At 70.5% G+C, this 115,343-nt stretch carries 77 protein-coding genes and 3 pseudogenes (1 of these 80 only partly in view); 59 read left to right on the forward strand and 21 right to left on the reverse strand.

Annotated features, from left to right (window positions below; genetic code table 11):
* Positions 1–214 precede the first annotated feature (214 nt).
* Positions 215–2,782: a CHAT domain-containing protein gene (locus ACZ7EG_RS19205; protein WP_471080400.1), complete on the reverse strand. Its 2,568-nt coding sequence runs from the start codon at positions 2,780–2,782 to the stop codon at positions 215–217.
* Between the two features lie 269 nt (positions 2,783–3,051).
* Here ACZ7EG_RS19205 and ACZ7EG_RS19210 point away from each other — a divergent pair, with 269 nt between their 5' ends.
* The 3 genes from ACZ7EG_RS19210 (at position 3,052) to ACZ7EG_RS19220 (ending at position 5,605) form a co-directional block, all read left to right on the forward strand.
* Entirely contained in the window at positions 3,052–4,482 is a 1,431-nt protein-coding gene (locus tag ACZ7EG_RS19210) for a S8/S53 family peptidase (RefSeq protein WP_471079773.1), read from the forward strand.
* 62 nt (positions 4,483–4,544) lie between these two features.
* Positions 4,545–5,120, forward strand: a complete 576-nt coding sequence (locus tag ACZ7EG_RS19215; protein ID WP_471079775.1) for an RNA polymerase sigma factor — start codon at positions 4,545–4,547, stop codon at positions 5,118–5,120.
* Positions 5,117–5,605 (forward strand): hypothetical protein, encoded by a 489-nt coding sequence (locus tag ACZ7EG_RS19220; protein WP_471079778.1) that lies wholly within the window; start codon positions 5,117–5,119, stop codon positions 5,603–5,605. Before ACZ7EG_RS19215 ends, ACZ7EG_RS19220 begins: the two co-directional genes overlap by 4 nt.
* A 21-nt stretch (positions 5,606–5,626) precedes the next feature.
* Here the strand turns inward: ACZ7EG_RS19220 and ACZ7EG_RS19225 are convergent.
* Both ACZ7EG_RS19225 and ACZ7EG_RS19230 read right to left on the reverse strand, forming a co-directional pair.
* Positions 5,627–5,890, reverse strand: a pseudogene (locus ACZ7EG_RS19225) (cytochrome P450); the annotation flags it as partial.
* 14 nt (positions 5,891–5,904) lie between these two features.
* The gene (locus tag ACZ7EG_RS19230) at positions 5,905–6,693 is read right to left on the reverse strand and encodes an N-formylglutamate amidohydrolase (protein WP_471079781.1); all 789 of its coding nucleotides are present in this window, start codon (positions 6,691–6,693) and stop codon (positions 5,905–5,907) included.
* Positions 6,694–6,831: 138 nt separating this feature from the next.
* Between ACZ7EG_RS19230 and ACZ7EG_RS19235 the strand changes: the two genes are divergently transcribed.
* The 16 genes from ACZ7EG_RS19235 (at position 6,832) to ACZ7EG_RS19310 (ending at position 25,521) form a co-directional block, all read left to right on the forward strand.
* A complete protein-coding gene (locus ACZ7EG_RS19235; protein ID WP_471079783.1) occupies positions 6,832–8,091 on the forward strand; it encodes a serine hydrolase domain-containing protein in 1,260 nt (419 codons plus the stop codon).
* A 122-nt stretch (positions 8,092–8,213) separates the two neighbouring features.
* Entirely contained in the window at positions 8,214–9,311 is a 1,098-nt protein-coding gene (locus ACZ7EG_RS19240) for a lysine-2,3-aminomutase-like protein (RefSeq protein ID WP_471079786.1), read from the forward strand.
* Positions 9,301–10,470: a hypothetical protein gene (locus ACZ7EG_RS19245; protein ID WP_471079789.1), complete on the forward strand. Its 1,170-nt coding sequence runs from the start codon at positions 9,301–9,303 to the stop codon at positions 10,468–10,470. Before ACZ7EG_RS19240 ends, ACZ7EG_RS19245 begins: the two co-directional genes overlap by 11 nt.
* Positions 10,467–11,198 (forward strand): class I SAM-dependent methyltransferase, encoded by a 732-nt coding sequence (locus ACZ7EG_RS19250; RefSeq protein WP_471079792.1) that lies wholly within the window; start codon positions 10,467–10,469, stop codon positions 11,196–11,198. Before ACZ7EG_RS19245 ends, ACZ7EG_RS19250 begins: the two co-directional genes overlap by 4 nt.
* A gap of 1 nt (position 11,199) precedes the next feature.
* Entirely contained in the window at positions 11,200–12,450 is a 1,251-nt protein-coding gene (locus ACZ7EG_RS19255; protein WP_402356724.1) for a preATP grasp domain-containing protein, read from the forward strand.
* Positions 12,450–13,001 carry an SET domain-containing protein gene (locus tag ACZ7EG_RS19260; protein ID WP_402356721.1) on the forward strand — a complete coding sequence of 184 codons (552 nt, stop codon included), beginning with the start codon at positions 12,450–12,452 and terminating at the stop codon, positions 12,999–13,001. The genes ACZ7EG_RS19255 and ACZ7EG_RS19260 overlap by 1 nt, the downstream gene beginning before the upstream one ends.
* Before the next feature lie 54 nt (positions 13,002–13,055).
* On the forward strand, positions 13,056–14,735 hold the full coding sequence (locus ACZ7EG_RS19265; protein WP_471079797.1) for a class I tRNA ligase family protein: 1,680 nt from the start codon (positions 13,056–13,058) through the stop codon (positions 14,733–14,735).
* 26 nt (positions 14,736–14,761) lie between these two features.
* Positions 14,762–16,093, forward strand: coding sequence for a lysine N(6)-hydroxylase/L-ornithine N(5)-oxygenase family protein (locus ACZ7EG_RS19270; protein ID WP_471079800.1), 1,332 nt, complete (start codon positions 14,762–14,764; stop codon positions 16,091–16,093).
* Positions 16,090–16,440: a cupin domain-containing protein gene (locus ACZ7EG_RS19275; RefSeq protein WP_402356713.1), complete on the forward strand. Its 351-nt coding sequence runs from the start codon at positions 16,090–16,092 to the stop codon at positions 16,438–16,440. Before ACZ7EG_RS19270 ends, ACZ7EG_RS19275 begins: the two co-directional genes overlap by 4 nt.
* Positions 16,437–17,507, forward strand: coding sequence for an NAD(P)/FAD-dependent oxidoreductase (locus tag ACZ7EG_RS19280; protein WP_402356710.1), 1,071 nt, complete (start codon positions 16,437–16,439; stop codon positions 17,505–17,507). The genes ACZ7EG_RS19275 and ACZ7EG_RS19280 overlap by 4 nt, the downstream gene beginning before the upstream one ends.
* Before the next feature lie 49 nt (positions 17,508–17,556).
* Positions 17,557–18,948, forward strand: coding sequence for a pyridoxal phosphate-dependent aminotransferase (locus ACZ7EG_RS19285; protein ID WP_471079804.1), 1,392 nt, complete (start codon positions 17,557–17,559; stop codon positions 18,946–18,948).
* A 7-nt stretch (positions 18,949–18,955) separates the two neighbouring features.
* Entirely contained in the window at positions 18,956–20,308 is a 1,353-nt protein-coding gene (locus ACZ7EG_RS19290; protein WP_402356705.1) for an MFS transporter, read from the forward strand.
* Positions 20,305–21,222 (forward strand): GNAT family N-acetyltransferase, encoded by a 918-nt coding sequence (locus ACZ7EG_RS19295; protein WP_402356702.1) that lies wholly within the window; start codon positions 20,305–20,307, stop codon positions 21,220–21,222. The genes ACZ7EG_RS19290 and ACZ7EG_RS19295 overlap by 4 nt, the downstream gene beginning before the upstream one ends.
* 35 nt (positions 21,223–21,257) lie before the next feature.
* Positions 21,258–22,517, forward strand: a complete 1,260-nt coding sequence (locus ACZ7EG_RS19300; protein ID WP_471079809.1) for an ATP-grasp domain-containing protein — start codon at positions 21,258–21,260, stop codon at positions 22,515–22,517.
* 11 nt (positions 22,518–22,528) lie between these two features.
* Positions 22,529–24,151, forward strand: a complete 1,623-nt coding sequence (locus ACZ7EG_RS19305) for a serine hydrolase (RefSeq protein ID WP_471079812.1) — start codon at positions 22,529–22,531, stop codon at positions 24,149–24,151.
* Positions 24,145–25,521, forward strand: a complete 1,377-nt coding sequence (locus ACZ7EG_RS19310; protein ID WP_471079815.1) for an aminotransferase-like domain-containing protein — start codon at positions 24,145–24,147, stop codon at positions 25,519–25,521. The genes ACZ7EG_RS19305 and ACZ7EG_RS19310 overlap by 7 nt, the downstream gene beginning before the upstream one ends.
* 67 nt (positions 25,522–25,588) lie before the next feature.
* Here the strand turns inward: ACZ7EG_RS19310 and ACZ7EG_RS19315 are convergent, their stop codons facing one another.
* Positions 25,589–27,808, reverse strand: coding sequence for an NADP-dependent isocitrate dehydrogenase (locus ACZ7EG_RS19315; RefSeq protein ID WP_471079818.1), 2,220 nt, complete (start codon positions 27,806–27,808; stop codon positions 25,589–25,591).
* Between the two features lie 187 nt (positions 27,809–27,995).
* Between ACZ7EG_RS19315 and ACZ7EG_RS19320 the strand changes: the two genes are divergently transcribed.
* A complete protein-coding gene (locus tag ACZ7EG_RS19320) occupies positions 27,996–29,540 on the forward strand; it encodes a M1 family metallopeptidase (protein WP_471079821.1) in 1,545 nt (514 codons plus the stop codon).
* 21 nt (positions 29,541–29,561) lie between these two features.
* Here ACZ7EG_RS19320 and ACZ7EG_RS19325 read toward each other — a convergent pair whose 3' ends face one another.
* Both ACZ7EG_RS19325 and ACZ7EG_RS19330 read right to left on the reverse strand, forming a co-directional pair.
* Positions 29,562–30,659 (reverse strand): mechanosensitive ion channel family protein, encoded by a 1,098-nt coding sequence (locus ACZ7EG_RS19325; protein WP_471079824.1) that lies wholly within the window; start codon positions 30,657–30,659, stop codon positions 29,562–29,564.
* Positions 30,660–30,900: 241 nt separating this feature from the next.
* Positions 30,901–31,884 carry a lysylphosphatidylglycerol synthase transmembrane domain-containing protein gene (locus ACZ7EG_RS19330; protein WP_471079827.1) on the reverse strand — a complete coding sequence of 328 codons (984 nt, stop codon included), beginning with the start codon at positions 31,882–31,884 and terminating at the stop codon, positions 30,901–30,903.
* Positions 31,885–32,100: 216 nt separating this feature from the next.
* Between ACZ7EG_RS19330 and ACZ7EG_RS19335 the strand changes: the two genes are divergently transcribed.
* The 4 genes from ACZ7EG_RS19335 (at position 32,101) to ACZ7EG_RS19350 (ending at position 37,046) form a co-directional block, all read left to right on the forward strand.
* Positions 32,101–33,996 (forward strand): ABC transporter ATP-binding protein, encoded by a 1,896-nt coding sequence (locus ACZ7EG_RS19335; RefSeq protein WP_471080403.1) that lies wholly within the window; start codon positions 32,101–32,103, stop codon positions 33,994–33,996.
* Positions 33,997–34,100: 104 nt separating this feature from the next.
* Complete coding sequence (locus tag ACZ7EG_RS19340; RefSeq protein WP_471079830.1) at positions 34,101–34,604, forward strand: hypothetical protein; 504 nt, start codon at positions 34,101–34,103, stop codon at positions 34,602–34,604.
* Positions 34,605–34,719: 115 nt separating this feature from the next.
* Complete coding sequence (locus ACZ7EG_RS19345; RefSeq protein ID WP_471079833.1) at positions 34,720–36,348, forward strand: sensor histidine kinase; 1,629 nt, start codon at positions 34,720–34,722, stop codon at positions 36,346–36,348.
* Positions 36,345–37,046 carry a response regulator gene (locus ACZ7EG_RS19350; RefSeq protein ID WP_471079836.1) on the forward strand — a complete coding sequence of 234 codons (702 nt, stop codon included), beginning with the start codon at positions 36,345–36,347 and terminating at the stop codon, positions 37,044–37,046. The genes ACZ7EG_RS19345 and ACZ7EG_RS19350 overlap by 4 nt, the downstream gene beginning before the upstream one ends.
* Here the strand turns inward: ACZ7EG_RS19350 and ACZ7EG_RS19355 are convergent.
* Both ACZ7EG_RS19355 and ACZ7EG_RS19360 read right to left on the reverse strand, forming a co-directional pair.
* Positions 37,028–37,507, reverse strand: a complete 480-nt coding sequence (locus ACZ7EG_RS19355; RefSeq protein WP_471079839.1) for a MarR family winged helix-turn-helix transcriptional regulator — start codon at positions 37,505–37,507, stop codon at positions 37,028–37,030. The genes ACZ7EG_RS19350 and ACZ7EG_RS19355 overlap by 19 nt on opposite strands.
* A gap of 160 nt (positions 37,508–37,667) precedes the next feature.
* Positions 37,668–38,615: a methionyl-tRNA formyltransferase gene (locus ACZ7EG_RS19360; RefSeq protein ID WP_471079842.1), complete on the reverse strand. Its 948-nt coding sequence runs from the start codon at positions 38,613–38,615 to the stop codon at positions 37,668–37,670.
* Between the two features lie 249 nt (positions 38,616–38,864).
* Between ACZ7EG_RS19360 and ACZ7EG_RS19365 the strand changes: the two genes are divergently transcribed.
* The 8 genes from ACZ7EG_RS19365 to ACZ7EG_RS19400 all read left to right on the forward strand — a co-directional run bounded on the left by ACZ7EG_RS19365 (position 38,865) and on the right by ACZ7EG_RS19400 (position 59,096).
* On the forward strand, positions 38,865–40,220 hold the full coding sequence (locus ACZ7EG_RS19365) for a lysine N(6)-hydroxylase/L-ornithine N(5)-oxygenase family protein (protein ID WP_471079845.1): 1,356 nt from the start codon (positions 38,865–38,867) through the stop codon (positions 40,218–40,220).
* A gap of 244 nt (positions 40,221–40,464) precedes the next feature.
* Positions 40,465–41,526, forward strand: coding sequence for a FecCD family ABC transporter permease (locus tag ACZ7EG_RS19370; protein WP_471079848.1), 1,062 nt, complete (start codon positions 40,465–40,467; stop codon positions 41,524–41,526).
* Positions 41,523–42,584, forward strand: a complete 1,062-nt coding sequence (locus ACZ7EG_RS19375; RefSeq protein ID WP_471079851.1) for a FecCD family ABC transporter permease — start codon at positions 41,523–41,525, stop codon at positions 42,582–42,584. The genes ACZ7EG_RS19370 and ACZ7EG_RS19375 overlap by 4 nt, the downstream gene beginning before the upstream one ends.
* A gap of 39 nt (positions 42,585–42,623) precedes the next feature.
* The gene (locus ACZ7EG_RS19380; RefSeq protein WP_471079854.1) at positions 42,624–43,481 is read left to right on the forward strand and encodes an ABC transporter ATP-binding protein; all 858 of its coding nucleotides are present in this window, start codon (positions 42,624–42,626) and stop codon (positions 43,479–43,481) included.
* 88 nt (positions 43,482–43,569) lie between these two features.
* Positions 43,570–44,628, forward strand: a complete 1,059-nt coding sequence (locus tag ACZ7EG_RS19385) for an iron-siderophore ABC transporter substrate-binding protein (RefSeq protein WP_471079857.1) — start codon at positions 43,570–43,572, stop codon at positions 44,626–44,628.
* A gap of 4 nt (positions 44,629–44,632) precedes the next feature.
* Positions 44,633–46,420, forward strand: a complete 1,788-nt coding sequence (locus ACZ7EG_RS19390; protein ID WP_471079860.1) for an ABC transporter ATP-binding protein — start codon at positions 44,633–44,635, stop codon at positions 46,418–46,420.
* 57 nt (positions 46,421–46,477) lie between these two features.
* Complete coding sequence (locus tag ACZ7EG_RS19395) at positions 46,478–57,406, forward strand: non-ribosomal peptide synthetase (RefSeq protein WP_471079863.1); 10,929 nt, start codon at positions 46,478–46,480, stop codon at positions 57,404–57,406.
* Positions 57,396–59,096 carry an ABC transporter ATP-binding protein gene (locus ACZ7EG_RS19400; RefSeq protein ID WP_471079866.1) on the forward strand — a complete coding sequence of 567 codons (1,701 nt, stop codon included), beginning with the start codon at positions 57,396–57,398 and terminating at the stop codon, positions 59,094–59,096. Before ACZ7EG_RS19395 ends, ACZ7EG_RS19400 begins: the two co-directional genes overlap by 11 nt.
* 585 nt (positions 59,097–59,681) lie before the next feature.
* Here ACZ7EG_RS19400 and ACZ7EG_RS19405 read toward each other — a convergent pair.
* Entirely contained in the window at positions 59,682–60,788 is a 1,107-nt protein-coding gene (locus ACZ7EG_RS19405) for an alpha/beta hydrolase-fold protein (protein ID WP_471079869.1), read from the reverse strand.
* 93 nt (positions 60,789–60,881) lie between these two features.
* Between ACZ7EG_RS19405 and ACZ7EG_RS19410 the strand changes: the two genes are divergently transcribed.
* The 3 genes from ACZ7EG_RS19410 to ACZ7EG_RS19420 are packed head-to-tail and all read left to right on the forward strand — an operon-like array spanning position 60,882 to position 63,230.
* Entirely contained in the window at positions 60,882–61,094 is a 213-nt protein-coding gene (locus ACZ7EG_RS19410) for an MbtH family protein (RefSeq protein ID WP_031107701.1), read from the forward strand.
* Between the two features lie 8 nt (positions 61,095–61,102).
* Positions 61,103–62,677 (forward strand): amidohydrolase, encoded by a 1,575-nt coding sequence (locus ACZ7EG_RS19415; RefSeq protein WP_471079872.1) that lies wholly within the window; start codon positions 61,103–61,105, stop codon positions 62,675–62,677.
* 31 nt (positions 62,678–62,708) lie between these two features.
* Entirely contained in the window at positions 62,709–63,230 is a 522-nt protein-coding gene (locus tag ACZ7EG_RS19420) for a GNAT family N-acetyltransferase (protein WP_471079875.1), read from the forward strand.
* Here the strand turns inward: ACZ7EG_RS19420 and argB are convergent.
* Positions 63,217–64,098 (reverse strand): acetylglutamate kinase, encoded by an 882-nt coding sequence (gene argB / locus ACZ7EG_RS19425; protein WP_471080406.1) that lies wholly within the window; start codon positions 64,096–64,098, stop codon positions 63,217–63,219. The two genes, ACZ7EG_RS19420 and argB, sit on opposite strands and share 14 nt — an antisense overlap.
* A gap of 413 nt (positions 64,099–64,511) precedes the next feature.
* Between argB and ACZ7EG_RS19430 the strand changes: the two genes are divergently transcribed.
* From ACZ7EG_RS19430 to ACZ7EG_RS19505, 16 genes and pseudogenes are all read left to right on the forward strand, one after another.
* Positions 64,512–64,691, forward strand: a complete 180-nt coding sequence (locus tag ACZ7EG_RS19430; RefSeq protein ID WP_471079878.1) for a DUF6480 family protein — start codon at positions 64,512–64,514, stop codon at positions 64,689–64,691.
* 547 nt (positions 64,692–65,238) lie between these two features.
* On the forward strand, positions 65,239–65,685 hold the full coding sequence (locus ACZ7EG_RS19435; protein ID WP_471079881.1) for a flavin reductase family protein: 447 nt from the start codon (positions 65,239–65,241) through the stop codon (positions 65,683–65,685).
* An 11-nt stretch (positions 65,686–65,696) separates the two neighbouring features.
* A complete protein-coding gene (gene aroH, locus ACZ7EG_RS19440) occupies positions 65,697–66,080 on the forward strand; it encodes a chorismate mutase (RefSeq protein WP_471079883.1) in 384 nt (127 codons plus the stop codon).
* A 54-nt stretch (positions 66,081–66,134) separates the two neighbouring features.
* Positions 66,135–67,583, forward strand: a complete 1,449-nt coding sequence (locus tag ACZ7EG_RS19445) for an FAD-binding oxidoreductase (RefSeq protein ID WP_471079886.1) — start codon at positions 66,135–66,137, stop codon at positions 67,581–67,583.
* Between the two features lie 11 nt (positions 67,584–67,594).
* The gene (locus tag ACZ7EG_RS19450; protein ID WP_471079889.1) at positions 67,595–68,812 is read left to right on the forward strand and encodes an acyl-CoA dehydrogenase family protein; all 1,218 of its coding nucleotides are present in this window, start codon (positions 67,595–67,597) and stop codon (positions 68,810–68,812) included.
* A gap of 31 nt (positions 68,813–68,843) precedes the next feature.
* Positions 68,844–69,815: a methionyl-tRNA formyltransferase gene (locus ACZ7EG_RS19455; protein ID WP_471079892.1), complete on the forward strand. Its 972-nt coding sequence runs from the start codon at positions 68,844–68,846 to the stop codon at positions 69,813–69,815.
* Positions 69,816–69,826: 11 nt separating this feature from the next.
* The gene (locus ACZ7EG_RS19460; RefSeq protein ID WP_471079895.1) at positions 69,827–70,330 is read left to right on the forward strand and encodes a quercetin 2,3-dioxygenase; all 504 of its coding nucleotides are present in this window, start codon (positions 69,827–69,829) and stop codon (positions 70,328–70,330) included.
* Between the two features lie 35 nt (positions 70,331–70,365).
* On the forward strand, positions 70,366–71,118 hold the full coding sequence (locus ACZ7EG_RS19465) for an SDR family NAD(P)-dependent oxidoreductase (protein WP_471079898.1): 753 nt from the start codon (positions 70,366–70,368) through the stop codon (positions 71,116–71,118).
* A gap of 104 nt (positions 71,119–71,222) precedes the next feature.
* Positions 71,223–71,819, forward strand: a complete 597-nt coding sequence (locus tag ACZ7EG_RS19470; RefSeq protein WP_471079901.1) for a TetR/AcrR family transcriptional regulator — start codon at positions 71,223–71,225, stop codon at positions 71,817–71,819.
* 116 nt (positions 71,820–71,935) lie between these two features.
* Entirely contained in the window at positions 71,936–73,153 is a 1,218-nt protein-coding gene (locus ACZ7EG_RS19475; protein WP_471079904.1) for an MFS transporter, read from the forward strand.
* A gap of 148 nt (positions 73,154–73,301) precedes the next feature.
* Positions 73,302–74,690: a class II 3-deoxy-7-phosphoheptulonate synthase gene (locus tag ACZ7EG_RS19480; RefSeq protein WP_471079907.1), complete on the forward strand. Its 1,389-nt coding sequence runs from the start codon at positions 73,302–73,304 to the stop codon at positions 74,688–74,690.
* On the forward strand, positions 74,687–75,073 hold the full coding sequence (gene aroH, locus ACZ7EG_RS19485) for a chorismate mutase (protein ID WP_471079910.1): 387 nt from the start codon (positions 74,687–74,689) through the stop codon (positions 75,071–75,073). Before ACZ7EG_RS19480 ends, aroH (ACZ7EG_RS19485) begins: the two co-directional genes overlap by 4 nt.
* Entirely contained in the window at positions 75,073–76,287 is a 1,215-nt protein-coding gene (locus tag ACZ7EG_RS19490) for a prephenate dehydrogenase (protein WP_471079913.1), read from the forward strand. Before aroH (ACZ7EG_RS19485) ends, ACZ7EG_RS19490 begins: the two co-directional genes overlap by 1 nt.
* Positions 76,288–76,315: 28 nt before the next feature.
* Complete coding sequence (locus ACZ7EG_RS19495) at positions 76,316–76,501, forward strand: hypothetical protein (protein WP_471079916.1); 186 nt, start codon at positions 76,316–76,318, stop codon at positions 76,499–76,501.
* Between the two features lie 235 nt (positions 76,502–76,736).
* Positions 76,737–76,847: pseudogene (locus tag ACZ7EG_RS19500) on the forward strand (DUF2399 domain-containing protein); the annotation flags it as partial.
* Between the two features lie 188 nt (positions 76,848–77,035).
* Positions 77,036–78,925 carry a DNA/RNA helicase domain-containing protein gene (locus tag ACZ7EG_RS19505; protein WP_471079919.1) on the forward strand — a complete coding sequence of 630 codons (1,890 nt, stop codon included), beginning with the start codon at positions 77,036–77,038 and terminating at the stop codon, positions 78,923–78,925.
* A 168-nt stretch (positions 78,926–79,093) separates the two neighbouring features.
* Here ACZ7EG_RS19505 and ACZ7EG_RS19510 read toward each other — a convergent pair whose 3' ends face one another.
* Complete coding sequence (locus tag ACZ7EG_RS19510; protein ID WP_471079922.1) at positions 79,094–80,896, reverse strand: HNH endonuclease; 1,803 nt, start codon at positions 80,894–80,896, stop codon at positions 79,094–79,096.
* Between the two features lie 444 nt (positions 80,897–81,340).
* On the opposite strand from ACZ7EG_RS19510, the gene pglW reads away from it, so the two are divergent.
* The 4 genes from pglW to pglZ all read left to right on the forward strand — a co-directional run bounded on the left by pglW (position 81,341) and on the right by pglZ (position 96,549).
* Positions 81,341–86,008, forward strand: a complete 4,668-nt coding sequence (pglW, locus tag ACZ7EG_RS19515) for a BREX system serine/threonine kinase PglW (protein ID WP_471079925.1) — start codon at positions 81,341–81,343, stop codon at positions 86,006–86,008.
* Positions 86,005–89,625, forward strand: a complete 3,621-nt coding sequence (gene pglX, locus ACZ7EG_RS19520) for a BREX-2 system adenine-specific DNA-methyltransferase PglX (RefSeq protein ID WP_471079928.1) — start codon at positions 86,005–86,007, stop codon at positions 89,623–89,625. The genes pglW and pglX overlap by 4 nt, the downstream gene beginning before the upstream one ends.
* A 106-nt stretch (positions 89,626–89,731) precedes the next feature.
* Positions 89,732–93,628: a BREX-2 system ATPase PglY gene (gene pglY / locus ACZ7EG_RS19525; RefSeq protein ID WP_471079931.1), complete on the forward strand. Its 3,897-nt coding sequence runs from the start codon at positions 89,732–89,734 to the stop codon at positions 93,626–93,628.
* Positions 93,628–96,549, forward strand: a complete 2,922-nt coding sequence (gene pglZ, locus ACZ7EG_RS19530; RefSeq protein ID WP_471079934.1) for a BREX-2 system phosphatase PglZ — start codon at positions 93,628–93,630, stop codon at positions 96,547–96,549. The genes pglY and pglZ overlap by 1 nt, the downstream gene beginning before the upstream one ends.
* Positions 96,550–96,569: 20 nt before the next feature.
* Here pglZ and ACZ7EG_RS19535 read toward each other — a convergent pair whose 3' ends face one another.
* Together ACZ7EG_RS19535 and ACZ7EG_RS19540 are read right to left on the reverse strand one after the other, a co-directional pair.
* On the reverse strand, positions 96,570–96,779 hold the full coding sequence (locus tag ACZ7EG_RS19535; protein WP_471079937.1) for a DUF397 domain-containing protein: 210 nt from the start codon (positions 96,777–96,779) through the stop codon (positions 96,570–96,572).
* Positions 96,776–97,564 carry a helix-turn-helix domain-containing protein gene (locus ACZ7EG_RS19540; RefSeq protein ID WP_471079940.1) on the reverse strand — a complete coding sequence of 263 codons (789 nt, stop codon included), beginning with the start codon at positions 97,562–97,564 and terminating at the stop codon, positions 96,776–96,778. Before ACZ7EG_RS19540 ends, ACZ7EG_RS19535 begins: the two co-directional genes overlap by 4 nt.
* A gap of 244 nt (positions 97,565–97,808) precedes the next feature.
* Here ACZ7EG_RS19540 and ACZ7EG_RS19545 point away from each other — a divergent pair, with 244 nt between their 5' ends.
* Positions 97,809–98,261, forward strand: coding sequence for an ATP-binding protein (locus ACZ7EG_RS19545; RefSeq protein WP_471079943.1), 453 nt, complete (start codon positions 97,809–97,811; stop codon positions 98,259–98,261).
* A 27-nt stretch (positions 98,262–98,288) separates the two neighbouring features.
* On the opposite strand, the gene ACZ7EG_RS19550 is transcribed toward ACZ7EG_RS19545, so the two are convergent.
* The 3 genes from ACZ7EG_RS19550 to ACZ7EG_RS19560 all read right to left on the reverse strand — a co-directional run bounded on the left by ACZ7EG_RS19550 (position 98,289) and on the right by ACZ7EG_RS19560 (position 101,589).
* Entirely contained in the window at positions 98,289–99,332 is a 1,044-nt protein-coding gene (locus ACZ7EG_RS19550; protein ID WP_471079946.1) for a CBS domain-containing protein, read from the reverse strand.
* Entirely contained in the window at positions 99,329–101,149 is a 1,821-nt protein-coding gene (locus ACZ7EG_RS19555; RefSeq protein WP_356096084.1) for a GmrSD restriction endonuclease domain-containing protein, read from the reverse strand. Before ACZ7EG_RS19555 ends, ACZ7EG_RS19550 begins: the two co-directional genes overlap by 4 nt.
* Positions 101,150–101,370: 221 nt before the next feature.
* Complete coding sequence (locus ACZ7EG_RS19560; RefSeq protein ID WP_184852651.1) at positions 101,371–101,589, reverse strand: hypothetical protein; 219 nt, start codon at positions 101,587–101,589, stop codon at positions 101,371–101,373.
* Positions 101,590–102,159: 570 nt separating this feature from the next.
* On the opposite strand from ACZ7EG_RS19560, the gene ACZ7EG_RS19565 reads away from it, so the two are divergent.
* Positions 102,160–103,173, forward strand: coding sequence for an EcsC family protein (locus tag ACZ7EG_RS19565; protein ID WP_471079950.1), 1,014 nt, complete (start codon positions 102,160–102,162; stop codon positions 103,171–103,173).
* A 152-nt stretch (positions 103,174–103,325) separates the two neighbouring features.
* Here ACZ7EG_RS19565 and ACZ7EG_RS19570 read toward each other — a convergent pair whose 3' ends face one another.
* The gene (locus ACZ7EG_RS19570) at positions 103,326–105,299 is read right to left on the reverse strand and encodes an RNA-directed DNA polymerase (RefSeq protein ID WP_471079953.1); all 1,974 of its coding nucleotides are present in this window, start codon (positions 105,297–105,299) and stop codon (positions 103,326–103,328) included.
* A gap of 606 nt (positions 105,300–105,905) precedes the next feature.
* On the opposite strand from ACZ7EG_RS19570, the gene brxD reads away from it, so the two are divergent.
* Entirely contained in the window at positions 105,906–107,255 is a 1,350-nt protein-coding gene (gene brxD, locus ACZ7EG_RS19575) for a BREX system ATP-binding protein BrxD (protein WP_471079956.1), read from the forward strand.
* Positions 107,255–109,453 (forward strand): DEAD/DEAH box helicase, encoded by a 2,199-nt coding sequence (locus ACZ7EG_RS19580; RefSeq protein WP_471079959.1) that lies wholly within the window; start codon positions 107,255–107,257, stop codon positions 109,451–109,453. Before brxD ends, ACZ7EG_RS19580 begins: the two co-directional genes overlap by 1 nt.
* Before the next feature lie 446 nt (positions 109,454–109,899).
* Here ACZ7EG_RS19580 and ACZ7EG_RS19585 read toward each other — a convergent pair whose 3' ends face one another.
* From ACZ7EG_RS19585 to ACZ7EG_RS19600, 4 genes and pseudogenes are all read right to left on the reverse strand, one after another.
* Positions 109,900–111,099 carry a threonine aldolase family protein gene (locus ACZ7EG_RS19585; protein WP_471079962.1) on the reverse strand — a complete coding sequence of 400 codons (1,200 nt, stop codon included), beginning with the start codon at positions 111,097–111,099 and terminating at the stop codon, positions 109,900–109,902.
* Positions 111,100–111,171: 72 nt separating this feature from the next.
* Positions 111,172–111,363: a hypothetical protein gene (locus ACZ7EG_RS19590; RefSeq protein ID WP_471079965.1), complete on the reverse strand. Its 192-nt coding sequence runs from the start codon at positions 111,361–111,363 to the stop codon at positions 111,172–111,174.
* Positions 111,364–112,186: 823 nt separating this feature from the next.
* Positions 112,187–112,885 (reverse strand): annotated as a pseudogene (locus ACZ7EG_RS19595) (phosphotransferase); the annotation flags it as partial.
* A 45-nt stretch (positions 112,886–112,930) separates the two neighbouring features.
* Positions 112,931–115,343, reverse strand: partial view of a GH32 C-terminal domain-containing protein gene (locus ACZ7EG_RS19600; RefSeq protein WP_471079968.1) — the 3' portion only. It continues 146 nt past the right edge of the window; only the last 2,413 of its 2,559 coding nucleotides appear in the window; its start codon lies off the right edge, out of view — the gene reads right to left on this strand; it ends in the stop codon at positions 112,931–112,933.

Below are 115,343 nucleotides of genomic sequence, written 5' to 3' on the forward strand. Positions count from 1 at the left end.
CGGGCAGGCGCCTTGGACAGTGGGCCGGGTCAGGCCGTCCTGGGCAGGGGACGGGTCAGGCCGCCTCGAAGGGCTGGATCGGGCAGGCGCCTTGGACAGTGGGCCGGGTCAGGCCGTCCTGGGCAGGGGACGGGTCAGGCCGCCTCGAAGGGCTGGATCGGGCAGGCGCCTTGGACAGTGGGCCGGGTCAGGCCGTCCTGGGCAGTGGACTGGGTCAGGCCGCCCCGAAGGCCGAGAACGCCCACCCCGTGGCCTGGTGCAGCGCGTCGCCCGGCAGGGCGGCCCGGGCGTCGCGCAGTGCCTCCGCCAGGGACAGACCGTCGTCGAGGCCCTTGTGCAGCGCGAGCATCAGCGGCACCACCGCCGCGTCGTTCACAGGCGCGCTGCACGCCACCACCCCTGCCGTGCCGAGCGGCAACAACGCCGTGACCAGGCCCAGCAGTTCGTCGGCTCCGACGGAGGCGAGGCGGGCGGTGTCGCAGCAGGACAGGATGATCCGGTAGGGGCTGCGGTCCAGCCGCTCGAAGTCGTGCACGACGATCGGCCCGTCGGCCATCCGCAGGGACGAGAACAGCGGACTGTCCGCGCGGAACGTGCCGTGCGCCGCGATGTGCGCCAGCGCAGCCCCGTCCAGCTCCTCCAGCACCCGCGGCACCCGCGCCTGGTCCTCCTCCAGGACCGTCGCGCAGCCGTACCGGCCGGCCAGCTCGGGCACCTCGGCACCACCCGTCGCCAGGCCGGGGCCGCGCACCAGCACATGGCAGCCGTCCGGCGGCGGCGCGGTCTCCCGGGCCCGCAGCCAACTGCCCGCCGACGGCGACACACTGAGCACCCGCTCCCGCAGCGACGGCAGCAGCGCCCACGGCACCCGGTGCAGCCGCCCCGGCGGCACGATCACCACCGGGCCGCCGCCCAGCTGCGCCACGGCCGGCCCCAGAAGCAGCTCCTCCAGCCGCCGGCCCGCCGCCTCCACCACCGGGAGCCGGGCCTGGGCACCGGGGTGGGCCATCCTCCGCAGCCCGGCCTGCACATGCTCGGCCTCGGTCTCCGCCTCGGCGAGCAGACCGGCCTCGAACCGGCGCACCCGCCCCCGTCCGCACAGCAGCACCTGCACCCGTCCGTCGAGCACGGCGAGCTCCACCAGCAGGGCCTGGTCACCCAGCTCCTCCAGCAGCCGGCCGACGTCGAACCGGTCCCCGCCACCGGGGGCCTCGCCCCGCATGTGCAGGGTCCGGGACCGGATCTCCCGTTCCAGGCGCCGCTGTTCGCGCTCCAGCGCCACCACCGGCCGGCCCTCCATCCGGGCTGCCTCCGCACGCGAGGCGATCTCGCGGAAGGCGGTCATGCCGCTGAGCAGCTCCGGGTCGGCGGGCGGCCTGGTCGGCGGGGTGGACAGCACGGTGGCCCGCCAGCGCTCGCTCCACACCAGCAGCCGCCGCGGCCCGCCGGAGACCAGACTGGCCCGCTGCGCCAACGCCGCCAGTTCCGCGCCCTGTTCGGTGGCCCGGGCTCGCAGCTCCGAGGCGCCCAGCGTCATCCGGTGATCGTCCAGCACGTCCAGACCGCGCCGACAGGCCTCCAGCACGCCCCGGGCCGACCCGGCGGCCTGCGCCCGCAGCGCCTGCGCCGCCCAGCCCGTCAGCCGGGCCAGCGGCGGACCGCTGCGCCGGCTGCGCGCGGCCACCGCCAAGTGCCGCTCCGCGTCGGCCGTCCAGCCCAGATCCAGCGCGATCCGGCCCGCGAGCAGCGACGCCTCCGGCGCGGCCGGGGCGCCGAAGGAGGCCAGCTTCCCGGCCACCGCGGCGGCGTCGGCGACCAGCCGTCCCGAGCCGCGCCCGGCCGCGTGCCGCGCCTCGATCAGCACCAGCCGGGCGTGCGCCTCCCACCAGGAACGCCGTTGCCCCGCGAACAGCCGTACCGCGAGGGCGGCGCGGGCGATCGCCGTGGGCTGGTCGCCCGCCGACCGGGCGGCCCGCGCGGCGGCCAGCAGCAGCTCCGCCTTGCGGGTGGACTGCCCGCCGATCCCGTCCAGCCTCCCGGTCGCCATGTCCGCCTCGGCCAGCGCCTCCGGTGCGAGACCGGCCGCCATCAGCACCTCGCAGCGCCGGATGTTCAGCATGAACGTCGGCGTGCCGAGCCGGGCGTAGCGCTCCTCCGCCTCGTCCAGCAGCCGCAGCGCCGCCGGTACGTCCCCCGACCGGAACGCGGCCAGGCCACGGCTCTCCACCGCGTCCGCTTTGTCGTGCTCCTGGCCGGTGGTCTCCCACAGTGCCTCGGCCGCGGTGAAGTCCGCCTCGGCCCGCTCCACCGACCCCAGCGCCAGGTGCACGGTAGCCCGCAGGGTCAGCGCCCGCGCCGTCCAGATCACGTCCTCCGCCTGTCGCAGCACCGGCACCGCCCGGCGCACGTCCTCCAGCGCCTCGCGATGGTGACCGAGCACCCACCACACGTACGCCCGCCGGTACAGCACCCGCGCCCTGGTGTGCCCGCCGCCGCGCGCCGCACCCCGCTCGAACGCCGCCAGGCCCTCCCGGGTGCGGCCCGCGTGCACCAGCGCCACGCCCAGCGTGGCCAGCACGTCCGCCTCCCGGTCGGCCGAGTCGGCACGCGCCGCGCACACCCGGGCCCGCCGCAGATGGTGCAGCGCGAGCCGCAGGTCGCCGAAGTCGCGCTGCCAGATGCCGATCACCTGGTGGGCCACGGAGGCGTCCAGCGGGGAGGCGTCGGCCGCCAGCAGGGCCCGGGCCCTCGCGAGAGCCTCGCCCGGGTCGGCGAACACCATCGGCAGCAGTTCCGTCACCGCGTCGCTTCCCGCTGTCACTCCTCGGATGGTAGTGGTCCCGCAGCGCCCCACACAGGTGTGGAGCTGTATCAAGCAGCGCCCCGCACAGGTGTGGAGCTGTATCAAGCAGCGCCCCGCACAGGTGTGGAGCTGTATCAAGCAGCGCCCCGCACAGGTGTGGAGCTGTATCAAGCAGCGGCCCTGCGGCTCTTGTCGACGACCGCTCAGCGGCACCGGCCGACGCCGTCGCACCAACGGGAGGACCCGCCATGGCACCTCAGCGATTCCACGAGCAGTTCGACCAGATCCAGCGCTCGATGCCGGACGTCCCCCTGGCGATGGGCCCGGACGACTCGGCGGAGTTCATGTACGAGAAGGGTGTGGTCCTCGTCCGCGACGGCGAGGAGGCCCGGATCGTCGAGGACACCGTACGGGCCCACTTCACGGCCGCACCCGACCTCGACCAGGAGCAGATCCGCCGCGCGGGCCCGCAGACCAACCGCAGCGGCATCACCCGTATCCGCGTCGGCGACCCCGGCGAGGGTGGCCGGGACGCCGACCGCACCGTCGCCCACGCCCTGGGCTCCGTCCGGGAGCAGGAGTCCCGGACCGGGCACCGGATGGTCGCCCGCAACCACGTCGTGCACATCGCGGTCAACGCCTGCCCCGGCGACGAACCCGTCCCCGCCCCGCTCAGCGAGCCGCCCAACCCGGCCGCCGCCGGCACGCCCCACGACCCGGGCACCGCCGTCGGTGTCCTCGTCATCGACACCGGCCTCGTGCACGACTACCGCTCCTGCGGTCTGCTCGCCCACACCGGCGGCGACGCCCAGGTCCAGGAGTGCGACGACCAGGGCATCCTCCAGCAGTACGTCGGACATGGCACGTTCATCGCCGGGCTCGTGGCGGCCGTGGCGCCCAACACCGACATCACCGTGCGCGGCAGCCTCAACGACGCGGGCGCCATCCTGGAGTCCGAGTTCGGCGAGAAGCTCTTCGAGGCCGTCGACGCGGGCGGCTGGCCCGACGTGCTCAGCCTCTCCGCCGGGACCTCCAACGGCCGCACCGACGGCCTGCTCGGCGTCGAGAACTTCATGCGGGAACTGCGCGAACAGCGCACCCTGCTGGTCGCCGCCGCCGGCAACAACGGCAGCGCCGCGCCCTTCTGGCCCGCCGCCTACGCCGATCTGCCCGGCTGGGAGGACTCCGTGCTGTCGGTCGGCGCCCTGCGCAGCGACGGCGAGTTCGGGGCCTGCTTCACCAACCACGGGCCCTGGGTGAAGGTCTACGCCCCCGGAGAGCGCCTCACCAGCGCCCTCACCGGCTTCGACGCGCCCGTCCCGTACGTGTACCAGCACTCCACGTACGACGCCTGCCGCTACGGCTTCTCCTACGGCTGCACCTGCCGGCACCCCCGCCACAGCGGCGTGCTGAGCGACGAGGGCAGCGCCGCCAAGCCGGACCAGGTGATGTTCGAGGGGTACGCGCAGTGGAGCGGAACCTCCTTCGCCACACCCGTGACCGCCGGCCTGGTGGCCGCCCACATGGCGGCGCACAAGGAGACCGACCCACGCGCGGCCCGGCAGCAACTCCTTGCCGCGAACGCGGAGTTCGCGGAGGTGCGGGGCGCACACGTCCCCGCCCTTCGTCCCCCCACCTGGCGTCCGGTCCCGGTCGTGCGCCTCGGCGCCGGGCTGTGACGGCCGAAGCCGCCCCCTCCACGGCGTACGATGACGTGCCGTACTCGAGGGGTGGGGCTGCCGTGGACCGTACTGATGCCGGCGCGCTCGTCCAGGCGGCCGCCGGCGGCGACGCGGCGGCCTGGAAGGCGCTCGTGGAGGGGCTGAGCCCCCTGGTGTGGTCCGTCGTCCGGGCCCACCGGCTCTCCGACGCCGACGCCCACGAGGTGTACCAGACGGCCTGGTTCCGCTTCGCCCAGCACCTCGGGAGTATCCGTGAGCCCGGCAAGGCGGGCGCGTGGCTGGCGAGCACCGCGCGCCACGAGTGCCTGAAGGTCATCCGCAGTGCGCAGCGACTGACCCTGACGGACGATCCTCGGCTGCTGGACCGGGCCAGCGAGGACGGCACGCCGGAACAGTCGCTGCTCGACTCCGAGGAGGCCGCCGCGCAGAGCGAACGCGTGCGGCGGCTGTGGCAGGAGTTCGAGGAACTGGGCGAGCGGTGCAGGCAGTTGCTGCGCGTGCTGATGGCCACGCCGCCGCCCAGCTACCAGGATGTGTCCGCCGCGCTCGGGATCGCGGTGGGCAGCATCGGGCCGCTGCGCCAGCGCTGTCTGCGGCGCCTGCGGGCCCGGCTCGAGGCACGGGGGGCGATGTGAGCGACCTGAACGGCGACGACCTCTTCGGCGAAGAGGACTTCGACGACCGGGAGTTCGACGACGAACTCCTGGAGGAGGAGCTGCGGCGGGCCGCCGCCGTCCTCGACCCGGTACCGGCGGAGCTCCAGCAGATCGCCCTCGACGCCTACGCGCTGCACGACCTGGAGGCGCGCGTGGCCGAGCTGACCTTCGACTCGCTCGTCGACGCCCTGCCGGTCCGGGGCGCCGCCGACGTGCCGCGGATGCTGACCTTCCGCGCGGGTGAGGTGACCGTCGACGTCGAGGTGACCGCGCAGGGGCTCATGGGGCAGGTGCTGCCCCCGCGGCCGGCCCGGATCGAGTTCCTCGGCGGCCCGCGCCCCGGCGCCCTGCTCATGGCCGACGACCTGGGCCGCTTCACCGGCGACGCACCGCTCTCCGGCCCGTTCGCGCTGAGGCTGCGGACCGGCGGGGACGTGGTGGTGACGGAGTGGCTGCGGGCCTAGACCCCGGGCCGGGGCGCCGGGTCACCAGGTGCACGGCAGCGTCCGCGGACCCCGGATCATCGTCCTGCGCCGCCACGCGACCTGGTCGGCGGGGACCGTGAGACGCAGGCCCGGGAGCCGGTCCAGCAGGGTGCCGAGCAGGAGTTCGGTCTGGAGGCGGGCCAGGACGGCGCCGGTGCAGTAGTGCGGTCCGTTGCCGAGGGCCAGGTGCGGGTTGGGGGCGCGGCCGGGGTCGATCCGGTCCGGCCCGGGGAAGACGTCCGGGTCACGGTTGGCGGCCAGGTGGTGGCGTCCGGCGTTCAGCGGGACACGGCGTCGACGAGACGGGCCAGGGCGCCGGCCAGCCGCTCCAGTCCCGCCCCGGCGGGACCGCCCGGCTCGGTCATGTAGGTGTCGCGGCGGATCTCCACCATGAGCGCGCCTACCTCGGGCCGTTTCCCGTAGAACTCCAGGGGGACGTAGGTCCCGCTGAACGGGCTGTCGAGCCCTGTCTCCCCGAACGCCTCCCGGGCGGCGTCCAGCAGGCCCGGCGAGGTGTGGAACGGGTCGGTGCCGAGGCACACGGCCGGCCGGGGGCCGTCCCCGTGCAGTTCGTACGGCAGCCTGCGGCTCGGGTAGGAGTGCACGTCGATGATCACGGCTCGCCCGGTGGCCGCCAGCCGGTCCGCCACGGCCTGTGTCATCGCCCGCGCGTACGGCCGGAAATACCGCTCGACCAGCGGCTCGGGATCGACCCCCTCGGGCCGCAGCACACCGCCGTGCGTGGTCCGCGTGTACACCGCGCCCATACCGACGGCCCGCATCTCCTCCCGTTCGTCCGGAAACCGCTCGGGGTCGACGACCAGCCGCGACAGCCGGTTGACGAACCGCCAGGGCGTCACCCCCGCGAGCCCGGCCGCACCCTCGGCGATCTCCGCCGTGTGCGCGTCGGTGATGTGGTCGAGCTCCCGCTCCAGCTCCTCGTCACCGAGCACGATGCCCGCGCGTACGTCATCGGGTATCTCCCGCGCGGAGTGCGGGACATGCAGGATCACGGGGGAGTCGCAGGCCCCGGCCAGCGGCTCGAAGGAGTTCCGGGCGTCGGTCATGGGGTGGCTCCGGGGGCGTTGTCGGTGAAGAGCAGAAATGGCCTCATAGGCGGACCTTTGATCCAGCGTGTCGATTACACAGGGTACCTAAAATGCGAGCGGCATGTGATGCGCGTCACATTTGGGTGGCCTGACTTTATGGTTGATCGCTTGCCGGTTACTTTACTGACCGGCGTTGCGAGACCGCGCAACGTGGCTAGCGAACCGGAATGGGTGTGGCTTACCAGCCGAACTGTTTCCGGGACGCGTACGGGGGAAGGGTTGGTCGCCTTGTGCGGCGAGACACATGCATGTCGATATTCATGTCGTCATGGCGAAGAGGGGCGTTCGCATCGATTACCTTCGGACGTTCTCCTTCGTTCGATCGTCAGCGATTTCCTGAGGGACTCTCATGATCAGCCCGGGGTGCTCGCGGCGCTGAACGGTCCCGGGATCGACTGGTCCGGAGCGGCCGGTGTGGCCGACCTCGTCGACGGCAGGCCTCTCGGTCCCGCGGCGGCGGTCAGGGTCGCCTCGGTCACCAAGACGTTCACGGCGGCGGCCGTCCTGCGCCTGGTCGAGTCGGGCAGGCTCGGCCTGGACGACCCGATCACACCCCTGACCTCCGTAGAACTCATCGAGGCCCTCGGTGAAGGGGGTTACCGGACCGGCAGGATGACGGTCCGCCAGCTGTTGCAGCACACCGCGGGTCTGTACGACTGGGGCACCGACCCCGACTACGACCGCGAGGCCTTCGCCCGGCCGGCGCACCGCTGGACCCGACTCGAACAGGTGCGATGGGCGGTGGCCCATGGCAGGCCCCTGGCCGATCCCGGTACCGAGTTCCACTACAGCGACACCGGCTACATCCTCCTCGGCGACATCCTGGAACGGTTGACCGGCACATCGCTCGCCGCCGCATACCGCACGCTGCTGGACTTCGAGCGGCTCGGCCTGGAGTCGGTGCACCTGGAGTCCCTGGAAACCGCACCGGAGGGCGCCGCGGACCGGGCGCACCAGTACAGCGCCGGCACCGACCTTCTCGCCGTGGATCCCTCGTGCGACCTGTGGGGCGGTGGCGGGCTGGTGTCCACCATGCGTGACCTCGCGCTGTTCGTCCGTGCCCTGTTCGCCGGCGAGGTGTTCGAGCATCGTGCGACTCTGGCCCGCATGCTGGAGCCCGTGCCGGCGCGGGGTGCCGAAGGCCGTGGGACGGGGATCTTCAGGCTGCCCCTGGGGCCGGGCGTCTGGTGGGGTCACCCCGGATTCTGGGGCGTGGTGATGGCGTACAGCCCGGAGCACGACCTGGCGGTGGCCACCACGGTCACCAGGCGCCCGGAAGAACATCCTGACGAGCGGTACGAAATCGGGCGCCGCCTGGTGCGAGCGGTCTGCGACCGGACCGTCTCCGCCGTGTAACCCGCCCCTGTTTCTGCCTTTCCCCCTGCTTCTTTTCATTGCTCCGCCGATGGTTTCACCCTGCCCTCGGCAGAGGACGTATGCAGCACTCAACTGACGAACTCAGCGACAGGTGGTGTTTCATGCCCCGCCATTCTCGTACCCTTCGCACGCCCGAATCGCTTTTGGCGCAGAACCTCATCACCGAGGACGAGCTACCCGGAATTCGTGACGTGGCCAAGAGATATTCGGTGAGCGTCACCACGGCAATGCAGGAACAGATGGACGGACCGGACGATCCGGTGGCGAAACAATTCGTCCCCAGTGCGGCCGAACTCATCACCCTGCCCGAGGAACGCGCCGACCCCATCGGCGACGCCCCCTTCACCCCCACCAAGGGGATCACGCATCGCTACCCGGACCGGCTGCTGCTCAAGCCGATGCACCTGTGCCCCGTCTACTGCCGGTTCTGCTTCCGCCGAGAAGTGGTGGGGCCGGGCGAAGGCATGCTGTCCGCCGACGAGATGGAAGCCGCGCTGGACTACATCCGGTCCCAGCCGAAGGTGTGGGAGGTCATCTTCACCGGAGGCGACCCGCTGATCATCTCGCCCACCAAGCTCGCGCCCATCATGGCCGCCCTGGACGAGATGGAGCACGTCAAGGCCATCCGGTTCCACACTCGGGTACCCGTGGTCGCCCCGGAGCGGGTGACCGACGCCCTCACCGAGGTGCTGGGCACCGAGACACCCGTATGGATCGTGGTCCACACCAACCACGCCCAGGAGTGGGGGGACGCCGCCCGCGCCGCGCTGCGCCGGCTCAGCTCGGCCGGCATCCCCCTGCTGAGCCAGACCGTTCTGCTCAAGGACGTCAACGACACCCCGGAGGCCCTGGAGGACTTGTTCCGGACGCTGGTCGCCAACCGGGTCAAGCCCTACTACCTGCACCACGGCGACCTGGCCCCGGGCACCAGCCACTTCCGGACGAGCATCGCGCAGGGCCAGGAGTTGATGGAACGGCTGCGCGGCCGGGTTTCCGGCACCTGCCAGCCCACCTATGTCCTCGACATTCCCGGAGGACACGGCAAGGTGCCGATCGGGCCGTCCTACCTGGAGGACCAGGGCGACGACACCTACCGGGTCCGCGACCCCTGGGACACCCACCACGCCTACCCGCCCGGCCCGGCCCCCGGTGCCGTCCCCGTGCACATCGGCCCGAAAGGTGCGGACCGTGACCACTGACCCCACTCCCGGCACGCACAGGGCCGGCAGGATCGACTTCGCCGACACCGGCGGTGTCACCTCCGCCCTGAACTGGACGGCATGGGGCCTCACCCCGGAGCGGGCCTGGCGGGCCCTGTGCCGCACCTACGCCTCGGAGGCGGCCGGACACCAGCACGACTACGTGAAGCTCCTGGTCAACGGCGAGTTCGTCCGGGACCACGAGTCCTGGCCGACCCGCGAGACCGACACCGAGGGGTTCTCGGCCTGGCTGGAGCGGCAACAGTCCATCTCGGCCCGGGACGACGTCTTCGTGTTCGCCCGCACCGTCCAGGAGCACGACCGCGACCTGTTCCGGACCCTGGTCGAGCTCGTGGCGCCACACCTCCACGCCCTGGGCCTGGCACCGGGCCACGTCGAGGCCGAGGTGTTCTACGGCGCGTACCGCAACACGCCGGGCGGCATCCACCGCGAGGGCTGCACGAACCTGCACCTGGTGCTCGGCGGCAGGAAGAGCATGCACTTCTGGCGCGGCACCGACTGGATCCCGGCGGGCACGGCGCTGCGCGAGGACATCGAGCCGGAGGCCGGACACCCCGAGGAGTACCTGCCGGAACTCGGCCTCGCCGAAGCCCTTCCGCACGGACACTCCCTCACCGCGACCGGCGGCGGCGGGTACTTCTGGCGCAGCGGCATCTGGCACGTCGGCGAGACCCATGAACCGTCCATCGCCCTCAACATCGCGTCCTACACCAAGACGCTGGACGTGGAGGCGAAGCTGCTCACCCCCTGGGCGGAACGCGTGCACGGCGACGTGCCCCCGGAGTGGCTCCGGCAGTACCGCGAGCACACGTCGTTCACCGGCGACGACGCGGCCCTGCTGGCCCGGCTGACGGCGCTCGGCATGCGCCCGGCACCGGCGGGCCCCGGCGGCGGCTCGCCGTCGAAGGTGCGCATGGTCTCGACCGCGCCCGTCGTGTGGTCCGCCCGGCCCACGGGCGGACTGACCGTGGCCACCCTGGGGCACTCCGCCGTGTTCGCGGACACCCCCTCCCTGCGGACCTGGCTCGACCGGGCCCTCGCCTCGCCCGGCGCGGTCGGCGCCGTACCCGAAGACTGCCGCGGGCTCGCTCGTTGGCTGTGTGCACAGCAGATCCTCGAACCACTGGAGACGACATGACAGAGCCGGCAGAGACCTGGGAGCTTTCGGACACCGAGGTGTTCACCAAATACGGTGACGTGTTCGTCCCGCGGCGCCGCGAGCAGATCGCCACCGTGTGCGACCTCCTCGCCCGGATCCCCGACCCCCATGTGCTCGACCTCTGCTGCGGCGAGGGACGGCTCTCGGAGGAGTACCTGCTGCGCACCCCCGAGGGGCGCGTCACCCTGCTCGACGGCTCGCAGGAGATGCTCGACCTGGCCGCAGGGCGAGTGGCGCCCCTCGGTGACCGGCACACCCTGCTGCGGGCGGACATCGAGGACCGCGACTGGCGCACGGGCACCACGTACGGCGCGGTCGTCACCTCGCTGGCCGTGCACCACCTCGACGGCGCGGGCAAGCGCGCGCTGTACGGCGACATCCACGCGATGCTCGCCCCGGGCGGGGTCTTCGTGATGGCCGACCTCGTCGAACCGGCCGGCGCCACCGCCCGCACCCTGGCCGGCGACCACTGGGAGCAGGCCGTGCGGGAGGGCTCGCAGGAGCGCTTCGGAGGGGACGAGGCCGCGGTCGCCTTCGAGAAGTCCGAGTGGAACTACTACCGGCTGACCGGCCCGGACCCCTTCGACAAGCCCTCCTCGGTCGCCGAGCACCTGGACTGGCTGCGCGCGGCGGGATTCGCCGAGGTCGACGTGGTGTGGATGTACGCGGGGCACGCCGTGTTCACCGCCCGGCGGGGAGGAAACTGACATGGCCGAGCGGCAGAGCCGGACGATCCTCGCCAACATCGTCAGCGACATCATGGCCGAGAACCCCACGGACGCCTACCGGCGGGCCATGGCGGCGGTTACACCCCGGAAGCTGTGGCAGGCCGAGCCGGGCGACTGCGTCGTCATGCTCGCCCCCTGCACGCCGGCCTTCCGGGAGTACGTCGAGAGCGTCACCGGACTCGACACCTCGCGGGTCGACATCGTCGCCCCCGACGAAGTCCGCGGCGTCCACGCCCTGGACGTCGTCCGTGACCTCGGGGCCGAGCACCTCCTCACCGCGCGGACGGAGCTGAAGCCCTTCGTCCTGGACGGTCCCGTCCTCGAGTTCGCGCGGCGCACCGGCGTCCGCGTGCTGCCGTACTCACGGCTTCCCGAGGACGGCACGGTCGACGCCCTGCGCCTGATCAACACCAAGCGCGGGTTCCGTGAGATCGCGGCCGGGCTCGGACTGCCCGTGGCCGACGGAGGCTATGCCGAGACGGCCGACGAACTCGCCCTGAACCTGAAGGAGTTCTTGAGCTCCCGGGCCGCCGCGATCATCAAGACGAACCGGTCGTCCAACGGCTTCGGCAACACCGTGATCCGATCCGACGGGCCGAAGACGCTTCAGGAACAGCTCACCGAGGCGCTGGCCGGGCAGACGGAGCGGGACTGCGGCTGGGTGTACGAGGAGTTCCTGCCGTTCGAGGCGACCCCCAGTATGGAGATGTCCGTCGACGACTCGGGCACGTCGTATTTCTACAGCTGCGACCAGCGGACCGTGAACAACGCCTGGACGGGCATGGTGACCCCCGCCGAGGAGGGGCCGTACCACCCCCGGCTCCTCGAGGCCGCGCGGGCCATCGGCGGCTGGCTGCACGACCACGGCTACCGCGGGATCTTCGACGTGGACTGCGGTGTGCACGCGGGTGGTTACGTCGTCACCGAGGCCAACGTCCGGCGCACGGGCGGCACCTACCTCGAGGAGCTGGCCCGGCGGATGCGGCCCGGGGACTCCCCCGTGCACTGGCGTGCGGACGTCCGGCCGGGCACGAGCACGCTGGACTTCGCGGGTGCGGTCGCCGGACTGGCCGCCGCCGGGCTCGCCGACCCGTCCGCCGGCGCGCGCGCCCTGCTCACCGCCGACACCCGGGAGGTGGACGGCAAGTGGCGCTACCTGGTGGTCGGCCGCGACGCCAGGTCCGTCGCCGAGGCCGAGCAGCAGGTGGAGCAGATCCTGGGGATCGGCTGATGCTCCACCCCGATCTGCACCCCGGGCTGAGTCCGGTCGGCGGCAGCGGCGTCTTCGCCCTGCGGGACATCCCGATGGGAACCGCCCTGTGGGGCCCCTGCCCGGACTGCGAGGTCCGCACGGCCGGGGAGCAGGGCGGGCTGCCGCCGGAGGTGATCGCCTGGCTCGACGAGTTCGGCTACCGCCTCGACGACCGGGGGCTGATCCTCCCCTGCGGCGGCGCCCACCTGCTCAACCACTCGTGCGAGGCCGTCGCCCTCGACCACGGGCTGGCCGCCGGCATCGCGGTGCGTGACATCCGGGCCGGCGAGGAGGTCACCTGCGACTACCGCACCTTCACCGCGGACGAGCCCTGGGAGTTCACCTGCCGCTGCGGGACACCCTCCTGCGCCGGCACCGTGCGAACGGCGGCCGACGGGGCCGGCGAAGCCCTGACACGCACCTGGCGGCAACGCATGGAGCCGGCCCTGGCGGCGGCCCGGACGCTGCCCCAGCGGATCCCGCCGCGTCCCGGGAGCGTCCTGGCGTCACCGCACGCGCCGGCCCGGTGAACCCGTCCGCCCGGCGACCGAGCCGGAGTAAGTCCTCCTGAACAGAAGGGCACGATGAGTTCCGCATCATGGCTGATCACCGCCACCCCGCCCACCCCCAACGGTGACCTGCACCTCGGCCACCTGTCCGGTCCGTACCTCGCGGCCGATGTCATGGCCCGGCGCCTGCGCGCGGAAGGCGCCGACGTCCTGACGCTGACCGGGATCGACGACAACCAGAGCTACACCGAGGCCTTCGCCGTGCGCGAGGGCGTCACGGCCGCCACCACCGCGAGCTGGTTCGGCGACCGCATCGTCCGGGCCTGGGAACGCGCCGGTCTGCGCTACGACGTCATCGGCAGGCCGGACCGCGACGCGCCGCACCGCGAGCTCACCGCCCGGATGTTCCGGCAGCTCTACGAGCAGGGCGACATCGTGGCCCGGACCCGCCCGCTGCCGTACTGCGGCCCGTGCGAGCGCTGGGCGTTCGAGGCGTACGTCGCCGGTACCTGCCCCCACTGCGGCACGAGGTCCTGCGGCAACGCCTGCGAGGTCTGCGGCCGGCCCAACGACTGCGCCGACCTGGGCGACCCGGTCTGCACCGTCTGCGGCACACCCTGCGAAACGCGGGACTGCGAACGGCTCTACCTGCCCCTGGAGCGCCACACGGAGACGCTGCGCGGGTTCTGGGCCGAGAACCGCATGAACGGTCACCTGACCGACCTGTGCCACACCATGGCCGCCGAGGGGCTGCCCGAGATCGCGGTGTCCCATCCGGCGAGCTGGGGCCTGCCGGTGCCGGTCCAGGGCTTCGAGGACCAGCGGGTGTACGTCTGGTTCGAGATGGCCGCCGGCTACCTCGCGGCCGGAGCGGCCGGAGCGGCCGGAGCGGCCGGAGCGGCCGGAGCGGACAGCGGACCGAGAGGCCCCTGGGGCGGCGGCCGCCGGGTGGTGCAGTGCTTCGGGTACGACAACGGCTACTTCCACGCGGTGCTCTTCCCCGCGGTCATGCGCGCCTTCGATCCCGGGGTACCGCTGCCCACGGACTTCGTCTCCAACGAGTTCTACCGGCTCGACGGCCTGAAGTTCTCCACCAGCCGCAAGCACGCCGTCTGGCTGCTCGACGTGCTGGACGACGTGCCCGCCGACCACCTGCGGATCCAGCTCAACTGGGAGCGCCCCGCAGTCGAGCAGACCGACTTCACCTGGGACGGCTTCGACACCCGGGTCAACAGGGGGGCACTGACCCGCTGGCATCGCTGGCTCGTGGACCTGGCCCGGCGCTGCGAGGCGGCGGACGCCACCCCGACGGCCCCCGGCTCCTCGCCACCGGCCGGCCCGGCCGCCACCGTGGCCCGGCTGCGGCGTGGTACCGACGAGACGCTGCGGGCCGTCGCCGAGGCGTACCGGCCCGAGTCGTTCGCCCCGGACCAGGTGCTCGACCGGCTCGACCTGCTGGTGCGCCAGGCCGCGGCCACCGGGACCGACCTGGAGCGGCTGGCGGGCAGGCCCGGTGGCCTGCACGAGGCCCTCGTCGAGTGCGTGCGGGCCGAACTGGCCGCCGCGGCGGCCTTCGCCGCCGGGCTGTACCCGGTGGCGCCCGCCATGGCCCAGCAGTTGTGGACCGCCCTGGGGTGCCCGGGTTCGGTCGAGGAGAACGGCCTGCGGTGGGCGGCCCTCGCCCCGTCCGACGTCAAGGTCGGCGAACTGGCGGGGGAGTGCCCGCTCTTCCTGCCCGGCAGCCGGCGGGTGTGAACCACAAGCGGCGAAAGAGGGAGATCGTGGAACGGTTCGAGTTCATCGGGGTCGGAGCCGGACCCTCCAATCTGAGCCTTGCGGCACTCGCAGAGCCGGTCACCGACCTCAGCGCGGCCTTCCTGGAGGTCAAGCCACGCTTCCAGTGGCACCCCGGGATCATGCTGCCCGGGGCGGAGTTGCAGGTCTCCTTCATGAAGGACCTCGTGACTCTGGTGGATCCGACAAGCCGGTACTCCTTCCTCAACTTCCTGGTCGACAAAGGCAGGGTGTACCGCTCGCTGATGGCCAACGGCACGGCGGTCTCGCGCCTGGAGTTCGAGCAGTACTACCAGTGGGCCGCCGAGCAGCTGTCGTCGATCCGCTTCGAGCGCCGCGTGAAGTCCGTGGTGCTCGGTGACGGCGGCCTGGAGGTGAGTTGCGAGGGCGGCGAGCGGCTCCTGGCCCGGTCCCTGGTCCTGGGCACGGGCAAGGAACCCGTCCTGCCGGACTTCGCGGCCTCCCTGCGCGGACCGGAGGTCCTGCACGGCAGCGAACTGCTGACGGTCCGCCCACAGGTGGCGGGGCGGCGGGTGATGGTGGTGGGCGCGGGACAGAGCGGCGCCGAGATCGTCAACCACCTGCTGTCCGACGACCGGCGGCTGCCGTCCGAGCTGACCTGGGTCTCGAGCCGGGAGGGCTTCCTGCCGATCGACGACTCGCCGTTCACCAACGAGTGGTTCGCACCCCCCTACGTGGACCACTTCCAGGGCCTGTCCGAGGACCGGCGCCGCACGCTGCTGGGCCGGCAGCGCCTGGCCAGCGACGGTGTCTCCGAGTCCCTGCTGCGCAGCGTCTACCGGAAGCTCTATCTGCTCGACATGACGGGTGACGGCCGTCTCCGGCACCACCTGGTGCCCTGCCGCCGGGTGGTGGACGTACGCCGGCGATCCGGAGCGCTGGACGTCACCTTGCGGGACGAGGACCGGGACACCACCCAGTCCTGCGCGGTGGACGTCGTCGTGTTCTGCACCGGCTACCGCAGCGGCTTCCCCGACTTCATGGAACCACTGCGTGACCGCCTCACGGACTCCGACGGCGAGCTGCGGGTGCGCCCGGACTACTCGCTGGAGTGGGACGGTCCGGCCGACCTGCGCATCTACGTGCAGAACTTCGCCGAGCACACCCACGGCATCGCCGACCCCAACCTCAGTCTCACCGCCTGGCGCAGCGCACGGGTCCTCAACTCCATCGCGGGGCGCGAGATCTACCGGATCGACCGTGCCCTGACCACCGTCGACTGGGCCTGGGAGCCCAGGACCCTCACGCACGACCCCGCCCCCACGGCCCCTACGACGACTCTCGCGGAGCACAGATGAGCGCAGTGATGAAGGTGTCCTACGGCGAGTCGTCACCGGCTCCCTCCGGCACGGTGATGGAGGAGGTGCCCTGCGGGCCCGGCACGGTCCCGGCCGGCTGGCCGTTCCGCACGGCACGCTTCACCGTCCCCGCCGGCGCGACCGGCGAGCCCGACAGGCACGAGGTGGCCGAACTGTGGATGGTGCGCTCCGGTGAGGGCGTCGTCCGGTGCGGCGACGACACGGTCGAACTCCGGCCCGGGGACTGCGTGTTCTTCCCCCCGTGGACCGGTCACCAGGCGACCGCCGGCCCGGACGGGCCGCTGGAGGTGTTCAGCGTCTGGTGGCGGCAGGGGGAGGACCGGTGAGCGCGGACCTCGCCGTCGTCGGGGGCGGCATCATCGGATCGTTCGTCGCGCACCGGGCGGCCAGGCTGCGTCCGGACTGGCGCACCGTCGTGCTGGAGCGGGACGTCCCGGCGCGGGGCGCCACCGCCTGGTCGGCCGGCGCGGACTTCCCGCTGGCCGCCACCCCGCAGCACCACGCGCTGGTGACCGAGAGCCGTCGCCTGTACGACGAGCTCCGCGACACCCCGGCCGGGCTGTTCGTGCGCCCGGTCCGGATGGTGTACGTGGTCGCGGGCGACCGGCTCCAGGACTTCCGCAGGCGTTCGGTCGCCGACCTCGTACCGGCGGACCAGGACGACCTGGACCGGATGCACCGCATGCTGCCCGGTCTGCGGTGGGGGGCCGGTGACCACGCGGTGACCCACCGGGGCCACGGAACGGCGGTGGTGGCACGCGGACTGACCGAGGCCCTGCTGGCGGACTGTGTCCGCGACGGACACACCGCCGTGCAGATCGGGCAGCGGGTGGAGCGGGTCGAGCGGGCGGCGGACGGCTACCGGCTGACCGCGGGCGGGCACGAGTGGGAGGCCCGCCACGTGGTCGTGGCGGTCGGCCCGTGGGACCTGCCGCAGCCGCTTCCGCCCGGCCTGCGGGCGGCGGTGCCCGAGGCGCGGCGCAAGCGGGTGGCCGCGCTGCACGCGCAGCTCCCGGTCCGGATCGACGACCCGCTGGTCTACTTCGTCGACGACGACCTGTTCGTCCTGCCGCTCGGCGAGGGGCAGGCCCTGGTCAGCTTCCGGCGGGACTCCTGGGACGGTGACCCGGAAACGCTGGACGGCCGGGCCGATGCCGCCGACCTGCACGAGGGCACCGCGGCGCTGGCCGCGCGCAGCAGCCGCGCGGCGGACGCCGTCGTCGGCGGCCGGGCCTTCCACGACCTGTACACGCCCGGCCGGCTGCCGCTGGTGCACACCGCCCCCGGCATGCCGGGGCTCGCGGCCGTCGTGGGCGGATCCGGCTCGGGAGTGCGGCTGGCGCCGGCGCTGGCGGCCAGGGCGCTGGACAGCGTCCTGGGACCGCTTCGCTGACCGGGCCCGGCCCGGCGGCACACGACAGAAAACGGGAGGACAGACGGCGATGACGACCGTGACCGAAGGAAGGCCGTTGCTCGGACGGCCCGTCGAAGCGATCGAGTGGAACGATTCCCCGATCTATCGGCTCGAACAGCACTACAACATCGTCGACTACTCCAGCTACCGGGGCGAGACCGTCCACATGGTGTCCTCCGGGGTCAACTTCCTCAGACCACCGTCGGTGATCCTTCGGAGCATCGCCGAGGACGCCAGGGACTGGAAGTACATCAACTGCTACTGCGGGCCGCTCGGGGAGTCGGTGCTGCGGGGCGCCGCCCTGGTGTACGAGGAGAGCGTCAAGGGCTCACCGCTGCCGGACGTGGAGTGCGCCCTGACCGTGGGAGCCGCGGAAGGGATCCGGCTGGCCTTCGAGTACCTCCGCGACAGCGGCGTCACGGGAGACGTCCTGGTGGCGGGCCCGCAGTACTCCATCGTCCATCAGACGGTGCTGTCGGCGCGGCTGCGGGTGCGCGAGGTGTGGGCGCGCGAGGAGGGCCGCTTCCTGCCCACTCCCGCCGAGATCGCCGAGGCGCTCGACCGGACGGAGGCGAAGGTCCTCTTCCTCACCGAGCCGAACAACCCCTCGGGTGAGCAGCACACCCAGGAGGAGTTCGAGGAGATCGTCCACATCCTCAGCCGGCGGGGCACCCACCTCGTCCTGGACAAGATCAGCTCGGACTTCGCGGCGCACCCCGGGCTGAGCGCTCTCAACTACGGCGCGGCCCTGGACCTGTACGACTACTGGGACCGCACCATCTGTGTCGACAGCCTGGCCAAGCGACGGGCGGTGAGCGGACTGCGCTTCGGCTACGTGCTCGGCCCGCAGCGGTTCGTGGACCACATCGAGAACCAGCGCTTCGGCGGCTGCCCACCCCTGGTCGCGGTCTCCGGGATCGCGCGGGACCTGGCGTACTCGGGTCTCCTGCACCGTCTGCGCCGCGGCGGAGAGGTCTCCTCGACGCTGTGGAAACGGCTGGAGCACCTCAACGACGCGTCGCTCGCCGTCCTGTCGGGCGAGGACCGGGAAGGGCTCGACGAGTACGCCCAGGAGATCGACGCCATGTACGGCCTGATCTTCGCCAACGCACGCCTCAGCGACGAGGCCCTGGCCGAATGGCGTACCGCGCGCACCCCGATGCACGGCGGCTTCAACCACCTGGTGCGTCTGCCCAGCCCCGACACGGACGACCTGGCGTTCGGCACGCGGTTGTTCGACGAGGCCCGGGTGGCCTGCTACCCGCTTCAGGGCTTCGCGGCGGATGCCCGGCTGGCCGCCACGCGCACCCCGGACCGGTCGGTCTGGCTGCGGATGTCCTGTGCGACCGAGCGGCCCGAGTTCGAACGGACCATCGAGCAGATGCGTTTCTTCCTGAATCAGTACAGTGCGAGGAGTTGACCCCACGGTGGAAGCACAGAGTCCTCCGTCCGACCCGAAGGCGGCCCCCGCCGAGGCCGCGCCCCCCGACGCCCGCGCCCGGCGTCTGGACACCTGGCGGTCCTTGGCCACCAACCGGGACTTCATGGTTCTCTGGGGCGGCTTCACGGTGTCCTCGCTGGGAACGGCCCTGTCGAACCTGGCCATTCCGATCCTCGCGCTCGCGATATCGGGTTCCCCGCTGCTCGTCGGCCTGGTCAGCGCGGCCCGGCTCGCCCCCTACATCCTGCTCAACCTCGTGGCGGGCGTACTGATCGACCGCTGGGACCGGCGCTGGGTGATGGTGGCGTCCGACCTCGGGCGGTTCGGGGCGCTGGCCACCGTGCCGGTCGCCTACGCGCTCGACGCGCTCACCATCGGGCACCTGGCCGTGGTCGCCTTCGTCGAGGGCGTGGGACACGTCTTCCACAACGTCGCACAGCTGTCGGCGCTGCCGCGTGTCGTCCCCGCCAAGCACCTCGCCACCGCGAACGGACTCAACGAGGTGGGGGACTCGGTCGCCTCCGTCTCCGGACCGGCCATCAGCGGCGTGCTGATCGCCCAGGCCCGCAACTCCACCCTCGGCGCGGTGTACGGCTATGTCGTCGACGCGGTCACCTACCTGCTGTCCGGGGTGGCGCTGCTCTTCGTCCGCACGCCCTTGCAGGCCGAACGCGAGCCCCGGCGTGAACGGTCGTTGTGGGGCGACCTCAGGGAGGGGATGTCCTACCTGTGGCGGCAGCGTCTGCTGCGGCTGCTGATGGTGATGACCACCCTGGTCAACCTGTTCCAGGCGCCGCTGTATCTCAGCACCATCGTGCTCGCCACCGACGACCTGGACGTCGACACGGCACTGGTCGGCCTGGTCTTCAGCATCGCGGGCCTCGGCCCGATCGTGAGCGCGCTCGCCAGCGGACGGCTGCACGAGCGGTTCGGGCTGCGCTTCCTGACCCTGGGACCGGTCCTGCTGTGGGCCGTGGCGGCGGCACTGACCGCCGGCGCCCCGTCCGTCGCCCTCCTGGCCCTCGGCCTGACGCTCACCAACGTCCTCTGGCCCGTCTACTCCGTCGCGGTGGTCTCCTTCCGGCTCTCGCGGACGCCCGACGAACTCCAGGGGCGGGTCAACAGCGCCTTCCGCACGCTGTCCATGGGCGTCGAACCGCTCGGCGTCGCCCTCGGCGGTGTCCTCGTCAGCACGCTCGGCCCGCGGCCCCTGCTCTGGGCCTCCGCCGCGGGACTGCTGGTGACGTTCGCCGTCTGCGCCGGCGTCTGGGGCCGCGCGCAGCGGGCGGACGCCGCCCTGGAGAAGGCCGAGGCAGCGGCCGCCGAAGGAGTGTCATGAAGACCGTGCACCACCACGATCTGCGCATCGGACTGCTCGACGCCGCGGACCTCGAAACCGGCACACCGCCCCCGGGCACGGGACTCCACATGCTGCGGCTCGAGGACCCGACCCGGGAGCAGTACGAGCAGCTGACGCCACAGGGCTTCCGCCTCAAACCCCAGTGGCTCTTCTGGTCCCGCCCGGTGTACGACACCATCGACGCCTACCTGGCCACGCTGCACCCCCGGCTGCGCAAGTCGACGCGCGTCGCCGTCCGCAGGCTCGAACCCGAGCACACCCTCGTGGTGCAGTCCCCGGTCGAGCCGGACAGCCTCGACACCTGGTACGAGCTGTACCGCCGGCACATCGCCCGGCTCCCCAAGGGGACCCTGTACGCGGCGGACGACCTGGCCGACTTCCGGGCCCGGCCGGAGCGCGTGGTGGCGCTCTACCTCCACCACGAGGGCCGGATGATCGCGGGCCTGATCACCCTGAAGGTGCCGGCGCACCGCATGCTGCGGGCGATCTACTTCGGCTGTGACCCGTCCTGTCCGGATCCGGGCATCATGCGGTACCTCTTCCTGCGGGCCGGAGAGGTCGCCCACGAACTCGGCTATGAGCGGCTGGCGGCCGGCGCCGACCCCAACTTCTACGGCCATGACGTGTCGACGGGCCTGTATCTGCTGAAGAAGCGCCTCGGGTTCCGCATCGACCCGCTGTGGCGGTACGAGGCGGACGACCCGCCCGTCCTGGAGAAGGTCGTGTCCCTGGACCGGTGCGAGGACCCGAGCTTCCACCTCGGCTACGACGGCTTCGACATCCAGCGGGCGGAGCTGGTCGGCCATGTCCTCTCCCGCCGCCCGGACGCCGACCCCGCCCCCTTCGCGTCGCCGACCCTGCCGACCGTACTCACCCAGCGCGTCCCCGCGTAACGTCCGCCCCGCTCACGGAAGGCCACCATCACGCCATGCGTAACCTGCTGATCCTCGACTGGGATCCGCACTACCGCGCCTACGTCCTGGACGCGGCCCGCTCCCTCGGCGCCGAGGTGCACCTGGTCATGCGCGCGGCGCCGGACCCGGTGCCCGACGGCGTCGCCGAGGTGCACGTACTGCCGGACCTCTACGAGGATCCGCTGACCCATGTGCCCCGGCTGGCGGAGTACGCCCGTGCCCATGCCGTCAACGGCGTGTTCACCCACGAGGACGAGCTGATGGAGCTCGGCGCGGCGCTCGCGGAGGAACTGGGCCTGCCCGGACCGACACTGGCGGCCGTACGGCTCTGCATGGACAAGTCCGCGACCCGCGACCGCCTGAAAACGGCGGGGGTCCCGGGGCCCGGCTTCCGCCATGCCACGTCGCTCGCCGAGGCACGCGCCGCCCTCGCCGAGCTGGAGCTGCCGGTGGTGCTGAAGCCGGTGGCGGCCTCCGGCGGCCAGGGGGTCTCCCGGCTGACGGAGCCCGAGGCGCTGCCGGAGGCCTGGGAGTGGGCCGCTTCCCCCTACCGCTATCTGCCGCGGGAATACCACCGGGTCCTGCTCGAGGAGTACCTGGACGGGCCGCTGGTCAGTGTGGAGTCGGTCGTCGTCGACGACGAGGTGCACGTCGTCACCGCCACCGACGGGCTGCAGACCATCGTTCCCGCCGGTGCCGGCCAGGCCCGTTTCGTCTACGACGGTCTTCTCGTGCCGGCCCGCACGACCGACGAGACCGAGCGCGAACTGCGGCACTGGACGCGTGAGGCCGTTCGTGCCCTCGGGATCAGGTCCGGGGCCGTCCACACCGAGTTCAAGGTCACCGCTCAGGGAGTCCGGGTGGTCGAGGTCAACCCGCGGCTGCCCGGCGTCCTCATCCCCGAACTGGTGCACCGCGCACTCGGCGTGGACCTGGCGCGTGCGGCCCTGCAGTGCGCGCTCGGCGAGCGGCCCGACCTGGTGGCGGACCGCCGGGGCGGCGCATGCGTACGCCTGGTGCTGGCGGCTGAGACCGGAGAGGTACGCGCCGTCGACGGAGTGCGGGAGGCGACGGCCGCGCCGCACGTCGTCCGCGCCACCGTACTGACCGAGCCGGGCGACCGTGTGGCCCCACCCGAGCAGGGCGACATCGAGTCCCGCCTGGGCTACGTGCTGACCGAGCACGGGACCGGCCCGCACCAGGCGCTGCGCGCCGCGGAGGAGGCGCTGGCCAGGATCTCCGTGCGGGTCGCGGCGCCCTCTCCGGCGGCCTGAGGGGCCTGGCGGTGGACACCTCCCTGGTGGAGCGCACGTGTCATGAGGCACGGGAGAAGCACGACGTCCCCGGCCTGGCGGTGGCCGTGGTCGACAGCGCCGGTGCCGTGCACACCGGATGTGCCGGCCGCACCGCCCGGACGCAGGCCGGTGCGCCGGTGTCCCCGGCGACGCTGTTCCGGCTCGGGTCGGTGACCAAGCCGCTCACCGCGGCGGCGGTGCTGCGCCTGGCGCGCGCCGGAACCATCGACCTCGACCGGCCGGTGACGGCTTATCTGCCGTCGCTGGCGGGAACCGGCTACCCCGGCGTCGAGCACATCACCCTGCGGCACCTCCTCGGCCACACCTCCGGTCTGCCGCAGGACTTCTACCCCGAGGGCCCGCGGGACTCCTCGCTGATGTCCGGGGCGGTGCACGACCTGCTGCGCGGCTACACACCGATCGCACCGCCCGGCACGGGCTACGCGTACAGCAACCCGGGCTACGACCTCGCCGGGCTGGTCGCCGCCACCGCCGCCGGTCTGCCCTACCCGGAGCTGATGCGGCGCCAGGTGTTCGAGCCTCTCGGCATGGCACACACCACCTTCGACCCGGCTGCCGCCCTGACCCGGCCCCTGGCCCTGCCGCACGTCCGGGGCCCCGGCGGCGACTGGCGGGTCGAGCACCAGGTCGTGGACGACGTCGCCCGTCACCCCTCGGGCTTCGCCTACTCGAACGTCCTCGACATGGCGGCGTTCCTCACCGCCCAGCTGGCGGGGAGCCGGGCGCCGGAGAACTTTCTCCACCGGGACGACCTGCGGCTGATGCACGAGGAGCACGCCCGGCTGCACCTTCCCGACGGGCGTGCCTCCTCACTGGGCTTTCACCGGTGGCACACCCAGCGCACCACGGCGGTCGGCCAGGACGGCGACATCGGGGGCTACGGGGCGTGGGCGCTGCTGCTTCCGGAGCACTCGCTCGGCGCGGTCCTGCTGGTGAACGCGCTGCCCCCCGATCTCGACGGGTTCGCCCTCCTCGGCCGGCTTCTGACGCCGTGGCTGCCGCGCCGGACCGGCGCCGGGACGACCCGGCCGGTCCCACCACCACACGTGCCGACCCGGCCCGCCACGCAGACCTGGGCGTCCCGCACCGGCGTGTACGTCGGGCCGGCCCTGGGCCTGGTCCGCCTGGAGTCGCGGGACGGACGCCCGTTCGCCGAGGTCAACGGCCGACGGGCCCGGCTGAGCGTCCGCGACGACGGCCGGTACGAGGGAATCGCGGCCGATGGCACGACGGTCTCGGTCGGCTTCCCCGCGGGCGCCGGCGCCGGCACGGACTGGGTGGTCGTCGACGGCAGTCTGTGCCGGCGCTTCGCACCGGACGGTACGAGCACTCCGGATCCCGCCGGTCTGACCGCCTTCACCGGCACGTATCACCGCATCGACACGGTGACCTGCTCCGTGCGGGACGACCGACTCCACCTCTACTCCCGCGAGGACGACCGGGAGTTCCCCTGCACCCGGCTCACCGACACCCTGTTCGCCTTCGACGGAGGAGTGATCGAGTTCATGACCGGCCCCGACGGAAAGGTAACCGGCATGCGGGCGTGCAACGCCGTCGTGCTGCGGCGTACCGGGGACGGTGAAGCATGCTGAGCGGCGTCGGCGAGCAGCCCTCCGAGGGGCGCTCGGCCCCGGGCGCGCACGGCGGCCCCGATGTCCTGCTGGACCCCGTCGAACTGCACGGTTCGGTCATGGACCCCGTACTGGCGTCCATGACTCTCCTCAACGACATCGTGGGCCGTTTTCCGGACGCCGTGTCCTTCGCCGCCGGCCGCCCCTACGAGGGTTTCTACGCACCGGAGTCCCTCGCCCGGTGGCTTCGCCTGTTCGAGCGGCACCTGGCGCGGGACCTCGGCCAGGGGCCGGAGGAGATCCGCCGCACACTGTTCCAGTACGGCCGGACCAAGGGGTTCATCCACCGCCTGATCGCGGCCCAGCTGCAGCAGGACGAGGCGCTGGCCGTCGACGCCGAGTCGGTCGTGGTGACCACCGGCTGCCAGGAAGCCATGGTGCTGGCCCTGCGGGCCCTGCGCCGCGACGCCCGGGACGTGGTCATGGCCGCGCTCCCCGCGTACGTGGGTTTCCTCGGGGCGGCACGGCTGGTCGACATGCCCGTCCGCGGCGTTCGGGAGAACGCGGACGGCATCGACCTGGACGATCTCCAGCGGCAGATCCGGCTGGCGCGCGGCGAGGGCCTGCGGCCCCGGGCGTGCTACGTCGTACCGGACTTCGCGAATCCGAGCGGCGCCAGCATGCCGACGGCGGCCCGGGAACGGCTGGTGGAACTGGCGGCGCGCGAGGACCTGCTGTTGCTGGAGGACAACCCCTACTCGCTCTTCCACGCGGGAGGCGGCCGGCCGCCGACCCTGAAGTCCCTCGACCGGTCCCGGAGGGTCCTCTACTTCGGCTCCTTCGCCAAGGCCGCGTTCGCGGGCGGCCGGGTCGGCTACGTCGTCGCCGACCAGCCGATGATCGGGGGCGGACTGCTCGCCGACGAGCTGGCGAAGCTCAAGAGCATGCTGACGCTCAACACGTCCACCGTGGCGCAGGCCGTCATCGGGGGATACCTGCTGGAGAACGACTGCAGCCTGGTCCGGGCCACGACCCGTGAGGCAGCCGTGTACCGGCGCAATCTGCGGGCCGTGCTCCACGGCCTGGAGAAACGCTTCGAGGCCGGTACGGGCGTTTGCTGGAACGTGCCGCGCGGCGGCATGTTCACCGTCCTCACGGTGCCCTTCCGGGCGGACGACGCGATGCTGGAGTACTCGGCACGGGAGTTCGGCGTGCTGTGGACACCGATGCACCACTTCTACGGAGGCCGCGGCGGATTCCGGCAGCTGCGACTGTCCTTCAGCGTGCTGGAACCGGACGAGATCGAGCGCGGACTGGACCGGCTCGCCGGCCTGGTCGCCGACCGTACCCCGGTCGCGCAGGCGACGGAGCGGTTCGAGCCGGCGGGGTAGAGAGGACTCCGCCCCGGCCGGGCGGTGCACCGGTCGGGGCGGAGTCGGGGAGTGAGGGGACCGGGCGTCAGCTCAGGGACGCCAGGGCCTCGTTCCACGTGGCGGACGGGCGCATGACCTCCGCGGCCTTCGCCGGGTCGGGCTGGTAGTAGCCGCCGATGTCGACCGGCTTGCCCTGGGCGCCGACCAGCTCGTCGACGATCTTCTGCTCGTTCGCGGCGAGCGTCTCGGCGAGCGGGGAGAAGGCCTTCGCCAGGTCCGCGTCGTCGGTCTGCCGGGCCAGCTCCTGCGCCCAGTACAGGGACAGGTAGAAGTGGCTGCCGCGGTTGTCGATGCCGCCGACGCGGCGGGTCGGGGACTTGTCCTCGTTGAGGAAGGTCGCCGTGGCGCGGTCGAGCGTGTCGGCCAGGATCTGGGCGCGGGCGTTGCCCGCCACCTTCGCCAGCTGCTCGAAGGACGGCACCAGGGCGAAGAACTCACCCAGCGAGTCCCAGCGCAGGTAGTTCTCCTTGACCAGCTGCTGCACGTGCTTCGGCGCCGAGCCGCCCGCTCCCGTCTCGAACAGGCCGCCGCCCGCCATCAGCGGGACGACCGACAGCATCTTGGCGCTGGTGCCCAGCTCCAGGATCGGGAACAGGTCGGTCAGGTAGTCGCGCAGGACGTTGCCGGTGACCGAGATCGTGTTCTCGCCGCGGCGGATGCGCTCCACCGACAGCTTCGTCGCCTCGACCGGGTTGAGGATCCGGATGTCCAGGCCCTCGGTGTCGTGCTCGGCGAGGTAGGTGTCGACCTTGGCGATCAGGTTGGCGTCGTGCGCGCGGGTCTCGTCCAGCCAGAACACCGCCGGGTCGCCGGTGGCGCGGGCGCGGGTGACGGCCAGCTTCACCCAGTCCTTGATCGGCGCGTCCTTGGTCTGGCAGGCGCGGAAGATGTCACCGGCCGAGACGGCCTGCTCGATGAGCGCGGTGCCGCCCGCGTCGACCAGACGGACGGTGCCCGTGGTGGCGATCTCGAACGTCTTGTCGTGGCTGCCGTACTCCTCGGCCTTCTGCGCCATGAGGCCGACGTTCGGCACCGTGCCCATGGTGGACGGGTCGAAGGCGCCGTTGGCCCGGCAGTCCTCGATCACGGCCTGGTAGACGCCCGCGTAGGAGGAGTCCGGGATGACCGCGAGGGCGTCGTGCTCCTGCCCGTCCGGGCCCCACATGTGGCCGGAGGTGCGGATCATGGCCGGCATGGAGGCGTCGATGATGACGTCCGAGGGCACGTGCAGGTTGGTGATGCCCTTGTCGGAGTCGACCATCGCCAGCTCCGGGCCCTCGGCGAGCTCGGCGTCGAAGGCGGCCTTGATCTCGGCGCCTTCCGGCAGGGCGTCCAGGCCCTTCCAGATGCCGCCCAGGCCGTCGTTCGGGGTGAGGCCGGCCGCGGCGAGCTTGTCGCCGTACTGGGCGAACGTCTTCGGGAAGAAGGCGCGCACCACGTGACCGAAGACGATCGGGTCGGAGACCTTCATCATCGTCGCCTTCAGGTGCACCGAGAACAGCACACCCTCGGCCTTGGCCTTGGCGACCTGCGCGGTCAGGAACTCGCGCAGCGCGGCGACACGCATCACGGAGGCGTCGACGACCTCACCGGCGAGGACGGGTACGGACTCGCGCAGCACCGTGGTGGTGCCGTCGTCGCCGACGAGCTCGATGCGCAGCGCGCCGTCCTCGGCGATCACGACGGACTTCTCGGTGGAGCGGAAGTCGTTCTGGCCCATGGTGGCCACGTTGGTCTTGGACTCGGGGGTCCAGGCGCCCATGCGGTGCGGGTGGGACTTGGCGTAGTTCTTGACCGAGGCGGGGGCGCGCCGGTCGGAGTTGCCCTCACGCAGGACCGGGTTCACGGCGGAGCCCTTGACCTTGTCGTAGCGGGCGCGGATCTCGCGCTCCTCGTCGGTCTTCGGGTCGTCCGGGTAGTCCGGCAGCGCGTAGCCCTGGCCCTGCAGCTCGGCCACGGCGGCCTTGAGCTGAGGGATGGACGCCGAGATGTTCGGCAGCTTGATGATGTTGGCGGCGGGCGTCTTGGCCAGCTCGCCGAGCTCCGCGAGGGCGTCCGGGATGCGCTGGTCCTCGGTGAGGTACTCCGGGAACACGGCGATGATGCGCCCGGCCAGCGAGATGTCGCGGGTCTCCACAGCGACACCCGCCTGCGAGGCGTACGCCCGGACCACCGGCAGGAAGGAATACGTCGCCAGTGCGGGGGCCTCGTCAGTGTGCGTATAGATGATGGTCGAGTCAGTCACCGGGTGCTCCGCTCCACGTCTGCAACATTGCTCGACATCAAGATATCTCGTGAGCGACCTCGTCTCGACAGGGGTCCGCGACCAGTTTCGTGCAACCGATCGCCCCGTTGCCGAGTCCTGGAGAGAGATCACTCACTCCAAGCCACGGCCGGACCTGACCACCCGGCCGTCCGAGCGAAAGCGGACCATGAGATATCGCAGCAGAGTGACGGCCCCCGCGGCCGCCCTGATCGGCACGGCAGCGGCACTCACCACGGGGATCCCGGCCCAGGCGGCCCCCGGCACCGGCGCCACCCCGGGCGCCGAGACCCTCGGTGACTCCGTCTACCCCGCCCTCGGCAACGACGGATACCGCGTCTCGGCCTACCACCTCGACTTCGCCTACGACGCCACGACCAAGCTCGTCGAGGCCACCGCGACCCTGACCCTGTGCACCACCCAGGCCTTGAGCCGCTTCTCCCTGGACGCGCTCGGCCTGGACATACGCTCCGTCCGCGTCGACGGCCGCACCGCCGCCTTCGAGCAGGTGGCCGAGAAGCTGCGGATCACCCCCGCACGCGAGCTCGCGGCGAAGGCCCGGGTCACCGTGTGCGTGGCCTACGGCGCCGACCCGCGCCGGATCCCGCCGCCCGCCGGCGGCTGGGTGGCCACCCCGGACGGATTCGCGGTGTGCTGCCAGCCGAACCTGGCGCACACCGTCTTCCCCTGCAACGACCACCCCTCCGACAAGGCCGATTTCACCTTCCGCCTCACCGTTCCCGCCGGGCTGCGGGGCGTCGCCAGCGGCCGGCTGGTACGTACCGAGCAGCTGTCCGGCGACCGGACCGCGTACACGTACCGTTCCGGCTCGCCGATCGCCACCGAGGTGGTGCAGATCACAGTCGGCGACTATGTGATCAAGGACCGGCAGGGCCCGCACGGCCTGGCACTGCGGGACGTCGTCCCCGTGGCCCGGGCCGCCGCCCTGGAACCGGCCCTGGCGCTCACGCCGGCCCTGGTGACGTGGGTCGAGCAGCGGCTCGGCGCGTACCCCTTCGAGACGTACGGCCTGCTGCCCTGCAACAACGACGCCTCGAACGCCTTCGACTTCACCGGCCTGGAGACCCAGACCCTCACGCTCTACAAGCCGAACTACCTCCTCCAGGAGGAGAGCAAGATCGGCTCGCACATGATGCACGAGCTGGTCCACTCCTACTTCGGCAACAGCGTCAGCCCCGCCACCTGGGCCGACCTGTGGCTGAACGAGGGCCACGCCGACTTCTACGGCCTGCTGTACCGCTACGAGCGCGGCTGGGCCGACTCCAAGGGCATGACCACCATGGAAGCCCGGATGAAGGACACCTACGCCATGGGCGACCAGTGGCGCCGCACCTCGGGGCCGGTCGCCGCGCCCAACGCGGCGAATCTGTTCGACAGCCAGCGCTACCTGGGTGGCGTCCTCGTCCTCTACGCGCTGCGGCAGCAGATCGGCGAGGCGGCCTTCAGCGCCGTCGAGCGTGCCTTCCTGGAGCGCTACCGCGACTCCTCGGCCTCCACCGAGGACTACATCGCGGTCGCCTCGGAGGTCTCCGGCCAGGACCTCTCCGGATTCCTGCGGGAGTGGCTGTACGGCACGAAGACGCCGCGGATGCCGGGCCACCCGGACTGGACCGTGACGCCCCTCGCGCCGTCCCTCTCGGCGCCGCGCAACCGGAGGGACAGCGGGCACCACGACAACTCCGCGACGCTCTGACGCCCGTCAGGCCGTGATCTGCTAGTCGAGCCGGACGGAGGCCACTTCACCCGGCTCGATCGCGCCGGTGCGCTGCTGCGGGATGACGACCCCGCCCTGCTGGAGCGCCACCGTGCGCGCCGGGGCGGGGATGCGGATGCCCTCCGTGTGGTACCGCTTGTGCAGGCGCTTGATGAACTCGTGCTTGATCCGGTACTGGTCGCTGAACTCGCCGACGCCCAGGATGACGGTGAAGCCGATGCGGGAGTCGCCGAAGGTGTGGAACCGGATGATGGGCTCGTGGTCCGGCACGGCGCCGTCGACCTCGGTCATCGTCTCCGCGATGACCTCGTTGGTCACGCGCTCCACGTGCTCCAGGTCGCTGTCGTAGGCCACCCCGACCTGCACCAGGACGGTCAGCTGCTCCTCGGGGCGCATGAAGTTGGTCATGTTGGCCTGCGCGAGCTGACCGTTGGGGAGCACGATGAGGTTGTTGGACAGGTTGCGGATCGTCGTCTGCCGCCAGTTGATGTCCTCGACGTAGCCCTCCTCACCGCTGCTGAGCCGGATGTAGTCACCGGGCTGGACGGTCTTCGAGGCGAGGATGTGGATGCCCGCGAAGAGGTTGGCGAGGGTGTCCTGCAACGCCAGTGCGACCGCCAGACCGCCGACGCCGAGGGCGGTGAGCAGCGGGGCTATGGAGATGCCCAGGGTCTGGAGCACCACCAGGAAGCCGATCGCCAGGACCAGGATCCGGGTGATGTTGACGAAGATCGTGGCCGATCCGGCGACTCCGGAGCGGGACTGGGTGACCGTGCGCACCAGTCCGGTCACCACCCGGGCCGCCGACACCGTCGCGACGAAGATCAGCAGCACGGTGAGCACCTGGTTGGTGGTGTGCTGCACCGTCCGGGTCAGCGGCAGCACCGCCGCCGCGCCCGCCACGCCGCCCACGACCGCGGCCCAGGGCACCACGGCCCGCAGCGCGTGCACGATGACGTCGTCCCCGCTCCAGCGGGTGCGGTCGGCGTGCCTTCCCAGCCAGCGCAGCAGGACGCGCAGCGCGAACGCCGCCAGCAGGCCCGAGCCGAGGGCGATGCCGGCGAACAGCAGGTCGTCCACGGTGAGTGCCCGGTTCATCGGTCACCTCCGGGGCGGGGAACCGCGGCGAACGCCGCCACCGGCGGTCGGATGTGAAGTCTCGTCACGTCGTCACCTGCTCGTTTTCCGGGATGCTCGAAGGTGCCCGACCACCCTGACCTGGGGTCGGCACGATCGTTCATCCTGCCGTATCCCGCACGGGGTGCCGAACCGGAGACGGGGGTCGGGGGAGGGTGAGTTACTGCACATGACACTTCGTCATGCCCGGTTCCGGCCTCGGTCAGATCACCTTCAGCCGCACCAGCGCCGCCAGCGTCAGCGCGCCCGGCACCAGCGGCAGCCAGACGGTGATGACCCGGAAGGCCAGGACGACGGCGGTGGCCACCGCGGCCGGGCCGCCCGCCGCGACCAGTGCCACGACCAGCGCCGCCTCCACCGAGCCGATGCCGCCCGGCGTGGGCACCAGCGCGACGGCCACCGTCGCCGCCAGGTAGGCCACCGCCATGTGCGCGGCCGGGACGTCCAGCCCCAGCGCCCGCCCCACCAGCACCAGGACCGACGCCTGCAGGGCCGGGAAGGCGAAGGACCCGCCCCACAGGGCGAGGGCCCGGGCGGGCCGGGTGTGCACCGAGCGCGCCTCGCCGAGCGCCGTCCGCAGGAAGGAGACCAGGGCCGAGCGCAGCCGCCGTACGAGGACGAGTACCGTCGCGGCGATCACCAGCACCGCCCCGACGCCGGCCAGCAGCGGACCGAACGCCGTCTCCGGCACCAGCGTGCCGAGCCGCAGCGCATCGGGGAACGCGACGAGCAGGGCGCCCAGCAGCAGGACCCGGCCGGCGCTCTCGGCGAGCAGGTACAGGCCGAGGGCGGCCGAGGAGCGGGCGAGGGGCAGGCCGCAGACCGTCATGAACCGCAGGTTGACCGCGCTCGCGCCCAGCCCGGTCGGCAGCAGGTGGTTGGCCGCGCCGGCCGCGAACTGCGTGGCCAGCAAGCGTCGTCGGGGCAGCCGTTCCACGACCGCGCCCTGCCGGGTGCAGGAGGCGGCGACCCAGGTCAGGCAGGTCGCTCCGACCGCGGCCAGCAGCCAGGGCCACTCGGCGGTGCCCAGGTGTGCGAAACCGGCGGCCAGCACCGACCGGTGCTGCACCGCGACCACGGTGACGAGCAGGAGCGGGAGCAGACACAGGATCTGCCGCAGACGACGGACCGGGACGCGACGGGGGAGTCGTCCCGGCCGGAGTTCGGGGAGTTGTACCGCTGTCACATCTGTAGAGGCTGTCCAGGCCGTGCCAACTGCGGGTTGCGGGAGCGGGGACTGGGGATTGCGCGCGGGAAGCGGCTGGGTGGGGAGCGTCATCGGGGCCTTTTGTGCGAAGGGACGGGGAAGAGGGGGATCGGGCCGATTGTGCGGGATGTCGGGGCGATGTGCGAGCTTCTTGACCTCAAGATTGCTTGAGGTTCTACGGTCGCTCCCATGAGTATGGAGACCACAGCCTGGACACAGCTGCACAGCGTCATGAACGCCGAACGGGAGCGCCGCCCCTTCGCCTTGGCCACCCTGCGCCGCATCGGCGCGTTCGCCCGCCCGCACCGGCGCCGTATCGTCCTTTTTGTCCTGCTTGGTGTGGGCACCGCCCTGCTGGCCGTGGCGACGCCCGTCCTGGCCGGATGGGTCGTGGACACGATCGTGTCCCACGGGGACGAGGACAGGGTCGTACGACTCGCCCTGCTCATCGCGGTGATCGCGGTGGCGGAGGCGGCCCTGGGCATCCTCGGCCGGAGACTGTCCGCGACGCTCGGGGAGCATCTCATCCTCGATCTGCGGACGGCCGTCTTCGACCATGTGCAGCGCATGCCGGTCGCGTTCTTCACACGCACACGTACGGGCGCCCTCGTCTCCCGGCTCAACAACGACGTCATCGGCGCACAGCGCGCGTTCAGCAACACCCTGTCCGGAGTGGTCAGCAACCTCGTCACGCTGCTGCTCACCCTCGCGGTGATGCTCACCCTGTCCTGGCAGATCACCCTGCTGGCGCTGGTGCTGCTGCCGGTGTTCGTGATCCCGGCCCGGCGCATGGGCAGCCGCATGGCCAGGATGCAGCGGGAGGCGGCGACGCTGAACGCCGCGATGGGAACCCGCATGACCGAACGGTTCTCCGCCCCCGGCGCCACCCTGGTCAAGCTCTTCGGACGTCCCGAGGAGGAGTCGCGGGAGTTCGCCGAACGGGCGCGCCGGGTCGCGGACATCGGGATCCGGACCGCGACCGCCCAGGCGGCCTTCATCACCGCGCTCACCCTGGTCTCGGCGCTCGCCCTGGCTCTGGTCTACGGCCTCGGCGGCTGGTTCGCCCTGCGCGGCGCCCTGGAACCCGGCGCGGTCGTGTCGCTCGCGTTGCTCCTGACCCGGCTGTACGCCCCGCTGACGGCGCTCGCGGGGGCGCGCGTCGAGGTGATGAGCGCCCTGGTCAGCTTCGAGCGGGTCTTCGAGGTGCTCGACCTCCGGCCCCTCATCGAGGAGAAGCCGGACGCGCGCCCGGTGCCCGACGGGCCCGTGGCGGTCGAGTTCGAGCAGGTCCGCTTCGGCTACCCGGCCGCCGACAAGGTCTCCCTGGCCTCCCTGGAGGAGGTGGCTTCCCTGGACGGCCGAGGCGGTGACGAGGTGCTGCACGGCCTGTCCTTCCGCGCCGAACCCGGCCAGACCGTGGCACTCGTCGGCTCCTCCGGCGCGGGCAAGTCGACCATCGCGCAGCTGATGCCGCGCCTGTACGACACCGACGAGGGGGCCGTGCGCATCGGCGGCGTCGACGTCCGCGACCTCACGGCGCACTCGCTGCGACAGACCCTGGGCATGGTCACCCAGGACGGCCACCTCTTCCACGACACCGTCCGCGCCAACCTGCTGCTCGCCCGGCCCGAGGCCACCGAGAGCGACCTGTGGGACGCCCTGCGCCGGGCCCGCCTCGACGACCTCGTACGGTCCCTGCCCGACGGGCTCGACACCGTCGTCGGCGAGCGCGGCTACCGCCTGTCCGGCGGCGAACGCCAGCGCATGACCATCGCCCGGCTGCTGCTGGCCCGCCAGCGCGTCGTCATCCTCGACGAGGCCACCGCCCACCTCGACAACACCTCCGAGGCCGCCGTCCAGGAAGCCCTCGCCGAAGCCCTCGAAGGCCGCACGGCCGTCGTGATCGCCCACCGTCTCTCCACCGTGCGCGCGGCCGACCAGATCCTGGTCGTCGAGGCCGGCCGGATCGTGGAACGGGGCACCCACGAGGAACTCCTGGCGGCCGGGCAGCGGTACGCGGAGCTGTACCGCACCCAGTTCGGCGGACCGGCCGACGGGGCGCGCGGCGAGGCGGTGGAGGAGGCCGCGTAGGGCGTGAACGCCCACCCGGACCTGTGCGTACTCCTCCCCGAGTACTCCTGAGGACAGCGAGTGCTCCTGAACAAAGGCCGACAGCCCGCACCCGGAGAGGCGACGTGTCCCAGCAGCAAGCGCCCGTACGATCCACCCGGCGAAACCCCTCGCGCGCCCTCCGGCTGCGTGCCGTCACGGCGGCCGGTGTCCTGGTCGTCCTTCCCCTCGTCACCGCCTGCGGCGGCGGTGACGACGCCGGGGGCGCGCGCGGCGGCAAGGCGGCGCCGAGTGTGACCGCCGCCCCCGCCGCCGGGGTCGTCGCACCGGCCAAGGTGGAGGTGATCGCCGGGCTGACCGGCTGCAAGGCGAAGATCCGCATCGACGCCGACGAACTGCGCCAGGGCCTGTGTCATACCGAGAAGGCCGACTACATCATCACCACCTTCCCCGAGGAGAAATTCAAGGAGACCTGGCTGGAGGAGGCGCGCGTCTACGGAGGCAAGTACCTCGTCGGCACGCGCTGGGTGGTCAGCGTGAAGCCGGCGCTGCTGGAGTCCTTCCGCGCGAAGCTCGGCGGCACGATCAGGGAGTTGCGGGGCATCGGCCCCGGGCCCGGACGGAAGTGACCGCAGGGAGGTCGGCCACGCCTGCTTCTTGTCGTCGATGCTGGTGGGCGTCATGATGGTGCGGCTCGGCACATGAGCCGCCCCGCTCGCGGCGGCATCGCAGATTGAGTTCGTCGTGGTCGCCACCTTTCGTCGCCACTCGCTCGCGGGCGAGATGCTGGTGCTCCAGCTCGCCATCGTCGTGGTGGTGCTGCTGGCCGTCGCCGCGGTCTCCCTCGCCCAGTCCCAGGCCACCTTCAACCGCGTCGAAGGACGCCGGGTGGGCGCGCTCGCCGAACAGCTGGCCGCCAACCCCCTGGTGCGCAGCCAGCTGGTGCGTCCCGCGCCGGGGGAGGCGCTGGCCCCCCTGGTGCTCGCCACCCAGGCCCAGTCGGGGGTGACCTCGGTGACGGTGGCGGACGCGGCCGGGCGGATCGTCAGTTCCACGAACCCCACGGTCGTCGGGGAGCGGATGCGGCTGGGGCCGGGCACCGCCCGGGGGCGCGGCTGGTCCGGGCAGCTGACCCTGGACGGCAACCGCGAGCTGACCGCCCAGGTGCCCGTCCTCGGGGCGAGCGAGGAGAACCTGGGCCGGATCCTCGGCACGGTGATGATCGGTGAGGCCGACCCCACGGTGTGGCAGCGGCTCAGCGGCGCCTCCTCCTATCTGCTCGCCTATCTGGGCATCGCCAGCGGACTGGGCGTGGCCGGCTCCTGGCTGCTCGCGCGGCGGGTGAAACGGCAGACCCTCGGGCTGGAGCCGGGCGAGATCGCCGGGCTCGCCGAGCACCGGGAGGCGATGCTGTACGGGATCGCCGAGGGCGTGATCGCCCTGGACCCGCAGCACCGGCTCACCCTTGTCAACGACATGGGCCGCCGCCTGCTCGGCCTGCCCGAGGACTGCGTCGGCCAGAACCTGGAGGGCCTCGGCATCGACGGGCGGCTGCGCGACGTGCTGTCAGGCACCGCCGCCGGCGAGCGCGACGAGGTCGTCGTCCGCCACGGCCGGGTCCTGGTGATGAACCGGATGACCGTCACCAAGGACGGCCGGCCTCTCGGATCGGTCACCACCCTGCGGGATCGCACCGAACTGGCCCGGCTGGAAAGGGAGATCGGCTCCTTCCGCAGCTCCTCCGAGCTGCTGCGCGCGCAGGCGCACGAGTTCGCCAACCAGCTGCACACCATCTCCGGCCTGATCCAGATCGGCGAGCAGGACGAGGTCGTGGCCTACATCCGGGCGTTGAGCCGGCACCGCCAGTCCCTCGACGTCACCCTCAGCCGCCGTGTCCGGGACACCGCGGTCGCCGCGCTGCTGATGGCGAAGGCCTCCCTGGCCGCGGAACGGAAGGTCAGCCTGCGGATCTCGGACGACACCGCGCTGGAGCGCCTGACCCCTGAGGACGCCGCCGATGTGGCGACCGTGGTCGGCAACCTCGTGGACAACGCCGTCGACGCCACCACCGCCCGGGACGACGCCTGGGTGGAGGTGGCACTGCGGCAGGACGCCTCCAGCGTGGAGATCGTGGTCCGCGACTCGGGGCCGGGCGTGGCTCCGGAACTGGCCCGCGAGGTCTTCTCCCACGGTTTCACCACCAAGGCCGCCCGGGAGGGCGAGCGCGGCATCGGGCTGGCCCTGACCAAGCTGGTCTGCGAACGGCACGGGGGAGAGATCTCGGTGTCCAACACCCCTGAAGGGGCCGTGTTCACCGCACGCATGACCGTCAGCCACCTCACCGGCGCGGTGGCGGAAGGAGCGGCCCCATGACCGAGGCGAGCGACAAGGCGGACGCGATCGACGTCCTCGTGGTCGACGACGACTTCATGGTGGCCAGGGTCCACCGCGCGTTCGTCGAACGCGTCGAGCCGTTCCGCGTCGTCGGCACGGCCCACACCGGCGGACAGGCCATCGAGGCGGTCGAGGCCCTTCGCCCCGACCTCATCCTGCTCGACCTGTACCTCCCCGACCTGTTCGGGCTGGACGTCATCCCCCGGCTGCGGACCGCCGGGCACGACTGCGACGTCATGGTCATCAGCGCGGCGACGGAGGCCGAGACGGTACGCGGCGCCGTCCGCCGCGGTGTGGTCGACTACCTCCTCAAACCCTTCGACTTCGAGGATCTGCGCCTGCGCCTGGAGCGCTACGCCGCCCAGCGGGGCAGGCTGCTCACGACGGTGGTCCGCGGCCAGGCGGACGTGGACCGTGTCCTGGCCGGCGCCTTCGCCCCGGCACCGGCCCACACCCTGCCCAAGGGCATGAGCGTGGAGACGGCCGAACTCGTCGAGCGGGCCCTGCGCGAGGCGGACGGCACCCTGTCCGCCACCGAGTGCGCCGCCGTCACCGGCGTGTCCCGGGTGAGCGCCCGCCGCTACCTGGAGTACTTCCACGCCACCGGGAGTGCGGAGGTGTCCCTGCGCTACGGCGCCGCCGGCCGGCCCGAACGCCGCTACGGCTGGCGGGCCTGAGCCGTCACCCGCAACCCGGCGGCGGGGCCCTGTTCCTCGTGGTGGGCGTGCACGCGCCGTAGCAGGGAGGCCAGTTGCTCCCGCTCACCATCGCTCAGCGGGGTCAGGAGGTCGTCGTCCGCGGAGGCGATGTCGGCATTGAGATGGTCCAGGGCCGTCCTGCCCCGCGGGGTGATGCGGACGTCGACGCGGCGGCGGTCGGCGAGGCTGCGGACGCACTCGACCTGTCCCGCGTCGGCCAGGTCCTTCACGATTCTCGCGAGGTCGCTGGCGTTCATGTCCAGCCGGGCGGCCAGCACACCCTTGGGCTGCGGACCCAGATCGGCGACCAGGGTCAGGACGGTCAGATGCCACAACCGCAGCCCTCTGGCCGTGAGTTTCTCCGACAGGGTGCGGCGGGCTGCCTTTCCCGTCGCGTACATCAGGTACGCGCTGAGGTTCAGCACGCTGGGCGGCGTCATGCGTGAACGGTTGTCCGGCTGTGCCGTTTCTGTGAACACGGCTCAAACTTAGGGCACTTGGCGGCTGCGGCAGCGGCACTCCCAGCGATCGCCGCCGTGCGGACCCGGTCCGCACGGCGGCGCTGCCGGCCGGCCCCGGGACCGTACCGGGGCCGGCGGGTCAGGGGCGCCCGGTGAGGTAGCCGCCCATGGAGGTGAAGTACTCGGCCGCGGGCAACTCCCGGCCGTCCTCGGTGCGTACGCGGGTGATGGCCAGGCCGTGGTTGCGTCCCGTGCGGGCGTCGGCACCGGCGACGATCACCACGCCGTCGCCCTCGCGGTAGAAGATCCGGCCGGGGGTGCCGCCGTAGCGACCCTCGGACACGAACGCGGCCAGGACGTCGAGCCGCTTGCCCCGGTGGAAGGTGTAGGCGCTGGGGTACGGCTCGGACTGGGCGCGCACCAGACGCTCCAGGTCCTCGGCCGGCCAGCTCCAGTCGATGCGGCTGTCTTCGTCGGCGCGCTTGTGGAAGAAGGACGCCTGGGAGCGGTCCTGCTTGGTGAACTCGGTCTGTCCGGAGGCGATCAGGCCGAGCGCGCCGATGGTGACCGGGGCGATGAGGTCGACGGTCTTGTGGAACAGGTCGGTCGCCGTGTCCGTCGGGCCGACCGGCACCGCCTCCTGCCGGACGATGTCGCCGGCGTCGAGTTCGTCGTTCATCATGTGCGCCGTGACGCCCACTTCGGTCTCTCCGTTGATGAGCGCCCAGATCAGCGGGGAGAAGCCGGCGTACTTCGGCAGCAGCGAGTCGTGCACGTTCAGCGTGCCGTGGCGGGGCAGTCCGAAGATGCGTGGCGGGATCCAGGTGCGCCAGTTGTTGGCCACGATGATGTCCGGGTCGGCCTCCTTGAGGCGCTCGAACAGCTCCTCGTCGTCGGGGCGGTTGCGGATCAGTACCGGGACGCCGTGCTCCTCGGCGAGGTCGGCGACCGAGTCGCTCCAGATCTTCTCGTAGGCGTGCTCGCTCTTGGGGTGGGTCACGACCAGCACCACGTCGTGCTCGGACTCCAGGAGGGCTTGCAGGGTGCGGTGCCCCCAGGTCTGGTAACCGAACATGACGACCCGCATGGGGTTCCTCCTCAGAGCAAGGTGTTGGCCGACGCAAGTAAAGCAAGGCTTACCTTAGTGCGCAACGGGTGGGCGGGGCAGGTCAGTTGACGACTCCGTCTCCGAGTGCTGTCCGTTTTGCCCTGTCGACACCTCAACGGGTTTAGCTTAGGCTCACCTAAGTTCGTTGGCGTGCCGCGTCGTTGGCATGCCCGTCTCCCGTTCCCTCCACACCTGACACGCGCGGCTGCCCCGCACGATGGGAGTGACATGTCGCAGGTTCTTCCTGGTGACGCATCACCGGTCCACGACCTGATCGGTATCGGCTTCGGGCCGTCCAACGTGGCCATGGCGATCGCGCTCCGCGAGCACAACACCCGCGTCGGCGGGCAGGAGGCGATCACCGCTCACTTCTTCGAGCAGCAGGCCCGCTTCGGCTGGCACCGCGGCATGCTCATCGACGACGCCACCATGCAGGTCTCCTTCCTCAAGGACCTGGTGACGCTGCGGAATCCAGCCAGCGAGTACAGCTTCCTCTGCTACCTGCAGAGCAAGGGCCGGCTGATCGACTTCATCAACCACAAGAACCTGTTCCCGCTGCGCGTGGAGTTCCACGACTACTTCGAGTGGGCCGCGGCCCAGGTCGAGGACATGGTCTCCTATGGCCACGAGGTCGTCGGCGTCGCGCCCGTGACCCGGGACGGCGTCGTGGACCACCTGGAGGTGACCGTCCGGTCGGGCGGCGGCCTCGAGGTCCACCGGGCCCGCAACCTCGTCATCGGCACCGGCCTGCGCCCCCTCATGCCCGAGGGCGTGGAGCGCGGCGACCGTGTCTGGCACAACTCCGAACTTCTAGCGAAGGTCGACGAGTTGGAGGACACCTCGCCCTCCCGCTTCGTCGTCGTGGGCGCCGGCCAGAGCGCCGCCGAGAACGTCGCCTACCTGCACCGCCGCTTCCCCGAGGCCGAGGTCTGCGCCGTCTTCTCCCGCTACGGCTACAGCCCGGCCGACGACAGCAGCTTCGCCAACCGGATCTTCGACCCGCAGGCCGTCGACGAGTACTTCGCCGCGCCCGAGGACGTCAAGCGCCGGCTGATGGACTACCACGGCAACACCAATTACTCCGTGGTGGACATCGACCTCATCGACGACCTCTACCGGCAGTCGTACCAGGAGAAGGTGCTCGGCACCGAGCGGCTGCGGTTCCTCAACGTCTCCCGGCTCACCGCCGTCAAGGAGACCCCGGCGAGCGTCCGCGCCACGGTGACGTCCCTGGTCACCGGCGAGGAGACCGATCTGGACGCGGACGTCGTGGTCTTCGCCACCGGCTACAGCCCCGTCGACCCCACGAGTCTGCTCGGGGAGGTCGCCGACCGCTGCCTGCGCGACGACGAGGGGCGCGTCCGCGTCGAGCGCGACTGGCGCATCGCGGCCGACCCCGCCCTGCGCTGCGGCATCTACCTGCAGGGCGGCACGGAGCACACGCACGGCATCACCTCGTCGCTGCTGTCCAACACCGCCATCAGGGTGGGCGAGATCCTGGACTCCCTCCTCGGCCGCGGCGCCGAGCCCGCCGCCGACCGGACGCGCACGGTCGCCGACGGTACGGGAAGCGCCGCCCGCTAAGGTCTGTCGCGCGTCGCGCGGCAGGCGCCGCTTTCGCCACAGACCCCAGGCGCTCCGCCAGGTACGCCGGGGACACCGGTCGGCCACCGGCACGCCGGGGACACCGGTCGGCCACCGGCACGCCGGGGAGATCGATCGGCCACCGCGCCGCCGTGGCCGGTCGCGCCGTTCCCCGCGCCCCTTCGGGCGTCACAGGCACCGTCCGGTCAACTCGCCCACTGCGCAAGGGATAACGTACGTCGACATGGGCACGACTGCTGCAGTGGAGCGCCCCCCGGTCAAGGGCTCGACACCGACCCGCCGGCGGCGGGTCGTGGGTCTGGGCACCCTTCTGGCGGTCCTCGTGATCGCCGCCGTCCTGTCGCTGGCCGTCGGCGCACGGGCGTTGAGCCCGGCCGAGGTGTGGCACGCACTGTTCGGCGCCCCGGACCCCGACCGGCGGCTCACGGAGATCAGGCTCATCGTCGAGACCGTACGGGTGCCCCGCACGGTCCTCGGGGTCGTCGCGGGCATCGCCCTCGGCGTCGGCGGGGCGCTGATCCAGGGGTTCACTCGCAACCCGATCGCCGACACCGGCCTGCTGGGGGTGAACTCCGGTGCCTCGTTCGCGGTCGTGGTCGCCATTTCCGTGTTCGGACTCGGCAACCCGTTCCAGTACGTCTGGTTCGCCTTCGCCGGGGCGGCCGTGGCCGGGGTCGTGGTGTTCGGTCTCGCGAGCATCGGGCGGGGGGCCGGCAACCCGCTGACCCTCGCCCTGGCCGGCCAGGGCGTCACGGTGTTCCTCGCGGCGATGACCACCGCGGTCGCGCTGTCGGACAAGGCGGCGCTGAACGCCCTGCGGTTCTGGAACGCCGGCTCCCTCGCCGGTACCGGATTCGACGTCATCTGGCCGGTGACCGCCTTCATCGGCGCCGGGCTCGTCCTGGCCCTGACCACGCTGCCCTCCCTCAACCTGCTCAACCTGGGTGACGACGTGGCCAGAGGCCTGGGCGTGAACATCGCGCTGAGCCGGACCGTCGGCATCACCGCCGTCACCCTGCTGGCGGGCGCGGCGACGGCGGCGTGCGGCCCCATCGCCTTCCTCGGCCTCATGGTCGCCCACGTGGCCCGGTACCTCACCGGCCCGGACTACCGCTGGCTCGTGCCGTACGCCGGTCTGCTCGGGGCCGTGGTGCTGCTGCTGTGCGACATCGTCGGCCGACTGGTCGTGCGTCCGGGCGAGTTGGACGCCGGCGTCCTCGTGGCGCTGCTCGGTGCCCCCTTCTTCGCGGTTCTCGTATGGCGCGGAAAGTTCAGGAAAGCATGAACGTGACCGATGTGAAGCCGTCCCTTCCGCCGGGTGTGCGGCTCGGCCGGGTGTCGTTCGTCTGGCGGCCCTGGCTCCTGTGCGTCACGCTGCTGCTCGCGGCGGCGACCTTCCTGGTGTTCTGCGTGTCCATCGGCGTCGGGGATTTCCCGATCGGCCTCCCTCAGGTGCTCGCCACGCTTTTCGGGCGGGGCGAGCAGGTCGACGAGTTCGTCATCATGGATCTGCGGATGCCGCGCGCCCTGGCCGGACTCGTCGTGGGCGTCGCCCTCGGGGTGTCCGGGGCGCTCACGCAGGCCATCGCGCGCAATCCGCTGGCCAGCCCGGACGTTCTGGGGATCACCTCGGGGGCCAGTGCTGTCGCGGTGTTCCTGGTGACGGTCTCGGGCGGGACCGCCGCGGCGATCGTCGACTCCGTCGGCCTCTCGGCCGCGGCGCTCGCGGGCGGCCTCGGCACGGGCCTGCTGGTGTACTTCCTGGCCTGGCGGCGCGGGGTGGACGGCTTCCGGCTCATCCTCATCGGCATCTCGGTGAGCGCCGTGATGGAGGCGATCACGACCTGGCTGCTGGTCACGGCCGACATCAGGGACGTGGCCCGGGCCCAGGCGTGGCTGGTCGGCTCGCTGGAGGACCGCTCCTGGGGCGAGGTCCGGACGGCCCTGTGGTGCGGGCTCGTCCTTCTGGCCGTCGTCTCCTGCGTCGCCTTCCAGTTCAAGCCGATGCACTTCGGCGACGAGGTCGCCGCGGGTCTGGGCGTCCGGTACGCGCGGGTGCGGGCGGTCCTGCTGTTGTGCGCGGTGCTGCTGGCCGGTGCGGCGGTGAGTGCGGCGGGCCCGGTGCCGTTCGTCGCCCTGGTGGCACCGCAGGCGGCGATGCGTCTGGCACGCTGCCCCACACCGCCGATGGTGGCCTCGGGCCTGACGGGCGCGTTGCTGCTGACCGGTTCGGACCTCGTCGCGCGCACGACGCTGCCGGTCTCGCTCCCGGTCGGCGTGGTCACCGCCGCGATCGGCGGGCCCTTCCTCGTCTATCTGCTGGTGCGGGCGAACCTGCGGTAGATGTACAAGAGTCAGGTGAACCTAAGCAAGGGGGGACCCGTGGTCGCACAGTCCGTCACCGAGGCCGCGGTGGGCGGCACTTCACGGCTGGCAGCCCGAGGCGTCACGGTGGGATACGGCGGCCGGGTCGTCATCGACGAGCTCGACGTGGCGATACCGCCCGGCGTGATCACCACGATCATCGGCCCCAACGGCTGTGGGAAATCAACCCTGTTGCGGACGCTGTCGCGGTTGCTCAAGCCGGCCGGCGGGACGGTCGTCCTGGATGGTGAGGACATCGGCGGGCTTCGGACCCGGGACGTGGCGAAGAAGCTGGGGCTGCTGCCGCAGGCGCCGGTCGCGCCGGAGGGGCTGACCGTGGCCGACCTGGTCGCCAGGGGGCGCCACCCGCACCAGAGCTGGCTGCGGCAGTGGTCGTCCGACGACGCCGACGTGGTGGAACGCGCCCTGGCCATGACCGGGGTGTCCGACCTCGCCGACCGTCCGGTCGACGCGCTGTCCGGCGGGCAGCGCCAGCGCGTCTGGATCTCGATGACGCTGGCCCAGGGCACCGATCTGCTGCTGCTGGACGAGCCGACGACCTATCTGGACCTGGCACACGCCCTCGACGTCCTCGACCTGGTCGACGATCTGCACGAGTCCGGGTGCACCGTCGTCATGGTGCTGCACGACCTCAACCTGGCCACGCGCTACAGCGACCACCTCGTGGTGATGCGGGAGGGCTCGATCCTGGCGCAGGGACATCCGCGTGACGTCGTGACCGCCGAACTGCTGCACGAGGCCTTCGGGTTGCGCGCCCGGGTGATCGACGACCCGGTCGGCGACCGACCCCTCATCGTGCCGATCGGACGGGCCCATGTGCAGCCGGGACACCTTCCGCCGGAGGGGATTGAGTAAGGCTAGGCTAACCTCACCCTGGCACGGTAAGGTTTGGCTGCCCTTAGGCGAGGGTGCAGCGAACTGGCGCGAAAGCAAGGGGATTTGGATGCTCCTCCAACGAACGACGCCCGGAAGGCCGTGGCGGCGGCTGGCAGCGGTACTGTCCGCGGCCGCCCTCGGCGTCGGTCTCCTCTCGGGGTGCGGTTCCGGCTCGGCGGACACGGCGGACGGCAAGAACGAGGGCACTCAGGCCGCGGCCGCCGGCGATTTCCCGGTCACCGTGGAGCACGCGTTCGGATCCACCACGGTCGAGAAGGCGCCCCAGCGGGTCGTCTCCGTCGGCTACACCGACGACCAGACCGTCCTGGCCTTCGGCATCAAGCCCGTCGGCATGGTCGACCAGTACCCGAACCCGCCCGGCAAGAGCCCCGACATCAACACCCAGTGGCCCTGGGTGAAGGACAAGTGGGGGGACACCAAGCCCGAGGTCGTCATGAAGAACGGCGACTCCGGCCCCAACTACGAGAAGATCGCGGCCCTTCGCCCGGACCTGATCGTCGCGGTGTACTCCGAGATCGACCAGGCCGCCTACGACAAGCTCTCCAAGATCGCCCCGACGGTGGCCCGCACCAAGGGCGAGAAGGAGCCCTTCAGCGCTCCCTGGCAGGACAACGCCCTGCACATCGCCAAGGCCCTCGGCAAGGCCGACGAGGGCCAGAAGATGGTCGACGACATCCAGGGCCAACTGGACGCGGCCAAGAAGGCCCACCCCGAGCTCGCCAAGAAAACCGCGGTCGCCCTGTCCTGGTACAAGGACTCGGTGGCACCCTTCACCTCCACGGACGTGCGTGGCCGGCTCGTCACGGGCATCGGCTACACGTACCAGACCGAGATCGACAAGGTCGCGGGCGGCAACTTCTACACCACGCTCTCGCCCGAGCGCATCGACCTCGTCGACGTCGACCACATCTTCGTCATCAACGACAAGGCCGACACCGAGGCGCTGAAGAAGTTCAAGCTGTTCGCCAACCTCGACGCCGTCAAGAAGGGCAACGTGTCCTACCTGCTCGACAGCGAGGGGCCCGCGGTCGGCGCGGCCATCTCCCAGGGCACCCTGCTGTCCATGCCGTACGCGATCGACGAGCTCGTCAAGTCGGTCGAGTAGGGACGTGAGCACCACCGACACGCGCGTCGCCCCGGCGGCCCTGCGCACGACGACCGGACGCGAGGCCGCCCGCTGGGTCGCGGAGCACTGCCGCGCGATGCCCGGGCTGACGATCGCGACCGTGCTCACCACGGTCGCGGGGGCGGCGCTCCAGGTGCTCCCCGTGCTCCTGCTCGGCCGGGTGGTCGACGGGGTCGTCGGGGGCGGGGACCGTTCGGTCCTGGTCACGATCGGGGTGCTCATCGGTGCCGCCGCGCTGCTCGGCGCGGCGGCCACCGCGGTGTCCACCTACCTGATCGGACGGCTGGGCGCGGATCTGCTCGCGCGACTGCGCGAAGGTGCCGTCCGCGCGGTGCTCGGCATGCCGAGCGCACGGATCGAGCAGGTCGGCCGGGGAGACGTGCTCTCCCGGGTCGGTGACGACGTGGCCGTCATCTCCAAGGGCATCCGCACGGCCGTCCCCACGGTGTTCTCGGCCGGCGTGCTGGTCGTCATCGCGACCCTCGGCATGTTCGGGCTGGACTGGCGGCTCGGCCTGGCCGGTGCGGGCGCGCTGCCCGCGTACGCGCTGGCGCTGCGCTGGTACCTGCCCCGGTCCGCCCCGCTCTACCGGAAGCAGCGCGTCGCCCAGGCCGACCGCGCCCAGGCGTTCATCAGCGGCCTGAACGGCATCGACACGGTCCGGGCCTACCGCCTGGAGGGCGCCTTCCGCGAGAAGGTCACCACCGAGTCGTGGCGGGTGCGCGAGCTCGGTATCGAGGTGTTCCGGTTCTTCGGCCGGTTCGTCGGGCGGGAGAACCGCGCCGAGTTCATCGGTCTGGTCCTGATCCTCGTGGTGGGGTACGCCCTGCTGGAGGCCGACGCGGCCAGCCTGGGCGAGGTGTCGGCGGCCCCACTGCTGTTCCACCGCCTCTTCACCCCGCTCGGCGCCATCATGTTCACCTTCGACGAGGCGCAGAAGTCGGGCGCGAGCCTGACCCGCCTGGTCGGGGTGCTGGGGGAGTCCGCCGAGGAGCGGCTGGTCGGCGACGCGTCCGTCACGACGGCCCCGGCCGGGGCCTACCCGGTGACGGTCCAGGGGCTGACGTTCCGTTACCCGGGCTCCGAGGAGCCGGTACTGCGGGACGTGGACCTGACGATCCCGGCCGGTGGGTCGCTCGCCCTGGTGGGCGCCACGGGCGCGGGCAAGACGACGCTGGCCGCGCTGATCGCCGGTATCGGCACCCCGCAGGCCGGTTCGGTGCGCATCGGGACGACCGACCTGGCCGACCTGGACGAGGCCGGGGCGCGGGCCCTGGTCAGCATCCTGACGCAGGAGACGCATGTGTTCTCCGGCCCGCTCGCCGACGACCTGCGGCTGTCCGCGCCTGGGGCGAGCGACGCGGAGCTGATGGACGCGTTGCGCACGGTCGGCGCCGAGGGCTGGGTCACCGCGCTGCCCGAGGCGCTGAACACCCCGGTCGGTGAAGGCGGCGAACGCCTGGACGTCACCAAGGTCGCCCAGATCGCCCTGGCGCGACTGGTGCTGGGGAGGGCGCCGGTGGTGGTGCTCGACGAGTCGACCGCGGAGGCCGGCAGCGAGGGCGCCGCCGAGCTGGAGCGGGCCGTACTGGCCGCCTGTGCGGGCCGGACCACGCTGTTCGTGGCGCACCGGCTGACCCAGGCGATGGCCGCGGACCGGATCGCCGTGCTGGACGCGGGACGGGTCGTGGAGCAGGGGACGCACGAGGAACTGGTGGCTCTGGGCGGCCGGTACGCACGACTGTGGCGGGCCTGGCGAGAGGGTAGTTAGGCAACCCTTATTTAGGTTAGCCTAACTCCACATTCTGGAAGGGACGCTGAGTCTTCGATGATGGAACCGCGCGCTCGTCTCGTACTGCTTTCTCCCAGGCGCCTGGCCGATGTGCGCCGGCGGATCGGCGACTACCCGGACCGGACCATCACCGAGGCCTGCGCCATCGGACTGTCGTACTGGGCGACGGGCCGGAGCCCCGAGGGCATCGACCTCACCCCCGGCACGCTCTTCGCCGACGTCCTGGGCTGGGTCGACAACGGCGGTACCGCGCCCGGCGATTGGGACGTCGCCCCGGACGGCCGCGGCATCATCGTCCCCGAGGGCGTCACCCCCGAGGACGCGCAGCTCGCGCTGGACGACCTGGCCGACTTCCCGGACCGGCCGCTGGGCACCATCGGCCCCTCCAGCGTGGCGGCCAGGCTGCGGACCCTGGCCGAGTGGAACGACAACCGGGCCGACCGGGACCGCCCCACCATCGTGGAGATGTTCCACCGGCAGGCGGGCGAACGCCCGGACGCCGTGGCCGTCGTCGACGAGCACCGGTCGCTGACCTACCGCGAAGTAGCCGAACACGCGGCCCAGTTGGCCCATCATCTGCTCGCCCGCGGACTCGGCGCCGAACAGGTCGTGGGCATCTCACTGACCCGCTCCGCCGACATGGTGATCGGGCTGCTCGCCGTGCTCCAGGCCGGCTGCGCCTTCGTACCGCTCGATCCGCAGTGGCCCGCCGCGCGCCGGGCCGTCGTCATCGAGGACGCCCGGGTCGTCGTCCAGCTCAACACCTCCGGCGAGCCCGACCCGGCCGAACCGGAGGCCGTGGCCGTCGACCTCGGCGACTGGCGGTACGGCTCGTACCCGGCGGAGGGGCCCGGCGTCACCGTCCTCGGTGACGCGCTGGCCTATGTGATCTTCACGTCCGGTTCGACCGGGCGGCCCAAGGGCGCGATGATCCGGCACGCGGCGATCAGCGAGCGCCTGCTGTGGCAGGTGAACGAGATCCTCGGCTTCGGCCACGACGACGCCTCGCTGTTCAAGGCGCCGCTGTCGTTCGACATCTCCATCAACGAGATCTTCCTGCCGCTGGTCTGCGGCGGCCGGCTCGTCGTCCTGCGGCCCGGCGGCGAACGCGATCCCCACCACCTGCTGAGCGTCATCGCCGAACAGCGCGTCACCTTCACGTACCTGGTGTCCTCCATGCTGGACGTGCTGCTGGAGATGGCGGGCGACTCCGGCCGCCTGGACAGCCTGCGGCACGTGTGGTGCGGCGGGGAAGTGCTCACCCCCGAGTTGTACGAGCGATTCCGCACCAAGCTCGACGACATCCCCATGTACCACGGCTACGGCCCCGCCGAGACGACCATCGGCGTCTCGCACGTCATCTACCGGGGCGCAGCGGAACGCCTGTCGACGTCCATCGGCAAGGCCAACCCCAACACCCAGCTCTACGTCCTGGACGACGAACTGCGCCCGGTCCCGGTCGGCGTCGGCGGTGAACTCTACGTCGGCGGCTTCCTCCTGGGCCGCGGCTACGTGGGCGCGCCCGGCCTGACCGCCTCCCGGTTCGTGGCCAACCCCTTCGCGAACGACGGCTCCCGCCTCTACCGCACCGGCGACCTCGCCCGCTTCGCCCCCGACGGATCGCTGGACTTCCTCGGCCGCGCCGACAACCAGATCAAGATCCGCGGCATGCGGCTGGAGATCGAGGACGTCGAGGTCGGCCTCGCCGAGCACCCCCGGGTCCGGCACACCTGCGTCGTCGCGAAGAAGAACACGGCCGGCGGCACCTACCTCATCGGCTACGTCATACCCGCCGCCGGCAGCGAGGACCTGCGGTCCGACGAGGTCAAGGCCTGGGCCGGCGCCCACATGGTCGAGTACATGGTGCCCGCCCACATCGTGGTGATGGAGGAGTTCCCGCTCACCGCCAACGGCAAGCTCGACCGCAACGCCCTGCCCGAACCCACGGTCGCGACGAGTTCGCTCGCCCGCCCCACCACCGACGACGAACGGGCGGTGTGCGCGGCGGTCGCGGAGGTGCTGCGCCTCGAAGAGGTCGGCGTCGACCAGGACTTCTTCCAGCTCGGCGGCGACAGCATCCTCGCGATCTCCCTGCTGAGCGCGCTGCGCGAGCAGGGCCTGCACGTCACGGGACGGCAGATCTTCACCCACAGCACCGTGGGCGCGCTGGCCGCGGTCGCGAGCCGCGAGGACGTCTCCACCGTGGACCACGCCGATGTCGCCACCGGCACCGTCGTCGGCCCACCCATCGTGCAGTGGCTCGGCGAGACCACGGACGCCGTCGACGGCTTCGTCCAGTCGGTCGTCCTGAACACCCCCGCGGACCTGACCCCGGGCGCCCTCGACACGATCCTCACCGCGCTCGTGGCCCGACACGACATGCTCCGCGCCAAACTGGTGCGCGGCAGCCGCTGGAGCTTCGACATCCCCGACGCGGACCGGGCCGAGCCCGGCTGGCAGCGCAGCGACCGGCCGCTCGACGAGTGCATCGCCCTCGCCACGGCCGGACTGGACCCGGCGAGCGGCGTGATGATCCGGGCCGTCTGGCGCCCCGCGGCACGCCAACTCGTCCTCGTCGCCCACCACGTGGTCGTCGACGGCGTCTCCTGGCGCATCCTGATGGAAGACCTGGCCACCGCCTGGCGGCAGTTCAGCTCGGGTGAGCCGGTCGAACTCCCCCCGACGGGAACGTCGTTCCGGCGCTGGACCCAGCTGCTGGAACGCGCCGCGTTCGACGCCGACAGCTCCTCCTACCGGCGCCCCCTGCCCGGCGAGGACCGGCCGCTGGCCCGCCGCGCCCTCTCCGAGACGGACACCGTCGCCGACGAACGCCTGCGAACCGTCACGGTCGGCCCCGAGGTCACGGCCGCGCTGCTGAACGAGATCCCCGCGAAGTTCCACGCCGGCGTCAACGACGTCCTGCTCGCCGCGCTCGCCGTCGCCCTCGCCCGCCGCCGCCGCGACCTCGGCCAGGACCAGACCTTCGCCCACATCGAACTCGAAGGCCACGGCCGCGAAGGGCAGTTCGTCGCGGGCTCGGCCGGCTTCGAGCCGGAACTCTCGCGGACCGTGGGCTGGTTCACCACCCTCTTCCCGGTGACCGTCGACCCCGGCACGGCAACGGACTTCACCACCCCCGAGTATCTGACCGCCGCCCTCAAGGCGGTCAAGGAGGACCTCGCCCGGGTACCGGACAACGGCATCTCCTACGGCGCCCTGCGCTACCTCACCCACAGCGAGTTCGACGCCCCCGCACCCCAGGTGCTCTTCAACTACCTCGGCCGCTTCGCCGCCGGCGCACCCGGCGACTGGCAACTCGCGGGCACCACCGGCCAACTGGGCGAGCGGCGCGACCCCCGGATGCGTCTGCCGCGCGCCCTGGAGTTCAACGCGATCGCCGAACCCGCCGCCTCCGGCGCCTACGAGCTGGTCACCACCATCTCCTGGCCCGACGGCCTGTTCACCGACGCCGACATCACGGCACTCGGCGACTACTTCCGCACGGCCCTGACCGGACTCGCCGCACTCGACCAGGGCGGCCACTCGCCCAGCGACTTCCCCCTCGTACCGCTCACCCAGGCCGACGTCGACGCCCTGGACGGCCCGGCGCTGCGGGACGTCCTGCCGCTGACCCCGCTCCAGGAAGGCCTCTACTTCCACTCGGTCTTCGACGACGACTCCGCGGGCGCCTACGTCGAGCAGCAACTGCTCACCCTGGACGGCGAGGTGGACGCCGACCGGCTCGCGACGGCGGCCACCCGGCTGCTCACCCTGTTCCCGAACCTGGCCGCCCGCTTCACGGCCCTCACCGACGGCCGCGTGGTGTCCGTCCTGGAGAACGGAGTCGAGGCCCCCTTCAGCACGCTGGACCGCCCCGGCATCACGGCTGAGGAGATACGCGACCTCGCCGAACGGGACCGCCGCACCGGCTTCGACCTGGCCACCGGCCCCCTCATGCGGTACACGCTCGTCCGTGCCGGCTCCGGCCGGAACGTCCTGGTGCAGACCGTGCACCACATCATCGCCGACGGCTGGTCGGTGCCGCCCATGCTCCGCGCGCTGCTCGCCGAGTACCACGCCCCGGGCACCGTCCGCCCGCTGGGCGGTTTCGCCGACTACGTGCACTGGCTCGCCGGACGCGACGCCGACGAGAGCGACCGCGTCTGGCGCGAGGAACTCGCCGGGCTGTCCGGCCCCTCGCTGGTCGCCGAGGGCCACACGCCCTCCGACCGGTTCGCCGACACCGCCATGGAACCCGAGGGTGACCTCGACGCCGCCGTCCGCGAGGCCGGCGTGCCACTCAGCGTCGCCGTGCACAGCGCCTGGGCCGTCACCCTCGGCGGCATCCTCCAGGGCACGGATGTCGTGTTCGGCTCCACGGTCTCCGGCCGCGACGCCGATGTGCCGGGCATCGGGGACATGGTGGGCCTGTTCATCAACACCGTGCCCGTGCGCGCCCGCTGGACCGCCGGGACCACGGCGGCCGGACTGCTCACCTCGGTGCGCGATCACCAGGACGCGACCCGTCCGCACCAGCACGTCTCCCTCGCGCGCATCGGCCGCCTGGCCGGAGCCGGTTCCCTCTTCGACACGCTCGTGGTGTTCGACGTGGCCACCGACCTGACGTCGCTCCGGCGCCCCGGCGACACGCTGACCGTCACGGACCTCGTCAACGAGGGCGCCCCGCACTACCCGTTGACCCTGGTCGTGGAACGGGCACGCGACGGCCGGCCGCGCTTCAACCTCATCTACGACGGCGAACTGCTGCGCGAGCCGACCGCCCAGGCGATCCTGCACACCTTCAACCGGACCCTGACCGGCCTGCTCACCCACCCGGACACCCCGGTCGACGACCTGGCACAGGAAGCCGGACAGCGTCCCGCTCCGGTCACCCCGACCACCCTGGGCGCACTGTTCGACACCGCCGCCCGCCGCGACCCGGCGGCCACCGCCGTCACCCAGTGCGGCCTCGACGGCTCCACCCGTTCCCTGACCTACGGCGAACTGTCCGACGCGAAGAACGACCTGGCCTCCGTCCTGCGCGCGGCAGGAGTCGGCCCGGGCCGGCGGGTCGCCGTGGCCGTCCCGCGCTCCCTGGAGCAGGTCGTCGCCCTGGTCGCCGTCGTCAGCGCGGGGGGCGCCTACGTCCCCCTCGACCTGGCGTACCCGGACGAGCGGCTGGAGTACATCCTCGCCGACGCGGCCCCGCAGGTCGTCCTCGTCGACCGCGACGAACGCGACCGCTTCACGCGCCTCCTGGACCGGGCAGGCGTGCGGGCCCGGGTGCTGGTGCAGGGCGACAAGCCCCCGGCCGCGCTCACGGCCCCCGGCCCCGAGCCGGACTGGCACACGCCCGCCTACGTGATCTACACCTCCGGATCGACGGGCCGTCCCAAGGGCGTCGTCGTGCCGCACTCCAGCGTGGTGTCACTGCTCGCCCACACCCGGCCCGGCATGGACTTCGGCCCGGACGACGTCTGGGTCCAGTTCCACTCCTTCTCCTTCGACTTCGCCGTCTGGGAGCTGTGGGGCGCGCTGGCCCACGGGGGTGAGCTGCTGGTGCCCGAGTACGGCCTGACGCGCTCCCCGGTCGACTTCCACCGGCTGGTCCGCGAGCGCGGTGTCACCGTCCTCAACCAGACCCCGTCGGCCTTCTACCAGTTCATCGAGGCCGACCGGCTCACCGGCGAACCGCTGCCCGCACTGCGCCGCATCATCTTCGGCGGCGAGGCACTGGACCTCGGCCGGCTGCGCGGCTGGGTCGAGCGGCATGGCACGGGCTCGCCGGAGCTGGTCAACATGTACGGCATCACCGAGACCACGGTCCACGTCACCCACCGGGTGCTGACCGCCGCGGACTTCGGCCCCGGCGACGAGGTCAGCCCCATCGGCGGCCCGATCCCCGGCCTGGTCACCCACCTCCTGGACGACCGGCTCCGCCCGGTGCCGCCGGGCCGGGAGGGCGCCATCTACGTCGCCGGCGACCAGGTGTCGCTCGGCTACCTGGGCAGGCCCGGCCTCACCGCGGGCCGCTTCGTCGCGAACCCGTTCACGGCCGACGGCTCCCGCATGTACCACACGGGCGACCTCGCGATCCGCACCCTCGACGGCGAGCTGGTCTTCACCGGCCGCGCGGACGACCAGGTCCAACTCAAGGGTTTTCGAATCGAGTTGGGCGAGGTGGAGTCCGCGATCAGGGCCGTCGACGGCGTGACCGACGCGGCCGTGACGGTGGCGGACACCGGGGACCACCTGGTCGCGCACGTGGTGGGCAGCGCGCCGGCCGACCTGACGGCCCGTCTGTCGTCCAGGCTCCCCGTCCACATGCTCCCGGGCAGGGTGCTGACGATCGACGCCCTACCGCTGACGATCAACGGCAAACTGGATCGAAAGGCCTTGGCGGAGCGCCCCGTCAGGGGCGCGGGACAGCGTCGATATGCGGCTCCGCCGCGGAGCGCGACAAGCCACGACGCACCCGCAGGTGAACACACAACACTTGCCAGGCTGGTGGAGATCTTCACCCAGACCCTGCCCGGCACCGCCGTGACCGCCGACACCGACTTCTTCCGCGCCGGCGGCGACAGCATCATCGCCATCACGGTCGTGAACAGGGCACGGACCCTCGGCCTGCCCATCGCCCCTCGCGACGTCTTCCTGCTCAGGACCCCCCGCGCACTGGCCGAACACCTGGGAACCCACACCCCCCGGGCTGCTCCGGAGCTCGCCCACCGCGAGGACGGCCCGCTGCCCCCAACCCCGATCATCCTTCGCCAACGCGAGCTCGGCGGCTCCCTCACCCGCTTTGCCCAGGCCAGGACACTGCAGGCCCCCGAAGGCACAGGCTTCGCGGACGCCGTGCGCGCCGCGAACGCCGTGGTCGCCGCACATCCGACCCTCCGACTGCGCCTAGACACCGCCCACGGAGCGTGGACCCTCCGCACCGAGCCCGCCCGCGAGATCACCGTCGTACGCCCGGACACCACCGACGCGACAGCCGTCGCGAACGAGGCCGCCGGACGGCTCGACCCCGAGTCCGCGGACGTCATCGCGTTCGCGTGGCTGGAGTCGAGCAGGACGCTCGTCGTCACCGTCCACCACCTCGCTGTCGACGCGGTCTCCTGGCTGATCCTGCTCGACGACCTGTCCGCGGCCCTGCGCGGCGAGCCCCTCGCCCCGCCGACCACCTCTTACGCCGAGTACGCCGAAGCCCTGACGCTCCGCTCGACCCACGCCGTCGACGACCTCGACCGCTGGGTCACCACCCTCCAGGCCCCCGAACTGCTGCCCGCCCCGGGCGTACCGCGTGAGACCACCGTCGTACTCGACCCCGACGTCAGCGACCGCCTGACCCGCACCGCACCCACCGCACTCGGCGTCGGCATCACCGAGCTGCTGTGCGGCGCCCTGCGCACCGCGCTGACCCATATCCAGCCCACGCCCACCGACCTGGCGATCGACCTGGAACGGCACGGCCGGGTCCCGGCCCTCGAACAGCACGACTACACCCGTACCGTCGGCTGGTTCACCTCCATCGCACCCGTACGGCTCACCCCGCACACCGACCCCGTCGCGGCCGCCCGCGAGGTCGCCGAGCGCCAGCCGGACGAGGACGGGCACGTCGCCTACGGCCGGCTCAGATACCTCAACCCGCAGACGGCACCGCTGCTGACCGCCCGCCCGCAGGTGCTGTTCAACTATCTCGGCCGGGGCAGCGAGTCCCGGGCGCTGCACCTCACCGGCGGCGACCAGCGGAGCCCGTACGCCGTCGAGGTCAACGCCTGGACCGACGAGGCCACCGGAAGCCTGCTCGCCGAGTTCGTCCTCGCCGAGGGCGTCCCCGACGAGATCACCGGGCACTGGCGCGGCGCCCTCCAGCACCTCGCGGACGCCGCGACGACGGCCGAGCGCACCGCCCCGGTCACCCCGCTCCAGCGTGGCCTGTTCTTCCAGGCCCAGCTGGCGGGCTCGGCCGGACACTACGTCGCACAGAACTGGTTCACCTTCGACCGGCACCTGGACACCGGCGCGCTGGCCGAGGCGATGGCGCACGTGATCGGGCGGCACCCGGTCGTCGGCGCCGGCTTCGGAACCGACGACGACGGAAACCCGGTGCAGGTCCTCAAGGCCGGGCGACGGGTCGACGTCCGCACGGTCGCCGTGTCCACGGACGCGGAGATCGACGCCCTGCGCGCCCGGGACCGCGACACCGGCTTCGACACGGGCGAGCCGCCGCTGATCCGGCTGACCGTCGTGCATCTGCCCGGGGGCCGGGACGGCCTGCTGCTCAGCTACCACCTGCTGCTGTGGGACGGCTGGTCCCGCGAGATCGTCCTGCGCGACCTGTTCGACGCCTACCGCGCCGTCCTCGCCGGCGAGCCGCTCGACCCGACGCCCGCGACGCCGAGCTTCGAGGAGTACGCCCGGGCGCTCGCCGCCCAGGACTCCGCCGTATCGGAACGCTTCTGGGCGGACGAGCTTGCCGCCCTGCCCGGCCCCACCCTGCTGGCCGGGCCCGCGCCGGTCTTCTCGGACGACCTGCCGAAGGCCCTCGTGCACACGCTGTCGGCCGAACAGTCCGAGCTGGTGCAAGGAGCGGCCCGGGTGCACGGCGTCACCCTGAACACGGTGCTGACCGGTGCGTTCGGCCTGCTGCTCGGTGCGCACACCGGCCGCGCCGACGCCGTGTTCGGCGTGACCGTCTCCGGCCGGGACGGCGAGGGGCGCTCCGACATCGTCGGCGTACTGCTCAACACCGTGCCGATGTGGACCCGGGCTCGCCCGGACGACACGGTCGGCGGCTACCTGTCGGCCGTTCAGGCCACCCGGGTCGAGGCGATGGAGCACGAGCACCTCGGGCTCGGCGAGATCCAGCGGGCCAGCGGGCACGACACCCTGTTCGACAACCTGTTCGTGCTGCAGAACTTCCTGGACATGGACGCGTTCGCCGAGATGAACACCCGGCACGGCATCACCTCGGTCAAGGCCGACGACTCCACCCACTATCCGTTCACCTGGGTCGTCACGCCCGGCGAGCGGCTCACGGTCAAGCTGGAGTACCGCGACGGCGACACCGCGAACGCCCGCCGTCTCCTCGACGACTACCTGGGCGTGCTCGAGGACCTGGCCCGCGCCACCGGGCCGGTCGGTGCGCTGCGGGGGCTGGGCCCGGTGCCCGAGCCGGCCGCACGCACCGACGTCGGCACGGACACCGTCGTCGACCGGTTCGACCGGGCGGCGGACCGCGCCCCGCAGCGCGTGGCGCTCGTCGCCCACGGCTCGACGATGACGTTCGCCGAACTCCGCGACCGGAGCAGGGACGTGGCGGGCGTGCTCGCCGCGCGGGGCATCGGACCGGAGACGACCGTGGGCCTCGCGATCCCGCGCTCCCTCGACTGGATCGCGGCGCTGTTCGCCGTCCTGCGGGTGGGCGCCGCGTACGTGCCGCTGGAGCTGGACCACCCGGACGAACGGATCGCCGCCATCGTCGACGACGCCCGCCCGGACGTGATCCTCACCGTGAGCGCGGTCTCGCCCCGGCTGACCGGCGACCTGATCGAACTGGACCGGCCTCTTCCCGACGCCGAGCCGTACGTGACGTTCGCACCCGGCGACCCGGACCGGCTGCGCCACCCCGCGTACACGATCTACACCTCCGGCTCGACCGGGAAGCCCAAGGGCGTGGTGACCGAGTACGCCGGTCTCACCAACATGCTGATCAACCATCAGCGCCGGATCTTCGAGCCGGTGCTGGCCGAGCACGGACACCGGATCTTCCGGATCGCGCACACCGTGTCGTTCGCGTTCGACATGTCGTGGGAGGAGCTGCTGTGGCTCGCCGACGGTCATGAAGTGCACATCTGCGACGAGGAGTTGCGCCGGGACGCGCCCAGGCTGGTCGCGTACTGCCTGGAGCACGGGATCGACGTCATCAACGTGACGCCGACCTACGCGCAGCAACTGGTGGCCGAGGGCCTGCTCGACGATCCCGGCCGGCGACCGGCGCTGGTGCTGCTCGGCGGCGAGGCTGTCACCCCGACCCTGTGGCAGCGGCTCGCCGAGACCGAGGGCACCGTCGGCTACAACCTCTACGGGCCCACCGAGTACACCATCAACACCCTGGGCGTCGGCACCTTCGAGTGCGAGGACCCGGTGGTGGGCGTGGCCATCGACAACACGGACGTCCACGTCCTGGACCCCTGGCTTCGACCGCTGCCGGACGGGGTGCCCGGCGAGCTGTACGTGTCGGGCATCGGCATCGCGCGCGGCTACCTCGGGCAGCCCGCCCAGACGGCCCACCGCTTCGTCGCCTGCCCGTTCGGCGCGCCCGGCGAGCGCATGTACCGCACCGGCGACCTGGTGCTCCGCCGGCCGGACGGCAACCTGATGTACCTGGGCCGCACCGACCAGCAGGTCAAGATCCGCGGTCATCGGGTCGAACTGGGCGAGGTGGAGGCCGTGTTCGCGGCGCATCCGGCGGTGCGGTTCGTCGCCGCCGTGGCGCAACCCGACCCGCAGGTGGACGGCGCCCACCGGCTGGCCGCCTACCTGGTCCTGGACGGGGCGGATCTGGCGACCGTCGCCGCCGACGTGGGCGCCGGACTGCCGGACTTCCTGCGGCCCACGCACTACGCCCAGGTCGACAGCATCCCGCTGACGGTGAACGGGAAGGCTGACACCAAGGCGCTGCCCGAGGCCAAGCCGCTGGGCGCGCTGACCACGGCGGGGGAGCGGGGCCCGGAGACCGAGACCGAGACCGTGGTGTGCGAGTACTTCGCCGAGGCACTGGATCTGGACGACGACGAGGTGAGCGCGGTGAGCGACTTCGTGTCCCTGGGGGGACACTCCATGCTGGCGGTGCGGCTCGTCGGGCTGCTCCGCCGCGAGTACGGTCCCGTGATCACCATTCGCGATCTGTTCACCCTGCGAACCCCGGAAGCGATTGCCCGCCACCTCGATGACAACTGACACCCAGCGGCCCCGCCACGGGGCCGCCATCCTCCGCACCGCCCTGCGCCGCAACATCGGCGCCATGGCCTGGGGCACCCTCCTCATGGGTCTCTACCAGGCCGGCGAGACGGCCTTCCCCATCGCTCTCGGCCTGATCGTCGAGCACACGATGCGGGACGGCCGCAGCCTCCAGGCGCTCGGCCTGTCGATCGGCGCGCTGGCCGTGATCATCACGACGGTGTCGCTGTCGTGGCGGTTCGGCATGCGGATCCTGCAGAAGGCCAACACGACCGAGGCGCACCGCTGGCGGGTGAAGGTCGCGGCCTGCGGTCTGCAGCCCGTGGCCCGGGACGTCGACCTCAAGTCCGGCGAGGTACTGACCATCGCCACCGAGGACGCCGACCAGACCGCCGACATCATCGAAGTGGTGCCGCTGCTGATCAGCTCGCTGGTCGCGGTGCTGGTCGCGGCGGTGGCCCTGGGCCTGGCCGACGTCCGGCTCGGCCTGCTGGTGATCGTGGGCACCGTCGCGATCCTGTCGGTCCTCAGCGTGATGTCCAAGCGGATCGGCAGCAGCACCCAGGAGCAGCAGGCGAGCGTGGCGCGGGCGGGCGCGAAGGTCGCCGACCTGATCACCGGGCTGCGCCCGCTGCACGGATTCGGCGGCAACCACGCGGCGTTCCGGTCCTACCGGAAGGTCAGCACCGAGGCGAAACACCAGTCGATCACCGTCGCCAAGGTGAACGGCGCCTACGCCGGCACCGCACTGGCCCTCAACGCGGTCCTCGCCGGGGCCGTGACCCTGACGGCGGGCTGGCTGGCGTTCGAGGGCCGCATCACCATCGGCGAACTGGTCATGGCGGTGGGCCTGGCGCAGTTCATCATGGAGCCGCTCAAGCTGTTCTCGGAGATGCCCAAGTACGTGATGATCGCGCGCGCGTCGGCCGAGCGGATGGCGCTGGTGCTGTCGGCCCCGCCGGTCATGACGCCGGGCTCCGCACGCCCGTCACCGGGCGGCGACCTCGAGATCGACTGCGTCCGTCACGGCACCCTGACCGACCTCAAGTTCCAGGTGAAGGCGGGTGAGTTCGTCGCCATCGCCCCCTACCAGCCCCGCGCGGCGGCCGACCTCGCGGCCGTCCTTGCCGTGCGGGTCCCGCCCGGTACGTACGAGGGAACGGTGCGGATCGGCGGCCGGGAACTGGCCGGCCTCTCCGTCGAGGCGGTGCGTGAGCACCTGCTGGTCAACCCGTACGACGGGGAGATCTTCGCGGGCACCCTCCGCACCAACATCGACCCGTCGGGCACCAGCCGGACCGTCCCCGAAGCCGTCGAGGCCTCCATGCTGACCGACGTCGTCGCCCTGCACCGCGAGGGCCTCGACTACGGCGTCCGCGACCGGGGCGCCAACCTCTCCGGAGGCCAGCGCCAACGCCTCTCCCTGGCCCGCGCCCTGGCCGCCGACACCGACGTCCTCGTCCTGCACGACCCGACCACGGCGGTGGACGCGGTCACCGAACAACTCATCGCCCGCAACGTGGCGAAACTGCGCCGAGGCCGCACGACGATCGTGATCACCAGCAGCCCGGCGTTCCTCGACGCGGCGGACCGGGTCCTCGTCCTCGACGACGGCGTCATCACGGCGGAGGACACCCACCGCAACCTGCTGGCAAGAGACCAGGACTATTGCTCGGCGGTGGCACGCTGAGCTTCAAGGGCCCGGGGACACGCCCTCAGGGGCCCGGGGATACGCTTTCAGGGGCCCGGGGGAGACGCCTTCAGGGGCGCGGGGAACTGCGCGATCGGCCCCCACGCACCCGCATCCGGCAACGGCGCTTGGCGCGCAGCGCCGAGGCCACGTGTGCATTCTCAAGGGGCCCGGGGATACGCCTTCAGGGGCGCGGGGAACTGCGCGATCGGCCCCCACGCACCCGCTCCCGGCAACGGCGCTTGGCGCGCAGCGCCGAGGCCACGTGTGCATTCTCAAGGGGCCCGGGCATACGCCTTCAGGGGCGCGGGGAACTGCGCGATCGGCCCCCCCACACCCCCGCACCCGGCAACGACGCTTGGCGCGCAGCACCGAGGCCACGTGTGCATTCTCAAGGGGCCCGGGGATACGCCTTCAGGGGCGCGGGGAACTGCGCGATCAGCCCCCACACCCCCGCACCCGGCAACGACGCTTCGCGCGAAGCACCGAGGCCACGCGTGCATTCTCAAGGGGCCCGGGGATACGCCCTCAGGGGCGCGGGGAACTGCGCGATCAGCCCCCACGCACCCGCACTCGACAACGGCGCTACGCGCCCAGCGCCCAGCCCACATCCCTGAGCAGCGCATGACGCCACCCGGCCCGGTCATGCCCCGACGCGGACCGGGACACCCGCACGGTCGCCCCGGCCCGCTCCACCAAGCCCTCGGTCACCTCACAGTGGGGCAGCATCCGGTCCTCGTGCTCCCCGACGTCGAACGCGACCCGCAGCCCCGACAGATCGACACCAGCCCGCAGCCGCTCGGCGATCACACCCCCGGCCGAGCCCTCCAACGGATCAGCCGACCGCAGGGCATCCGGCGTCCACCAGAACGACCCCGACTGACAGGCCACCCGGGACACCAGGCCGGGAAACTCCAGCGCCGCGTACACCGCACTCAGCCCCCCGAGACTCTGCCCGGCGACCACCAGCCGCTCCAGTTCGGCGGGTACGCCCGACTCCGCCACCAGCGGCAGCAGTTCGTCCCGTACCGCCTGCCACAGCGCGGGCCGGCAGGCGAACTCGGCCACCCGGTCCTTGGCCGGCAGGAAGACAAGAGTGACCGGCGGCACCTCACCCGCCGCCACGGCCGAGTCGAACGCGGTCACGGCAGGATGCAGATACAGCCAGTCGTCCCCGTCGAGCAGCAGCACCACCGGCCCACCGCCCCCCGCCGGATGAAGCCGCACCGTACGCCGCCCGCCCAGGCGCTCACTCGCCCAGCGGATCCGCGCGCGCGGCACGGGCAGCACCGCGTCGGGCCCGACGACGGGCCAGTGCGGCTGCCCGGGCGCGTCGGGCGTCGCGAGGATCGACCGGTCACCGCCCGCCCCGGCCGGGTTGAACGGGTCGGCGTGGGAGGCGTCCTCCACCACGAACCGGTACGTCACCCGCAGCCGCGCGGGCATGCTCACCTCCGCGTACCAGCAGTCCGAGTCGGCCCAGCGCCGCAAGGGCACCGGATCCGACCAGCTCTCGAACTCGATGGTGACCGGCGACGACCCGCGCCACAGGAACAGCGCCGTCCATCCGCCGGCACCGTCGGGTGCCACCGCCGGTGCTCCCACCCCGGCCCAGAACCCGTCCGTGCCGGGCGTCCCGGGCCACCCGTACCCGGCGAACGCGTCCTCCCTGCCGGCCGCGGCCAAGCGCATGAGCGTCTCCTTGTGAGAGGGAAGGGCCAAAGGCTAAGCTCCGTCAATTAGGCGAGCCTAACCTAATCTTGGCCCTTCGAGGAGGCAGCGCGCATGAGCACCAACCCCTTCGACGACAACGAAGGCCGTTTCCTGGTTCTGGTGAACGACGAGGGCCAGCACTCCCTCTGGCCGTCCTTCGCCGAGGTGCCCGGGGGATGGACCATCGCCTTCGCCGAGAACACCCGCGAGGCGTGCCTGGAGTACGTCGAGACCCACTGGACGGACCTGCGCCCCCGGTCCCTCGCCGCGTCCCAGGACGCCTGATCCTGCCGATGCTGTGCACCAGGCTGACCAACGCCCGCTTCCTCACCATGGATCCGGGCCATCCGGTCGCTCATGACCTGGGCATCTGGCGGGGCCGGATCGCGGGCCTCGACGAGGCCGTGACCTCCCTGCCCGCCCGGGAGGTCGTCGACCTCCAGGGCGCCACGGTGCTGCCGGGATTCATCGACGCCCATGTCCATCTCGCCTGGACCGGGTTCAAGCAGAACACCCCGAGCATCGCGGGCCGCACCAGCGTCGACGACGTGCTCGCCGCCGTGGCCGAGGCCGTCGCCCGCACCCGGGCACCCGGCGACTGGGTGAGCATCGCCGGCTACGACCAGCGAGCCCTGGGGCGTCATCTGACCGCCGCCGACCTCGACAAGGTCAGCGACGGACGCAAGCTCTACCTGCTGCACGACTCCGGGCACGGCTGCGTCGTCAACACCGCCGTCCTCGACCTGCTCCCCGCCGGCATCCCGCACGAGAACGGCTTCCTCGCCGAACAGGCCATGGGCGCCGCCCGCGCCCTGCGCCTGCCGCACTCCCAGGAGGACCTGGCCGACGCGATCGGCCGCGCGGCCCGCACCTGCCTCGCCGAGGGCGTCACCGCCTGCGCCGAAGCGGGCATCGGCGGCACCCTCTTCGGCCACAGCCCCGTCGAACTCGGCGCGTATCAACTCGCCCGGGACAAGGGCCTGTTGCCGCTAAGGGTGCAGCTCATGGTGTCCGCGGACCGGCTGCGCCCGGTGGCCGCGCACCGGACCGACGGCATCCCGCGCGCCCTCGACCTCGGCCTGCGCACCGGGTTCGGCGACGACCGGCTCTCCGTGGGCGCGCTGAAGGTCTGGACCGACGGCGGCATGATGGCCCGTACGGCCGCACTGACCCGTCCGTACGAAGGGCTCGACCACGCCGGGCAGTTGCAGGACGACCCGGAGGTCCTCACGGACCTGATCGTGGACGGCCACCTCGCCGGCTGGCAGCTGGCCGTGCACGCGATCGGCGACCGCGCGGCCGACGTGGCCCTGGACGCCCTCGAACGCGCCCAGCGTCTGCGACCGCGCCCCGAGGCCCGCCACCGCATCGAACACGCCGGCCTGATCCGGCCCGACCAGCTCCCGCGCTTCGCGCGACTGGGCGTCAGCGCGGTCGTCCAGCCCAGCTTCCTGCGCTGCTTCGGCGACGACTACGCCTCGATCATGGGCGACGAGCGGGCATCCTGGATGTACCGGGGCCGGGCCTTCCTGGACCACGGCATCCCCCTGGTGGGAAGCTCCGACCGGCCCGTCGCCGACGGATCGCCCCTGCGCGCAGTCCAGTTCATGGTCGAACGCGCCTCCGCCTCCGGGCGGCTCATCGGCCCGGACGAGGCCGTCACCGTCGACCAGGCCCTGCACGCGTACACCGTCGCCGGCGCCCGCGCCTGCCACTGGGAGAACCGCCTGGGCTCTCTCACCCCGGGCAAACACGCCGACCTGGTCGTCCTCGCCGACGACCCCCGGCGCGTCGACACCTCGCGCATCGGTGACATCGAGGTGGCGGAGACGTACGTGGACGGCCGTCCGAGCCGTTCGCGCGCCTGATCCCCGGTCCGGAACCGAGAGAAGGAACCCCTTGACCACGGCCCTGTCGCGCCCTGCCGCGCCGCCACGCGCCCTTGGCGCACCGACGCCCGCCCCGCGCACTGCCCGCCCGGACGAGGCCGCCGCCCTTGCCGCCCTGTCCCGGCCCTTCGTGCGCTCGGGCGCGCTGCGCGAACGCCCCGTCTCCCTCTACGGCGCCCACGCGGCCGACTTCCTGGTCCTGGAGGCCCCTGACGGCACTCTCGACGGCTGCGTGGGCCTGCGCGCCTACCCTGTCGACGCGCGGGAGGGCGGCGAACTCGCGGGCGTCGTCTACAACTTCTGCGTGGCAGCACACCGGCAGGGGAGCGGAGCGGGCTCCGGGCTGTTACGCGCGGTGCTCACCACGGCACGTGCCCGGTCGCTCGACGCTCTGTTCACGGCGACCACCGGGGGCGCCGGACTGTTCCTCCGCCACGGCTTCATGCCCACGGCCGCACACCGTGCGCCGCGGACCTGGGCGGAGTCCCTGGACCCGCGGCGCGGCGCACGCGTCCTGGTCAGGACGTGGTGACCGCGTCGGGAACCACGGTGGTGCCGGGGCTGGTTCCGGCGAGCACACTGCGCAGCACCACGTGCGGCACGCGCCCGTCCACCACGTGCGCCTTGCGCACCCCGCCGCGGACGGCCCGCAGACAGCCCTCCATCTTCGGCAGCATCCCGCTCGCCAGCCCGGGCAGCAGCCCGTCGAGCGCGCGGGCCGTCAGATGTCCGATGACCTCGGTGCTGCGCGGCCAGTCCGCGTACAGCCCCTCGACGTCGGTGAGCATCACCAGCCGCTCGGCGTCGAGCGCGACGGCCAGGGCCGCCGCCGCGAGATCGGCGTTCACGTTGTAGACCTGCCCGTCCTCGCCACGGGCGACGGGAGAGACGACGGGGATGTGATCCTGCTCCAACAGGGCGCGCACCATGGCCGGGTTGACGTCCACCACGTCGCCGACCAGGCCGATGTCCACGCTCCTGCCGTCCACGCGGGCCTGCCGCCGCACGGCCGTCATCGTGTGCGCGTCCTCCCCGGTCAGACCCACCGCGAAGGGACCGTGGGCGTTGATGTGACCGACCAGCTCCCGCTGCACGCGCCCCGTCAGCACCATGCGCACCACGTCCATGGTTTCGGGCGTGGTCACCCGCAGTCCCGCCTCGAAGCGGGTCTCCAGCCCGAGCCGCTTCAGCATCGCGCTGATCTGCGGCCCGCCGCCGTGCACGACGACCGGGCGCAGGCCCGCGCGCCACAGCTCCACCACATCCTGGGCGAAGGTCAGTTGGAGCCTGGCGTCCACCATGGCGTTGCCACCGAACTTGACGACGACCACGCTGCCCCGCAGATCCTCGGGCCAGGGGAGTGTCCGGACGGATGAATCCTCTTCGCGGGCGGCTGCCACGGTCACGCGGTCACTCCGTTTCGTCGTGAAGGCCGGACAGGCCATGAGCCGGGGGAAGTTAATTAGGTAAGGCTAACCTTAAAGGGCCCGTCGCGCGGCCGGTCCCGGAACACCAACCGCAAAGTCCGGGATCCGGCCCGGGAACTCCTGGAAGCGGCCCCCACCTCGCGGGAGGAGCGCGGCAGAATCTGTCACGCCGGGTCGGCTCGGTCCTGTACGCCCGGGAAGCCGATCGACCACATCGGCAGACGGGAACCGGCCGCTGGCCCCCGGGTGCATCCGGCCGCGGTGGCGGGACCGAATCAACCGTACAGAGCGGTTCGTTGCCCGCGCCGCCCGCCGGGTTCCTGTGACAACCAGGGGCAGCCGGACGGCTCCGCGTGACGCGTCGACCGACATCCGGAGGTGTGACCATGACCGAGCCACTGCCCCAGCCCGGAGAGACACCTCCTGTGGAGGGATCGACGGCCGAGGCTCACCAGGAACGGCCGGACGGCGTCCTCTGGGAGCACCCGCGCATCTGGCTGTTGCTGATCGTGATCGGTTGCCTGCTCGTCGCCGCGTTCTTCGTCGTGCGCATCCTGGCTCTCTGAGGCGGGGAGGGCGCGACGGGGTTGTCCGCATGGGCCGGTGCAACGGTATGCGCATGGGCTCAGGCCCTGGGGCGTGAGGCAAACAGTGCTGCGCGCTGCGATCGCCGACCGGTTGCTTCCGCAATGTCTCTTTTCCGCCAAAACCCCTCAGTGGCGTTGACGTGATCTATGTCTCTGCTGTGATCACGGACTGCTCGGCCTCCCCGATGACCGCACTTTCCGTGCCCGCTGCCGGTGCGACGCAACGTTCCAGCTCACGGAGGGGGGCGGCTCGAATGGAACCCTCGGCTACCGAGTGGTAACACAGCGCTCCGAAAGTCCGCCCCCGTCGTCACGGTCAGTGGTGCCCTCATTCGGTGTCTGCTACGTTCATCCCTACTGGACTGACCAGTTCAAAAGCCCTCACCTCCCGTTGTGTGACCGTCCTCCCGCAGGTGGACGCCGCACCACACTGCCTCACAAGGGCAGACAAAGGATGAAAGGACAATCAGGGATGACCAGGGGGACCTATCCCGCCGCGCCTACGGAGCCCGATCTCCGGTCCGTCATGCGACTGTTTCCGACGGGGGTTGCTGTCCTGTTAGCCGGTCACGGTGACGAAACCGTGGCTACTACGGTCAACTCGCTCACGTCCGTCACGCTCGCGCCTCCGACGGTGCTGGTGTCACTGCGGAAGCATTCGCGAGCGCACACCATCACCTCCGCCGCCGGAGCGTTCTGCCTGAGTTTCCTCTCTGGGCTGCAGGGTGACCACGCCAGGCTCTTCGCCTCCAGGGACAAGCCCACGGGGCACGAACTGGAGCAGTACTTCAGCATCGCCGCCGACGGGCGCCGCATCCTCGACGGCGCCCTGGCCACCCTGCACTGCACTGTCTCCACCGCTCACCTCGAAGGTGACCACTGTCTGTTCCTCGGCCGAGTCACCGCCGCTCACCACGGCGACACGGACCAAGGAGCACTGCTGTTCCACCAGGGCCGTATGGCCGCCGTCTGACCCGGCCGCCCATGTATTCCACCGTGCGTGCCGTCCGTGGTGCGATCCGCTCCGACGCGAACACCCGCGAGGCCATCGCCCGCGCCACCGTCGACCTTGTCGACGGGGTGCTCCGGAAGAACGACCTACGGCCCGAGGACATCGAAGCCCTGATGTTCACCATGACCTCGGATCTGACCGCTGACATCCCGCCGCTCATCCTCGCCGAACAGGGCGTCCTGGACGTGCCGTGTCTGTGTGCGGCCGAGCCCCGCTGGGACGGGGAGATGTCCATGGTGATCCGGGTGATGGCCTTCGTCCGCACAACCCCTGGCCGATCCCTGGAGCAGGTCTACCTGAGCGGTGCCGCTCCCACGAGGCCCGGCCCCGATCCACGGTCCGTGCCCCGCCCCTGAATCGGGTGTTCCGTCTTCGTCTCCCTCGCCCATCTCGACCGAGGATGCCTCCCCATGCCCGAAACCACGCTGTCAGCTGCCCTGGACAAGGCCGGACAGGCAGTCGACAACGACCCCTCCCGCATCGCCCGCCCGGCGCGAGCCGGCGCCAACGTGTCCATGTTCGAGTCCCGTCGCGTCCCCGCCGTCATCCGTCCGTCCAGCCCCGACCAAGTGCCCGGCATCGTCCGTGCCTTCGGCGATGACGAAGCGCCGCCACTCCACGCCGTCTCCACCGGGCGGAACTGGGGCCTCGGCTCACGTGAGTCCACCCGGCACGACGCCGTCCGTATCGAACTCGATGGCCTCGACCGTATTCGTGACCTCGACACCCGGCACGGCTGGGCCGTCATCGAACCCGGAGTGACCCAGCGCCGGCTGGCCGCCGAACTCGCGGACACCCCGCGCATGCTGAACGTCACGGCCTCCTCCGGGTATTCGAGCGTCCTCGGGAACGCCCTGGACCGCGGAGTGGGGCTCCGCCGTCAACGCACCGACGACCTGGTGGGCCTGGAAGTCGTCCTGCCGGACGGTGAACGGATCCGTGTCGGGTGGTGGCCCGCCGAGGGCACCGTCTCGGCGCCGAACCCGTACGGACTCGGGCCCTCGCTGCTGCACCTGTTCACCCAGTCCGACTTCGGCATCGTCACCGCCGGCGTCATCCGTCTCCTGCCGCGTCCCGAAGCCCAGCGAGTCCTCCGCCTCACCTTCGACCGCGACCAACTCTCCGCGGCAGTGGACGAGTTGCGGCGCTGGCACGCCCAGGGCCTGGTGCACGGTGTCCTCAAGATCTACGACACCACCTCGTCCACCACCTACGGGACCAGCGCACACGGCGGGTACCTGGTCCACGTCCCCCTCGGTGGCACCGGCGAAGTGGTGGCGGCCCTCACCGAGACCGCATGCCGACTCGCCGACGCTTCCGGCCTGTTCACCTCGGTCGCCCGCTCGGACCAGGAGCCCCCGGCGGACGATGACATTGTTTCCCGGGTCGTCCAGCACGGTTACGCCGGAGACGTCGCCCATCACGAGGCGATGCTCCGTTCCGCGGTCGGGCAGGCAGCCCCGAGGGTGGACGACCACGGAGGCGGCTGGATCTTCTTCCTTCCCCTCGTCCCCTACACCGGCAGGGACGTCACCGCCGCCCTCCGCCTCCTCGACCGGGTGCACGCCGCGACCGGCATACGGCCCGGCGCAACCGTCAACGCCCTGGATCCGGACGTCATCGACCTGGTGGTCTCCCTCCGGTTCGCGCGGACCGAGGAAGAGACAGCGCGGGCGCACCAGGCGCTGGACCTGCTCTACGAGTTGTTCACCGAAGCCGGATACCTCCCCTACCGCCTGGACGTCGACCACGGGGAGTGGACCGACCGGCTCACGGATCCCGGCGCGCGGGCCCTCACCCGGCGTATCCGGGACGTGATCGACCCCCACCGTGTGATGGCGCACGGCCGTTACACCTGACAAGGAGCCCCATGACCACCGCGACCCTTGCGAACACCGCGAACACCGCGAACACCACGAACACCACGATCATTCCGAACACCGCAGACGCGATCATCGCCCGTGCCCGGGAGATCCAGCCCGTCCTGCAGGAGAACGCGGCACGGATCGAGGAGAACCGGCGTCTGCCGGAGGACATCGTCGAACTCCTCCGCTCCGCCGGCGTCTTCCGCGCCACGATGCCCAAGGAGTGGGACGGACCCGAACTCACCTCCGTCGAACAGATACGGCTCTTGGAGACCATCGCCCAAGGAGACGTCTCCGCAGCCTGGTGCTCCATGATCGGAATGGACTCCGGCATCTACTCCGGGTTCCTCGATCAGGAGACCGCCCGCAAGCTGTACTCCTCGCTGGACACGGCTCAGTCCGGATGGATCTACCCCCAGGGCCGGGCGGAACGCGTGGACGGCGGATACCGCGTCTCGGGGCAGTGGCGCTTCGGTTCCGGCACCACGCACTGCGACATGCTCGCCGCCGGCTGCACCGTCTACGAGAACGGCAGTCCCGTCATCGACGACGCGACGGGCCGGGGGCTGTGGCGGGTCGTGCTGGCCACCCCCGACCGGTTCGAGCACCTCGACACCTGGTACACCACCGGTCTGGCCGGCTCCGGCTCCATCGACTACCAGGTCGACGATCTGTTCGTGCCGGCCGAGCACTCGTTCTCCTTCGCCGAACCCGTGCGCAGCGGCCCGCTGCACGACGCGCCGGACGCGATCCTGCGCAAGATGTCGGGCATTCCCCTCGGGCTCGCCCGCGCGGCGCTCGACCACGTACGGGAGATGGCCGGCCACCGCGCCGACCGCGAGAGCGGTCTGGCCTGGTCCCAGGACCACCGGGTGCAGATGGCCGTCGCCGAGCTGGAGATGGAGCTCACCGCGGCGCGGACCGCCGTGTACGCGAGCGTCGAGCGCCAGTGGGCCGCGCTGGAGACCGGCACCGAGCTCTCCGCCGACGAGCGGGTCCAGACGGCCCTGGCCCGCTACCACGCCTTCCGCACCGCACGGCGCATCGTGCACCGGCTCTACGACCTGGTGGGCGGTTCCTCCGTCTACCGCAGGAAGTCCCCGATGGACCGGTGGCTCCGTGACGTCAACACCATGTGCCAGCACGCCGTCGCCCAGGACTCCATCCTGCAGCTCACCGGAAACGTGCTCCTCGGTGGCAGGTCCACCTCCCCCTTCTTCTAACCCACGTGCCTCCGTACGAAAGGAGCCCGCATTGACCGGCCCGATACGCGTGGTGCTGTTCTCGGAGATCAACTCCAAGCTCGGCGCGCCCTTCCTGGACATGCTGCACGGACACCCACTGGTGGATCTCGCGGCTGTCGTCACCAGTCCCGTCGGCCGCCTCTGCGGCTACTTCACCTCCGACGCCGATCAGGTGGACCTCGAACAGCAGGCGAAGGCGTTAGGCGTGCCGGTGCTGCGCCCGGCGAACGTCAACGATCCCGAGTTCGTGAGAAGGATCCGGCAACTCGCCCCCGACTACCTCGTCGTGGGCAACTTCCAGCGCATCCTGAAGGAAGAGCTGCTCGCCACCCCGAAGGTGACCTGTGTCAACTTCCATCCGAGCCCGCTTCCCCGTTACGCCGGTCTGGCGCCGTTCTACTGGATGGTCCGCAACGGTGAGACCGACGGAGCGGTGACGGCCATCGAGATGGCCGCCGGACTGGACACGGGGGCGATCCTCGCGCAGCACGAGACACCGCTCACCGGACGGGAGACGGCCCTGGAGCTGCGGACCATCCAGGAGCGCGCCAATGTGCTGATGCTGCTGGACCTCATTCCGCAGCTCGCCTCCCGCAGCTTCCGGCGCATCCCGCAGGACCCGTCCGAGCGGACCTACTTCACCCGTCCCTCGCAGGACGACTACCGCCTCGACTTCGCCCACTCGGCGCACAAGGTGGCGTGCCACATCCGGGCCGGATACCGCCATCCCGGGGCGTTCGCGGAAACACCGTCCGGTCAGCGTGTGACAGTCCTGTCGGCCGACGACACGACCCCCGCCGGAGAGCTTCCGGCGCCCGCCGGGACCGTACGGCGCCTGGACCACGGCCTGTTCGTCGCCTGCCGGGACGGATGGCTTCGCCTCCTCACCGTCGAGTTCGGCGGGAACGAGGTGCCCGCGCAGGCACATCCGGCGCTCACCGAAGGACAGACGCTGTCCGCGACCCGTCTCGAATCCGTCTAGAAAGGCGCACCGTGTCCCTGTTGGAGCAGCAGAACACCGACCGACCCCCGCAGATCCGCAAGGTGACGCACATCCCTGCGGGGCAGGGCCGTGCCGTGTGGCTCAACGGCGACGTCTACTCGGTGAAGGTCGGCCACGAGGAGTCCGCGGGCAGCCTCGCGGTGCTGGAGGCCTCGGTCCCCCCTGGGGGCGGGCCGCCGCTGCACGACCACCGTCACGAGGACGAGGCCTTCTACCTCCTCGAAGGCGAGCTGGAGATTCACGCGGACGGTGAGACCTATCAGGTCAAGGCCGGTGACTTCGTCTTCGTGCCCCGCGGGACCGTGCACGGCTTCCGCAACACCGGTCTGCACACGGCCAAGCAGTTGCTGTTGTTCACCCCCGGAGGGTTCGAACGGTTCTTCCTGGAGGCCGGCAGGAACGCGGTCGCCGGAGAGAACATCCCGCCGTTCGACCCCGCCGACAATCCCCAGGCCAAGCAGGTCGCCGAGAAGTACGGCTCCTACCAGGTCTGACCCGTACACCGGACAGTCGGAGGAATGCGCACGTCATGATCGAGAAACTGAACGGAAAGGTCGCCCTCGTCACGGGCGCCAGCCGGGGCATCGGTGCCGCGGTGGCGCTGCGGCTGGCGGAGGAGGGCGCCGATGTGGCCATCACCTATCAGGGGAACGAGGAGGCCGCGCGGAACACCGCCGAGACCCTGACGAGGAAGACGGGGCGGCGCGCCGTCGCGATCCGGGCCGACGTCGCCGACGCCGAGGCCGTGAGCGCCTCCGTGGACCGGACGGTCCGTGAGCTGGGGCGTCTGGACATCCTGGTCAACAGCGCCGGAGTGATGGACACGACGTTCTCCGACATCGGGGACGTACCGGTCGAGGTCGTGGACCGGACGATCGATGTCAACATCCGCGGCTCGCTCCTCGCCGCCCGGGAGGCGGCGCGGCACATGACGGACGGCGGGCGGATCGTCAACATCGGCTCGTGTCTCGGGGAGTACGCCCTGGGCCCTGGATGCACCGCCTACGCCACGAGCAAGGCCGCCGTCACGGGTATGACGAAGGGCCTGGCCCGGGATCTGGGGCCGCGCGGGATCACGGTGAACGAGGTGGCTCCAGGGGCCACGAACACCGACATGAATCCGGAGGACGGCCCGAGCTCCGAGTTCCAGAAAGGCCTGTCCCCACTCGGCCGCTACGCGCAGCCGGAGGAGATAGCCGCCGCGGTCGCCTACTTCGCCTCTCCGGAGGCAGGCTTCACCACTGGCGCGAGACTCGCCGTCGACGGCGGGCGCAACGCCTGACGGTCCCGGGGAACGCGGGCTCCGGCCCCCATCATCTCCGTGACGTCGGCCGGAGCCCGCACCAGTTTTGTTCCGAACGTTCCATAACCTGCTAGGGTGCTGCCATGGGAAGACCACGGCAGTTCGACGAGGACCAGGCGGTTGAGGCGGCGTGTCGCGTCTTCTGGATCAAAGGCTACGAGGCCACCTCCACCGAGGACCTGTGCACGGCCACAGGACTCGGGCGCAGCAGCATCTACAACACGTTCAAGTCGAAGAAACACCTGTTCCTGCGGGCCCTGTCGTACTACGTCGACACCATGACCGCCCGTCAGGTCTCCCTGCTCGCAGAGGAGGGGCGCCCCGCCGCCGAACGTGTCCGCGCCCTGTTCTCGGTGATCATCGAGGGTGAGATGGAGAACCGGCGCGAGGGTTACGGCTCCGGCTGCTTCACCGTCAACACCACGACCCAGATGGCCGCCTCCGACGCGCAGATCGCAGCGGTCCTCAACCGGGACCTGGAGCGGCGCCTGGTCTCGCTGCGCGCTGTGATCGCGGAGGGCAGGCGGGACGGTTCGGTCACCTCCCCGCGGGCGACGGACGGTCTCGCCTGGTATCTGACGGCCCTCATCGCCGGGATGCGGGTCGCCGCCCAGTCGGGAGCGGACCGCTCCGCACTGGAGCAGATCGCGGCCTCGGGCGTGGACGCCCTCGGCTGCTGAGTCCCTGACGGCCGGCCCCGCACCCCTGTCCGGTGCGTCGGCCCGGCCTCCGCATGCCCTCGGCCCTTCCCGCACCTTCATTTTGGTCTGATCAGTACATAACTTGGGAGGTACCCATGCCAAAATCCGTCTACCTCATGGCTCTCGGCATCTTCGCCATGGTCACCAGCGAGTTCCTCGTCGGCGGCCTCATGCCGCAGATCTCCGAGGACCTCGGCGTCACCATCCCTCAAGTCGGATACCTCATCACGGCGTTCGCCATCGCCATGGCGGCGGGCGGGCCCTTCGCCACCGTGCTCGTCCTCAAACTGCGGCCCAAAGCCGCGCTCATGACCCTGTACGCCGTCTTCCTGCTCGGCAACGCCCTCGCGGCGGTCGCCACCGACTACTGGGTGATGATGGCCGGCCGGGTCATCACGGGAACGGCCTCCTCGGCGTTCTTCGGAGTCTCCCTCGCCGTCGTCGCACAGATCACGAAACCCGAGCTGCGAGGGCGCGCCACCGGCCTCACCATGCAGGGACTCATGGTCGGGACGCTGCTCGGCCTGCCCGTCTCCACTCTCGTCGGCGAGCAGTGGGGCTGGAGGGCCGGATTCGTCGCCGTAGGCATCATCACGATCATCGCCGCCATCGCCACCGTGATCGCCGTTCCGTCCCTCGGTCACGCCGAGGACGCCGGAGGCCTCCGGGAGGAGATGGCGGCCTTCCGCAACGGCAAGCTCTGGCTCATCATCTGCACGTCCACCCTCATCATCGGCGCCACCTTCTCCGCCTTCTCCTACTTCACGCCGATCCTCACCGACGTCACCGGCTTCTCCCGCGGCGTCGTCCCGCTGCTCCTGCTCGCCTACGGTGCGGCCACCGTCATCGGCAACGCCGTCGTGGCGCGCTTCGCCGACACGCACACCATCCGGGTCCTGGTCACCGGCCTGACGCTCAACGTCCTTTTCCTGAGCGCCTTCGCACTGCTCGCCGATCTCAAGGCGCCCGCGGTCCTCGCCATGATGGGCATCGGCTGCGTCGGCGTCACCATGAACCCCGCGATGATCAGCAGGGTGCAGCACGCCGCCAACGCCCGTGCGCTCGTCAACACCGTGCACACGTCCTTCATCACGCTGGGCGTCGTCATCGGCTCCTGGCTGGGCGGACTCGGCATCAACGCCTACGGCCTGCGCGCCCCCCTCTGGCTCGGCGCCGTTCTCGCCGTCCTCGCTCTGCTCGCCCTGGTCCCCGACATGGGCCGACTGCGCCGTACCGCCGCGGGCGCCCCCGACGAGACCGCGGAAGAGAACAAGCCGGCACGCGAAGCGGTGGAAGCGGGACAGCGCAGCTGAATGGGAGACGTTGTCAGGCAATTGACAACACAGTGAACAAAACAAACTTCACCGGGAAGAACGCTCCGGAGCGGGACGGCGTGTTCTCGTCGCTTCCCTTACGGAGCCGGCCATCTCCAGCCCCCGACAGCTCAGAGGTGTGTGAGACATGAAGCCTCCCCAGAACGACGAGTACACCGCCACATGGCGCGAGCTCCCCGCGGCACAGCAGCCCGAGTGGCCGGATTCCGGAACCCTGCGTGAGGTGGTCGCCGACCTCGCCTCCTGCCCGCCTCTCGTCTTCGCCGGAGAGTGCGATCAGCTCCGCGCCCGGATGGCGGCCGTGTCCAAGGGCGAGGCGTTCCTCCTGCAGGGCGGTGACTGTGCCGAGACGTTCGACGCCGTGTCCGCCGACCGGATCCGCAACAAGGTGAAGACACTGCTCCAGATGAGCGCGGTGCTCACCTACGCCGGCTCGGTGCCGGTGGTGAAGGTGGGCCGGATCGCCGGCCAGTACTCCAAGCCGCGCTCCCGGCCGACCGAGACCCGCGGCGGGGTGACGCTGCCGTCGTACCGCGGCGACTCGGTCAACGGCCCCGAGTTCACCGCCGCCTCCCGTACCCCCGATCCGGAGCGGCTGAAACGGATGTACCACGCCTCGGCCGCCACGCTGAACCTGGTGCGCGCCTTCACCACCGGCGGCTACGCCGACCTGCGCCAGGTTCACGCCTGGAACCAGGACTTCGTGAAGTCGTCCCCGGCCGGGCAGCGTTACGAGGCCCTCGCGCGCGAGATCGACCGGGCGCTGAACTTCCTGCACGCCTGCGGGACCGACCCGGAGGAGTTCAGGAATGTCGAGTTCTACTCCTCGCACGAGGCGCTGCTGCTCGACTACGAGTCGGCGCTGACCCGTGTCGACTCGCGGACCGGACGGCTGTACGACGTGTCGGCGCACATGGTCTGGATCGGTGAGCGCACCCGGCAGCTCGACGGGGCACACATCGAGTTCGCCGCCCGGATCCGCAACCCCGTCGCGGTGAAGCTGGGCCCGTCCGCCACCGCCGACGAGGTGCTCGCCCTCATCGACCGGCTGGACCCCGAGCGCGAGGCGGGCCGGCTCACCCTGGTCACCCGGATGGGATCCGGCCGGATCCGTGACCGCCTGCCGGAACTGGTGGAGAAGGTCACGGCGTCCGGCGCGGAAGTGGCCTGGGTGTGTGATCCGATGCACGGCAACACCTTCGACGCCGCCTCCGGGCACAAGACCCGCCGCTTCGACGACGTACTCGACGAGGTCAAGGGCTTCTTCGAGGTCCACAGGTCGCTCGGCACCCATCCCGGGGGCATCCACGTGGAACTCACCGGTGACGACGTCACCGAGTGCGTGGGCGGCGGCGACGAGATCCTCGCCGACGACCTGCACCAGCGCTACGAGACGGCCTGCGACCCGCGGCTCAACCGCAGCCAGTCCCTCGACCTGGCGTTCCTCGTCGCCCAGATGATCGTCGCCGATCCGGCACAGCACAAGCCGGCGTTCCAGTGGGAGGTGCGGTCATGACCGTGCGGGCCGTGCGGGGCGCGATCCAGGTCGACCGTGACGAGGAGATCCATCTCATCGACTCCGTCAGAACCCTGCTGAAGAAGGTCATGCACGCCAACGGCCTGCTGCCCGACGACCTCATCAGTGTGGTCTTCACCGCCACGCCCGACCTGACGAGTGTGTTCCCGGCGGCGGCAGCACGTGAACTGGGGCTGGTCGACGTCCCGTTGATGTGCGCTCAGGAACTGGACATCAACCGTGCGCTGCCGCGCACCGTACGCGTTCTCGCCCACGTCGAGACCAGCCGTGCGAGGCGGGACATCCAGCACGTCTATCTGGGGGGTGCCGCGGCCCTGCGCCTGGACCTGGCACAGACGGAGAAGGGGAGCGTGAGTCCGTGATGCGCACGATGGCAGTGGTCGGTACGGGGCTGATCGGTACGTCGATAGGTCTTGCCGCGAGTCGACACGGCGTGACGGTCCACCTGATGGACCAGGACGAGACATCGGCCCGCACGGCTGCGGCACTGGGGGCCGGCCTGGCGGGCGCTCCCGAAGCACCGGTGGATCTGGCTGTGATAGCCGTGCCACCGAGCATGGTCGGCCCGGTCCTCGCCGAACAGCAGGTGCGGGGGCTCGCCCGCGCCTACACGGACGTGGCGAGCGTCAAGTCCCGCCCGGCGTGCCAGGCGCTGAGGAGCCTTCCCGGCCCGGAGCACTTCATCGGCGGCCATCCCATGGCGGGCCGGGAGAAGACGGGACCGCTGGCGGCCCGCGCGGATCTCTTCGAGAACCGGTCCTGGGTGCTCACCCCCACCGACATCACCTCACAGACGGCCCTCAACCACACCCTTGAAATGATCTCCATGTGCGGTGCCGTACCGGTGATCATGGGAAGTCAGGAACACGACGCGGCGGTGGCGTTGACGTCCCACGTCCCGCACGTCCTGGCCAGCCTGATGGCGGCGCGCCTTCAGCAGGCGCCGGAACCCGTGTTCCGGCTCGCCGGTCAGGGGCTGCGCGACGTCACCCGGATCGCGGCAGGCGACCCCCATCTGTGGAGTGACATCCTCCGGTCCAACGCCGCCCCGGTGTCCGGCGTACTGCGTGCTCTGCACGAGGACCTCTCGGTACTGCTGGAGTCCCTGGACGACCTCTCGGCCGCCGAAGTGTCGCACCAGCCGTACGAGACCACCGGCATGACGAATCTGCTGAACCGGGGAGTCGCGGGTCTGGGCCGGCTCCACGACAGGCCCGACGGGAAACCCGCCCACCGGACGCCGCTGCGCGTCACCGTGGGGGACCGGCAGGGCGAACTGGCCCGGCTGCTCGGCACACTGGAGCAGTTCGGTGTCGGTCCTGACGACGTGACCACCTCGGTCTCCCCGGGCCCGAGGAACCTGTCCGTCGAGTTCGGTCTTGCCGCCGCGGACGTCGAATGGCTGCTGAGGAAGCTGACCGAGGACGGCTGGCACGCCGAGCGGGTCGACGCGGTGCCGCGACCGCGAGGCCCCCGGGACGCGTCGTGCTCCGCGGCGCCGAGTGTCCTGGGCGCCGCGGTCGGTGCCGTCACCATGCCGGACACGCCCCGCCGGGAGGCACTGACGCAACCGTGACCAGCGCGGAGCCGGGACGTGAAGCAGCGTGGCTTCTCGGTGTGATCGGCGCGCAGTCGGCCGAGATCGCACACGGCGTGGCACCGCCTCCACCCGGCCGAACTGCGCGCCCGCCGATTCCGTACTCGTCGCCGAGGCTCCGGCGATGAACGCCTTGGGCATCGCCCTGCACGAGGAGGCGGCGCTCGATCTGCTGCTGGAGGATCTCGGGTGAAGGCTTCGGCCGCACGGCGCTTGGCGCGGCGGTGCTCACCTACGCCCTGCGCCCGACCGGCCACACCCGGTGTGAGGCGGCCGTGCAGGGTGAGCCCACCTTCACGTGGACCCCCCTGATCCTGTGCGAACTGCACGGCCAGCATCTGGACATACCACCTCGCACCTGGGTCCACGTCTGCGAGAACCCCGTGTGACCGAGGCTGCCTTCGATTTCGGCGAGCAACAGGGCGCCCCTGAGCTGCGCCTCGGTTTGCGTGTCGACGGTCGGTCCAACCCTTCTGTACACGGTGACGACGGGCCACTGCAGGTACTCCTACGATGGCGATTTCGACTGGTCTGGCATCGCACTGGCCACAAGCCGATGGTGTGGCGGTACGAAGCCGAATGCGCCCTCCAACAAGGCTGTCAGTGTTGCCAGGTACCCTCGACTCATCGTCAACGCGGCCCGACGGGCTTCCGCTCCGCCCCAGCGGAGTTCCAAAGGACATGCCCCCACCCGCACGAGTCTCTTCGTGCTGCCCGGGGGAAGTCCTTGCTGTTCCGCGCGTCCGCGAAAACGGTTGCCGTCATGGCGCTCGACGGTTCGCTGTTCCTGCACCTCACTGACAATTTCGTCCACATGCACGGCTACCGGCCCGGCCCCTCGGAGGTGCGCTCCTGGGAGCGCAGCATCCCCGTCCTCGCCACCGCGCTCAACGACGCGGGCCTGGGCGACGTGGAGGTCATGCTGGAGTACGCGCTACCGCTCAACAGCAAACGCGCCGACGTCGTCCTCGCCGGAGTCCACCCGGCCACGGGGGAGCCGTCGTACGTCGTGGTGGAACTCAAGCAGTGGAGCCAGGCCCTTCCCCACGAGGACGACACCACCCTCTGCCATGTCGACGCCTACGCACACCCGGTCCTCAACCCGATCGAGCAGGTGCGCCGCTACTGCGAGTACCTCGTCAACTTCAACGGGGCGCTGGCCGAACACGGCCACCGGGTCAACGGGGTGGCGTTCCTGCACAACGCCACCGAGTTCGGTGTGACCGGGCTGAGGGAGATCGAGCACGACGGCCACGGCCTGCTCTTCACCGGGGAGCGCCGAGGCGCCTTCCTCGACCACCTCCGTACGAGGCTGAGCGACAAGCACCCGGGGGCGGGGGCGGCGGACGAACTGTGCGCGGGCGTCGCCGTGCCGTCGAAGCAGTTGATGTCCGTGGCCGCCGAAGAAGTGCGGGAGCGCACGCAGTTCGTGCTCCTCGACGAGCAGCAGGTCGCGTACCGCATGGTGCTCAATGCGGTGCAGAAGGCGAAGAACGCCGACCGCAAGGAAGTCGTCATCGTCACGGGAGGTCCCGGCACCGGAAAGAGCGTGATCGCCCTCCAACTGCTCGGAGAGCTGTACCGACGCGGCGTGCCGGCGCTGCACGCCACCGGCTCCCAGTCCTTCACCAAGACGATGCGCAAGATCGCCGGGGCCCGCAAGCGTGAAGTACAGGACCTGTTCAAGTACTTCAACAGCTTCATGACCGCCGAGAAGAACAGCCTGGGAGCCCTGATCTGCGACGAGGCCCACCGAATCCGGGAGACCTCTGCCAACCGCTACACCCGCGCCGAGCACCGGACCGGCAGGGCCCAGATAGACGAACTCCTCGACGTCGCCTACGTGCCCGTCTTCTTCCTCGACGAGCACCAAGTCGTACGCCCCGGCGAGATGGGTACCGTCGCCGACATCAAGGAGGCGGCGGCGAAGCGGGACATCCCGTGCCACGTCGTACCCCTGGACAGCCAGTTCCGCTGCGGCGGCAGCGACGCCTACCTGCGCTGGGTGGTCCGACTCCTCGGACTGGAGCCCGGCGGACCGGTCACCTGGGAGCCCGACGGCCGCATGCAGCTCCTCGTCGCCGACAGCCCTCAGGAGATGGAGGCGTTCCTGGAGGCCCGGCGAGCCCAGGGCTACGGCGCCCGCATGTCCGCCGGCTACTGCTGGCGCTGGTCCCCGGAGCCCCGGCCCGGCGAGCCGCTGCCGCCCGACGTCGTCATCGGCGACTGGGCCCGCCCCTGGAACCTGCGCGGCGACCGCTCCGTCTCCGGCGCCCCTCCGGCCGCCCTGTGGGCCACCGACCCGGCCGGCTTCGGCCAGGTCGGCTGCGTCTACACAGCCCAAGGCTTCGAGTACGACTGGTCCGGCGTCATCATCGGCCCCGACCTGCTCTGGCGCGGTGACCGCTGGGTCACGGACCGTACGGCGTCAAAGGACCCGGTCTTCAAGAGGTCCACCCCGGACGACGACGTCGACCGTCTGATTCGCAATACCTACAAAGTGCTGCTGACGCGCGGCATGGTCGGCACGGTCGTGTATGCGACGGACCCGGAGACGCGGGAGAAGCTGCGGGAACTGGCGGGTGGGGTGGCGGCACGGGCCGCCGTGCCGGCTTGACGGACGGGCGGCGCTCGTGCGCCACGGAGTCGTCGCAAGCCCAGCTGGACGGAACCTGCTGGGCTTGGCACGTGAAGTGGCCGACCGGCGCATCCGGCAGCCTTGGCACAGTCGGCACTCGCGAGGAGTCAGGTCGCGAATGCCGAGCGGCGCCTCGTACCCGAGCCGCTATTTCCTCGTCAGCATGTTGAGTTCACACAGGGTTCGGTGGTAGTGCAGGTATGTCTCGTCGATCTGATGGTCGGCGTGCCGGCGCAGGCTCCCCACGGGGCCGCCCCCATGTGTCCACTTCACGATGCCGTCCACGTCAATGTAGATCTCGAGACCATCGAAGAGCACGTGGTGGTTGGGACAGAGGCAGAGCAGGTTCGGCAGTTCGTCCGGACCGTCATGCGGGGACCCCAGTCCACGGATGTGGGCAGCCTCACTGTAGGGCCTGCGCTTGTACTGCAGGCGGGTCTCACACACCTGGCAAGCATGGCCGTGCAATTCCTTGACCTGGGTGGCGATTGCGGCATTACGCACCAGCCGGGAGGAGGTGGACTCCCGGCGCGCCACCGGGCCAGTGGCCCCCTCCGCGTCGGCTGCTTCTCGGCCGCCATCGCTCTCGTCTCCGTCGAGCAGGCCATCGGCGGTCGTATACCCGGCGAGACCGACACGACTGAGCAACTCGCGCTGGTCGACGCCATCAAGGTGGGTGCTGCACAGCTTGACCACGGCTTTCAGGCGAGTGAGAGGGGTCTGTAGCAGTTCAGCGCTCGCGTGAGTGAGGCCTGCGACGGGTTGGGTCGCGGTGAGAACTCCTGCCTGCGGAATGGGGTCGGCATCTGGCGCTGTCCCGTGCACCTCCCACAGGCCACTGCCCTGCAAGTGCCAGAAGGGATACTCCGGGGTGACCTCGGAACCGGGCAGTTCGAATTCACTGAGGAGAGGGCTGATCTCCGCACGGAAGGTGGACCACGGTGCCAGGCGCGGCTTTCCCGCAGCGACGCGGGAGATCGCCCACAGAAGAGCCAACGGTTGATGGTGGCTGTGACCGTCGTTCCTCGAGCCACGATGAGTGTCGAGAGAGTCGATCCGATCCAGCAAGTCTGTTGCGGTCGGCTGAGGATACGGGGCTGCAAGTGGTGTCGAAGGTTGCGGACCGGCCAGATGGCTTTTCTCCGGCAGGAGGTGGCCGACGTGGCGGTAGTCCTCGGCCGGTCGCAAGGTGAGGCTTCGCAGAGGTGCTCGAACGTTCAGGCGACGCAGTATGGGCGCGGCGAGAACAGGGGTGGAGAACTCCTCGACTTCTCCCAGGGCCATGATGTGTTCCCAGGTGGCGTTCGCCTCGTCGGTTCCCCAGACTTCCCGCGCCACGGGCGGGCTGTTGAACAGATGGAGGATGCGGGCGCGAGCGAAGAAGTGGTTCTCCGCATAGAAGAGCACGTCGTCGCCGACTCGACGGTCCCGTAGAGCGCGCACTTTCTCGTTGTTGACTTGTGTGGTGGGGGTGGACCCCCACAGTCGAGCGATCCCGTCCGGGTACAGAGCCGTCAGCGCATCCGCCTGTTCGCCGAGTGCGTCCCTGATGTCGGCGATCCGTATGCCCTGCCGTACTGACTTTGCGAAGTTCTGGGGGCCGCGATCCCGGGAACTGCCGCGGGGCTGGAGAACTATCTGCGGCACCACTTGCTGCGGTCCGCCCGTGGCGGTGTTCCCGTCCGTCACCGTGAAACCAAGCACACGCAGACGTTGTGCCACTGTGCGCGCACCGCCACTGAATCCATCGGCCGACAGCAGGTCGCCGGTTGAGTAGAGGTGCGCTACCCCGGCGATGGCCTTCGAGTCATAGCAGTGTCCGTCCAGGACCAGCTCATATGTCGTCGCTCGCCCGAAGCCGTACCGGCGGCGAAACGTTTCGCGCCCCAGGCGCTGACACTCGTCGACCGCAGCCAGTACTCCTGCGCGCGTTATATCCCCAAGTCCCATACACGGGAGCGTAGTAGGAAGGTATGACAATCTTTATAGCGCTGGCAGCCCCGCGTCCCCAGAGTCGCCGACGAGTGATGCTCCACTGAGTCCCCATGCTTCCCGCCGGTGCAGTTCTTTCAGGGGTTCGAGGGCGACGGCTGTACGGGGGCCGCACACGCTTTTGAGGCTGTGCGCGTGCCGGATTCCGAGAAGAGGGAAGGGTCGCAGTTCGAGGTCTCGCCGTGCGCGTGGGTGGTTTCCTAGGGTATGTCTCATACTGGGTGATCCGAGATGGCCAGGCCCGCTGATGCGGAACATGCGAGTCCCGCCTCTCGGGCCGAATGTCCTGTAGTCCCGTCCTTCACGGACTCTTCCCATGTACCAGGCAACCACTAGGATCTGCGACAGGCTCGCTCTCGGGGAACGGCGGGCCTGAGAGGAACGGCACGAGTGGGGTCAGGCATGCGGCAAGGCCGGTGGGTCACGGTCACCGAGTCCGAGTTCGATCACGAACACCGCGGCCTGGAGGCGATCCGGGAGAAGCTACCGGACTCCGATCCCTGGCGGGCCTGGTCGAACTTCACGTTCACCGCGAACACCGGGCATGTCCGCGAGGTCGACCTGCTGGTCGTCGCGCCCGGCGGAATGTACATGATCGAGCTGAAGGACTGGCACGGCTCGGTCACGTCCGAGAACGGCACCTGGGTGCAGACCACTCCCGGCGGCCGTCGGCGCACGCACGGTAACCCCCTGCACCTGGTCAACAAGAAGGCCAAGGAACTGGCGAGCCTGCTCGGCCAGGGCCACGGCGCCCGCCGGGTGTGGGTCGGCGAAGCCGTCTGCTTCACGGACGACGCCCTGCGCGTACGCCTGCCCGCCCACGATCAGAACGGCGTATACACGGTCGCCGAGCTGGTCGACATGCTCAAGCAGCCCCCGCGTGACGAGCGGCGCCGCATCACCGCGATCGACTCCCGCGAGATCAAGACCGCGCTGGACCGCATCGGCATCCGCCGCAGCGAGGCCCAGTACAAGGTCGGCCCCTACGAGCTGGAGCGCACCCCCTTCGACTCCGGCCAGACCTGGGCCGACTACAAGGCGGCCCACACCGAGCTGCCCGAGCGCGCCCGCGTCCGCGTCTACCTCAGTGAGCGCGGCTCGGACGCCTCCCTGCGCCAGTCCGTGGAGAACGCCGCCCGCCGCGAGGCGGCCGTCCTGCAGCGCTTCCGGCACCCCGGCGTCGTCTCCTACCGGCAGTACTTCCCGACCGGCCACCCCTCCGGCCCCGCCCTTGTCTTCGACTACGACGACCGGACCATGAAGCTGGACGAGTACCTGGTCCAGTACGGCGAGAAGCTCGACATCCTCGGACGGATGGTGCTGGTCCGCCAGCTCGCCGAGACCATGCGCTCCGCGCACGCCCGCCGCATCCACCACCGTGCCCTGGCCGCCCGCTCCATCCACGTCCTGCCCCGCCCCGACGGCGGCCCCGGCAAGGCCGTCGGCGAGGAGGCCGCCTGGCTCAGCCCCCGTCTGAAGATCTCCGACTGGCAGATCGCCACCCAGCGCACCGGGGACTCCTCTCAGGGACAGGGCGCGACACGCCTTGCGCCGACCGCGCTGTCCGCGATGCACCTCGCCGACGACGAGGACCCCTACCTCGCCCCCGAGCTGACCGCCCTGCGCCCCGACCCCGTCTCCCTCGACGTCTACGGCCTCGGCGTCCTCACCTACCTCCTGGCCACCGGCAAGGCTCCGGCCGCCAGCCAGGCCGAGCTGCGCGCCCGACTGGAGGCGGGGGAGGGCCTGCGCCCCAGCTCGCTGGTGGACGGCCTGTCCGAGGACGTCGACGAGCTGGTGCAGGCGGCCACCGCGTACAACCCGGACCAGCGCCTGCACAGCGTCGACGACTTCCTGGAGATGCTGGAGGTCGTCGAGGACTCCCTCACCGCCCCGGCCGCCGAGACCGCCGCCGAGGCGGTCGACGCACCGGAGAAGGACCCGCTGGACGCGGTCCCCGGCGACGTGCTCGCCGGCCGCTGGGAGGTCCGCCGCCGCCTCGGCACCGGCTCCACCAGCCGCGCCTTCCTCGTCCGCGACCTGGAGGCGGAGGCACGCAGGACGCGCCCGCTGGCCGTGCTGAAGGTCGCCCTGTCCGACAACCGCGGCGACATCCTCATCCGCGAGGCTGACGTGATGGGCCGCCTGCGCCCCCACTCCGGCATCATCCGCCTCGCCGAACCGGAACCGCTGAGCATCGCGGGCCGTACCGTCCTCGCGCTGGAGTACGTCGGCGACGAACGCGACGACAGCGTGGACGCGGCGGGCGAGCGGAAGGCCCCGCGCCGCCGCGAGGAGACCGTCGCCCGCCAGCTCCGCGACGAAGGCCGGCTCCCGGTGGACCAGCTGGAGGCGTACGGCGACTACCTCTTCGGCGCCGTCGACTTCCTGGAGGGCGAGGGGGTCTGGCACCGCGACATCAAGCCGGACAACATCGCCATCCGCATCCGCCCCAACCGCACCCGTGAACTGGTCCTGATCGACTTCTCGCTCGCCGGCTACCCCGCCAAGAGCACCGACGCGGGCACCGAGGGCTACCTCGACCCGTTCGTCGACGTCATCACCCGCGGCTCCTACGACTCCCACGCCGAGCGGTACGCCGTAGCCGTCACCCTGCACCAGATGGCCAGCCGCGAGCTGCCGAAGTGGGGCGACGGCAGCGTGCTGCCCAGGATGACGGACGCGAAGGAGTGGCCGTACCCGACGATCGCCGCCGAGGCGTTCGACCCGGCCGTACGGGACGGGCTCGTCGCCTTCTTCCGGAAGGCACTGCACCGGGACGCGAGCAAGCGGTTCCCCGAGCTGAAGCCCATGCGGGACGCCTGGCGCAAGATCTTCCTCGACGCCTCGCAGACTGTCCCCTCCAGCCACCGCACGCGCCACACGGCGACGTCCTCCGAGCCGGGGGCCGACGGCGCGGCCGTGCAGCGCGGCGTCATCGCGGACGCCGAGCCGGAGACCGCCGAGCAGCAGCGCGACCGCCTGGCCGCCGAGGTCGCCCTCGACACCCCGCTGAGCGTCTCAGGCCTCACGGGCGCCGCCCAGTCCTTCCTCTACGGCCTCGGCATCACCACGGTCGGCGGGCTCCTGGACTACAGCCGCCGCAAGCTCGTCAACGCCCCCGGCCTGGGCGCCAAGACCCGCAACGAGGTGCAGAAGCGCCAGCGCGAGTGGGGCGAGAAGCTGCGCGAGACGCCCGCCTCGCCGCTCACACCGGAGGGCCGGGCGGAGGCCAAGGAGGAGCTGGATCAGCTCACCGCCGCCGAGTCGGCCCTCGCCGACACCCTGGCGACGAGCGACGCGGCCGGCGGTCTGTCGGCGCGCGCCCTGCGTTCCATCAGCCTCGACGCCCTGGCCACGATCTTCGTCCCGGTCGTCAACAACAACGGCTCCAACCGCAACAAGGCCGAGATGGTACGGCTGCTGCTGCGCCTGCCCGACGAGCACGGCCTGCTGCCGGAGATCGGCGTCTGGCCCAAGCAGAAGGACGTCGCCGCGGCGCTGAACCTCAGCGCGGGCCGCATTCCGCAGATGCTCAAGGAGGAGCGCAAGCGCTGGAAGGCCGACCGTGCGGTCCAGGCCCTGCGCTCGGAGATCCTCGAACTGCTCGCGGGCATGGGCCGGGTCGCGTCGGCGGTGGAGATCGCGGACGCCCTCGCCGTCCGGCGCGGCAGCCAGCTCGCGGGGCGCGAGCAGCGCCGGGCGCTGGCGCTGGCGGCAGTACGGGCCGTCGTCGAGGTCGAGCAACTCGTCCCGGACGAGGCCGAGTTCCAGCACCAGCCCAACCGCAAGGCGACGGAGGAGTCGCTGGGTGCCGGCCTGCTGGCCCTGGACGTCCGCGAGGACGACGCCCCGGACACCCCGACCGCGCCGGGCCTGCTGGACTACGCGAGTCGTCTGGGCCGTACGGCGGACCGGCTGGCCCGGCTGGACACCCTGCCGACGGCCGCCACCGTGCTGGCGGAGCTGGGCGCGCTGGAGATGCCGCCCGGCACCGTCGACTGGGACGAGCGCCGCATGGTCGAACTGGCCGCCGCGGCCTCGGTCAACGCGGCGGCGACCCCGCGCCTGGAGATCTACCCGCGCGACCTGTCGCTGGTACGGGCGCTGCGGCTCACGCAGGCCGGTCTGGTGCGCTGGATCCCGGGCAAGCCGGAGGCGACGCAGCCGGGCCTGACCGGCGAGGAGGTCCACGAGCGTCTGCGGGCCCGCTTCCCCGAGCTGACGGTGCCCGACGGTCGCGGCGGGCTGACCCACGACCTGCCGACCGCCGGCCCGCTGACCAAGGCCCTGCGAGAGGCCGGCTTCGAGCTGTCGCTCGGCACGCGGGAGGACACGAAGACGCTGCGCTACCTGCCGACGCGGGTGGACGACGCGTCCAGCTACCTCACGACGGGTGCCTGGCGACAGTCCACGCGTACGGGCGCGGTGACGCGGTACGCCGATGACCCGCTTCTCGCGAGCGCGGTGCGCGCGGAGGAACGGCTGGTCGCGTCGGCGCGACGGGACGGCTACCGGGTGCTGACCGTGAGCCAGCGGCTCGTGCGGGACGCCATACGGGAACTGGGCGCCGAACGGTTGGGAGCTGAGGCCATCTCGGTGACCGAGCTGTTCATCGAGGCCCTGCACGCCCAGGTCACGCCGGGCACGAAACCGACGTGGGAGACGCTGCTCAAGGCGGACGTCGCCAAGCCGGGCTCGACGGGTGCGCTGAGGTTCGCGGACTACGCGCAGACCGCGTGGGGTGCGGTCGCGCCGCGCATCGAGGAACGGCTCGGTGCCGGGTTCGGGACCGGCCCGGTGCTGCTGACGGAGGCCGGGGTGTTCGCCCGGTACGACGCGATGGGCGTCCTGCATCGGCTCGCTTCGGTGGCCCGGCGGGGCGGCCGTGGACTGTGGTTGCTCGTTCCCCAGAGCGACCCTGCGCGCGAGCCCCGGCTCGGGCAGGTAGCTGTGCCTTACCAGGCCGGCCTGGGGGAGTGGATTCAGCTTCCGGACACGTGGGTGGACAACGTCCATCGCGGGTCCGGCAAGGTAGTGGTGCGTAGTGTCGAGGGAGACGCGAAGTGATCGACCGCAAGGCTCTGTTGGACGACCTGAAGCAGCAGGTCAAGGCGGTCGAGACCGACCTCGGCAAGCAGGTGAAGGCCCTGGGGGACGTCGGTGCACGGCTGCGCGCCGAGTACGACCAGGCGCGCAAGTTGGGGCGTACGGCGGCAACGTGGACCTCGTGGCTCGATGAGCGGGTCACGCAGGTCGCGGTGGCGTGGGTGTTGGGCACGGTGTTCGTTCGCTTCTGCGAGGACAACCGGCTGATCCCGGAGCCGTACCTGACGGGCGCGGACGGGGACCGGCGGGAACTGGCGGAGGCGCGGTACGACGCGTACGTGGAGGCGGAGGAGGACCCGACCTACCGCGGCTGGCTGGAGAGGGCGTTTGAGGAACTGGGCGCGGGCCAGGCGGGTCGGCTGTTGTTCGACAAGCGGCATAACCCGCTGTACCAGATTCCGCTGTCGCATGACGGGGCGCGGGAGTTGGTGGAGTTTTGGCGGGGGAGGGACGAGGCGGGTGTGCTCGTCCACGATTTCACGGACCCGCTGAACGAGGACGGCACGGAGGGCTGGGACACGCGGTTCCTGGGTGACCTGTACCAGGACCTGAGCGAGGCCGCGCGGAAGACGTATGCGCTGCTCCAGACGCCGGAGTTCGTGGAGGAGTTCATCCTCGACCGCACGATGAACCCGGCGGTGCGGGAGTTCGGCTACGAGGGACTGAAGATGATCGACCCTACGTGTGGGTCGGGGCACTTCGTTCTGGGGGCGTTCCGGCGGCTGGTTCGGCTGTGGGCGGAAGGGCAGCCGGGGCGGGATGTGCATGAGCGAGTGCGGGAAGCGCTGGACTCGGTGCACGGCGTGGACATCAACCCGTTCGCGGTGGCCATCGCTCGGTTCCGGTTGCTGGTTGCAGCTATGGCGGCGAGTGGGGTGCGGACACTGCTTGAGGCAGCCAAGTATGAGTGGCCGATCCATCTGGCGGTGGGCGACTCGCTCATCAAGGCCCGTCAGTTGGAATTGACACTGGGTGAGGATGATGACGAGGGTGGTGACCCGTTGGCTTCCTTCGCGTATGTAACGGAGGATGTCCACGAGCACCCAGGAATTTTGCAGCAGGGGCGATACCATGTCGTCGTCGGGAATCCTCCTTACATTCAAGTGACGGACAAGAGCCTTGGCGAAGTTTACCGGGAGCTTTATCGCAGTTGTTTTGGCCTTTATGGATTTTCGGTTCCTTTTGCGGAAAGATTTTTTGAGCTGGCCGTGCGTGGTGATGCCGATGGGCGAGGATATGGCTTGGTCGGTCAGATCACGGCCAACGCCTTTATGAAGCGAAAGTTCGGGAAGCGCCTCATCGAGTCCTATTTCGCCCATAAGGTTGAGCTGATGGAGGTCATTGATACCTCGGGTGCGTATATTCCGGGGCATGGGACTCCCACCGTTATCCTCATTGGACGTTCACGGAGCGGCGTGATCCGAACTAATTCAATTCGCGCGGTCATGGGTATTCAGGGAGAGCCTTCCGCACCTTCCGATCCGGCGGAAGGTGTTGTTTGGCGTGCAATCGCCGAGCAGGTTGATCGTCCTGGGACTGATTCGCAGTGGGTCAGTTCACGGGATGTCCCACGCGCTGAATTTGGCGCTCATCCTTGGAGTCTCCAGGGTGGTGGTGCCGCCGAGGTTAAAGAAACTATCGAGGCCGCTAGTGGCGCTACGGTTAAGGATCTAGCCTATCGCGTAGGGTTCGATGGGGATACACATGCGGATGAGTCGTTTTCCTTCCCTGACTCTGGTCCACTTGTGGCTCGTCGGGAGCAGCTTCATGCCGTTCCCAGTCATCGAGGGGATCACGTACGTGAATGGGTCTTCGCTGACCATGAGTATATGGTCATGCCGTATGACACTAAACGCTCCTTGCTTTCGGTGAACGATCTAGGCTCTGAATTCGTGAAACACTTTTGGCCAATGCGAACTTTCCTGTGGCGCAGGACTTCCAGCAGCGGTGCAAGTTATATGCATTCAAATCGGAATTGGTGGGAGTGGCATCAGATCCCGAGGGATGTTGATGCCCATGAATGGACGATTCCGTTTGCGTTTGTTGCCACTCATAATCATTTCGTGCTGGATCAAAGTGGGAAGGTGTTTAATCGTTCCGCGCCTGTTATCAAGCTGCATCGAGGGGCGAGTGAGGAAGACCACTTTCGGCTGCTGGGTCTGCTTAACACTTCCATTGCTGGGTTTTGGCTCAGGCAGGTCAGTCATGACAAAGGCCGCCCGGGGGCTGAGGTGGCGGGGGCTGATGAGCCTTGGGAGCATCGATTCGAATTCACCGGGGGGAAGGTGGAGGAATTCCCGCTGCCCGTCAAGCGATTCCCGTCGGAACTCGGCCTGCTCCTGCACGATTTCGGAGGTGAGTTGACTCGTAACAGTCCTTCATCGCTCGCAGCTCGTGATATTCCCACTCTCATGTCTTCGAAGCGAGGGCGGGAGCAGTGGCAGTCGAAGCGCGGTCGCGTGATCGCTCTTCAGGAGGAGCTGGACTGGCGCGCTTATGCTGCCTACGGACTCATTGACGAAGAGATTTCAGATCCGTCGCTAGATGTTCCAGAGATTTCCCCCTCGGAGCGAGCTTTTGCAATTACGCTGGCTCGAAGAGTCGAACGTGGTGAAATCAATACTTCGTGGTTCCAGCATCATAATCACCAGTTCACTCCTGTCACTGAGATTCCGACGCACTGGCCCGCCTCTTACCGCGAGGTCGTCCAGAAGCGGATTGACGCCATCGAGTCGAACCGGGCTATCGGCATGATCGAGCGGCCCGAGTACAAGCGCCGCTGGGCCAGCGAAGGATGGGACGCCCTCCAGGAGAAGGCACTCCGATCCTGGCTGCTCGACCGCATGGAGAACCGCGACCACTGGTTCGACGAGAACGGTCAGCCGACCATCCTCACCCTCTCTCGCCTCACCGACGCCCTCTCGCGCGACGAGGACTTCGTCTCAGTGGCCAAGCTCTACGCGCCCCGCAAGGACCTCCCCGAGGTCGTCGCCGAGCTGATCACAGAAGAGCACGTGCCGTTCCTTTCAGCCCTGCGCTACAAGCCCGCCGGGCTCAAGAAGCGCGCCGACTGGGAGGAGGTGTGGGACCTCCAGCGCAAGGAGGACGCTGCGCCCGACGAGCCGGCCAAGCGGAAGATCCGGGACTCCATCCCTGTTCCGCCGAAGTACACCTCGGCCGACTTCCTGCGCGCCTCCTACTGGAAGGCACGCGGCAAGCTGGACGTGCCCAAGGAGCGGTTCATCTCCTACGGGCAGACCAATGTCGCCACCCCCGAGCTGTACGGCTGGGCCGGCTGGGACCACCGCGAGCAGGCGCAGGCGCTGGCGACGTACTTCACCAACACCGCGCTGACCACCGAGGAGATCACCCCATTCCTCGCCGGCCTGCTGGAACTGCAGCCGTGGCTGTACCAGTGGCACAACGAGTTCGACATGCTCTACGGCGGCTCCCCAGCGGACTTCTTCGCCGGTTACCGCCAGCAGTTGCAGGGCGAGCACGGTCTCACCGACGACGACCTGCGCGCCTGGCGTCCCCCGGCCGCCACCCGAGGTCGCCGCGCCGCCCTGAAGAAGTAGCCCCGGAGGCGGCGGCCAACCACCCAGCCTCGGCCGCCGTCTCTCACCACCCCGTCCTTCCGCAGCCCCGTCCCGTGCCGCACCCGTAAGGAGAGCGAGACACACCATGGCCCAGCAGCCACTCCTCCGCGATGTCATCGACATCAAGGAGTCCATCTCCACCTCGGACTTCGTGCTGTCCCTCGCCGAGGCCACGACCCCCGAGGGCGCCGAGCACGCGCTCAAGGACTACGTCGTCACGGAGCGGCTGCTGGAGAACTTCGACGAGGCCCTCGACCTGATCAAGGCCGCGCTCGACGGGGACCGCTCGAAGGCCGCATACCTGCACGGTTCCTTCGGTTCCGGTAAGTCGCACTTCATGGCCGTGCTGTACGCGCTGCTCAGCAGCAACCCGGCCGCCCGCGCCCGCACAGAGTTCGACTCCGTCCTCACCAAGCACGAGTGGCTCGGCACCGACGGCAAGAAGTTCCTGCTCGTGCCGTACCACATGCTCGGCGCCAAGGCCCTCGAACAGCGCGTGCTTGGTGGCTATGTGCGTCACGTCAAGCGGCTGCACCCCGATGCGCCCACTCCGCAGGTGTACCGGACGGACGGACTGTTCGACGACATCCGGGCCGACCGCGCCAGCTACGGCGATGCGGCCGTCATCCAGCGCCTCAGCTCCGGAGAGTCCGACGACGGCGATGAGGACGAGTGGGGCGAAAGTTTCACCTGGACGCCGGACCTCCTCGACACGGCGCTGACCGCTGAGGAGGTGCACGAGGCCGGTGAGGTCCTCAATCTGGTCAACCCCTCCACTCCCTCCGAGCTGCGAGCACGCCTCGTCCAGGACGCGATCACGCGCCTCTCGCCCAGCTTCGCCAAGAACGCCGCCGAGGACGAGCACGGGTTCATCTCCCTCGACGCCGGTCTCTCCGTCATCGCCGAGCACGCCAAGTCGCTCGGCTACGACGGGCTGATCCTCTTCATGGACGAGCTGATCCTCTGGCTCGCCACCCTCATCCACGACGAGAAGTTCGTGGCGCGCGAGGCCAGCAAGATCACCAACTTTGTGGAGGGCGGCGACGCCCGCCGCGCCATCCCCGTCGTGTCGTTCATCGCCCGCCAGCGCGACCTGCGCGAGCTGGTCGGCGAGGAGGTGTCCGGCGCGGCCGAGTCGTCCATCCAGGACACCCTCAATCTGGCCTCCGGGCGGTTCGACAAGATCACCCTGGAGGACCGCAACCTCCCGCAGATCGCCCACGCCCGTCTCCTCAAGCCGAAGAACGCCGAGGCGGAGCGCCTCATCGACGCGGCCTTCGAGCAGACCAAGCGGGTCGGCACCCAGGTGTGGGACACGCTGCTCGGCTCGGACAAGGGCACGACCGGCGCGGACGCGGAGTCGTTCCGGCTGACGTATCCGTTCTCGCCGGCGTTCATGGACACCCTCGTCCACATCTCGTCCGCGCTGCAGCGCTCCCGAACCGGTCTGAAGCTGATGGGCCAGCTCCTCGCCGACCACCGCGACGAGATCCGGCTCGGCCAGCTCATCCCGGTCGGCGACCTTTACCCGGTGATCGCGGAGGGCGGCGACAAGCCGTTCACCGACAGCCTCAAGGTGGTCTTCGAGGCCGCCGACAAGCTGTACAAGACGAAGCTCCGGCCGTACCTGCTCAGCTCCTACGACATCACCGAAGACGACGTCGATCAGTACCTGAACCGGCCCGACACTCTCGGTGACCCGCAACTGGCCAACCGCTGCCGCCTGTTCGTCGGCGACAACCGGCTCGTGTGCACGCTGCTGCTGTCCGCGCTCGCGCCCAGCGTGCCCGCCCTGTCCGAGCTGACGATCCGCCGGCTCGGCGCGCTGAACCACGGGTCGGTCATGGCACCGATCCCGGGCAGCGAGGTTGGCATCATCAAGAACAAGGTCGCCGAGTGGGCGGCCCGATTCCCCGAGATCAAGGAGACCGGCACCGACACCAACCCCGGTGTCCGGCTCGAACTGTCCGGCGTCGACGTCGACTCCGTCATCGCCAACGCACAGGTCAACGACAACCCCGGCAACCGTGTCGCCCTCGCCCGGCGTCTGCTGTCGGAGGAACTGGGCGTTGAACACGGCCAGTTCGCCGACGAGCTGAGCTTCGTCTGGCGCGGTACCGCCCGCACCGCCGAGGTCGTCTTCGGCAACGTCGCCGACGAGGACGAGCTGCCCGACCACGACCTGATGCCGCAGCAGGACGGCTGCTGGCGGATCGCCATAGACCTTCCCTTCGACGAGGGGGAGTGGGGGCCCGTCGAGGACGCCAACCGCATGCAGCGGCTGCGTGAACGCCAGCAGGGCGAGCGGTCCCGCAGCATCGCCTGGCTGCCCGCGCACCTGTCAGCGCAGCGCCTCGCCGACTTCCGGCGGCTCGTCGTCATCGACAAGGCCCTCGCCGACGAGCACCGCTTCGACACCCAGTACGCCGGCCACCTCAACGCCGACAACCGCAGCCGCGCCAAGGGCCTGCTGGAGACCCAGCGGGACGCCCTGCTCAAGCAGGTCAAGGGCGCGTTCAAGCAGGCGTACGGGCTCGCGCAGAAGCAGGCCGCCGACGTGGTGGTCGACTTCGACGACCACCTGGTGGCCCTGCCCGACGTCGACGACCTCACCCTGTCCTTCGGGCAGTCCCTGCACGACGGCATCCGGCACGTGGCGGGCAAACTGCTCGCCCACCAGTACCCTGCCCACCCCAACCTCGACCCCGACGCGGCCGGCACCGCCGTCAAGCCCGTCGACGCGCGCAAGGTGTTCACCCACGTACGGGCCGCCGCCGAGGCGCGCGACGGACGCGTCGAGGTTCCGTCGGGCGACCGCAAGCTGATGCAGCGCGTCGCCGGACCGCTGCGCCTCGGACAGCAGAAGGAGGCGTACTTCGAGCTGTCCCGCTACTGGGCCGACCACTTCCGGCAGCTCGCCAGCGCCCAGGGAGCCACCGGCGACCTCACGCTGATCACGCTCACCGACTGGACCGACCAGCCCGAGCCGCGCGGCCTGCCCGACTTCCTCGCCCGGCTCGTCGTCGCCTCGTTCGCCGAGATGGACGACCGGGTCTGGGTGCGCGGCGGCACCGTCCTCGACCCCGCGCCCGAACTCTCCGCGATCAAGGATCACGACGCCCTGCGCAGCCAGCCCCTGCCCAGCGAGGACGACTGGACCACCGCACGGCAGCGCTACGAGACGATCTTCGGTCAGAAGGCGCCCACCCTGCGCCGGGGGCGCATGGTCAACCAGTTCGCCCGCCAGATCGTCGAGTCCGCCCGTGCCCTCAAGGAGGACGCCGCCGAACTCGTACGGCGGCTGGAGGAGCACGCCACCTTCCTCGGCCTCGACGAGACCGACGACACCGGACGCCTCGCCCTCGCCCGACGCTCCCTCCAGTTCCTGGAGACGCTCACCGGCGGCGCGGCGCAGAGCGGAGCCGGGGCCAAGAAGACCGTGGAGGCACTCGCCGCCTTCGACCTGGGCGAGGTCAGCGCCGACCGGTACGGCACCTCCGTCAAGCAGGCCGGCAGCGTCGCCCGCGCCGTGACCGAGGCGTCCTGGCACACCCTCGAACTCGGGATCGGCCTTGGTGCGGAGGGCGCGGCCCTGCTCGACTCGCTGCGCAACGTGGCCCGCGGCGACCAGCGCACCGCAGACCTGCGCGAGGCGCTGAAGCGCACCGAGCGGGAGATCCTGGCCCTGATCAAGCGCAACCAGGCGGCGGCCACCCCGCCGCCCGCCCCCGTCACACCCCCGGCGGCCAAGGACCCGGTCAAGCCCGACGACCTGTCCCTGAACACGCCGACGAGCGACCCGCGCATCCCCTTCACCCAGCAGCCCACCGCCACTCAAGGCACCGGCACGGCAGGGCAGTCCGCAGGCCGCCGCACCACCACCGCCCGTCAGGCGGTCAAGGCGCTGGAGTCGGAGCTGACCGAGCTGGCGAAGAACAACCCGGAAGCCACCATCGAGATCACCTGGCGGGTGGTCGACTGATGACCACCACCGCTCCCGCCTCCGACTCCGCCGTACCGGGCGCGGTTCGGCTGAACACCGCGACCGTCACCCAGTACCTCTCCTCCCAGCCGCAGCTCGCCGCCTCCCTCCGGCCAGGAGGGGAGGACCGACGCAGGGCCGTCCTGCTGCGTTCCGCGCCACAGTGGGACGGACCCGCCGAGCCCGCCTGGGCCGAGGGCCGCACCGCGCGCGTCGCAGCCGCACTGTCCCCGCTCGCCGTCCACGAACTGGTCCTGGACCACCTCGCGGGCCGCACCCCCGGCCCCGCCGTCCTCGTCGTCCTCACCGACCGCGAACAGCACGAACTCGACCCCGCGATCCTCGCGCGCGTCCACAAGAAGGCCATCGACACCGTCGACGGCTGGGACGTGGTCCGGGAGGCCTTCGGCGCCCGGCAGATCGATGCGCGTCTGAAGGACGCCAACTGGGCCGCCGAAGCCCTGCTCGACGCCACCCCGCCCGGCGGTTGGCCGCCCGTCTCCGGCGGCTGGCTCTCCCGGCAGTACGCCCTCACCGCGCTCGCCCAGCGCCGTCTGCGCCTCGGCCGCTACGACACCGACAGCGCGGTCGCCCCTGCTCAGCGGCCTGGTGACGAACGGCTCGACGCGCAGACCCTGCTGGACTGGTCCACCCGCGCGGGCGGCCCCGAACGGCTCCTCGGACTGCGCGGCCCCGAACGGACCGGACTCGCCGCCTTCCTCGCCGAGGACGACCAAGCCGGACTCGCCGGGCGCGCCCTGCTCGCCCTCGTCGACGCCGAACGCGGAGCCGACGCGGTCGCCTTCGGCCTGGTGTGCGCGGCTCTGTGGGAGCACGCCGAGCCCGCTCCCGAGACGTATCAGGCCCGTGGCCGAGCCGAGCGCTACTTCGGAGACCGGCCTCCGGCCACCGGTGACCAGCTCGACACGCTGGTGTCCGTCTTCGGCAGGGCCGCCGAGAAGTACGTCGTCGCCCTGCTCGCCACCGGCCACCGGACGGCCGGCACGACGGACCCGGACCGGGCGCGCGAGGCCCGCCGACTGACCGGCATCGTCCTCGACCGGGCCGGGGTCCTGGCCCGGCAGTTCGGCGCGGAGAAGGCCGTCGAGTCCAGCCCGGTGATGACCGGCGGGCTCGAGGCCCGGTTCACCGCCGCGGGACATGCCCTCGCCGCTGCCGCCGACACGGACGCGGTGGCGGACGCCGTACGGCACCTGGCGAAGCACGAACTCGCAGGTGACCCGGAGGAGTCCGCCCGCATCGAACGGGCCCGGATGGGCCAGCGACTCGCCCGCTGGCTGGCCACCGAACCGCCCGCCGAGTCACCCACCGTGGGCGACGCCATAAAGCGGCACGTCTCCGAGACCGGCTGGGTCGACCTGGCCCTCGAACACATTGAGGCCGGCGGCGACCCCGACCCGGTGCTGAAGGCCGCGTACGACGCTCTGGGCACCCGGGTCCGTGAACGGCGCCGCGCGATCGACGCCTCCTTCGCCCGCGCACTCGCCGTCTGGACTGAGTCCGGCACCCAGCCAGGCTCGATGCTCACCGTGGAGACTTTCCTCGAACAGGTGGTGAAGCCTGTCGTCCACCAGGGCGAGGGACGGCGCGTGCTGCTCCTCGTCCTGGACGGCATGAGCGCCGCCATCGGCAACGAACTCGGTGAGGAACTGCGCGGCACCTGGGCCGAGTTCGACCCTCTGCCTCTGGGGACACCGCAGCGTCGCGCCATGGCCGCGGCATTGCCCACCCTCACTGCCGTGTCCCGTACCTCCCTGTTCGCCGGTCGGCTGATGAAGGGCACCCAGGCCGACGAGAAGCGGTTGTTCCCCGCACACAAGCTGTGGAGCGGAGCCCCTGCCGCCGTCTTCCACAAGGACGACCTGCGCGCCGAGCAGGCCGGGGACACCTTCGGTCCCGCCCTCACCGAAGCGCTCACCGACGGCAAGACGCACGTGGCGGTCGTCCTCAACACCATCGACGACCGGCTCGCCAAGGAGCAGAAGCTCGGCGACGGCGCCTGGCGCGTCGATCATGTCGCCGGGCTGCGTGACCTGTTGCGGGTGGCTGCCGCCCAGGGCATGGCGGTCATCCTCACCAGCGACCACGGGCACGTCGTCGACCGGCATGGTGTGAAGGTGGAGGCGACGGAACCGCCGTCCGCCCGGCACCGCCTCCCCGGCGGTGGCCCGCTCGCCGAGCAGGAGATCACGCTGTCCGGCCCCCGGGTCGTCTGGCCCGAGCCCGGTGCGACCATCGTCGCCCTGTGGGACGCCGACTCCCGCTACACCTCACTCAAGGCCGGCTACCACGGTGGCGCTTCGCTCGCCGAGTTCACCATCCCCGTGCTGGCATTTCTGCCGTTTGGAGCGGAACCCCCCAGGGATTGGAGGGAGTTGGGGGATCAGCGACGGGAATGGTGGAGCTCCGGCGTACGAGGCGCTGTCTCCGCCCTGAACCGACAGGCGGACCTGGCCCTCGTCCCGGTCAAGAAGACGGTGACCAAGCCTAAGAAGGAACAGGCCGAGCTCGCGAAGACCCACGACGCCCTCTTCGACGTGGCCGTCACGGCGGGTGGCGACGACACACTCGTCACCCCCACCCTGGTCTCCCCGGACGAGACCTTGGTCAACGGCCTCCTCGCTTCGGAGACCTACCAGGCCCAGCTCGGACTCCTGGCCCGCAAACCGCCGCAGGAACAGATCAGGAAGGCACTCGCGACCCTCGTCGACGCGGGCACCCTCCCGGTCACAGCACTCGCCCAGCGCGTCGGCTTGCCGCCCACACGAGGCGACGGCTTCGCGGCCGTCCTGCGGCAGCTTCTCAACTACGACGGGGTCCAGGTCCTGGAGACCCTCCCCGACGGCCGCACGCTTCGGTTGCACACGGCTCTGCTGAGGGACCAGTTCGAGCTGCGGTAGAGGCGAGGTGCTTCGCTCGCCTACGCCTGCCCGGCGTAGGCGGCGAACGCGCTCCACTGCTCTACGGAGAAGGTAAGGGAGGCCGCCAGGGGCCTCTTTGAGTCCCGGACGTGAACGGTGGCGGGTGTGGTGGCGACCTCTACGCAGTCGCCGCCGTTCGTGCCGCTGTAGCTGCTCTTGAACCAAGCGAGTTCGCTTCGCTGCTGCTCGGTGCACGTGTCGATGCTCATAGCTCCCCTGCCATGTGCTCGATGAGGCGGGCGGACTCCTCCGTATGGAGGGCCTGTGACCGCAGCATTCCATACCGCAACCAGAACTCGCTGACCTCCTCCTGGTCCGAGCGAATGCTCATAATGCCCTGCGCCTCAATGCAGACGAACTGCCGACGCTCCAGCGTCTCCAACAGGACCATCTGACCGTTAACGCCGCTATGCGCGGCGAGCTGTGTCGGCATCACCTGAACTTCCACGTTGCGCAGACGGATACTGTCCCGTAGCCGCTCCAACTGTTCCTTCACCACGTTTGTGCCACCCACCATCCGGTGGAGAGCGGCTTCTTCGATGATGAACGAGAACACGACGCACGGGTTCTTGCGGGTCAGAAGCGACTGACGCGCGAGTCGAGCAGTGAGATGCTGCTCGATAGCCTCTTCGTCGAGAGGCGGGAAGTGAGCCTCAAGGAGGGCGCGGGCGTAGGACTCGGTCTGCAACAGCCCTGGGACCAGCATGGGGTCGTAGGAGAAGCGACTGACCGCCTCCGCCTCCAGCAAAGCGAAATCATGGAAGAACGCGGGTAGCTTCGCCAGGTCAACATCCTCTTGGAGGACCCGCAGAGCTCCACCCGTACCCAACACCCGCTCCGAGGCTTCAGTGAAGGAGACCTTCGCAGGCCGCCGCCCCTGCTCCACCGAAGCCACCTGCTCCACCGAGTACCCGATCGCGTCCGCGAGCCCCTGCTGCGTCAGCCCCGCCCGTTCGCGGAACAGGCGCAGCAGCTTGCCGTAGGCGCTCCACACGGCCGGCCGTTCCTTCTCCGGCCTGCGTCGGCCCGTGGTCTGGCACGTGCGCTCCGCTGCCCTGCCCATGTCGCCCCCGATCTGCCACATTCCTGGTGCGATCTGCTCAACGACGCCGCGGTTCAGCCGATGCGCGGTGCGGGCTCGTACAACGGCCGTACAAACCCGTACCGAAGCCGTACCCGCGATCGGCTACCACTTTCCGACCTGGCAGGGACGGTGGCTGGGACGAGACGGTCACCGCATGAGACTGGCCGACACCACTCCCGAACGCCGCGCCTCCACCGAGCAGTTCACCGTTCGCCTCAGCAGCACCAGACGCGGTGCCCGGCTCGCCCGCCGCCTCACCGCCGAGCGGCTCGCCGCCTGGGGGATCCCGTACGACTCGGAGGCCTCGCACGCCGCCGTGGCCGTCACGGCGGAACTGGCGGCGAACGCGATCACGCACGGCCGGCTGCCAGGCCGGGACTTCCTGCTGTCGCTGGCACGGCTCCCGGGCGGAGTTCGTATCGAGGTCGTGGACACCCGCCCGGAACGCCTCCTGAAGGCGGCAGACACGCTCATCAGCCCCGAGGCGCTGGAGGCGGAGACGGGCCGGGGCCTGCTCCTCGTCGCCGCGTACGCCCACGAGTGGGGCTGCCAGACGCGAGACGCCCACACGAAGACCGTGTGGGCGGAGATCACGCACCCGTCGTGAGCCGGATGGTCCGGCGGGACCGCGCGATCAGGAGACGAACGCCCGCAGCAGTGCGGCGAAGGCGGTCAGCTCCTCGATCATCTGCTTCGGGAGCGGCTTCTCGTCGAAGTGGGCGATCCGGTTACGGATGTCCTTCACCCGCTTCAGACGGCCGATGAACTGCTCGCGGGGCATGTTCGGCCACTTCAGGGCCTCCCAGTTGAGATCGGCGCGCTCGGCGAGCGACTGCTTCGTCTGGTCGCCGTCCAGGAGCCTCAGGTAGTCGCCGAACATCAGGTCCGACACCTGGCCGGTGCGGTGTTCGGGCTTCTTGTTCGTCTGGACGGCCTTGACGGACTCCTCGTCCAGGGCCGCGCCCAGGCAGCGGCGCAGCAGGGACTCGATCTCCCCGACGATGAAGAAGGGCCGCGCCGACCCCTCGAAGCGCTCCGTGACGTCCGCGGCGGTGACGATGCCCGACAGGCAGCCGTCGTCGCCGCGCACAAGCAGGTAAGCGTGCTCCTTGACCACCGGGAGGGCGGCGAAGAGTTCCTGGCGCGCGTCAGCGACCGGCAGGGAGTCCTTCTCCATGGCGTTCTCCAGTGTGGCGGGCTTGCCCGCCTCGTACATCCTGGCCACGGAACCCCAGGTGATCACGCCGTGGATCTGCGCCATGCCGGTGGTCACCGGCACTTGGGAGAAGCTCTCGGTACGCATCAGGAAGGTGGCGTGTGCCAGGGAGTTGCCCAGGGTGACGCCGCGCACGCCTCGCTTGGCCGACGGAATGTCACCGAGCAGCAGCCGCTGGGGAAGTGAGGGGAGGGCCTCGTCCGCCTCCTCTCCGGCCTCGGTCTCGACGGGCCCGGACTGCGCGGGGACGGAGGCGATGGGGACCACGTCGACACTGCTGCGCAGTCCGCAGACCGCGAAATCCGGCAGCGTCGTCAGTCCCGAGTCCGCCAGCGCCTGCGAGATCAGGTGCACCGTGCGATGGTCGCGGACGCGTACCTGGAACAGGTCGAGAATCTCCTGCACGGGCACGGTGCTGCCCTTGAGCGCTGCGAGGTCCTTCTCGCTGGGCCTGGTGGTCATCGGGCGTCGCCCTCCGACAGGTCACGGAGCATGGTGCGCTTGCCCATGGCGGACTGCACCAGTTCCTGCAACTGCCGGGAGCGATCGGTGTAGAAGCGCTTGTAGTCGCTCTCGCGCAGCGTCTCCGGATCGATCAGATGGGTGGCGATCACATCGTCGAACCACTCGGGGCGCATGTCGGAGGCGGCGATCAGGGTGGAGAGGTAGGACGACGGAGCCCCCATCATGTCCATCGTGGCACGGTAGGACAGCGGGGTCTTGTTCACGATCGAGCTCGTCGGCAGACCCTGGCTGTTGCCGCGGCGGAACCAGGCCTTGGGGAAGATCTGCCGGACATCCACGCTGTACTCGTCGAGCCGCCCGGGACTGAGCGGAGCGTCCGTGTAGTGCCAGTCGACCGCGCCCTGCTTGATCAGCAGGGCGTAGATCCCCTTGTAGGCGGCGCTGTTGCGGGTGGTGAGGGTGTCGAGCCGCTCGGTGAAGAAGAAGGCGTCCGTGACCGTGTCGGGCGCGCGGTCCTCCTGCCGGATCCAGTCGACGAGTTGCTCGACGTCCCGGGTGAAGCGCGTCTCGGTCGAGCCGCCGTACATCTCACCCAGTACCCCGCACCAGTACCACTGCTCGATCTTCTCCTCCGGCCCCAGGCCCTCCATTTCGTCGCCGCCGAGAATGGCGCGGACGGCCGCGAGCGGGACCAGCTGTGTCTTGTACGGAAGGTCGTTGGGCCGGACGATGCACTGCCGCTCCAGGAAATCGCCCACCCAGGCGAAGGCCTCGGCCAGTTCGGGCGCCAGGCGGACGAAGTCGGCCAGAGGGAGGTCCAGCAGGTCGCGCCGCTTGCAGGACACCGCGGCCCCGACACCCGCCTCCTTGCGCTCCCAGGTGCGTACCAGGGCGATGGCCTGCAGGAAGTCGATGCTGCTCAGGCCGTTCTCCAGGCCGCTGTCCAGCCGGCCGAAGACCGGGTACTTCGACGCCAGCGCCTGCTTGATCTCCCGCCACACCTCGGGAAGCTGGTAGTAGTCCCCGGTCCGTTCCACGTACTCGGGGTCACCGGCGTAGGTGGCGGTGAGCAGTTCGAAGACGTTCAGAGGCACGCCGCCGGTGTTGACGCGCTCGAACACCGCGCAGACGGCGTCCATGGAGGTGGAGGCGGCCAGCCGGATCATCGGGACCTGGAAGGCGCGGACCTGCTGGAGGACGAGGTCGTCGAACTGGCCCCACAGGTCCCAGTTCCGCTCCTCGTCCGCCTTGATGTAGTTCCTCTTCCACTGGTTGACGCGCTGGGCGTCGAAGACGAGGTGCAGAGGGAAGAGCCCCGCCGCGCACTCGGCCTCCTCGGTCCTCAGATCCAGGACCACCGTGCGGTTGAAGTCGGTGCGGAGGACCTTGTCCGCCGGGACGGAAAGGATCGCATCGTCGCGGTCGGCGGACGGTCCGACGGCCTTCTCGATGTCGACGTAGTACCACAGCTCGATCGGCTTGCCGCGGGAGTCCGACGTCTCCACCGGGGCGTCCAGCCACAGTGCCTGGAAGAGGGAGGTGAGGCGCTGCTGTCCGTCCAGCAGCAGGAGGTCCGCCTTCGGATCGCCCTCGGGGCGGGCCCCGGTGAGCGTGCGGGAACGGAAGCGGGTGGCACCGCCTGTCTGCAGCGTCATCACCACGCCGAGCGGGTAGTCCAGCGTCACTGTCGCGATGATTGCCCTGATCCGGTCGTCGTCCCACTTCCAGTTCCGCTGGAAGTCGGGCAGTTGTAACGCCCCGGAGGCGACATCTGCGAGTACGTCCCTGAGCTTCAGATTGTCCAGTGCCGCCATGTGTCTCTCTTCTCACCTGTCACGCGTACAGAGAGTGATTCCAGCAGCGCTCTGCGGTGACCGTCAACCTGTACGCCGAAGAGCGAGATCACCGTGAGCACCGTGCAGCTGAGGTTGCAGGCCCACGGCTTCGAAGAGAGCGGCAGCAGGCTCACCGCGGCCTGTGGCGGGATGCCGCAGAGAGGGGCGGCCCGCTTTCCAGCAGGCCGCCCCTGAAGTTGCTACATGTTGTTGCGCTTCACGTGGTTGAGCACGTTCATCCCCGCGCTGAGGACGGCGATGAACGCACCACCGCTGCTCGTGAGAGTCGCCAACGGGCTGACATCGAACGCCATCGTCGTGACGGCAGTGCCGAGAGAGACCACACCGGAGACGAGAGCGACGATGGTGATGTCACGGGCCGGGTGGTGGCACGCCTGATGGGTCGAGTTGGTCGACACCGTTCCTCCATTGACTTGTTGGCTCGCTAGCGGGAAGAGGGCACGACTCACCGAGGTGAGTGGTCCTTCCCAGCGATGCGCGTACGAGCTCTAAGGAGCCCGCAACCAGCAGGTTGCTGGTAAGTGCGCACATGAAGAGCGAGTCAATGAGTCCCCCGGGAACGCGGTGTCGGTCTGCGGAGCCATTGTGCCGCCCTCAGGGTTACTGCGCGGACAGTCCAAGATGCATGGCCGAAAACCACCCGTGTGTTGTCCGACTGCGACCTTCGCCTGAGCGGTACTCAGCCGCACGGGGCCAGTTGCCGGTGCGGGCAGCGTCGGCCAGCACATCCCGCTTTGCCTCGTCGTCCGGGTAGACATACTCCCGGCGTATGTGGCCGTTTTACTGCGCGATGCGTCCGAGCTCCTAGATCATGCGATTCAGAGTGTGGTGACCGGCCTTCCTTGAAGGAGATCTTGCTTCTCAGTCACCCGCGCTTCGCACACCGACCCCCACACTGCGGCTTCACCCACGTGTCGGCTGGCAGGCATCGTGGACCCGGCGATCACAGTCGAAAATGGAGAACCTCAATGAGCACATACGCCGACCCACTCGTCGACGGTGCAACTCCGATGAGCGAGTACGAGGGGCAGGTGTGGGACACGCTCAACGAGCACTGGCAGCGCCGCAACAACCGCCGTGGTCTGCCGAACTGGGCGAGCGCCGCCCTCGGTCGAACCGGTGAGGCCGCGGGAAACGCCGTGAGACGGGTTACGGACGCTGTGCCGGAGGCGGTCACGGAACCGATCCGTCGCGCGGGCGACGCGGTCGCCGACAAGGCCATGCGACCGGCGCTCGCAGGCGCGGCAGCGTTGCTCGAGTTGGTCAACGACTCGGTCCTGGAGCTCAACGACCCGAAGAACGTCGAGAAACTCGCCCGCAAACGAGGCCTCGAACTCGACAGTTTCACCGAACTACGGCAGCAGGATCTCAAGGTCTGCGACCGGCTGCTGACCCGCAACACCCTCAAGTGGCGGACCACCGGCGCGATCGAAGGCGGCGCCATGGGCCTGCTGGCCATGGTCCCTGTCGCCGGTATCCCCGTCGCTATGACGGCGGACATCCTCGTCGTCCAGGTTCTGAGCACGTCGATAGCAGCGCGCATCGCGTACTCCTACGGCTACGACGCCAAAGACCCCAAGGAGCAGGATTTCATCCAACGCCTGGTGCAGCGGTCCTTCATGGCTCAGGCGGCCAAAGCCAAGCCGTTGCGTGATGCCGCACGGGCGGCGGACGCGGTCAAGGGACGCATAAACTGGTCGCAGAAGCTCCGCCAGGACCACCGCCTCCTGGCCGCCCTCGAGAAGTTGATGCAGCAGTTGGGCCCGGCCGGCTCCAGGGTGCCAGTCAAAAACGTCGCCAAGGTCGTGCCGTTCGTGGGCGTCCTCATCGGTGCCGGCATGAATTCCGCGGTCCTCGGGAGGGTGGCCGCCGACGCCCAGCGGTACTGCCAGACCAGATTTCTGTGCGACAAGTACGGGCTGCCGCTGCCGGCCGCACTGGCGACCGACTGGGACGACGACCCCCAGACCGACGCCTCGTAAGTAATGGCCGCCGGGTCCACAATGCTGCCTCTGCGGGTTCCCACTTGAGGGCGAGCACCCGCGCCCCGTCAGGTCGTGCTTCGACGTCCCGGAGGATCAGGACATTGAGCGGTCCGTCTTCCCGCGTCCTCGTACAAGGCCGAGGTCCCTGATCACTTCTTGGACTTCTGGAGTTTGGCGGCAGGGATGCGCTTCTTGCCCATCTCGATGATCAAGCCGGCGGCCTTGAACGTGACGTTGAGTGCGACGGTCTCGGGAACCTGCTGGTCGGGGCCAAGGTGCCCAGTGATGTAGTCGCCCATCCGGACATCCGGGTCCAGACGCTTGAGGACCATGTAGGCGATGGACTCGGCCTCGACTTCATTGCGTGCATGGACCTTCACGGCATCCTCGTCCGAGAGGGGCCGCACGTACCGGTCGGACCAGGTTTCCCCAGGGCCTGCGCCGAGGTGCCCGCAGAACAGATGGCCGAGTTCGTGGGCGAGCGTGGCGTACCGGTCCAGCAGAGGCAAGTTCCGGTTGACCTCGATTTCGAACAACGTCGGGTAAGTCTCCGGCTGATCCCCAGGCCTGCTGCCGGGACGCTCGACAGCACTGCCGGACCTGCTGCGGTACGTGCCTCCGCAGGAGGAGGCCCCGTGGTCGACCAGGGTGAGCCGGATCCCCAGGGGTGCGAGGTTCGTCTCGGTGTGGTGCCAGACCTCGGAGACTTCCTTCTCGCCGGCTCGAGAGGACACCGATACCGGTGCGGTGATCCCCTTGGGCAGAGGCCGGGCCCCGGGCAGGGCTTCGGTGTCCCCGACGTCGTACACGAGCATGTAGGGCCCACGGGGCTGGAAGATCATCAGCGGCTGGGCGCCGGGCTTGAGCACCCGCCGGTATCTCGACATCCACTCCGAGGAGGGTAGGACGTAGCGTGCCCCCGGCTTTTGTATGTGGACCACCATGGCGTTGAACGGTGCATACCGCTTGAACCGGCCGACGAAGTCAAGCATTTGCAGGTAGTCCAAGGACGAGCGATAGCGCTGGGCGTCGCGGACGAGGTCGTCGATCGAGGCCTTGGCCAGGTCTGCCTGGGAGACCTCAACCTCCTCGTCCCAGGGCAGATCGAGCCCGTGCTGCACGATCACCGGCTCTTCGTGGTCGCGGGGAATCTCGCGCAGCCGTTTCCAGTCCGCGAGTTGTGTATCGGCCCAGCCGGGCTCGACCATGTGCGCGAACGACAGCAGCCCGGTCACATGGGCGTCCAGCTCGGCCAGGTCCTTGAACTTCTGGTGACGGCGATGCTGCTCGATACCGAACGACGCAGCCCCTCGCACATGCTTGGTGATGCGGCGCTTGTACTCGCGCGTCAGACGAGGAGCGGGACCGTCGACGAGGATGCCGAGCACGCTGCGGCGCGCACCAGGACGGGCCACATAGGTCTTCTTCGTGTTGAGCCTCATGCCGAGCGGTTCCAGGGCCTGCCTCACTCCGGCCATGAGACGGACGACGTCGTCGTGGTGAACGAGCGCACGGCTCGAGAAGTACATGTCGTCGCTGTAGCGGGTGTAGCGCAACCCTAAGGACTCGGCCTGGTGGGTGACGACCTCGTCGACGTCGCGCATGACGATGTTCGACAGGTACCCGCTCGTGGGAGCGCCCTGCGGCAGGAACCCCTCGCGGGTGTGCTTGTGGATCAGGCCGGGCCGGCGGACGGAAAAGTCCTGTCCGGTGGCCTCCAAGCGCACGCTGCGACGCCCGGTGCCACGGTTCGTCCAGGTGTGGTTCGGCTCCGGCGGTGACACGGTGACCAGCCGGGCCGTGGTGTACGTGCCCAGGGTGCGACCGTTACGACGCAGGACGATCTCCCGGCGGCCCTCGTCGTTCTCCGCAAGATCGAGCCGGTATCCGCGTTCCGCCGGGTGAGTCCAGGCGTCTTTCAGAGCGGCGTGGACGTGCCGTTCCCGGATACTCCCGAAGAAGTCGGCGATGTCCAGGCGGATCACGGTGTGGGCTCGCAGGTGGGCGGCAGCGCAGTCCACGACCGAGCGGCCACGTCGGTAGGCGAACGCTGCCGGGTGTGGCTGAAAGCCGGCAGGAAGAGTTTCCAGGCGGGCCAAGATTTCCTGCTGTACCTCGGACAACCGCGGGACCGGGGCGTGCAAGGTCCGCAGTCCGCCGCGGCGCTTGGGTATTCGGTGCTCGGTGTACGGGTAGATCGAGCCGCTGACCACCGCCTCAAGGAACTGGTCACGGGTGAGATCCGCGAAGTCGTCTGTCGTCGTCACCGAACCGCCTCGTCCCTCCCCGTGGTACGCAGTCGGCGAGCCTCACCTTGAGTGTGGTTTTCCAAGCCCGACAGGCGGGCGGTCCGCTGTATCCCTCCGCCACCCTGTACAAGCACAGGGACCGATCCCCAGCACCCGGTGTGATCATCACCGAGGTGCCCCAGACCGGAGGGCCCATCGCAAGGGATGGGTTCCTGAGACCCGCCGACTGCGTTGAGCCGGATCGTAGCCTTTCCGCACGTCGCACTCACAGGCAGGTCGCCTGATGACACACCGAACTACGCTGCTCCTCAGACTGCTTGGCACCCCGACACGGCTGCGGCGTAGACCTTCATGTGATCGACCCGAACGGTGAGGATGGCGGCGTGTAGGGTGACGCGCTCGGCTTTACATGGTTATGAACCGGACATCATGATCCCTCTCCGACGCCCTGATGCACAGAGAGATGGAACACTGGTCCCCGTGAGCACCACCGGATCGAGGCGCCCCGCCCAGGTCAGCGCCGCCCGCCGCCGCACCGTCATCGACGCCTTGCGCCGTGGCGCCGTACCCGAGAGCGGGCTGGACCTGCTCGCCACCGGGCTGGACCGTTTCGAGACGGCTCTGGACGCGGAACTGGACGCCGTCGCGTCCGGTGGGGCCGTGTTCAAGGCGGTGCGCGGTGAGTACGGGTCCGGCAAGACGTTCTTCACCCGGTGGCTGGGGGAGCGGGCCAAGCGGCGTAACTTCGCCGTGGCCGAGATCCAGATCTCGGAGAACGAGACCCCGCTGCACAAGTTGGAGACCGTCTACCGGCGGCTCACCGAACGGCTCACCACGCCCAGCTTCCCGCCCAGCGCGCTGCGGCCGGTCGTGGACGCCTGGTTCTACGCGCTGGAGGAGGACGCCCTCGCCGCAGGCGCGACCGAGGAGGAACTGCCAGAAGAGGTCGAGAAGCTCCTCGTCGCCCGGCTCGTCGAGGTGTCCCGGCATGCGCCGTCCTTCGCCACCGCACTGCGCGGCTACCGGACGGCACTCGCCGGGGGAGACGAAGCCACCGCCGCCGCCGTGCTCGCCTGGCTGGGCGGCCAGCCGCACGTGGCCGCTGCCGTACGCCGGTCCGCCGGGGTACGCGGCGACCTCGACCACTTCGGCGCGCTCGGCTTCCTGCAGGGCCTGCTCACCGTGCTCCGCGACTCCGGGCACACCGGCCTCTTCGTCGTCCTCGACGAGGTGGAGACCCTGCAGCGGGTCCGGTCGGACGCCCGCGACAAGGCGCTGAACGCGCTGCGGCAGCTCATCGACGAGGTCCACTCAGGGCGCTTCCCGGGCCTTTACCTGGTGATCACCGGCACGCCTGCCTTCTACGACGGCCAGCAGGGCGTTCAGCGCCTCGCCCCGCTCGCCCAGCGGCTCGCCACCGACTTCACCACCGACCCGCGCTTCGACAACCCCCGCGCCGTGCAGATCCGGCTGCCCGGCTTCAGTCAGGACTCCCTGGTCGGCCTCGGCATCACCATCCGCGACCTGTACGCGAACGCCGCTGGGGCGCCCGAGCGCGTGAAGACGGTTGTCGACGACGCCTACGTCTCCGACCTCGCGCGGGCCGTCGGCGGGGCGTTGGGCGGAAAGGTCGGTGTGGCGCCCCGGCTGTTCCTGAAGAAGCTCGTCGGTGATGTCCTGGACCGCGTGGACCAGTTCGACGACTTCGATCCCCGCCAGCACTACCGACTGACAGTCGCGAGCAGCGAGCTCACCGACATCGAGAGGAACCTGGCAGCCTCGGTCACCTGCGGTCCCGCCTCGGCCGACGACTTCGACCTGGAGCTGTGATGGCGCAGGACGGCAACCAAGTCGGCGACACCGCGAACGACGATCGCCCGGCCGACGTACTGGACCGGCTTGATCCCGTCGTCCTGCACCACATCGTCAACACCCTCGGCTGGCCCGACCTGCGTCCCCTCCAACGGGCGGCGATCACGCCGCTCATGGGCGGCGAGGACGCCGTACTGCTCGCCCCCACGGCGGGCGGCAAGACCGAGGCGGCTTGCTTCCCCCTGCTGTCGGCCATGACCGAGCAGAAGTGGACCGGCACCTCGGTGTTGTACCTGTGCCCGCTCAAGGCGCTCCTCAACAACCTCGTCGGCCGCGTCGACACGTACGCGCAGTGGCTGGGGCGGCGTGCCGCGCTCTGGCACGGCGACACCAAGGAGTCCCACAGGCAGCGCATCCGTACCGAGGCGCCGGACGTCCTGCTCACCACGCCCGAGTCGCTCGAGGCGATGCTGATCGGCGTCAAGACCGATCACGCCCGGCTGCTGGGCGGCGTACGGGCCGTCGTCGTCGACGAGGTGCACGCCTTCGCGGGCGACGACCGGGGCTGGCACCTGCTCGCAGTACTCGAACGACTGGAGCGGGTCACCGGCCGCCCCATCCAGAGGATCGGACTATCGGCGACCGTCGGCAACCCCGATCAGTTGCTGCACTGGTTGCAGGGCGCCGGCGCCGGACACCGCATCGGACAGGTCGTCGCCCCCGGAGTGCAACTGCCGCCCGCTCCCGGCGCAGCCGGACACGACGGCACGGCCCAGACCGACCAACTCCCCAAGCGGGCAGGAGAGGTGGAGCTCGACTACGTGGGCTCCCTGGACAACGCCGCCAAACTCATCGAGGCCCTGCACCGGGGAGAGAAACGGCTCGTCTTCTGCGACTCGCGGGCCCAGGTCGAACAACTGGGCGCTGCGCTCCGGGCCCGCGAGGTGACCGTCTTCCTGTCCCACGCCTCCCTCTCCGTCGACGAACGCACCCGCTCCGAACAGGCCTTTGCCGAAGCGCGCGACTGCGTCATCGTCTCCACCTCCACCCTCGAACTCGGCATCGACGTCGGTGACCTGGACCGCGTCATCCAGATCGACTCACCGGCCTCCGTCGCCTCCTTCCTGCAGCGCATCGGCCGCACCGGCCGACGCTCCGGCACCGTACGCAACTGCCTGTTCCTCACCACCCGCAAGGACACACTCCTGCAGGCGGCCGGCCTGTTGCTGCTGTGGTCGCGCGGCTGGGTCGAACCGGTCCTCCCGCCGCCCGAGCCGCGCCACCTCGTCGCCCAGCAGCTCCTCGCCGTCACCCTTCAACAGCACAAGCTCGGCGACCAGTTGTGGGACCGGCAGTGGAACGGACTCGCCCCCTTCGACCGCTCCGCCGCCCCCATCCTGCGCCACCTCACCGAGGAGGGCTTCCTCGACAACGACGGCGGCTTGCTGTTCGTCGGCCCCGAGGCCGAACGCCGCTTCGGCAGGCGGCACTTCATCGAACTCACCGCGTCCTTCACCGCACCACCCCAGTTCACCGTGCTGTCCGGACGCACGGAGATCGGCCGCACCGACCCGAGCGTGCTCACCGAGGAACGTCCCGGGCCCCGGCGTCTGCTGCTCGGCGGACGCAGCTGGCAGGTGACGTACATCGACTGGCTGCGTAAACGCGTCTTCGTCGAACCCGCGGACGGCGGCGGCATCGCCAAGTGGATGAACGGCGGCATCGCCGGGCTGTCCTATGCCCTCACCCGCGCCATGCGCGAGGTGCTGCTCGGTGCGGATCCGCCCGTTTCGCTCACCCGGCGCGCCGAGGCATGCCTGGCCGAACAGCGCGAGAGCGACGCCCCCGACACCGTGCACCCGGGCGGCACACTGATCACGCGCGTCGGCAACGACGTGCGCTGGTGGACCTGGGCCGGGTATCGCGCCAACGCCACCCTCGGGGCAACCCTTCAGTCGGTCTCAGACCCTTTGCAACGCCCCACCGACTGCTGGCTGCGCTTGCGCGAAGATTCCACCCCGGCCGACTGGCGCGCGGCTCGCGAGAGTGTCGGCGAGAGCCTGGTGCTACCCGATGTGGACCACCGGGCTGTACGCGGACTGAAGTTCTCTGCCGCTCTCCCAGAACGTCTCGCAGTCGCCACGGTCGCGGCCCGTCTGGCCGACTTCGAGAGTGCTCGCGCGGTGTTGTCCGAGCCTGTGCGTCTGGTCGGCTGAAGCTGCCTCTTGCCGGGCATCGCGATGCGGCAGCCCCATCCTCACGGCCTTCGTGCTGGACGTATGTGTTCCTTGGGCGGAGCACATGTTCAGACGAAGGCCGCTTCTGCGTACGGCAGTTACCGGACCGAGTGCTCAAGTTCGACGCACCATTCGCTGCCGAAGGTCAAAGATCAAGTTAGTGCTCCAGCAGTACTCTGGTGTCTGACCCGGCACGATGCCGGGCGGCTGGAGTGCAGCGGGACGGTAGCTGATCAGTGGCGGCCTCTTCGAGGCTGCCCCTCGTTCGTACGACAGCGTCGCCGGTGGTGGCAGCGGCGGGGCGGCATCCTCACGTGATCACCGAGCATCCTGCCGAGCAGCGGGACCTCGAACCGGACGACCTCTTCGTGCTTCTCCTGCCCGGGGGTCAGGCGCTCGCCTGACCCCCGGGCTTCCGCCGCCGGCTACTTCGTCTTGCGGTTCGCGGAGAAGGCAGACTCCTTCCCCAGCGCTTCGATCGTCTCTTCCATCTCGCGGACCTTACGGCGCAGTTGCACCAGTTCCTCGCGCTCGGCCATGGTCAGCGCGCCCGCCGGCCCTTGGCCTCGCTCCGCCGCCAGCTCCTCCGCGATCGCCGCCGCGAACGCGTCGACGTCGCCCTCGGTGGTGTCGAAGGAGGTCATCCAGCGGACTTCGCCGGCCTGCTCGTCCCAGGTGTAGAAGCGGAAGCGCTTCTGGAGACGCTCGGTGACGGCCGGCGGCAGGACGGCGAAGATCTGGTTGGCCTGCACCGGGCGGGCGATCTCCAGGCCCGGCAGCCGGCGCACCGCCTCGTACAGCCGCTGCGTCATCGCGTTGGAGTGGGCCGCCGAGCGCAGCCAGAGGTCGCCGCCCAGCAGCGCCTCGAACTGCACCGACATGAAACGCATCTTGGAGCCCAGCTGCATGCTCGTCTTGCGCAGGTGAGCCATGCCGCGCACCGCGTCCTCGTTGAGCACGATCACCGCCTCGCCGAAGAGCAGCCCGTTCTTGGTGCCGCCGAGCGAGAGGACGTCCACGCCGGCGTCGGTGGTCATCTCGCGCAGGGGCACGCCGAGGGTGGCGGCGGCGTTGGCGAGCCGGGCGCCGTCCAGGTAGACGAGCATGCCGAGGCCGTGCGCGTGGTCGCAGATGGCGCGGATCTCATCCGGCGTGTAGCAGGTGCCGAGCTCGGTGGACTGGGCGATCGAGACGACCTTGGGCCGGGCCCGGTGCTGGTCCTCGAAGCCCCATGCCTGACGGTCGATCAGCTCAGGGGTGAGCTTGCCGTCCCATGCGGGCACCGTCAGGAGTTTGATCCCGGCGACCTTCTCGGGCGCCCCGCCCTCGTCGACGTTGATGTGGGCCGACTCGGCGCAGACCACGGCGTCCCAGCGGTCGAGCATGGTCTGCAGCGCCACCACGTTCGCGCCGGTGCCGTTGAAGACCGGGTACGTGTGCGCGGTGGGGCCGAAGTGGCCGCGCACCACTTCCTGGAGGCGCTCGGTGTAGACGTCGGCGCCGTAGCTGACCTGGTGGCCGCCGTTGGCCAGGGCGATCGCCGCAAGGATCTCGGGGTGCGCACCCGCGTAGTTGTCGCTGGCGAAGCCGCGCTCGTCCGGGTCGTGTCGTCGCTGTACGGTCATGTGCGCTCGCCTTACTTGTCTCGGTCGTAGGGGTGTGACATACGTGGTCCGGACGGGCGCCGGCCGGTCCGCTCAGGTCGGCGCCGGCTCCGTCCGCGCGCGGGCCTTCTCCAGGCCGCGCACCAAGGGCGGCGCGGCGAGCCCGAGCAGGGGGAAGAGCGCCGCGAGGACCAGCCAGCCGGTCGCCGCCGCGCCGACGACCAGGAGGGAGGTCATCGGCCACGGTCCGGCGAACTGCCAGAGCCCGCGCCCCAGGGAGAACACCGCCTGGTACTCCCCCTACCGGTCCGCCGGGGCGAGCCCGAAGGACAGGCCCCAGCTCGCCGAACGCCTGGTACAGCTCCCCGAGGACGAGCACCAGCGCACCGCCCGGCAGGGCCGCGCTGTCCAGGAGCACGCCGTGCCCCCCCTCGGTTCACCGCGACGACCAGGCAGGACGCCCCCAGCGACCACCCCGCCCAGCGCAGCATACGTGCCGCTCCCGCCGGGGTACGCGCGCCCCTGCTGACCGCGACCTGGAACAGCAGCACCAGGACGGTGTCCAGGATCAGCAGCCCCGACACCAGCGAGCGCGGGCGCGTCGGTGCCGGTGACGACCCACAGCGGCAGACCGACCGTCAGCAGCGGGTGCCAGGCTCTAGGTGTGCTGTCCCGAGACGTCGGTGACAGGCGACACGTCTTGAGCGCCGCACAACAGGTCGCAGGATCGCGTCATGGCTTCCAGCGTCGTGGCGAACCGGGGGCGCCCATGGCCCGCGCGTGGACCAGCTCCTCGTCCGGGGTGAGATGGCGCCGGCCACCTGGCGCAGCCGCGTCAGGACCTGCCCGGCGTCGGCCGGCAGCGGCTGACACGCTCTGCTGATCCCAGCAGTCACCTTCACTCCCGCGGCCTCCCCGGAGGCCCACCTGGCATCACGGAAGTTGCTCCAGGGTCCGAGATGTGACAACGCCCGATCCTCGTCGGCACGGTTTCCACCGGCCGGCCCTGCGACCGTTCGGCGGCATGCTTTGCCCTTGTCCTCGTAGGCGGTGTCCGCTTGCCCGGGGGTAAAAGACTTGGGCCGGCGCCGAACCTCGGAGGCGTTTGTCACCCACGGTGGACAGCGCGTTCATCGGCGATCGTTGCGATGAGGCGTCGCAGCGCGGCGTGGGCGGGTGGGCCCCAGGTGGCCTTGCCGCCGGGGCGGCCATGAAGGCCGGCCTCTCCCATGAGGATGCCGCTGAGAGCTGTCAGCACCGCCCAGCCGCGGGCGCGGCGCAGGGTCGCGGCGTCCATCACCGGCTGGTAGGCGTCATGGAAGCGGTCGGCGGCCCCGTCCGGCAGCAGTATCCAAGGGGCGGCGAGATCGCAGGCCGGATCGCCCGCGCAGAGGTCGCCGAAGTCGATCACGCCGCAGAAGGTGCCGTCCGCGGTGAGGACGTTGGCCGGATGCAGGTCGCCGTGGAGCCATAGCGCCGGGCCCGCCCACTCGGGCGCGGCAACGGCGTCTTCCCAGACCGCGCGGACGGCATCCGGTTCGGGGAGCAGCCCCGGCTCGATGGCCGTGGTGAACTGCACGGCGAATTGCTCGGCACGGTCGGCCAGTGGCCCCCCGCGGCCACGGCCGGCGGGCGCTCCGTCGGGGGCAGGTTGGTGAAGGGCCGTCAGGAAGGCGGCCAAGGTGCGGGCCGCCTCCGCGGCACGTGTGGCGGGAGCGCGGTCGGCGGGCGAGCCGGGCACCCAGGTGGGGACGATCCAGGGTCGCGGAAACCGCTCGGAGGCGCCTGCCTTGCCGAGAGCCGCGGGCCGGTCGCCGCCCCTGGGCGACCGGCCCGCGGACCCGCGGGGTTGTCACCGCCAGATGGACTTCAGCTGCCACGCCTGCAGGTGGTCGAGGGTGGCGGTGCCGCCCTCGGCGAAGACCTCGACGCCGGTGCTGGAGGGGTCGGGGAAGATCTGGTCGGTGATCACCGCTTCGCCATTGCCGCCGAAGACCTCGACGGACGACGAGTCGACGAGGATCCGCAGCTTGACCTTGCCGTTCTTGGGCTTCAGGGGTGCGGTCTGGACGCCGGGGAAGGTGCTGTTGAAGTCGCCGACGCCGGAGCGGGTGCGGTCGACGTACAGCTCCTGGGTCGTGGTGTCGTAGCCGATGACGGTCTCTTCGCCGCCCGCGCCGGTGCGCACCTTCAGGCCGAAGCGGTCGGCGTCCTCGAGGGAGAAGGTCGCCTCGATGTCGAGCGCCTTGCCCTTGGCTGCTCGGCCGATCAAGGGCTTGGAGGTGTTCTTGACGGTGACGCCGGACGCCGTGGCCGGGCGCTCGTTCCGGAGGGACTCCAGGCTGCCCACCGGCTTGCTGGTCAGCCGGATCTGGCCGTTGACCGTGCGCAGTGCCATTTCCCGGGGAACACTCTGCGCGCTGCGCCAGGGGGAGGTGGGGATGGACTGGCCGTAGTCCCAGTTGTTCATCCAGCCGATCATGTAGCGCTTGCCACCCGGGGCGTTCTCCCAGGACACCGCCGCGTAGTAGTCCTTGCCGTAGTCGGCCCAGTCGGCGCGCTGTACGACGGACTTGGCGGGCTTGTCAGCGGCGGTGAACTGGTCGGCCAGGATGTGGCCCCAGCCGGCGGTGTTCATGTCGACGACCTGGATCTGCGCCTTCTTGCCGGCGTACGGGCGCATGTCGAAGGAGGCCCAGTCCAGGGTCTCGCTGTCGGCGCCGGTCGCGCTGCGGACGACCTTGCCGTCGACGATCAGGTTGACGGACGTCTCCTGGGAGACGCGCTGGGCCTGGCTGTCGGACAGCATGATGTGGTCGACGTTGACGTGGCCCCAGCCGCCGGTGTTGTCGTCGACGATCCTGATCCGCGCCTGCTTGCCGGCGAGGTCGCTGACGTCCCAGGAGGCCCAGTTGAGTGCCTCGGCGTCCTTTCCGGTGGCGCTGCGGACGACCCGGCCGTCCACGAGGAGCTCGACGGCGGTCGGGTTGTCGGAGCCGGCCGGGTGATTGCCGCCGCCGATGAGGAAGTTGATGTGCTTCTTGTCGATGGTGAACTCGGCTGACGTGAGGGTGCCCGTGGTGGAGTCGCCGTTCCGGAAGGTGTTGACCAGCCCGTCTCCCAGGAAGCCGGATACCTGTCCCTGGCCGGGGAGGGTGCCGGTAGCCGGTGCGGTGCCGAAAGCGTCCCCGGTCGCCGTCCAGTCGCCGTACGTTCCGCCTTCGAAGTCGGCGAGGACCGTGCCCTCGGGCGGAGTGCCGTCCATGACGGTCCCGGCCTCGTGCGGATGCCGCCCGCCACCGATCTTGAAGTTCAGGTAGGGGCTGTCGACGGTGAAGGAGGGGGAGCTGAGGATGCCGGTGGCGCCGTCACCGCCGTGAAAGCTGTTGGCGAGGCCCTTGCCGTCGAAGCCGTCGACGGTCCCCTGCCAGTCCACCGCACCGGCTGCCGGTCCCTGGCCGAACGCGGTGCCCGTGCTCGTCCACGTACCGAAGCCGGTGCCCTCGAAGTCCTGCACGACATTCCCGGTGGGCGGGGTGTACGTGCCCTTGTCGTCCGCGGTGAACTTCTTGCCGTCGAAGTCGCCGATGAAGTACTGGGCGGCCGAACCTCCCGCGATGCCACCGGGGTTGATGTTGACGACCAGGACCCACTTGATGTTCTTCCTGTCCCCGTCCACGGCGAGGGGGAACAGGTCGGGGCACTCCCACACGCCGCCCGTCGCACCGGCCGGTCCGAACTCGCTCTGCAGCTCCCAGTCCTTGAGGTTCTTCGACGAGTAGAACCGCACCTTGTGCTCGGCGGACAGCGACACCGTCATCAGCCAGCTCTTGGTCGGCGCGTGCCACTGGACCTTGGGATCGCGGAAGTTGTCGGAGCCGATGTCGATCACGGGATTGCCCTGGTACTTGGTCCAGGTACGGCCGCGGTCGGTGCTGTAGGCGAGCGACTGGGCCTGCTTGCCGCCGTTCTTGTAGGCGCTGGTGTAGATCGCCACCATGGGCGGGTTCGCCTTGGTGCCGAACCCGGTGGTGTTGTCCCAGTCGACGACCGCGCTGCCGGAGAACACCATCTCCTCGTCGTCGTGCGACAGGGCGAGCGGCAACTCCTTCCAGTGCACGAGGTCCTTGCTCACCGCGTGCCCCCAGGACATGTCGCCCCAGGTGTTGCCGTTGGGGTTGTACTGGTAGAAGAGGTGGTACTCGCCCTTGTAATAGACGAGCCCGTTGGGGTCGTTCATCCAGTTCTTCTGCGGAGTGAAGTGG

Source organism: Streptomyces sp. NPDC037100, assembly GCF_055606225.1.

Bases quoted from the DNA above. Each gene is read 5' to 3' on its own strand.
- ACZ7EG_RS19235 (WP_471079783.1), top strand. From the start codon at position 6,832: ATGGTTGATCGCTTGCCGGTTACTTTACTGACCGGCGTTGCGAGACCG.
- ACZ7EG_RS19565 (WP_471079950.1), top strand. From the start codon at position 102,160: ATGAGCACATACGCCGACCCACTCGTCGACGGTGCAACTCCGATGAGC.
- ACZ7EG_RS19465 (WP_471079898.1), top strand. From the start codon at position 70,366: ATGATCGAGAAACTGAACGGAAAGGTCGCCCTCGTCACGGGCGCCAGC.
- ACZ7EG_RS19475 (WP_471079904.1), top strand. From the start codon at position 71,936: ATGCCAAAATCCGTCTACCTCATGGCTCTCGGCATCTTCGCCATGGTC.
- ACZ7EG_RS19375 (WP_471079851.1), top strand. From the start codon at position 41,523: ATGAACGTGACCGATGTGAAGCCGTCCCTTCCGCCGGGTGTGCGGCTC.
- ACZ7EG_RS19250 (WP_471079792.1), top strand. From the start codon at position 10,467: ATGACAGAGCCGGCAGAGACCTGGGAGCTTTCGGACACCGAGGTGTTC.
- ACZ7EG_RS19370 (WP_471079848.1), top strand. From the start codon at position 40,465: ATGGGCACGACTGCTGCAGTGGAGCGCCCCCCGGTCAAGGGCTCGACA.
- ACZ7EG_RS19210 (WP_471079773.1), top strand. From the start codon at position 3,052: ATGGCACCTCAGCGATTCCACGAGCAGTTCGACCAGATCCAGCGCTCG.
- ACZ7EG_RS19230 (WP_471079781.1), bottom strand. From the start codon at position 6,693: ATGACCGACGCCCGGAACTCCTTCGAGCCGCTGGCCGGGGCCTGCGAC.
- ACZ7EG_RS19400 (WP_471079866.1), top strand. From the start codon at position 57,396: ATGACAACTGACACCCAGCGGCCCCGCCACGGGGCCGCCATCCTCCGC.
- ACZ7EG_RS19285 (WP_471079804.1), top strand. From the start codon at position 17,557: ATGACGACCGTGACCGAAGGAAGGCCGTTGCTCGGACGGCCCGTCGAA.
- ACZ7EG_RS19205 (WP_471080400.1), bottom strand. From the start codon at position 2,782: ATGGTGTTCGCCGACCCGGGCGAGGCTCTCGCGAGGGCCCGGGCCCTG.
- ACZ7EG_RS19255 (WP_402356724.1), top strand. From the start codon at position 11,200: ATGGCCGAGCGGCAGAGCCGGACGATCCTCGCCAACATCGTCAGCGAC.
- ACZ7EG_RS19415 (WP_471079872.1), top strand. From the start codon at position 61,103: ATGCTGTGCACCAGGCTGACCAACGCCCGCTTCCTCACCATGGATCCG.
- ACZ7EG_RS19535 (WP_471079937.1), bottom strand. From the start codon at position 96,779: ATGAGCATCGACACGTGCACCGAGCAGCAGCGAAGCGAACTCGCTTGG.
- ACZ7EG_RS19325 (WP_471079824.1), bottom strand. From the start codon at position 30,659: ATGAACCGGGCACTCACCGTGGACGACCTGCTGTTCGCCGGCATCGCC.
- ACZ7EG_RS19405 (WP_471079869.1), bottom strand. From the start codon at position 60,788: ATGCGCTTGGCCGCGGCCGGCAGGGAGGACGCGTTCGCCGGGTACGGG.
- ACZ7EG_RS19265 (WP_471079797.1), top strand. From the start codon at position 13,056: ATGAGTTCCGCATCATGGCTGATCACCGCCACCCCGCCCACCCCCAAC.
- ACZ7EG_RS19435 (WP_471079881.1), top strand. From the start codon at position 65,239: ATGCGACTGTTTCCGACGGGGGTTGCTGTCCTGTTAGCCGGTCACGGT.
- ACZ7EG_RS19275 (WP_402356713.1), top strand. From the start codon at position 16,090: ATGAGCGCAGTGATGAAGGTGTCCTACGGCGAGTCGTCACCGGCTCCC.
- ACZ7EG_RS19550 (WP_471079946.1), bottom strand. From the start codon at position 99,332: ATGACCACCAGGCCCAGCGAGAAGGACCTCGCAGCGCTCAAGGGCAGC.
- ACZ7EG_RS19585 (WP_471079962.1), bottom strand. From the start codon at position 111,099: ATGACCGTACAGCGACGACACGACCCGGACGAGCGCGGCTTCGCCAGC.
- ACZ7EG_RS19430 (WP_471079878.1), top strand. From the start codon at position 64,512: ATGACCGAGCCACTGCCCCAGCCCGGAGAGACACCTCCTGTGGAGGGA.
- ACZ7EG_RS19260 (WP_402356721.1), top strand. From the start codon at position 12,450: ATGCTCCACCCCGATCTGCACCCCGGGCTGAGTCCGGTCGGCGGCAGC.
- ACZ7EG_RS19510 (WP_471079922.1), bottom strand. From the start codon at position 80,896: ATGGGACTTGGGGATATAACGCGCGCAGGAGTACTGGCTGCGGTCGAC.
- ACZ7EG_RS19320 (WP_471079821.1), top strand. From the start codon at position 27,996: ATGAGATATCGCAGCAGAGTGACGGCCCCCGCGGCCGCCCTGATCGGC.
- ACZ7EG_RS19395 (WP_471079863.1), top strand. From the start codon at position 46,478: ATGATGGAACCGCGCGCTCGTCTCGTACTGCTTTCTCCCAGGCGCCTG.
- ACZ7EG_RS19445 (WP_471079886.1), top strand. From the start codon at position 66,135: ATGCCCGAAACCACGCTGTCAGCTGCCCTGGACAAGGCCGGACAGGCA.
- ACZ7EG_RS19300 (WP_471079809.1), top strand. From the start codon at position 21,258: ATGCGTAACCTGCTGATCCTCGACTGGGATCCGCACTACCGCGCCTAC.
- ACZ7EG_RS19365 (WP_471079845.1), top strand. From the start codon at position 38,865: ATGTCGCAGGTTCTTCCTGGTGACGCATCACCGGTCCACGACCTGATC.
- ACZ7EG_RS19360 (WP_471079842.1), bottom strand. From the start codon at position 38,615: ATGCGGGTCGTCATGTTCGGTTACCAGACCTGGGGGCACCGCACCCTG.
- ACZ7EG_RS19240 (WP_471079786.1), top strand. From the start codon at position 8,214: ATGCCCCGCCATTCTCGTACCCTTCGCACGCCCGAATCGCTTTTGGCG.
- ACZ7EG_RS19355 (WP_471079839.1), bottom strand. From the start codon at position 37,507: ATGACGCCGCCCAGCGTGCTGAACCTCAGCGCGTACCTGATGTACGCG.
- pglZ (WP_471079934.1), top strand. From the start codon at position 93,628: ATGACCACCACCGCTCCCGCCTCCGACTCCGCCGTACCGGGCGCGGTT.
- ACZ7EG_RS19310 (WP_471079815.1), top strand. From the start codon at position 24,145: ATGCTGAGCGGCGTCGGCGAGCAGCCCTCCGAGGGGCGCTCGGCCCCG.
- ACZ7EG_RS19410 (WP_031107701.1), top strand. From the start codon at position 60,882: ATGAGCACCAACCCCTTCGACGACAACGAAGGCCGTTTCCTGGTTCTG.
- ACZ7EG_RS19555 (WP_356096084.1), bottom strand. From the start codon at position 101,149: ATGGCGGCACTGGACAATCTGAAGCTCAGGGACGTACTCGCAGATGTC.
- ACZ7EG_RS19335 (WP_471080403.1), top strand. From the start codon at position 32,101: ATGGAGACCACAGCCTGGACACAGCTGCACAGCGTCATGAACGCCGAA.
- pglW (WP_471079925.1), top strand. From the start codon at position 81,341: ATGCGGCAAGGCCGGTGGGTCACGGTCACCGAGTCCGAGTTCGATCAC.
- ACZ7EG_RS19350 (WP_471079836.1), top strand. From the start codon at position 36,345: ATGACCGAGGCGAGCGACAAGGCGGACGCGATCGACGTCCTCGTGGTC.
- aroH (WP_471079883.1), top strand. From the start codon at position 65,697: ATGTATTCCACCGTGCGTGCCGTCCGTGGTGCGATCCGCTCCGACGCG.
- ACZ7EG_RS19480 (WP_471079907.1), top strand. From the start codon at position 73,302: ATGAAGCCTCCCCAGAACGACGAGTACACCGCCACATGGCGCGAGCTC.
- pglY (WP_471079931.1), top strand. From the start codon at position 89,732: ATGGCCCAGCAGCCACTCCTCCGCGATGTCATCGACATCAAGGAGTCC.
- ACZ7EG_RS19580 (WP_471079959.1), top strand. From the start codon at position 107,255: ATGGCGCAGGACGGCAACCAAGTCGGCGACACCGCGAACGACGATCGC.
- ACZ7EG_RS19385 (WP_471079857.1), top strand. From the start codon at position 43,570: ATGCTCCTCCAACGAACGACGCCCGGAAGGCCGTGGCGGCGGCTGGCA.
- ACZ7EG_RS19490 (WP_471079913.1), top strand. From the start codon at position 75,073: ATGCGCACGATGGCAGTGGTCGGTACGGGGCTGATCGGTACGTCGATA.
- ACZ7EG_RS19470 (WP_471079901.1), top strand. From the start codon at position 71,223: ATGGGAAGACCACGGCAGTTCGACGAGGACCAGGCGGTTGAGGCGGCG.
- ACZ7EG_RS19545 (WP_471079943.1), top strand. From the start codon at position 97,809: ATGAGACTGGCCGACACCACTCCCGAACGCCGCGCCTCCACCGAGCAG.
- aroH (WP_471079910.1), top strand. From the start codon at position 74,687: ATGACCGTGCGGGCCGTGCGGGGCGCGATCCAGGTCGACCGTGACGAG.
- ACZ7EG_RS19450 (WP_471079889.1), top strand. From the start codon at position 67,595: ATGACCACCGCGACCCTTGCGAACACCGCGAACACCGCGAACACCACG.
- ACZ7EG_RS19295 (WP_402356702.1), top strand. From the start codon at position 20,305: ATGAAGACCGTGCACCACCACGATCTGCGCATCGGACTGCTCGACGCC.